At 64.4% G+C, this 96,986-nt stretch carries 77 protein-coding genes and 2 tRNA genes; 50 read left to right on the top strand and 29 right to left on the bottom strand.

Translation table 11 applies throughout. The annotated features are described in order from the left end of the window. Positions 1-566: XdhC family protein (locus tag QZS21_RS01660; RefSeq protein ID WP_295579450.1), on the top strand; the 566-nt coding region annotated here is incomplete at its 5' end. Positions 567-613: 47 nt separating this feature from the next. On the opposite strand, the gene dgoD is transcribed toward QZS21_RS01660, so the two are convergent. From dgoD to QZS21_RS01645, 3 genes are read right to left on the bottom strand one after another with little or no spacing between them, the layout of a single operon-like run. Next, on the bottom strand, positions 614-1,762 hold the full coding sequence (gene dgoD, locus QZS21_RS01655) for a galactonate dehydratase (protein ID WP_295579448.1): 1,149 nt from the start codon (positions 1,760-1,762) through the stop codon (positions 614-616). 43 nt (positions 1,763-1,805) lie between these two features. Beyond that, positions 1,806-2,570: an SDR family oxidoreductase gene (locus QZS21_RS01650; protein WP_295579445.1), complete on the bottom strand. Its 765-nt coding sequence runs from the start codon at positions 2,568-2,570 to the stop codon at positions 1,806-1,808. A gap of 43 nt (positions 2,571-2,613) precedes the next feature. Next, a complete protein-coding gene (locus tag QZS21_RS01645) occupies positions 2,614-3,735 on the bottom strand; it encodes an iron-containing alcohol dehydrogenase (protein WP_295579443.1) in 1,122 nt (373 codons plus the stop codon). 396 nt (positions 3,736-4,131) lie between these two features. On the opposite strand from QZS21_RS01645, the gene QZS21_RS01640 reads away from it, so the two are divergent. From QZS21_RS01640 to QZS21_RS01620, 5 genes are all read left to right on the top strand, one after another. Beyond that, a complete protein-coding gene (locus tag QZS21_RS01640; RefSeq protein WP_295579441.1) occupies positions 4,132-5,223 on the top strand; it encodes an Ldh family oxidoreductase in 1,092 nt (363 codons plus the stop codon). Between the two features lie 543 nt (positions 5,224-5,766). Next, positions 5,767-6,816, top strand: a complete 1,050-nt coding sequence (locus tag QZS21_RS01635) for a TRAP transporter substrate-binding protein (RefSeq protein ID WP_295579439.1) — start codon at positions 5,767-5,769, stop codon at positions 6,814-6,816. A gap of 36 nt (positions 6,817-6,852) precedes the next feature. Continuing rightward, positions 6,853-7,344, top strand: a complete 492-nt coding sequence (locus QZS21_RS01630; protein WP_295579437.1) for a TRAP transporter small permease — start codon at positions 6,853-6,855, stop codon at positions 7,342-7,344. Continuing rightward, positions 7,341-8,621, top strand: coding sequence for a TRAP transporter large permease (locus tag QZS21_RS01625; protein ID WP_295579434.1), 1,281 nt, complete (start codon positions 7,341-7,343; stop codon positions 8,619-8,621). Before QZS21_RS01630 ends, QZS21_RS01625 begins: the two co-directional genes overlap by 4 nt. A gap of 187 nt (positions 8,622-8,808) precedes the next feature. Beyond that, entirely contained in the window at positions 8,809-10,065 is a 1,257-nt protein-coding gene (locus QZS21_RS01620) for a lactate racemase domain-containing protein (RefSeq protein ID WP_295579432.1), read from the top strand. Positions 10,066-10,144: 79 nt separating this feature from the next. Here QZS21_RS01620 and QZS21_RS01615 read toward each other — a convergent pair whose 3' ends face one another. After that, positions 10,145-10,918: an IclR family transcriptional regulator gene (locus tag QZS21_RS01615; RefSeq protein WP_295579430.1), complete on the bottom strand. Its 774-nt coding sequence runs from the start codon at positions 10,916-10,918 to the stop codon at positions 10,145-10,147. Between the two features lie 199 nt (positions 10,919-11,117). On the opposite strand from QZS21_RS01615, the gene QZS21_RS01610 reads away from it, so the two are divergent. The 12 genes from QZS21_RS01610 to QZS21_RS01555 all read left to right on the top strand — a co-directional run bounded on the left by QZS21_RS01610 (position 11,118) and on the right by QZS21_RS01555 (position 22,423). After that, the gene (locus QZS21_RS01610; RefSeq protein ID WP_295579428.1) at positions 11,118-11,771 is read left to right on the top strand and encodes a bifunctional 4-hydroxy-2-oxoglutarate aldolase/2-dehydro-3-deoxy-phosphogluconate aldolase; all 654 of its coding nucleotides are present in this window, start codon (positions 11,118-11,120) and stop codon (positions 11,769-11,771) included. Positions 11,772-11,791: 20 nt separating this feature from the next. Next, on the top strand, positions 11,792-12,814 hold the full coding sequence (locus QZS21_RS01605) for a sugar kinase (RefSeq protein WP_295579425.1): 1,023 nt from the start codon (positions 11,792-11,794) through the stop codon (positions 12,812-12,814). A 116-nt stretch (positions 12,815-12,930) separates the two neighbouring features. Next, entirely contained in the window at positions 12,931-13,665 is a 735-nt protein-coding gene (gene fabG, locus QZS21_RS01600; protein ID WP_308588724.1) for a 3-oxoacyl-ACP reductase FabG, read from the top strand. Between the two features lie 267 nt (positions 13,666-13,932). Then, on the top strand, positions 13,933-14,679 hold the full coding sequence (larE, locus tag QZS21_RS01595) for an ATP-dependent sacrificial sulfur transferase LarE (protein ID WP_295579423.1): 747 nt from the start codon (positions 13,933-13,935) through the stop codon (positions 14,677-14,679). Beyond that, entirely contained in the window at positions 14,676-15,425 is a 750-nt protein-coding gene (gene larB, locus QZS21_RS01590) for a nickel pincer cofactor biosynthesis protein LarB (protein WP_295579420.1), read from the top strand. Before larE ends, larB begins: the two co-directional genes overlap by 4 nt. Before the next feature lies 1 nt (position 15,426). After that, on the top strand, positions 15,427-16,833 hold the full coding sequence (gene larC / locus QZS21_RS01585; protein ID WP_295579418.1) for a nickel pincer cofactor biosynthesis protein LarC: 1,407 nt from the start codon (positions 15,427-15,429) through the stop codon (positions 16,831-16,833). 8 nt (positions 16,834-16,841) lie between these two features. Further along, entirely contained in the window at positions 16,842-16,997 is a 156-nt protein-coding gene (locus QZS21_RS01580; RefSeq protein WP_295579417.1) for a hypothetical protein, read from the top strand. A 10-nt stretch (positions 16,998-17,007) separates the two neighbouring features. After that, on the top strand, positions 17,008-18,003 hold the full coding sequence (locus tag QZS21_RS01575) for an ABC transporter permease (protein WP_295579414.1): 996 nt from the start codon (positions 17,008-17,010) through the stop codon (positions 18,001-18,003). Continuing rightward, the gene (locus QZS21_RS01570) at positions 17,991-18,893 is read left to right on the top strand and encodes an ABC transporter permease (RefSeq protein ID WP_295579412.1); all 903 of its coding nucleotides are present in this window, start codon (positions 17,991-17,993) and stop codon (positions 18,891-18,893) included. Before QZS21_RS01575 ends, QZS21_RS01570 begins: the two co-directional genes overlap by 13 nt. A 35-nt stretch (positions 18,894-18,928) precedes the next feature. Then, positions 18,929-20,515 carry an ABC transporter substrate-binding protein gene (locus QZS21_RS01565; protein WP_295579410.1) on the top strand — a complete coding sequence of 529 codons (1,587 nt, stop codon included), beginning with the start codon at positions 18,929-18,931 and terminating at the stop codon, positions 20,513-20,515. 19 nt (positions 20,516-20,534) lie between these two features. Beyond that, entirely contained in the window at positions 20,535-21,539 is a 1,005-nt protein-coding gene (locus QZS21_RS01560) for an ABC transporter ATP-binding protein (protein WP_295579408.1), read from the top strand. Further along, entirely contained in the window at positions 21,536-22,423 is an 888-nt protein-coding gene (locus tag QZS21_RS01555; protein WP_295579406.1) for an ATP-binding cassette domain-containing protein, read from the top strand. Before QZS21_RS01560 ends, QZS21_RS01555 begins: the two co-directional genes overlap by 4 nt. A gap of 114 nt (positions 22,424-22,537) precedes the next feature. On the opposite strand, the gene QZS21_RS01550 is transcribed toward QZS21_RS01555, so the two are convergent. Beyond that, positions 22,538-24,724, bottom strand: a complete 2,187-nt coding sequence (locus QZS21_RS01550; RefSeq protein WP_295579403.1) for an EAL domain-containing protein — start codon at positions 24,722-24,724, stop codon at positions 22,538-22,540. 161 nt (positions 24,725-24,885) lie between these two features. Here QZS21_RS01550 and QZS21_RS01545 point away from each other — a divergent pair, with 161 nt between their 5' ends. Together QZS21_RS01545 and QZS21_RS01540 are read left to right on the top strand one after the other, a co-directional pair. After that, positions 24,886-26,385, top strand: a complete 1,500-nt coding sequence (locus tag QZS21_RS01545) for a GntR family transcriptional regulator (protein WP_295579400.1) — start codon at positions 24,886-24,888, stop codon at positions 26,383-26,385. 126 nt (positions 26,386-26,511) lie between these two features. Next, positions 26,512-29,316 (top strand): ATP-binding protein, encoded by a 2,805-nt coding sequence (locus QZS21_RS01540; RefSeq protein WP_295579397.1) that lies wholly within the window; start codon positions 26,512-26,514, stop codon positions 29,314-29,316. A 541-nt stretch (positions 29,317-29,857) separates the two neighbouring features. Here QZS21_RS01540 and QZS21_RS01535 read toward each other — a convergent pair. The 3 genes from QZS21_RS01535 to QZS21_RS01525 form a co-directional block, all read right to left on the bottom strand. After that, on the bottom strand, positions 29,858-31,222 hold the full coding sequence (locus QZS21_RS01535) for a GntR family transcriptional regulator (RefSeq protein ID WP_295579393.1): 1,365 nt from the start codon (positions 31,220-31,222) through the stop codon (positions 29,858-29,860). A gap of 106 nt (positions 31,223-31,328) precedes the next feature. Then, positions 31,329-33,749 (bottom strand): response regulator, encoded by a 2,421-nt coding sequence (locus QZS21_RS01530; protein ID WP_295579390.1) that lies wholly within the window; start codon positions 33,747-33,749, stop codon positions 31,329-31,331. 478 nt (positions 33,750-34,227) lie between these two features. Further along, a tRNA-Leu gene (locus QZS21_RS01525) sits at positions 34,228-34,312 on the bottom strand. A 191-nt stretch (positions 34,313-34,503) separates the two neighbouring features. On the opposite strand from QZS21_RS01525, the gene QZS21_RS01520 reads away from it, so the two are divergent. From QZS21_RS01520 to QZS21_RS01510, 3 genes are all read left to right on the top strand, one after another. After that, positions 34,504-35,349, top strand: coding sequence for a pyridoxamine kinase (locus tag QZS21_RS01520; RefSeq protein ID WP_295579387.1), 846 nt, complete (start codon positions 34,504-34,506; stop codon positions 35,347-35,349). Further along, positions 35,346-36,527: an MFS transporter gene (locus tag QZS21_RS01515; protein WP_295579385.1), complete on the top strand. Its 1,182-nt coding sequence runs from the start codon at positions 35,346-35,348 to the stop codon at positions 36,525-36,527. The genes QZS21_RS01520 and QZS21_RS01515 overlap by 4 nt, the downstream gene beginning before the upstream one ends. 73 nt (positions 36,528-36,600) lie before the next feature. Next, the gene (locus QZS21_RS01510) at positions 36,601-38,679 is read left to right on the top strand and encodes a serine hydrolase (RefSeq protein WP_295579382.1); all 2,079 of its coding nucleotides are present in this window, start codon (positions 36,601-36,603) and stop codon (positions 38,677-38,679) included. 52 nt (positions 38,680-38,731) lie between these two features. On the opposite strand, the gene QZS21_RS01505 is transcribed toward QZS21_RS01510, so the two are convergent. From QZS21_RS01505 to QZS21_RS01495, 3 genes are read right to left on the bottom strand one after another with little or no spacing between them, the layout of a single operon-like run. Continuing rightward, entirely contained in the window at positions 38,732-38,923 is a 192-nt protein-coding gene (locus QZS21_RS01505) for a hypothetical protein (RefSeq protein ID WP_295579380.1), read from the bottom strand. Between the two features lie 41 nt (positions 38,924-38,964). Further along, positions 38,965-39,921, bottom strand: coding sequence for a stalk domain-containing protein (locus QZS21_RS01500; RefSeq protein WP_295579378.1), 957 nt, complete (start codon positions 39,919-39,921; stop codon positions 38,965-38,967). Positions 39,922-39,952: 31 nt separating this feature from the next. Beyond that, positions 39,953-40,270 (bottom strand): hypothetical protein, encoded by a 318-nt coding sequence (locus QZS21_RS01495; RefSeq protein ID WP_295579376.1) that lies wholly within the window; start codon positions 40,268-40,270, stop codon positions 39,953-39,955. A 103-nt stretch (positions 40,271-40,373) separates the two neighbouring features. Between QZS21_RS01495 and QZS21_RS01490 the strand changes: the two genes are divergently transcribed. Further along, positions 40,374-40,541 (top strand): ribbon-helix-helix domain-containing protein, encoded by a 168-nt coding sequence (locus tag QZS21_RS01490; protein WP_295579374.1) that lies wholly within the window; start codon positions 40,374-40,376, stop codon positions 40,539-40,541. A 125-nt stretch (positions 40,542-40,666) separates the two neighbouring features. On the opposite strand, the gene typA is transcribed toward QZS21_RS01490, so the two are convergent. Further along, positions 40,667-42,490 carry a translational GTPase TypA gene (gene typA, locus QZS21_RS01485; protein WP_295579372.1) on the bottom strand — a complete coding sequence of 608 codons (1,824 nt, stop codon included), beginning with the start codon at positions 42,488-42,490 and terminating at the stop codon, positions 40,667-40,669. A 335-nt stretch (positions 42,491-42,825) separates the two neighbouring features. Here typA and QZS21_RS01480 point away from each other — a divergent pair, with 335 nt between their 5' ends. The 3 genes from QZS21_RS01480 to QZS21_RS01470 all read left to right on the top strand — a co-directional run bounded on the left by QZS21_RS01480 (position 42,826) and on the right by QZS21_RS01470 (position 45,868). Then, complete coding sequence (locus QZS21_RS01480; protein WP_295579370.1) at positions 42,826-43,992, top strand: phosphoglycerate dehydrogenase; 1,167 nt, start codon at positions 42,826-42,828, stop codon at positions 43,990-43,992. A 130-nt stretch (positions 43,993-44,122) separates the two neighbouring features. Next, positions 44,123-44,199, top strand: a tRNA-Arg gene (locus QZS21_RS01475). Between the two features lie 709 nt (positions 44,200-44,908). Next, entirely contained in the window at positions 44,909-45,868 is a 960-nt protein-coding gene (locus QZS21_RS01470; RefSeq protein WP_295579454.1) for a DMT family transporter, read from the top strand. A gap of 143 nt (positions 45,869-46,011) precedes the next feature. Here the strand turns inward: QZS21_RS01470 and QZS21_RS01465 are convergent, their stop codons facing one another. Both QZS21_RS01465 and QZS21_RS01460 read right to left on the bottom strand, forming a co-directional pair. Further along, the gene (locus QZS21_RS01465; RefSeq protein WP_295579368.1) at positions 46,012-47,451 is read right to left on the bottom strand and encodes a sodium/glutamate symporter; all 1,440 of its coding nucleotides are present in this window, start codon (positions 47,449-47,451) and stop codon (positions 46,012-46,014) included. Between the two features lie 140 nt (positions 47,452-47,591). Beyond that, complete coding sequence (locus QZS21_RS01460) at positions 47,592-48,209, bottom strand: Crp/Fnr family transcriptional regulator (RefSeq protein WP_295579366.1); 618 nt, start codon at positions 48,207-48,209, stop codon at positions 47,592-47,594. Between the two features lie 568 nt (positions 48,210-48,777). Between QZS21_RS01460 and QZS21_RS01455 the strand changes: the two genes are divergently transcribed. The 9 genes from QZS21_RS01455 to QZS21_RS01415 all read left to right on the top strand — a co-directional run bounded on the left by QZS21_RS01455 (position 48,778) and on the right by QZS21_RS01415 (position 59,130). Continuing rightward, entirely contained in the window at positions 48,778-50,406 is a 1,629-nt protein-coding gene (locus tag QZS21_RS01455) for an amidohydrolase (protein WP_295579364.1), read from the top strand. A 376-nt stretch (positions 50,407-50,782) separates the two neighbouring features. Further along, complete coding sequence (locus tag QZS21_RS01450) at positions 50,783-51,610, top strand: IclR family transcriptional regulator (RefSeq protein ID WP_366557568.1); 828 nt, start codon at positions 50,783-50,785, stop codon at positions 51,608-51,610. A gap of 91 nt (positions 51,611-51,701) precedes the next feature. Beyond that, positions 51,702-53,378 (top strand): dihydroxy-acid dehydratase, encoded by a 1,677-nt coding sequence (gene ilvD / locus QZS21_RS01445; RefSeq protein ID WP_295579362.1) that lies wholly within the window; start codon positions 51,702-51,704, stop codon positions 53,376-53,378. Positions 53,379-53,419: 41 nt separating this feature from the next. Next, entirely contained in the window at positions 53,420-54,460 is a 1,041-nt protein-coding gene (locus tag QZS21_RS01440) for a TRAP transporter substrate-binding protein (RefSeq protein ID WP_295579360.1), read from the top strand. A gap of 53 nt (positions 54,461-54,513) precedes the next feature. Next, on the top strand, positions 54,514-54,999 hold the full coding sequence (locus tag QZS21_RS01435; protein WP_295579358.1) for a TRAP transporter small permease: 486 nt from the start codon (positions 54,514-54,516) through the stop codon (positions 54,997-54,999). Continuing rightward, a complete protein-coding gene (locus QZS21_RS01430; protein ID WP_295579356.1) occupies positions 54,996-56,288 on the top strand; it encodes a TRAP transporter large permease in 1,293 nt (430 codons plus the stop codon). The genes QZS21_RS01435 and QZS21_RS01430 overlap by 4 nt, the downstream gene beginning before the upstream one ends. Before the next feature lie 58 nt (positions 56,289-56,346). Beyond that, positions 56,347-57,993, top strand: coding sequence for an FAD-binding protein (locus QZS21_RS01425; RefSeq protein WP_295579354.1), 1,647 nt, complete (start codon positions 56,347-56,349; stop codon positions 57,991-57,993). A 400-nt stretch (positions 57,994-58,393) separates the two neighbouring features. Then, complete coding sequence (locus QZS21_RS01420; protein WP_295579352.1) at positions 58,394-58,738, top strand: hypothetical protein; 345 nt, start codon at positions 58,394-58,396, stop codon at positions 58,736-58,738. 92 nt (positions 58,739-58,830) lie between these two features. Beyond that, on the top strand, positions 58,831-59,130 hold the full coding sequence (locus QZS21_RS01415) for a hypothetical protein (RefSeq protein WP_295579350.1): 300 nt from the start codon (positions 58,831-58,833) through the stop codon (positions 59,128-59,130). Between the two features lie 60 nt (positions 59,131-59,190). Here the strand turns inward: QZS21_RS01415 and QZS21_RS01410 are convergent, their stop codons facing one another. Further along, positions 59,191-61,395, bottom strand: a complete 2,205-nt coding sequence (locus QZS21_RS01410) for a diguanylate cyclase domain-containing protein (RefSeq protein ID WP_295579348.1) — start codon at positions 61,393-61,395, stop codon at positions 59,191-59,193. 401 nt (positions 61,396-61,796) lie between these two features. On the opposite strand from QZS21_RS01410, the gene QZS21_RS01405 reads away from it, so the two are divergent. Genes QZS21_RS01405 through QZS21_RS01390 form a run of 4 tightly spaced genes read left to right on the top strand, consistent with a single transcriptional unit; the run spans position 61,797 to position 64,396 of the window. Continuing rightward, a complete protein-coding gene (locus QZS21_RS01405) occupies positions 61,797-62,486 on the top strand; it encodes a TetR/AcrR family transcriptional regulator (RefSeq protein WP_295579346.1) in 690 nt (229 codons plus the stop codon). A 32-nt stretch (positions 62,487-62,518) separates the two neighbouring features. Continuing rightward, complete coding sequence (locus QZS21_RS01400) at positions 62,519-63,004, top strand: hypothetical protein (RefSeq protein WP_295579344.1); 486 nt, start codon at positions 62,519-62,521, stop codon at positions 63,002-63,004. Between the two features lie 11 nt (positions 63,005-63,015). Next, positions 63,016-63,204 (top strand): hypothetical protein, encoded by a 189-nt coding sequence (locus tag QZS21_RS01395; RefSeq protein WP_295579342.1) that lies wholly within the window; start codon positions 63,016-63,018, stop codon positions 63,202-63,204. After that, entirely contained in the window at positions 63,197-64,396 is a 1,200-nt protein-coding gene (locus tag QZS21_RS01390; RefSeq protein ID WP_295579340.1) for a DUF1266 domain-containing protein, read from the top strand. Before QZS21_RS01395 ends, QZS21_RS01390 begins: the two co-directional genes overlap by 8 nt. Positions 64,397-64,889: 493 nt before the next feature. Here QZS21_RS01390 and gspM read toward each other — a convergent pair whose 3' ends face one another. The 8 genes from gspM to QZS21_RS01350 form a co-directional block, all read right to left on the bottom strand. After that, a complete protein-coding gene (gene gspM, locus QZS21_RS01385; protein WP_295579337.1) occupies positions 64,890-65,474 on the bottom strand; it encodes a type II secretion system protein GspM in 585 nt (194 codons plus the stop codon). Then, the gene (locus QZS21_RS01380) at positions 65,471-66,061 is read right to left on the bottom strand and encodes a hypothetical protein (protein ID WP_295579335.1); all 591 of its coding nucleotides are present in this window, start codon (positions 66,059-66,061) and stop codon (positions 65,471-65,473) included. Before QZS21_RS01380 ends, gspM begins: the two co-directional genes overlap by 4 nt. A 16-nt stretch (positions 66,062-66,077) precedes the next feature. Then, entirely contained in the window at positions 66,078-67,076 is a 999-nt protein-coding gene (gene pilM / locus QZS21_RS01375) for a pilus assembly protein PilM (RefSeq protein ID WP_295579333.1), read from the bottom strand. A 49-nt stretch (positions 67,077-67,125) separates the two neighbouring features. Next, positions 67,126-67,917, bottom strand: a complete 792-nt coding sequence (locus QZS21_RS01370) for an A24 family peptidase (protein ID WP_295579332.1) — start codon at positions 67,915-67,917, stop codon at positions 67,126-67,128. Between the two features lie 156 nt (positions 67,918-68,073). Continuing rightward, the gene (locus tag QZS21_RS01365) at positions 68,074-68,475 is read right to left on the bottom strand and encodes a type II secretion system protein (RefSeq protein ID WP_295579330.1); all 402 of its coding nucleotides are present in this window, start codon (positions 68,473-68,475) and stop codon (positions 68,074-68,076) included. Between the two features lie 68 nt (positions 68,476-68,543). Then, positions 68,544-69,758, bottom strand: a complete 1,215-nt coding sequence (locus QZS21_RS01360) for a type II secretion system F family protein (protein ID WP_295579328.1) — start codon at positions 69,756-69,758, stop codon at positions 68,544-68,546. A 96-nt stretch (positions 69,759-69,854) separates the two neighbouring features. After that, on the bottom strand, positions 69,855-70,898 hold the full coding sequence (locus tag QZS21_RS01355; protein ID WP_295579326.1) for a type IV pilus twitching motility protein PilT: 1,044 nt from the start codon (positions 70,896-70,898) through the stop codon (positions 69,855-69,857). Between the two features lie 11 nt (positions 70,899-70,909). Further along, positions 70,910-72,601 (bottom strand): GspE/PulE family protein, encoded by a 1,692-nt coding sequence (locus QZS21_RS01350; RefSeq protein ID WP_295579323.1) that lies wholly within the window; start codon positions 72,599-72,601, stop codon positions 70,910-70,912. Between the two features lie 308 nt (positions 72,602-72,909). Between QZS21_RS01350 and QZS21_RS01345 the strand changes: the two genes are divergently transcribed. The 5 genes from QZS21_RS01345 (at position 72,910) to QZS21_RS01325 (ending at position 81,966) form a co-directional block, all read left to right on the top strand. Next, positions 72,910-79,644 (top strand): hypothetical protein, encoded by a 6,735-nt coding sequence (locus tag QZS21_RS01345; RefSeq protein ID WP_295579321.1) that lies wholly within the window; start codon positions 72,910-72,912, stop codon positions 79,642-79,644. A 20-nt stretch (positions 79,645-79,664) separates the two neighbouring features. Then, positions 79,665-80,300 carry a hypothetical protein gene (locus tag QZS21_RS01340; protein WP_295579319.1) on the top strand — a complete coding sequence of 212 codons (636 nt, stop codon included), beginning with the start codon at positions 79,665-79,667 and terminating at the stop codon, positions 80,298-80,300. Next, positions 80,297-80,605, top strand: coding sequence for a hypothetical protein (locus QZS21_RS01335; RefSeq protein ID WP_295579317.1), 309 nt, complete (start codon positions 80,297-80,299; stop codon positions 80,603-80,605). The genes QZS21_RS01340 and QZS21_RS01335 overlap by 4 nt, the downstream gene beginning before the upstream one ends. Beyond that, positions 80,602-81,093 carry a type II secretion system protein gene (locus QZS21_RS01330; protein WP_295579315.1) on the top strand — a complete coding sequence of 164 codons (492 nt, stop codon included), beginning with the start codon at positions 80,602-80,604 and terminating at the stop codon, positions 81,091-81,093. Before QZS21_RS01335 ends, QZS21_RS01330 begins: the two co-directional genes overlap by 4 nt. Positions 81,094-81,417: 324 nt before the next feature. After that, on the top strand, positions 81,418-81,966 hold the full coding sequence (locus tag QZS21_RS01325) for a nitroreductase family protein (protein ID WP_295579313.1): 549 nt from the start codon (positions 81,418-81,420) through the stop codon (positions 81,964-81,966). A 139-nt stretch (positions 81,967-82,105) separates the two neighbouring features. On the opposite strand, the gene QZS21_RS01320 is transcribed toward QZS21_RS01325, so the two are convergent. Continuing rightward, positions 82,106-85,201, bottom strand: a complete 3,096-nt coding sequence (locus tag QZS21_RS01320) for an S-layer homology domain-containing protein (RefSeq protein WP_295579310.1) — start codon at positions 85,199-85,201, stop codon at positions 82,106-82,108. Positions 85,202-85,405: 204 nt separating this feature from the next. Between QZS21_RS01320 and prfB the strand changes: the two genes are divergently transcribed. Both prfB and QZS21_RS01310 read left to right on the top strand, forming a co-directional pair. Further along, positions 85,406-86,530: a peptide chain release factor 2 gene (gene prfB, locus QZS21_RS01315; RefSeq protein WP_295579307.1), complete on the top strand. Its 1,125-nt coding sequence runs from the start codon at positions 85,406-85,408 to the stop codon at positions 86,528-86,530. 114 nt (positions 86,531-86,644) lie between these two features. After that, positions 86,645-88,045 carry an MATE family efflux transporter gene (locus QZS21_RS01310; protein WP_295579304.1) on the top strand — a complete coding sequence of 467 codons (1,401 nt, stop codon included), beginning with the start codon at positions 86,645-86,647 and terminating at the stop codon, positions 88,043-88,045. Between the two features lie 53 nt (positions 88,046-88,098). Here QZS21_RS01310 and QZS21_RS01305 read toward each other — a convergent pair whose 3' ends face one another. The 5 genes from QZS21_RS01305 to QZS21_RS01285 all read right to left on the bottom strand — a co-directional run bounded on the left by QZS21_RS01305 (position 88,099) and on the right by QZS21_RS01285 (position 93,581). Continuing rightward, a complete protein-coding gene (locus QZS21_RS01305) occupies positions 88,099-88,794 on the bottom strand; it encodes a peptidoglycan DD-metalloendopeptidase family protein (protein ID WP_295579300.1) in 696 nt (231 codons plus the stop codon). 107 nt (positions 88,795-88,901) lie between these two features. Further along, positions 88,902-90,416, bottom strand: a complete 1,515-nt coding sequence (gene gpmI, locus QZS21_RS01300; RefSeq protein WP_295579297.1) for a 2,3-bisphosphoglycerate-independent phosphoglycerate mutase — start codon at positions 90,414-90,416, stop codon at positions 88,902-88,904. A gap of 105 nt (positions 90,417-90,521) precedes the next feature. Then, positions 90,522-91,295 (bottom strand): triose-phosphate isomerase, encoded by a 774-nt coding sequence (tpiA, locus tag QZS21_RS01295; RefSeq protein WP_295579294.1) that lies wholly within the window; start codon positions 91,293-91,295, stop codon positions 90,522-90,524. A 342-nt stretch (positions 91,296-91,637) separates the two neighbouring features. Next, positions 91,638-92,831 carry a phosphoglycerate kinase gene (locus tag QZS21_RS01290; RefSeq protein ID WP_295579291.1) on the bottom strand — a complete coding sequence of 398 codons (1,194 nt, stop codon included), beginning with the start codon at positions 92,829-92,831 and terminating at the stop codon, positions 91,638-91,640. 258 nt (positions 92,832-93,089) lie between these two features. Further along, complete coding sequence (locus tag QZS21_RS01285; protein WP_295579288.1) at positions 93,090-93,581, bottom strand: tRNA (cytidine(34)-2'-O)-methyltransferase; 492 nt, start codon at positions 93,579-93,581, stop codon at positions 93,090-93,092. A gap of 356 nt (positions 93,582-93,937) precedes the next feature. Here QZS21_RS01285 and QZS21_RS01280 point away from each other — a divergent pair, with 356 nt between their 5' ends. The 3 genes from QZS21_RS01280 (at position 93,938) to pth (ending at position 96,776) form a co-directional block, all read left to right on the top strand. Then, positions 93,938-95,065: a glucosamine-1-phosphate N-acetyltransferase gene (locus QZS21_RS01280; protein ID WP_295579286.1), complete on the top strand. Its 1,128-nt coding sequence runs from the start codon at positions 93,938-93,940 to the stop codon at positions 95,063-95,065. 68 nt (positions 95,066-95,133) lie between these two features. Further along, positions 95,134-96,093, top strand: coding sequence for a ribose-phosphate pyrophosphokinase (locus QZS21_RS01275; RefSeq protein ID WP_295579283.1), 960 nt, complete (start codon positions 95,134-95,136; stop codon positions 96,091-96,093). Positions 96,094-96,188: 95 nt separating this feature from the next. Beyond that, positions 96,189-96,776, top strand: coding sequence for an aminoacyl-tRNA hydrolase (pth, locus tag QZS21_RS01270; RefSeq protein WP_295579281.1), 588 nt, complete (start codon positions 96,189-96,191; stop codon positions 96,774-96,776). The last annotated feature ends 210 nt before the right edge of the window (positions 96,777-96,986 follow it).

The raw sequence follows: 96,986 nt of genomic DNA, 5'->3' as shown, positions 1-96,986 counted from the left end.
TGCCCGCCGGCGGCGGCCTCGCCGCCGGAGAGACGGCCCCGGCGGCGGGGGCGTACGGGGAGCCCCTGGGCCGGGAGGGGACGCTGTACCTCTTCGGCGGCGGCCACGTGGGCCAGGCCCTGGCGCCGCTGCTGGCGGAGGTGGGCTTTTCCGTGGTGGTCTTTGACGACCGGCCGGAGATGGCCCGGCGGGAGCGGTTCCCCGGCGCCCGGGCGGTGGTTCTGGGGTCCTTTGACCGCATTGGAGACCAGGTGGCCCTCACCCCGGCGGATTACGCCGTGGTGATGACCCCCGGCCACGCCGGGGATCTGGCGGTGCTGCGGCAGGTGCTGGCCTGCCGCCCGGCCTACGTGGGGTGCATGGGCAGCCGGAGGAAGTGGGCCGTGCTCCGGGCGGCTCTGGAGGAGAGCGGTTTTTCCCCGGAGGAGATCGGGGCGGTCCGCTTGCCCATCGGCCTGCCCATCGGGGCGGAGACCCCGGCGGAGATTGCCGTCAGCGTGGCGGCTCAGCTGATTGCCTTCCGGGCGGAGCGGCGTGACGGCGGAACCACCGGCTGTCCGGCATAAGGAGAGAGGCGGCGTGCCATGCACGCCGCCTCTCTTTTTTATGTAGCTTACCACTCCGCCACGGAGCCGTCCTTGTGGCGCCAGACGGGGTTTTTCCAGGCGTGGGGGGTCTTGGACTCCTCCAGCACCAGCTCCCGGTTCACGTCTACGCCCAGACCGGGCAGCTTGGGCAGGCGAACCATGCCGTCGATGAAGGCGAAGTCGTCCTGATTCTTCACGTAGTCCAGCACGCTCTTGCCCACGTTGTAGTGGATGCCGATGCTCTGCTCCTGGATGGCCGCGTTGTAGCAGGTGGCGTCCACGTTCAGGCAGGAGGCCAGGGCGATGGGGCCCAGGGGGCAGTGGGGCGCCAGGGCCACGTCGTAGGCCTCGGCCATGGAGGCGATCTTCTTCACCTCCGTCAGGCCGCCGGCGTGGGACAGGTCCGGCTGGATGATGTCCACGCCGCCGGTTTGCAGCAGGCGCTTGAAGTCGTAGCGGGTGAACAGCCGCTCGCCGGTGGCGATGGGGATGTTGCAGCAGGCGGCGATCTCCGGGAAGCACTCCATGTGCTCGCACAGAACGGGCTCCTCCAGGAACATGGGATCGAATTCCTCCAGCTTCTTGGCCAGGACCTTGGCCATGGGCTTGTGGACCCGGCCGTGGAAGTCGATGGCGATGCCGAAGTGCTTGCCGCAGGCCTCCCGGATACAGGCCACCCGCTCCAGCACCTGGTCGATCTTCTCATAGGAGTCGATGAACTGCAGCTCCTCCGTGGCGTTCATCTTCACGGCGGTGAAGCCCGCGTCCATCCGCTCCTTGGCGGCGGCACCCACGTCGGAGGGCCGGTCGCCCCCGATCCAGGAGTAGACCCGCATGGAGTCCCGGCAGGCGCCGCCCATCAGCTGGTAGGCGGGGGCCTGGAAGACCTTGCCCTTGATGTCCCACAGGGCCTGGTCGATGCCGGAGATGGCGCTCATCAGCACGCCGCCGCCCCGGTAGAAGCCCGCCCGGTAGATGGTGCTCCACAGATCCTCGATCCGGGAGGGGTCCTGGCCGATGAGGTAGGGTTTCATCTCCTCCACGCAGGTTTTCACGGTGTCGCAGTGGCCCTCCAGCACGGGCTCGCCCCAGCCGGTGTAGCCCTCGTCGGTCTCCATCTCCAAAAAGCACCATCTGGGCCGGACCAGGTAGAGATTCAGTGCAGTGATCTTCATAACGATTCCTCCGTTGTATATGAAAATAGGTGGGCTGCGCGCCTTACTTCACCAGATAGCCGCCGTCCACGGGGAGAATGGCGCCGCTGATATAATCGCTGGCATGGGAGGCCAGGAACACGCAGGCGCCCTTCATGTCGTCGCCGGTGCCCCAGCGGTGGGCGGGGATACGGTCCGTGATCTGCTGGCAGCGGGGGTTGGCGGGGTCCATCAGGGCGGCGTTCATGTCCGTGGACATGTAGCCCGGGGCGATGGCGTTGATGTTGATGCCCCGGCCCACCCAGTCGTTGCTGAGGGCCTTGGTCAGCTGGGCGATGCCGCCCTTGGAGGCGGCGTAGGCGGGGATGGTCTGGCCGCCGAAGAAGGAGATCATGGAGGCGATGTTGATGATCTTGCCGTAGCCCTTGGGCAGCATCACCTTCCCGGCCTCCTGGCACAGCACGAACACGGAGCTCAGGTTCACGCTGAGCACGTCGTCCCAGTCGGTCATCGGGAACTCCTCAGGCTGGTGGCGGCGCTGGATGCCGTGGGCCGTCACCAGGATGTCCAGGTCGCCGCCCAGCTTTTCCAGGCATGCGCGGAAGCAGGCGTAGACCTCCTCCCGCTTCCCCAGGTCCGCCTGGACCGCCTCGCAGGCGTAGCCCTGGGCCCGGTACTCCTCCGCCACGGAGAGCACCTTTTCGGAGCTCCCCACGATGACCACCTGGCAGCCGGCCTCCAGCAGGCCCTCCGCCATGCCCCGGCCCAGTCCCCGGGTGCCGCCGGTGACGATGGCCTTCTTGCCGCTGATATCAAACAGATTCTTCATAGCTTTGTCCTCCTCTTGATTGTAAACGGGAACGCCCGGCGCCTCAGGCGCGGGCCGCCGCGTAGGCGTCCAAATAGTAGATGGCGTTGGTCAGGGTCTCCCGGGAGAGGTGCATGGGCACGTTGGTCACATTCCAGCGCTTGCCGTAGACCTCCTCCACCAGGGCCTCCACGCCGGACTGCCGGTTCTCCGGCGTCAGCCCCAGGTCCGCCGTGCACACCGGCAGGCCGATGTCCTTGCAGAAGTCGAAAATCTCCGCAAAGCGGGCGGTGTCGTTTTCAATGACCAGCTGCACCAGCGTGCAGTAGCCCACGCCGGTGCCGTGGAGCAGGGGCTTGACGGGCAGGACGTGGAAACCGGCCTGGAGGCCGTGGGCGATGGAGACGCCGGTGCACTCAAAGCCCAGGCCCGAGAGAAGGACGGTGGCCTCCACCACATCCTCGTAGGCGGGAGTCCGCAGGTGGTTCTGGGCGGCCAGAATGGCGTCCCGGCCCTTTTCCAACAGGATGTCGTAGCTCAGCTTCGCCACGGCCATGCCCAGCAGGGCGGGGCGGTAGGCCCCGGCGCCGGCGTTGCAGACGTTGTTGTTGGCGAAGGAGGCCTGGGCCTCCACGTAGGTGGCCAGGGCGTCGCCGATGCCGGAGACCATCATCCAGGCCGGGGCGTTGATGGTGATCTCCGTGTCCACCACCACGTAGTCCGGATTTTTATAGTGGACCATCAGCCGGGGCTGCTCGTGGGGGTTGTTGATGATGGTGTGGGTGGAGGTAGGGGCGTCGGTGGTCAGGGCGGTGGGGACGTTGATGAAGGCCTTGCGGTAGGTGGCCCCCACGGCCTTGTTGATGTCGCAGGTCTGGCCGCCGCCGATGCCGATGAAGGTGTCGGGGATCTGGGGCAGCGTGGCGCAGAAGTCCAGCAGCTTTTGCAGCGCCGCGTCGGAGGCGGCGCCGGCGTATTCCACCGTGTAGGCCGTCATGCCGGCGGCCTCGAACAGCTGGGGGATTTTGGTCCGGTACTCCGGATAGAAAAACGTATCAATGATGGCGAGGGCGGTCTTGCCGTAGTTCGCCGCGAACACCGGCAGATTCCTGATCTCGCCGGGGCCCTGGATGTATCGGGACGGGGCTTGGAAGGCGCGGGATTCGCTGGCTTTTCCGCTGGGCATGATGATACCTCCTGTTTGAAATGGGTGGGACGGCGGGGCAAAACGGGCGCAGCGGTGCCCTGCCGCCGTCGGTTGTCCCAAGTATAGCGCAAATGAAATTCGTTTTCAATATGTGAAATTGAATTTCAAATTTTTCTACATTGCGCACATTTTTTTCCCCGTCGGGTGGTGATTTTGCTGGAAAGCGGCGTCGGAAAACCGCCCTGAAACCCCGGCGGGACGGCGGTTTTTTGGGAAATATCGCGCAAAAAGCGGCGCGGTTATTTGGCAAGCTGCCGTCTTGACGAAGCGGGGCGGAGGGCATATAGTAAAAAACAAGGCGGCATGTCCCGGGCGCGGCCAAGCGGAGCGGAGGGGTGCCGGACCATTTCTGAGAGAAAGTATGGGGTGACTGATATGCAGTATCATCATGTGGACTACGGGCAGCTGGAGACGTTCTGCCGCGAGGTGTTCAAGGGCTATCACTTTACGGAGGAGGAGAGCCGGCAGATTACGGACGTGCTGCTGGCGGCGGACCTGTCCGGCATCGAATCCCACGGCATCCAGCGGCTGATCCGCTACCACCAGGAGATCACCGGCGGCCTGGTGAAGCTGGACGCAAAACCGAAGACGGTGTTTGAGACGCCGCTCTCCGCCGTCATCGAGGGCAACGACTGCATGGGCCAGACCCTGGGCGTCCAGGCCATGGAGCTGGCCATTGAGAAGGCCCGGCAGCACGGCTTCGGCATCGTCACCGTCCGCAACTCCAACCACTACGGCATCGCCGGGTACTATACCAAGATGGCGGTGAAGGAGGACATGATCGGCCTGTGCATGACCAACACCGAGGCCATCATGGTGCCCACCTTCGGCCGCCAGGCCATGCTGGGCACCAACCCCATCGCCTTTGCCATGCCCGCGGACCCGGTGCCCTTCTCCTTCGACGCGGCCACCACCGTGGTGCCCAGAGGCAAGCTGGAGGTCTACGTGAAGCGGGGCAACGGCCTGCCCGAGGGCTGGGCCCTGGACGAGACCGGCCACGACAGCACGGACCCGGATCGGGTGCTGAAGAACATCATCGCCAAGGCCGGCGGCGGCATCCTGCCCCTGGGCGGCTCCGGGGAGCAGACCTCCGGCTACAAGGGCTACGGCTTCGCCATGATCTGCGAGATCTTCACCGCCATCCTCTCCGGCGGCACCACCTCCAACTACATCTACAAGACCCCCGGCCGGGCCAACATCGCCCACTGCTTCGCCGCCATCGACTACGGCATGTTCGGCGACAAGAAGGCCATCCGGGCGGCGCTGAACCAGTATTTGCAGGAGATCCGGGCGTCCGACAAGGCGGAGGGCCAGGAGCGCATCTACATCCACGGCGAGAAGTCCGCCGAGGCCCGGGCCCGGGTGCTGAAGGAGGGCGTGTCCCTGAACGAGAAGACCTACGGCGAGATGCAGATGATCGCCGCCTACACCGGGGCGGAGGCGTTTCTGCCCGCCTATCTGGACTGAGCAAGTCCCCCCGGAAGCCGGGCGGCTGCCGCCGCCCGGCTTCCGGGAGTTTGTTCGCGACAGGAGGATCATCGGACGTCTGATTGCAATTTTGGTTTCGGAATTTCATATCACGAAAAAGCAGTTCACACTCTGACAAAAAACGAAAGCAAATTTTAGGAAAATTTCCGAAAATCATAAAATGCCGGGTGGTGAGATTGCATTTCAAAAAGGGACGTGCTATGATACGAAAAGGCAAAGGGATGCAGAAATGCAGCCTGTTAAAATGTCATAAAGATTTCAGATACCGGCTGAAAGCCGTTTTTTTGAGCAGTTATTGGAGAAAAGGATTCCATTCTGCGGAAAAGGCGGCAGGCCGGCTCTGTTTTCAAAGCGGATATCCGCTTTCGTGTTTCGTTTGCAGCGAAACACGAGCCGCCCTGCGGGACAGCCTGTCACACAGGCGCACAGGCAGCCGGGCGGCCTGACAGCGAGGATTCATTCCCGGCCGGGGAACCGGCGGGGCTTGAATAGATTTCCATCACTTTTTAGGAGGAAAAGCAAATGAAGAAGAGAGTTTTGTCCCTGGTTCTGGCAGGCGTCATGATGCTGACGCTGGCCGCCTGCGGCGGCTCCGGCAAGGAGACCGGCGGCTCTACCGGCGGTTCCACCGGCGAAGATTCCAAGCCCGTCCAGGCGATCCCCATCAAGGTCGCCAACTACTACGCCGACACCCATCCCACCAACGTCGCCCTGAATGAGGTCTTCAAGCCCATGGTGGAAGAGGGCACCGAGGGCCGCTACACCGTGGAGATCTACAGCAACAACGCCCTGGGCGGCGAGAGCGAGTTCAACGAGGGTGTGTCCCTGGGCAACATTGAGATGTGCGTCACCGGCAACCTGATGGCCGACCGCTATCCCGCCCTGTACGCCGCCGACTTCCCCTGGGTGTTCGACGATGTGGAGCAGGCCTCCAAGATCTGCAACGACCCCGAGATCCAGGCCGTGTTCCAGGAGGCTCTGGCCCAGTCCAACTACGTCCTGCGGGGCTGCAGCCTCAACGGCAACCGCTGCATCTCCAACAACGTCCACCCCATCAACACCCTGGCGGATCTGAAGGGCATCAAGCTCCGTGTCCCCACCGTGTCCCACTATGTGAAGAACTTCCAGGCGATGGGCGCCTCCGTGGTCACCATGGCCATGACCGAGATCTTCACCGCCCTGCAGCAGGGCACCATCGAGGGCCAGGAGAACCCCCCCTCCACCCTGCTGGCCAACGGCTGGTATGAGGTCCAGGACTATCTGGCCATGACCAACCACCAGATCGCCATGAACTTCGTGCTGATCAACGACAAGTTCTACAACAGCATGTCCGCCGAGGACCAGGCCGTTCTGGACGACGCCTGCGCCGCCTTCGTGGCCAAGCAGCTGGAGCTGTTCAAGCAGGCCATGGTGGACGACGTGGAGACCCTGAAGGAGAAGGGCCTGGAGGTCACTTATCCCGACCGCGAGCCCTTCAAGGAGGCCGGCAGCGTGGTCATCGACGAGTACCGCGCCCAGTATCCCGAGTTCGACAGCATCATGGAGAAGATCACTGCTCTCCAGGCCCAGTAATTCCAAGATCCCAGCAACTGAGGACGGAGAGAAAACATGAAAAAGATACAAAATGCTTTATGGCAGCTGCTGGACTGGTTTTTGTACATAGGCATGGTCGTCATGGTGCTGATGGTGTTCATCAACGTCGTGGGCCGGTATGTGTTCAACTACAGCTTTGCATCTGTCGAGGAAATTGCCCGGATTCTGTTTGTGTGGCTGGTTTATCTGGGCTGCGTGGCGGCTACCAAGGAAGGGACCCACATCCGCGTGGACATCGTGCTGATGTTCCTGCCGCCGAAAGCCCGAATCGCGGTGGAGGCAATCGCCAACCTGCTGATGGACGCCATCATGATCCTGACCATCCGCGTGATGATGAACCTGGTCATGGAGAACATCACCTATCCCATGCCCATCACGAAGATCCCCTATGGCATCGTGCAGGGCATCATCCCCCTGTCGCTGCTGTTCATGCTGATTCTGAACATCATCAATCTCGTCAATCTGTTTAGAAAAAAGCCTGCTGAGGAAGGGGGGGAGAACGCATGACGCTGGTGGTATTCCTGGTTTCCATTTTCGCATTCCTGCTGTTGGGCGTGCCCGTCGCCTTCTCCATTTTGCTGACGGTGTTCACCATGGCGGAGAGCTCCGGCGTCACGAGTTTCAACATCGTGCCGTCCTACATGTACAGCGGTGTGAACAACTTCGCCCTGCTGGCCATTCCCTTCTTTATCTTCTGCGGCGACATCATGAACGCCGGCGACCTGTCCAAGGGCATCGTGGATTTCTGCCGCGTGCTGCTGGGCCACGTCAAGGCCGGCATCGGCTACGCCGCCATCCTGGCCTGCATGATCTTTGCCTGCCTCACCGGCGCGGCCATCGTGACGATCTCCGCCATCGGCGGCATCATGCTGCCGCTGATGGTGAAGGAGGGCTATGACCCGGCGGACTCCACAGCCTGCTGCTGTGCGGGCTCCATCACCGGACCCATTATCCCGCCCTCGCTGCCAATGGTCATCTACGGCGTCCTCAGCGGCGCCTCGGTGACCAAGATGTTCATCGGCGGCGTGGTTCCCGGCGTCATCACCGGCCTGATCTGCATGGTGACCTGGTACTTTATGAACAAGAACCGGAAGTACGACGTGCAGCCCAAAGCCACTCCCTCGGAGATTTGGGCCGCCACCAAGAAGGCCTTCCCGGCGCTGATGATGCCCGTCATCATGATGGGCGGCATCCTCTCCGGCATCTTCACTCCCACGGAGGCGGGCGTCGTGGCCTGCGTGTACGCCTGGATCGTGTCCACCTTCGTCTACAAGAAGATGAACCTGAAGCTTTTGAAGCAGGTTGCCATCAAGTCCGCCAAGGCCAGCGCCGTGATCATGCTCATCGTGGCGGCCTGCCAGGCCCTGGCCATGGTCATCACCGTGGCCCGGATTCCCCAGGCCATCGCAACGCTCATCAGCTCCGTGTCCGACAACCCGCTGGTGATTATGTGCCTGATCAACGTGTTCGTCCTGATCGTGGGCCTGTTTATGGACGTGACCCCCGCTCTGACCATCTTGACGCCCATCTTCCTGCCCATCGCAACTTCCGTGGGCATGGACCCCATCGTGTTCGGCGTCACTATGGTGTACGGCCTGGTCATCGGCCTGATCACCCCCCCGGTCGGCAACGTGCTGTACGTGGGCATCGGCATCTCCAACATCACCTTGCTGGACCTGCTGAAAAAGATTTGGCCCATGGTGGTGGTGTACATCTTCATCCTGTTCCTCATCACCCTGGTCCCGCAGCTGATTATGTTCCTGCCCAATCTGTTCATGGGTTGACGGGGAGCGATTTCAACCAATTCGCTGCAACGATCCCCGGCGGCGGAGGCCTGTCCTCCGCCGCCGGGGAATCTGTTTCACCGCATTGAAAAAGATGGGCGGAAAGCCCTTGCTATTCTGAGGGATTTGTGATTTACTAAAAGTATCAAATTGAAAAAAGGTGATTAAAATGGGCGTTGTAAAAGATTTGCTGAAAGACGTTGAAATCCCCAAGTTTTACAAGGTCACGAACCGCATGGATGATACCCACATCGAGGATGTGGCCCAGGCGGTGCGGGACGCGCTGAAGCGGGAGGGCACCCTGGACCGCATCAAGCCCGGCAGCACGGTGTGCTTCACCGCCGCCAGCCGGGAGATCGCCAACAGCGTGCTGATTCTGCGGACCTTCGCCGAGGAGCTCAAGCGCATCGGCGCCACCCCCTACATCGTGCCTGGCATGGGCAGCCACGGCGGCGCCACCGCCGAGGGCCAGCGTGCCATTCTGGAGCACTACGGCATCACCGAGGAGGCCTGCGGCTGCGAGATCCATGCCACCATGGACACCGGAAAGGTGGGCGTCTCCGCCGAGGGGCTGGAGGTCCGGCTGGACGCCTTCGCCCTCTCCTGCGATTACATCGTGCCCGTGGCCCGCATCAAGCCCCACACCGACTTCCACGGCCCCTTTGAGAGCGGCATCATGAAGATGATGGCCATCGGCATCGGCAAGCAGTACGGCGCCAGCATCTGCCACGAGCGGGGCTTCGACCTGATGCACATCAACGTGCCCTCCTTCGGCCGCACCGTTCTGGCCAACTGCAACATCCCCTTCGCCATCGGCCTGGTGGAGAATGCCTTCCACCAGACCCACACCATCCGCGCCATCCCCAACGAGTGCGTGGAGAAGGAGGAGCCCGAGCTGCTGCTGCTGGCCAAGAGCCTGATGGCCAGCATCCCCTTCGAGAAGGTGGACGTGCTGATGCTGGAGCAGATCGGCAAGGAGATCAGCGGCGACGGCATGGACCCCAACGTGGTGGGCCGCGCCTACGATTACCGGACGAAGCCCTACATCCACCGCATCGGCGTGCTGGACCTGTCCAAGAAGACCGGCGCCAACTTCAACGGCATCGGCAATGCCGACGCCACCACCCGCCGCATTCTGGAGAAGGGCTCTTTCGAGGAGACCTACCCCAACGGCATTACCTCCATCACCGTGGAGTACATGAAGCTCCCCTCCATGCTGGACAACGACAAGCTGTGCACCCAGTTCTGCATCCGGACCTGCCCCTACCTGGGCGAGCCCCTGAAGGTCATGTGGACCAAGGACACCCTCCACATGGGCGAGTTCTATGTCTCCGAGAGCATGCTCAAGGAGGTGGAGGCCAACCCCAACCTCTCCACCGACGGGACCCTCTATGAGGTGGTCTTCGACCAGGACGACAACTATACCGGCTTCCGGGCGGTGTAACCGCCGGCTCCGGGATCCCTGTTTTCCAAAAAAGGAAGCCGCACGTATCAACGTGCGGCTTCTTTGCGGAAAGAGAGTGTCAGCCGGGGCAGCCCAGCATCCGGCTGATCTCGCCGGTGACCCGGAGCAGGTGGGGCAAAAAGCGGGCCATGGCCGCCTCGTCCATACGGACGGAGGGCGCGGAGATGCTCACCGCCCCCACCGGCTTCCCGGCCCAGTCCCGGATGGCCGCGGCAATGCAGCGCACGCCGGGCTCGTGCTCCTCGTCGTCGATGGCGTAGCCCCGCTGGCGGATGCGCTCCATCTCCTGGACCATGTCCGGGAAGGTGGTGATGGTCTTGGGGGAGAAGGCCTGGATGTCCTCCGTGTTCCAGATGTCCTCCGCCTCCTGCTGGGGCAGCAGGGCCAGGATGGACTTGCCCACGCCGGTGCAGTACATGGGGTTGCGCAGCCCCACGTGGGAGGACATGCGGACCAGTTGCTGGAAGGGCTCTGCCTTGTAGAGATAGACGATGCCGCCGCCGTCCCGCTCCACCAGGTGGACCGCCTCCTGGGTGACGGCGGCCAGCTCGTCCAGATGGGGCTTGGCGGCGGAGAGCAGGCTCCACACGCTGGACACCCGGCTGCCGATCTCAAAGGTCCGCAGGGTCAGCCGGTATTTGCCGCTGGCCGAGTCCTTCATGGCGTAGCCGTGCTCCGTCAGGACGTTGACCAGACGGTGGGTGGTACTGATATGCAGGCCGGTGGCGGCGGCCAGATCGGACAGAGACATCCCAAGGGGCGCGGTGGAGAGCGTCTCCAGAATCTCCAGAACGCGGTCGATGGATTGGACAGAACCGGAGGCAGATCGCATCAGTAGCCCTTCTTTTTCATAATGTGATATTTCTTTTTAGAATAACACAGTTCCCCAGGGTGTGCAACCATCAATTTACCCAGAAGAAGCGGAAAAAATTTGGCAGGATGGAAAATTGACAGACGGCCGGAAACGCGGTATAAATAAGATATCATCATTCGATAAATATTTTCACAATACGGAAAACGGAGGAGCGACTATGCGCGAGGAGATCATTGCCAAGATTTTGGAGGAAAAAGTCATTGCCATCGTCCGGGGCGTGGGCCCGGAGCAGTGCCGAAAGGTGGCGGACGCCCTGTACGAGGGGGGTATCCGGCTGATGGAGATCACCTTCGACCAGAAGAACCCCGCCTCCTTCCAGGCCACCGCCGACGCCATCCGCGCCATCGGCCAGGCCTATGAGGGGCGGATGCTGGTGGGCGCCGGCACCGTCACGTCGGTGGAGCTGGTGGAGCTGGCGGCCTCCGCCGGGGCCAAGTATATCATCTCCCCGGATGTGAATGTGGACGTGATCCGCCGCACCGTGGAGCTGGGGCTGGTGTCCCTGCCCGGCGCCATGACCCCCACGGAGGTGATGACGGCCCACAGTGCCGGGGCGGACTTTGTGAAGCTGTTCCCGGCGGGGAATCTGGGCACGTCCTATGTGAAGGCCATCCGCGCCCCCATCAGCCACGTGAAGCTTATGGCCGTGGGCGGCGTTAACGAGGAGAACGTGGCCGACTTCCTCCGCGCCGGCATGGCGGGCGCCGGTGTGGGCGGCAACCTGGCCAACAAGAAGTGGATTGAGGCCGGGGAGTACGGCAAGATCACGGAGACCGCCCGCAAGCTGCTGGACGCAGTGAAAAACGCCTGAATAAAAGGAGAACGATGGATATGAAGAAGATTGTGACGTTTGGTGAAATTATGATGCGCCTGAACCCGGAGAGCTATCTCCGCTTCGTCCAGGCGGAGAAGTTTGAGGCGACCTACGCCGGCGGCGAGGCCAACGTGGCCGTGTCTCTGGCCAACTACGGCATGGACGCCGCGTTCGTCACCAAGGTGCCGGCCCACGAGATCGGCCAGTGCGCGATCAACGAGCTGCGCCGCTACGGCGTGGACACCACCAAGATCGTCCGGGGCGGCGAGCGCCTGGGCATCTACTTCGTGGAGAAGGGCGCCTCCCAGCGGGCCTCCAAGGTCATCTACGACCGGGCGGGCTCCGCCATTGCCAAGGCCGCGGCAGCGGACTTCGACTGGGCCAAGATTTTCGAGGGCGCCGACTGGTTCCACTTCACCGGCATCACCCCCGCCCTGGGCGGCGAGCTGCCCGCCATCTGCCTGGCGGCCTGCCAGGAGGCCAAGAAGCAGGGCCTCACCGTCAGCTGTGACCTGAACTACCGGAAGAAGCTGTGGACCCGGGAGGAGGCCGGCAAGGTCATGGGCGAGCTGATGCCCTATGTGGATGTGTGCATCGCCAACGAGGAGGACGCCAAGGACGTCTTCGGCATCGCCGCCGAGAACACGGACCTGAACGCCGGCAAGGTGGACCATGAGGGCTATATCAGCGTGGCCCGCCAGCTGACGGAGCGCTTCGGCTTCCAGAAGGTGGCCATCACCCTGCGGGGCAGCCTCTCCGCCAGCGACAACGACTGGGCGGGCATGCTGTACAGCGGCGGCAATGCCAGCTTCTCCCCCACCTACCGGGTGCACATTGTGGACCGCGTGGGCGGCGGCGACAGCTTCGGCGGCGGCCTGATCTACGCCCTGCTGTCCGGCTATGACGACCAGAAGGCCATCAATTACGCCGTGGCGGCCTCCTGCCTGAAGCACAGCGTGGAGCACGACTTCAACCTGATGTCCGTGGCAGAGGTGGAGTCCCTGGCGGGGGGCAATGCCTCCGGCCGGGTCCAGAGATAACAACACACGCATCCGGGCGCCGTCCCCCTCTGGGGGACGGCGCCCGCTCCGCTGGTGCCGGGGAAGCCGCGCTTGCAAACGGGGTGCATCTGGTATAGGATAGGAGAAACAACACCATGGAGGGAACGGACATGCGTTTGCAGGGAAAAATCGCGGTGGTCACCGGCGGGGCCCGGGGGCTGGGGGCCGCCATGTGCCGGCTGTTTGCCGAAGAGGGGGCGGTGGTGGCCGCCGCGGACCTGGGGGAGATGACCTACCAGGCGGCGGGGGTGACCTACTATCCGCTGAATGTGGCGGACGGGGAGAGCTGCCGCCGGCTGTACGAGACGCTGATGGACCGGTACGGCCGCATCGACGTCCTGGTGAACAACGCGGGCATCACCCGGGATGCCATGACCGCCAAGATGAGCGACGAGATGTGGGACGCGGTGATGGACGTGGACCTGAAGGGGCTGTTCAACCTCACCCGCCGCATCGGCCCCCAGATGGAGCGGCAGGGCGCCGGGGCCATCGTGAACATCTCCTCCGTGGTGGGGGAGTACGGCAACATCGGCCAGGCCAACTACGCGGCGGCCAAGGCCGGCGTTATCGGCTTGACCAAGAGCTGGGCCAAGGAGTTTGCCCGGAAGGGGGCCGCCGTCCGGGTCAACTGCATCACCCCGGGCTATACCCTGACGGAGATGCTGAAGACGGTGCCTCAGCCCCTGCTGGACCAGTTTGCGGCGAAGACCATGCTGGGCCGCCTGGGCCAGCCGGAGGAGATCGCCCGGGCGGCGCTGTTCCTGGCCAGCGACGAGGCCTCCTACATCACCGGCCAGGTGCTGGCGGTGAACGGCGGCATGCGGCTGTGAGGGGCGCCCGGGGAGGAGCGCGCAGGCAATTCGCCGTGCGGCGGAGACCGGCGGGAAGATCTTGACAAAAACCGCCGGGGCGAATATAATAAAACTCTCAACCGTCGGCACAAGCCGGCATTCCGGCACCAAAGTGCCCGGCCGTTTTTTCCATGGAACCAGAAGATTCACACAACTGTGCCCAAAGGCGCATGATCCTCCTAAGGAGGGCCATGCGCCTTTTTTCTGTCCAAACTGGCCGCGCCGGGAAGCGAAGGAGGAAAAACAATGGAATTGCAGGATTTTTTTAGGGAGAACGGAGAGGCCGCCCTGGCCTTTTCCGGCGGCGTGGACTCCGCCTATCTGCTGTACGCCGCCTGCCGCTACGGCAGGCGGGTGCGGGCTTACTATGTCCAGTCGGCGTTTCAGCCCCGGTTTGAGGGGGAGGACGCCCGGCGCCTGGCGGCGGAGCTGGGGGCGGAGCTGCGGGTGCTGCCGGTGGACGTGCTGAAAAGCCCCGCCGTGGCCGCCAACCCGGCGGATCGCTGCTACCACTGCAAGCGTCTGCTGTTCTCCGCCATTCAGCAGGCGGCGGAGGAGGACGGCTTCTCTCTGCTGCTGGACGGCACCAACGCCTCCGACGAGGCCGGGGACCGGCCCGGGATGCGGGCCCTGGCGGAGCTGGCCGTCCGCTCTCCCCTGCGGGAGTGCGGATTGACAAAGGCGGAAATCCGCCGCCGGTCCCGGGAGGCTGGGCTCTTCACCTGGGATAAGCCGGCCTACGCCTGCCTGGCCACCCGCATCCCCACCGGCACGGCCATCACGGCGGCGGACCTGGCGCGGACGGAGCGGGCGGAGGCGGCCTTGGCGGCCCTGGGCTTTGTGGATTTCCGGGTCCGGCTGCTGGGGGACGCCGCCCGCATCCAGGTACGGCCGGAGCAATTGGCGCTGCTGCTGGAGCGGCGGGAGGCGGTTTTGGAGCAATTGGGGCGGGACTATGGAGCGGTTCTGCTGGATTTGGAGGTGCGGAGATGAACGACTCGGTAAAAAGCCTGCTGGAGGCGGTGCGCCAGGGGACCCTCCCGGTGGAGGAGGCGCTGCTGGAGCTGAAAAAGCAGCCCTTCGCGGACATCGGCTACGCCAAGGTGGACCTGCACCGGAAGGTGCGTCAGGGGGCGGCGGAGGTGATCTACGGCGCCGGAAAGACGCCGGAGCAGATTTTGGGCATTGCGGACACCATGCGCCAAAACGGGCAGGAGACCATTCTCATCACCCGGATGTCCGCCCAGGCGGCGGAGACGGTGGGCCGGGCGCTGCCCCTGGACTACCGCGCGGACGCCCGCATCGGCGTGGTGGGGACGCTGCCGCCGCCCCGGGGCGGCACCATCGTGGTGGCCACCGGCGGCACCAGCGACATGCCCGTGGCGGAGGAGGCGGCATTAACGGCGGAGGCCCTGGGGAACCCGGTGAACCGCCTGTACGACGTGGGCGTGGCGGGGCTGCACCGGCTGCTGGCCCACCTGGACGACATCATGAGCGCCCGGGTCATCATCGCCATCGCCGGGATGGAGGGGGCCCTGGCCAGCGTCATCGGCGGGCTGGCGGACTGCCCGGTGATCGCCGTGCCCACCAGCGTGGGCTACGGCGCGTCCTTCGGCGGCGTGTCCGCCCTGCTGTCCATGCTGAACTCCTGCGCCAGCGGCGTGTCGGTGGTGAACATCGACAACGGCTTCGGCGCCGGGTATCTTGCCAGCATGATCAACCACATGGAGGAGAACTGAGATGAAAACACTGTATCTGGACTGCGGCATGGGCGCCGCGGGGGATATGCTGACGGCGGCGCTGCTGGAGCTGGTGCCGGACCCGGAGGGCTTTCTGGCCCGGATGAACGCCCTGGGCCTGCCCGGTGTGGCGGTGCGGCGGGAGACGGCGGTGAAGTGCGGCATCACCGGCACCCATGTCACCGTGACGGTGGACGGCGCGGAGGAGGCGTCCCACGACCATCCCCACGGCCATGAGCACGAGCATGAACATGACCACGAGCATGACCACGAGCATGAACACGAACATGGTCATGACCATGAGCACGGTCATGACCACGGCCACGACCACGGCCACGGCCACGACCATGACCACCAACATGAACACGACCATCCCCATGAGCATGAGCATAGCCACGAGCACGGCCATGAGCACGAGCACAGTCACGACCATGACCACGAACACGACCATCCCCATTCCCACGGCCACCACCACAGCAGCATGGCGGAGATCCGGGACATTCTGGCGGGGCTGGACCTGCCGGAGGCCGTCCGGGCGGACGTGGAGGCGGTGTACGGCCGGATCGCGGAGGCGGAGAGCCGGGCCCACGGCGTGCCCGTCACCGACATCCACTTCCACGAGGTGGGGACCCTGGACGCCATGGCGGACATCACCGCCGTGTGCCTGCTGCTCCACGAGCTGGCGCCGGAGGAGATCGTGGTCTCCCCGGTCCATGTGGGCAGCGGCCAGGTGCGCTGCGCCCACGGCGTCCTCCCCGTCCCGGCCCCCGCCACCGCCTATCTGCTGCAAAACGCACCCATCTACGGCGGCAGTGTCCGGGGCGAGCTGTGCACCCCCACCGGTGCGGCCCTGCTGACCCACTTCGCCACCCGCTTCGGGGAGATGCCCGTCATGCGGACCCAGGCCATCGGCTACGGTATGGGGAAGAAGGACTTTGAGGCCGCCAACTGCGTCCGGGCCCTGCTGGGAGAGACGGAGGGGCAGGCGGAGACGGTTTACAGCCTCTCGTGCAACGTGGACGACATGACGGCGGAGGCGGTGGGCTTCGCCTTGGAGCGGTTTTTCGAGAGCGGGGCCCTAGACGCCTACACCGTCCCCATCGGGATGAAAAAATCCCGCCCCGGCACGCTGATCCAGGTGCTGTGCCGCCGGGAGGACCGGGAGGCCCTGGCCGCGTGCATCTTCCGCCACACCACCACCCTGGGCATCCGGACGTGCGCCTGCGGCCGCTACGTCCTGGACCGGACCGTCTCCGCGGTGGACACGCCCTATGGCCCGGTCCGGCGGAAGGACGCCCAGGGCTACGGCGTGACCCGCTCCAAGTACGAGTACGAGGATTTGGCCCGCATCGCCCGGGAGCGGGGCATCGGCCTGGCGGAGGCCCGGGACCTGGTGGAGCGGACATGAGGAACGGCATGGGGTGGCAACTGCCCCGGAGGGACGCCGCCCTGCCGGAGGATGGAGAGGCGGTCCGCCGGGCGGGCTTCGCCTGGGCAAAGGGGGAGCCCTTGCCGCCGGAGCTGAGCCGGGCGGCGGGGCATCCCCAGCGGGGCATCCCGTGCGGGACGTGAGGAGGGAACCATGATCGGACAGCCTCTTTGGAAACGGATTTGCCGGCGGCTTTTCGGCTTTCTGCTGACCATGCTGCTGCTCTCCGTGCTGGTGTTCTACGCGGCCCGCTGGGCCCCCGGGGACGCCCTTCAGTCTTTTTACGGCGACGCGGTGGAGTCCATGACGGCGGAGGAGATGGCGGCGGCCCGGACCCGGTTGGGACTGGACGCGCCCATCCATGTGCAGTACGGCATCTGGCTGCAAAACGCCCTGCACGGGAATTTCGGCCTCTCCCTCCGCTACAAGATGCCGGTGCTGGACGTCATCACCCCGCTGATCGGCAACACGCTGCTGCTGGGGGGCATCGCCTATGTGCTGGTGTTCGCCCTGGCGATTTTGCTGGCGGTGGCCTGTGCCCTCCATGAGGACACCTGGCTGGACCGGCTGCTGTGCCGGATCGGCACGGCGGTGTACTACCTGCCGCCCTTTTGGATCGGCGTGGTGCTGGTGCTGATCTTCAGCATCAATCTGCGGTGGCTGCCCAGCAGCGGCGCCTACGACGTGGGCATGGCCGGCGACGTGGGCAACCGCATCCGGCACATGATTCTGCCACTGGCGGTGATGGTGATGAGCCACCTGTGGTACTACGCCTACATGATCCGCAACAAGCTCTTGGACGAGGTGCGGCGGGACTATGTGCTGCTGGCCAAGTCCCAGGGGTACTCCCGCCGCCGCATTCTGTGGTGCCAGTGCCTGCGGAACGTGGCGCCCACCATCGTCAGCATCATGGCCATCTCCATTCCCCACGTCCTCAGCGGGACCTACATCGCCGAGTCCGTGTTCAACTACCCGGGCATCGGCGCCCTCTCCGTGGAGAGCGCCAAGTACCACGACTACAACCTGCTGATGCTGCTGGTGCTGCTCACCGGCGTGCTGGTGGTAGCCAGCAGCCTTCTGGCCCAGAGCGTCAACGAGGTGATCGACCCCAGAATGCGGGAGACGGGGGTGTCCGTATGGCAGAGATAACCCGCGACCCCTTCCGGGTGGTGGGGCCGGACTACCGGCCCGCCCCCACCCGAGCTCTTCCACGGGGCCACGGCCGCCCCCAGCGCCCCCCGGTGCTGTCCATGGCGGTGCTGGGCCTCATTGTGCTGGGGTGCCTGCTGGCGCCGGTGCTGGCCAACCACGACCCGGCGGGGTTCTACCTGCAAAACCTGAACCAGGCCCCCGGCGGGGAGTTCTACTTCGGAACCGACTCCCTGGGGCGGGACATCTACTCCATGATCTGGTACGGCGGCCGGGCCTCCCTGGCGGTGGGGCTGATGAGTATGGCCCTCATCACCGTGCTGGGGGTGACCTACGGCTGCATCAGCGGCATGGCCCACCAGCGGCTGGACGCCGTGATGATGCGGGCCATGGAGATGGCCCACAGCGTGCCCACGCTGCTGATCGTGCTGCTGCTGGGGTCGCTGATCCCCAAGCACGACGTCTTCACCCTCTCGCTGCTCATCGGCGGAACCGGCTGGTTCGGCCTGGCCCGGATCGTCCGCAGCGAGGTCCGGCAGATTCGCAGCAGCGAGTACGTGCTGGCGGCCCGGTGCATGGGGGTGGGCTTCTGGCGGACCATGTGGGTTCACCTGATTCCCAACTTCCTCTCGTCTATTTTGTTCGTGGTGATCTCCAGCATCAGCGCCAGCATGTCCATGGAGTCCACCCTGAGCTTCCTGGGACTGGGGCTGCCGGTGGAGGTCATCTCCTGGGGCAGTATGCTGTCCCTGGCCAACCGGGCCCTGCTGCTGAATACCTGGTGGGTTATCATCATCCCCGGCCTCTTCCTGCTGGTGACCCTGGGCTGCGTCACCAGCATCGGCAACTACTTCCGCCGGGAGGTCAACCGGGCCTGCAGCAATCTGTGAGCATCCAACCATCCAAAGAAAGTGGAGGAATTCCCATGAGAAACCCCATCCGTTTCCGCCTGGCGGCGCTGCTTCTGGCCGCCGCCCTGGGGCTGACGGCCTGCGGCGGTCAGGCCGCCCCCGGCTCCGCCGCCCCGGAGGGCGCCGCCCAGGATTTGAGCAACACCCTGGTCTACGCCGGAGAGTCCGAGAGCACCATCAACCCCATCCTCAACAGCCACGACGAGGTGCCGGACCTGATCTTCTCCGGACTGATGAAGTACGACGGCGGCGGCACCCCCGTCTGCGACCTGGCCGAGGACTATGCCTACGACCCGGAGACCCTGACCTATACCTTCACCCTGCGCAGCGGCGTGCAGTGGCACGACGGTGCGGACTTCACCGTGGACGACGTGGTGTACACCTACAACGCCCTGGTGAGCGACGAGACCCTCTCCGCCAGCATCACCAGCAACTACGAGGACATCGCCTCCATCTCCGCCCCCGACGGGCGGACGGTGGTCTTCACCATGGCCCGGCCCAACGCCGCCATGCTGGGCTACTTCACCATGGGCATCCTGCCCCGGCACCTGACGGAGGGGGAGGACCTGAACACCATGGCCTTCAACCAGGCCCCCGTGGGCACCGGCCGCTACCGGTTTGTGGAGTGGGACACCGCCGGGGGCATGATCCTCCTGGAGCGGAACGAGGACTACTACGGCAAGGTGCCGAACATTGAGCGGGTGGTCTACAAGACCGTCTCCGTGGAGAGCACCAAGGCCACCATGCTCCGCTCCGGCGAGGCGGACCTGGCCTGGCTGAACGCCAACTACGCCCAGCAGTTCCGGGGGGACGAGGCCTTCCGCAACATCGACTTCACCACCGCCGACTACCGGGCCATCTCCATGGACTTCCGCACGGCGTTCTGGCAGCGCAACGGCGACTCCATCGGCGTTTTGAACCTGGCCCTGGACAAGGACGCCATTGTGGACGGCGTGCTGGCGGGCCACGGCGCGGCGGCATACAGCCCCATTCAGCTCAACCCCTACGGCGGCAATCCCGACGCGGACCTCTACCCCTACGACCTAGGCCGGTTTGCCGCGGAGATGGAGGCCCTGGGCTGGACCAAGGGCGCGGACGGCATCTATGAGCGGAACGGGGAGAAGTTCCACTTCACCATCCAGGTCCGGGACTACGAGGAGGAGCGGGTGGACATCGCCAACATCTGCGCCGGGATGCTCAAGGCCGCCGGGGTGGACATGGAGGTGGTGCTGGTGACCCGGTTCGACTGGGAGTCCGGGTACAACGGCTTCCTCTCCGGCTATGCCGCCCAGTTTGACCCGGACATGTTCTACTCCAACTACGTCACCGGCGCCAGCGGCAACACCATGCACTACTCCAACCCCACGGTGGACGCGCTGCTGGCCCAGGGCCGCCACGCCACCGAGGAGGAGGCGCGGCGGGAGGCCTACCGCGCGTTCGAGGCGGCCTATGCCCGCCAGCCCGGCGTGGTGCTGGTGGCCTTCCTGGACGGCAACTACGTGAGCATTGCGGGGCTGGAGGGGCTGGACACCACCCGCGTCCTGGGCCACCACGCCGTGGGCGTCATGTGGAATATCGAGGAGTGGACCCTGCACAAATAAGAGATGAGGAGCCGGTCCCATGGGGAATATACTGGAATGGAACAACTATTCGCTGAGCTTCTTCACCCCCCAGGGGGAGGTGGAGGCGGTGCGGCAGGTGAGCCTCTCCCTGGGAGAGGGGGAGATCTTGGGCCTGGTGGGGGAGAGCGGCTGCGGGAAGTCCGTGCTGTGCAAGTCCGTGCTGGGGCTGCTGCCCCGGTACGCCCGGGCCAAGTCCGGCCGGGTGGTGCTGGGGGGCCGGGATGTGACGGCCTGCCCGGAGCGGGAGCTGCGCCGATTGCGCGGAACCGCCGCCGCCATGGTGTTTCAAGACCCCATGACCTCCCTGAACCCCACCATCCCCGTGGGGGAGCAGATTGCCGGCGCCATTCTGCGCCATGAGCGGATCAGCCGGGGGGAGGCCCGCCGCCGGGCGCTGGAGCTGATGCGCCTGGTGGAAATTCGGGAGGCGGAGACCCGCTTTGGTATGCAGCCCCACTTCTTCTCCGGCGGTATGCGCCAGCGCTGCGTGCTGGCTATCGCCCTGGCGGGGCGGCCCCGGGTGCTCTTTGCCGACGAGCCCACCACTGCCCTGGACGTGACGGTGCAGGCCAAAATTCTGGATTTGCTGCTGTCCATCCGGGAGAGGACGGGGGTGGCCATCGTCCTGGTCTCCCACGATCTGGGGGTGGTGGCCCGGGTGGCGGACCGGGTGGCCGTGATGTACGCGGGCAGGCTGGTGGAGGTGGGCACGGCGGAGGAGGTCTTTTACGACCCCCGCCACCCCTACACCCGGGGGCTGCTCTCCGCCCTGCCCGCCAACGCCCGGAAAGGAGAGCCCCTTCCCAGCATCCCCGGGATGCCCCCGGCGCTGATCGGCCTGCCCCCCGGGGACCCCTTCGCCCCCCGGAACGCCCGGGCCATGGCCATTGACTTTGAGGAGGACCCGCCCATGTTTTCTGTCACCCCCACCCACAGCGCGGCCACCTGGCTGCTGGACCCCAGGGCGCCCAAGGCCCCGGCGGGAGAGGGGGCGGCGCCATGAGCGTGCCGGTGCTGGAGGTCCGGCAGTTGCAGCAGCACTTCCCCATCCGCCGGGACTGGACCGTCCGGGCGGTGGAGGACGTCAGCTTCCGGATCGAGCCGGGCCGGGTGTTCGGCCTGGTGGGGGAGAGCGGCTGCGGCAAGTCCACGGTGGCCCGGTCCGTCATGGGGCTGTACCGCCTCACCGGCGGGCAGGTGTTTTTCAGGGGGGAGGAGATCTCCCGGCAGGAGGTGTACCGCCGGCGGCAGGAGGCCCTGCGCAAGGACATGCAGATCATCTTCCAGGACTCCGCCGCGGCGCTGAACCCCCGGATGACCGTCCGGGAGATCGTGGCCGAGCCCCTCCGGGCCTGCCGCCTGGCCTCCGGCGGGGTGCTGGAGCGCCGGGTGGCGGCCCTGTTGGAGCAGGTGGGCATGGAGGCGGGCTTCGCCGAAAAGCGGCCCGGGGAGCTCTCCGGCGGCCAGCGCCAGCGGGTGGCCATCGCCCGGGCCATCGCCACGGACCCGGCGCTGATTGTGGCGGACGAGCCCATCGCCTCTCTGGACCTGTCCATCCAGGCCCAGATTTTGAACCTGTTCCGGCAATTGCAGCAGGAGCGGGGCTTCTCCTTTCTCTTCATCGCCCACGACCTCTCCGTGGTCCGCTACCTCTGCGACGAGGTGGGGGTGATGCTGCGGGGCCGCCTGGTGGAGCGGGGGGAGACGGAGCGGCTGTTTGCCGCCCCGCGCCACCCCTATACCCAGGCGCTGCTCTCCGCCGTCCCCATTGCGGACCCCCGCCGGGAGCGGCAGAAGCGGATTTTGGAGTATGACCCGGAGACCCTGCCGCCCAACGGAACCCTCCGGGAGGAGGCACCGGGCCACTGGGTGTACCGGGGGGACTGACGGGTTGCCGGGGCTTCCGCCCGGGTCCGGCAGAAGGCCGCCCGCCGCTTATCAGAAAACAACCAGCCGCCCGCAATGTCTGCGGGCGGCTGGTTGTTTGTGGCCGTTGCCGGGTCAGGCCCTGGCACTGCGCCACGCCTCGAAATCGGGGAGGGACAGCGGCCGGGAGAAGTAATAGCCCTGGATCAGGTCGCAGCCGAGGTCCCGCAGGCACTCCAACTGCTCCCGGGTCTCGATGCCCTCCGCCACCACCCGGATGCCCAGGCTGTGGGAGATGTTGATGAATCCCTCGATGATGCGCAGGGCCTTGGGCGTTTGCATGTCGTCAAAGAAGCACTTGTCCAGCTTGATGACGTCGATCTCAAATTCCTTCAGCAGGGCCAGGGAGGAGTAGCCGAAGCCGAAGTCGTCCAGGGAGCACAAAAAGCCGTGCCGGTGCATCTGGCGGATCACGTGTTTCGTCAGGCGGATCTGTTCGTCGCCGAGGAGGATGGACTCCGTGAGCTCAAATTCCAAAAGCCCGTCCGGAATCCGGTAGGCCTGCTTGATCTCCACAAACCGGCGCAGGAAATTCAGATTTTTGATGTGGGTCCGGGACAGGTTGACGGAGACCGGCAGCGGCTCCCTCCGCCGGTCCAGGTCGGCCCGGAGCCACTTGCACACCTCCTCGAAGATGTACAGGTCCAGGGCGCAGATGTTCCCGTTTCTCTCAAACAGGGGGATGAAATCGGAGGGGTAGATGACGCCGTGCTCCGGGTGGTGCCACCGGACCAGGGCCTCGGCGCCGCGGAGCTTCCCGTCCGCTGGGCGGACCTTGGGCTGGAGGTAGACCTGGAAATCGCGGTTTGCCAGGGACGATTCAAAGAGGGACTCCAGAAGCGCCTCCCGTTTGATCCGCTCCAGCATCTCCCTGTCGAAGAAGGTGCAGGCCCCGTCCTTCAGCTCCGTGATGCAGGCGGACCGGGCGTGGTCCTGCATGGCTCTGACCTCCAGAAGGGGGTCGTCGATCCGGTATCCCCCGGCCTTCAGAACCAGGTTGTAGGGGATGTCCACGTGGCGGCTGAAATCGTTGAGGTCCGCTGTGATCTGCCGGAGGCGGGCGGCCGTCTGCCCCGGCGTGCCGGTTTTCAGGCAGAGGAAGAAGTGGTCCATCTCGCTTCGGCAGGCCAGCTCCCCCTCCTGGAGGTGCTGTGACAGGATGCGGTGGACGTGCCGCAGGATGCGGTCCCCGGCGAGGACGCCGTAGGTCTCGTTGATCACCTGAAAGCCCTTGATGTTCAAAAAGAGCAGGGTGTAGGTGGACGGGGGCTGTCCGGATACCAGCGCCCGCAGCTTGCGCTGAAAGGCGCAGTTGCTGTCGCCGCCGGTGAGGGGGTCCGCCAGAGTGATCGCCTCCAGGCGTCTCCGGTTTTTCTCGTAGCCGGAGATGATCAGCGCGAGGAAGAGGGCAAAGACCGCAAACACGCCCCCCACCAGGGCGAAGGACCGCAGGGCGTAGGACTGGACGTCCCCCGTAATCAGGTCCTGGCGGACGATGGCGATCAAAAGCCAGTCGTTCAGCGACAGGGGATGATAGGACAGGAGCAGCCGCTCCCGGGAGGCGGTTGAAAAATCAAAGATGCCGGCGGTCTTGGAGTGGACGTTTTGGATCATCCGGGAGAGAGACGCGGCCATGTGCTCGCTGCCGGGGTTTTGCACCAGGTCCAGAAACTGGAGAAAGGGACTGTTGTCCACAGGGGCGACGATCACATTGCCGTCGGGGTCCACCACACAGGCGATGCCCTCGCCGTGGAAATTCAGCCCCGACAGAATTTGCTGCATGCTCCGCTGCTCCAGAATGCCGGCCAGCACCTTCCGGTTTTCCGCCACCCGGGGCATGGGCACGGAGAACAAGAGGGCGCGTCCGTCCAGATTCAGGATCTGGGGAGTTTCATAGTCAATTTTCCCCTGGGCCAGCCATGCGTCGAAGCAGTTGCTGGAAAAGTCGTTTTTGGTGACGTTCCCCTCCTGGTCCACAATCGCCAGCAGGTCCAGCTGGAAGGCGTCGGCCTTCCGCTGCAAAAAATCGCTCATATCGGGCAGCGGCGGCATCCGGTCGATGGTGTCGGCCAACTGCCCGATATAGCGAAGGTTGGCGTGCAGGTGGTCGGACAGGTAGCTGGCGGACTGGCCGGAGACCTCCTGCACGTACAGGTCCGTTTTCTCCTTCAAAATCGTCCGGAGAGAAACGGTGTTGGCAATCATCATGAGGATGAGCAGGACCGCGGTACCGCTCAAAAGGATGATGGGACGCTTTTTCATCAAGACCCTCCCTCAATGCGTCTGATGCCTCCATTTTAATATGGAAACCGCGAATTTCCAACTAATAATTTGGGTACGTATATAAATAGTACTGCATTTTCCAGGGAGATGTGGTATGCTGTTTCAGAGAAAACCCGTCGGAACGGAGGGGGGAGCGGAGCATGAAGCGCAAGCAGACGGCGTTTGACTACGTGTACCGGGACCTGTGCGAGCAGATGCAGGTGGGGCGGCTGGCCTGCGGGGACACGCTGGCGTCCATGAGCCAGCTCTGCGAGCTGTACCACGTGGGCATCCGGACCATCAAGGACGTCATGCGGGCCCTCAGGGAGGACGGCTACATCCGGACGGAGGAGCGCAAGCCGGCGGTGGTGATCTACCGGCGGTCGGAGGAGCGGCGGGACGCGGCGGTGCAGGCGGCGCTGCGGCAGCGGACCTCCATCCTCCAGGTGTACGAGACCATGGCGCTGCTCCTGCCGCAGATGGCCGCCCTGTCCGCCGCCGCCTGCGACGACGGGAAGATGGAGGAGTGGGTCCGGCGCTTCCGGAATTTCGAAAAGAAGGATGCCGAGAGGCGCAAGAAGCTGATGGCGGCCTTACTCTACTTCCTGATGGAGCACTCCGGCAACCTGCTGTTCCGGGACCTGTACGCCACCTATGAGCTCTACGCGAAAATCCCGCTGTTTTTGAACGGGGAGAAGTTTGAATCCAGGGTGGTGCGGTACAACGGCTTCCGCAGCCTCACCGGGATGGTGGAGGCGCTGCTGGCAAGGGACGGCGGGCAGATCGTCTCCCACTTTTCCATCATGTATGCTGCCATTGTGGCCACTGTGCGGACGCTGCTGGAGGAGCTGGCGGCGGAGCATCCGGACGTGCCGGAGGACCCGGAACCGGGGTTTGCCTGGAACGCCCAGCGGGGCAGGGACTACTTCTACCTCCAGATCGCCCGGGACCTGATGGACAAAATCGGGGCCGGCGTCTATCCGGAGGACACCTTCCTGCCCGCCGAGGCGGCCCTTGCATCGGCGTACGGCGTGTGCGTCGCCACCGTTCGCAATGCGTTGGCCATGCTGAACGCCCTTGGCGTTGCAAAGACCTGCAACGCCAAGGGCACCCGGGTGATCCGGCTGGAGGAGCAGGCCGTGGCCCGGTGCCTGCGGGACAGGGCGCTGAAGCGGGACGCGCTGCTATACCTGAGCGCCCTGCAACTGATGGCGGTGGCCGCTCCGGCGGCGGCGGAGCGGGCGCTCCCCGCCGCCCGGGAGGCGGCGCTGCGGGAGCTGCCGGGGCGGCTGGCGGACCCGGCGTGGATTCCCCTGGACCCCGTGACCCGGTGCATCGCGGCGCACCAGCCGCTGGAGCCCCTGGGGACCATTCTGCGGGAGCTCTGCGGGTTCAACCTCTGGGGGTACTACGGCGTCCTGCACCGGGACGGCCTGGTGCAGGACGCGGTGCTGGCGGAGAGGAGCCGGGAGGCCGCCTTCGCCCTGTGTGGGGGAGACGCCCGGCGGGCGGCGGACTGCCTGGGCTTCTGCTACCGCCGGATGCTGGCGTCCGCCCAGGCGTTTCTGGTGCGCTGCGGCCTCCCGGAGGCAGGCATTCTCGCCGTGCCGGGGGCACCGCGGGGGCCCGGCGGCGCCGGGGCGGGGGAATCCCGGCCTTGACGCTGCACGTTAAATCCGATATATTTAAGATAATACAAAAAAGTAATGAAGAAAAATGATACGTGCGGGAATAAGGGCATTCGGCTGCGGGCGGAGGTCCCCTTCCGGGGAGGAGCGTGGACAGCGATGGGAAGACGGCTGAAAAATCAAATCGGGCGGTGGTCCGCCATGCTCCTGGCCGTGCTCCTGATCGCCCTTTGCGGCGGCGGCGCGCTGGCGGCGGAGGAGACGCCTCGGGTGCTCCGGGTTCCCTTCCCCCAGGTGCCGGGCATCACCGAGACGGCGGCGGACGGCACCCGCCAAGGCCTGGTGGTGGACTACCTCAATGAGATCGCCAAGTACACCGGCTGGCAGTACGAGTACATCGACACCGACGGGGACAGCATGACCCGGGAGTTTTTGGAGGGGAAATACGACCTGATGGGAGGGGTGTACTACTCCTCCGGCTTTGAGGCGTACTTTGCCTACCCGAATTACAACATCGGCTACAGCAAATCCGTCCTCATGGCCCGCCTGGACGATGACAGGATCAACAGCAACGACCTGCGGAGCCTGAACGGCAAGACCATCGGCGTCTATAACCGGGCGCAGGAGAACATCCGGCGGCTGAAGGAGTACCTGGCCATGCACGGACTGGACTGCGAGCTCCGCTCCTACACCTTTGAGCAGCTCGCGCCGGACGGCAAGCTCTATCCCTACCTGGAGAGCGGCGAGGTGGATTTGCTGCTGGGCAACGGGTTTGAGGACCCGGAGGAGTTCCGGATTGTGGCGACCTTTGAGTCCCAGCCCTACTATATCGTCACCGGCGAGGGCAACCAGGAGCTTCTGGACGGCTTGAACCTGGCCCTGGGGAAAATCGCGGACTCCAATCCCCGCTTCGGCGCGGAGCAGTACGCGGACAACTTCCGTACCGAGGGGACCATCGACATCCGGCTCAGCCAGGCGGAGCGGGCGTATGTGCAGCGCCGGGGTCCCGTCACCGTGGCGGTGCCCGGGAGCTATCACCCCCTGTTCTGCCCCGACTCGTCGAACAGCCTCCACCGGGGCGTCGTGCCCGACATTCTGGACGCGATCTCCGACTTTACGGGGCTGACCTTCTCCTATGTCAATACGGACAGCTACGGCGAGGCGCTCCGCATGGTGCAGGGGGGCGAGGCGGAGATGCTGTGCTTCTACGTCGGCGGGGAGGCGGAGTCGGTCCGCCAGGGGCTGACCCTCACCTCGCCCTATGTGAACCTGAACAACATCGTGGTGCGGAACAAGGCGTCCACCTACCCCGATGAGGGGCTGGTGTGCGCCGTGGTGGAGGAGCAGCCGCTGCCCGCGGGGGTTGAGGCGGAGATCCGGACCTATCCCACCATCACTGACGCCCTGCGGGCGGTGAACAGCGGTCAGGCGGACTTCATCTACGGCCTGGCCAGCCGTCTGGAGCAGGACATCCAGCACTATCACTTTTCCAACCTGGTGCCCGTGACCCGGGTCAACGACCGCAGCGACTTCTCCTTCGCCCTGGGGCGGCCCGCCGACACCGACTTGCTGACCGTCCTCAACAAGGCCATCAACCACCTCTCCGCCCAGGAGCGCGCCACGATTCTGGATCAGAATCTGGTCTCCATCGGCACGAACCAGATGTCGCTGACGGGGCTGATCTACGCCAATCCCGTGACCTTCATCGCCGTGCTGTCGCTGTTTCTTCTGGTGCTGGTGGCGGCGGTGCTGGGAGTCTACCGGGCCCGGATGCGCGCCGCCGTCATGCGCAGCGAGCTGGAGCGGGCCGAGGCGGAGAGCCGGGCCAAGGGGGAGTTCCTCTCCCGCATGAGCCATGAGCTCCGCACCCCCATGAACGCCGTGGTGGGCCTCACGGACCTCACCGGCATGATGGAGGGGGTGCCGGAGGGGGTGCGGGAGAACCTGGTGAAGCTCCGGGCCTCCGCCCACTACATGCTGGACCTCATCAACGACATCCTGGACATGAGCCGCATCGACAGCGGAAAGTTGTCCCTCGCCAGCGAGCCCTTCTCCCTGGAGCACCTGCTGGACGAGATCCAGGCCATGATGGAGGGGGAGGCCCGGCAGCGGGGCCTCCGGTACACGCTGGAAAAGGAATTCACCCACAGCGGCCTCACCGGCGACGCCATCCGCCTGCGGCAGGTGCTCACCAACCTGCTCTCCAACGCCTTCAAATTTACCCCGGAGGGGGGCATCGTGCGCCTGCGGGTGACGGAGGAGGCCGGAGGCGAGGGGCGGGCTGCCTTCACCTTCCGGGTGGCCGACAACGGGGCGGGCATCCCGCCGGAGGACCAGAAGCGCATTTTTGAGAGCTTCGAGCAGGTGGGCACCAGCCGCTCCAAGAGCCAGGGTACCGGCTTGGGCCTGCCCATCAGCCGCAGCATCGTCCGCATGATGGGCGGAGAGCTGCTGGTGAGAAGCCAGGTGGGCCGGGGGAGTGAGTTCTACTTTACCGTCCAGCTGCCCCTGGGGGCGCCCCGGGAGGACTTGCCCCGCGGCGGGGACATCCCTCCGGAGGAGCGGCTGCTGGACGGCGCCCGCATCCTCCTGGTGGAGGACAACGACCTCAACGCCGAGATCGCGGAGCAGCTTTTGGCCCTCCAGGGGGCAGAGGTCTGCCGGAGCGCGGACGGCCGCCAGGCGCTGGAGCGGTTTTCCGGGAGCCGTCCGGGGGCGTTTCAGGCGATCCTCATGGACATCCAGATGCCCGAGATGAACGGCCTGGAGGCCGCCCGGGCCATCCGGGCCCTGGACCGGCCGGACGCCGCCGCGGTCCCCATCGTGGCCATGACGGCCAACACCTTCCAGGAGGACGTGGACGCGGCGATGGCCGCCGGCATGAACGGCTTCCTCCCCAAGCCCCTGGACGTGAGCCGCCTCTACCGGATGCTGCACGACCTGATGCAGGGCGGCGCCTCGTAAGGCCATTTGGCGATTCTTTCATAAGGCGGCCCCGCCCCCTTTTCGGGGCGGGGCCGCCTTGCGCTGTCCGGCGGTGCGGAGGCCTTTGGGTGCGCCCGCCAAAGGGCCCGGGACGTTGGGCCAGAACCGTGGTACATGGGGAATCATTCGGAGGAGCGGGCGGTGAACCGGCGTCCGAAAAGGCTATTCCCCGCAGAAGCGGGAGCAGACGGCCCAGGCCCGGGGGAGGGCCCATCCCCCGGAATCCCGCCTCCCTGGCGGCCATGGAGGCATCGCGCCGTGTCTGGGGTCGCCCCGGACGGCGCCCGTTGTCGTGGCACGGCGTGGCCGATGGCCGCGATGGAGAACATCCGCGCGCGGAAGGACGGCGCCGCCGTCCCCGCCGCCGCGCGGTGCGGAACGGGAAAGGGAAGGACGTTTGCCATGGGCAAGCGTCCTTCCCTTTTGCGGCTGGGCCGCATCTTCAGCCCCCCTCGGGGCGGTGCCCGAGATACCCCGGGGAGCGGAAGGGTGGCGGGGCACGGCCCGCTCTGCCGGATGCTCACGGGAGTGCGAGTTGGTCCGCCGCCTGGGCTGTCTGCAACAGGAGCGCCTTCAAGAGGGCGGAAAAGGCCGGGGCATCGCCCGCCTCCAGGCTGTGGGCCAGGGGCCGGCCAGTCGCTCCCGCCGTCCGGCCTCCCAGCAGGGGCAGGCCCAGCAGAAGGGCCTCATACAGCTTGTCCCCGATGCCCTGAAACCCGGCCTGCCCGTGGAGCAGGTACCGCATACAGAGGAGCAGGGCCGCGGGCCCGGCTCCGTCGTCCAGGCGATGGAGCCGGGCGGCGCAGGCGTCCCGCTCCTCTGCCCGCAGAGGGGCCCGCTCCGCGAGGGCGTCGAACGAGATGCAGAGGATTTGCAGGACCTCCCGGAACGCCTTGAGAATCCCCTGTACGATCCCATGCTGGAGGCGGTCAGGGTCCTGGGCAGGTTCCGTCACCCGGGTCCCCGCGCCGCGGGAGGTGGCCACCACCCCCAGCTTCTCCAGGAGGTCCATGGTCCGCCGGATGGTACTGAAGGAGACCTGGTAGGTCTCCGCCAGCGCCCCGTAAGAGGGCAGGGTGGCGCCGGGGCGGTAGGCCTGCTCCAGCAGGATTTGGTCGATCAGCTGCGCCGCCACCGAGTAGCAGAGCTGGGGGTGATCCCGGTAGACCTTCCACTCAAAGGGGATTTGCTCCGGTACCGGGATGAAGGTCTCCACGTAGGGGATGTAGAGGCAGAGGATCCGGTCCATCAGGTTCTGGACCTCCATGTACACGCGAAACAGCGCCTCCCGGTCCTGGCGGTCGCAGGCGGCCACCAGGTCTTCGGACAGCGCCTGCAGGTGCTGTTTGTCCACGGTGGCCCCCCAGCGCCGGAGCAGGGTGTGGGGGAACTGGTAGAAGGAGACCACGTCGTGGAAGAGGTACAGGGCGAGCCTGTTTTTCAGGGCGAGGAACATGGCGCGCCCGCAGAAGTAGGAGACGTAGAAATCCCCGGACCCCAGCTTGGCCGCCATTTTCTTGATCTGCCGCATTTCCGGCGGGCCCAGCCGGCGGCAGCCCTCCCGCATCAGAGGCGTGAACAGAATTTGCAGTGTCTCCCGCAGCGCCAAAATGGCATCCCTGCGGGCCAGGTAGTGGGTCCGGCAATTCCGGATGCACGCCGCCTCCGTGGTCTCATAGACCACTGTGGTTCTGCGGCCCGCGGACAGGCGGATGTACCCGTCCTGCTGAAGCTGGGTGTAGGCGCTCTGCACCGTCCGGGAGGAGGCGTGGTAGATTTTGGTCAGCTCCTCAATGGGGGGCAGGCAGTCGCCGGTTTTATAATAGCCAAACCGGATTTGGGTGGCAAAAAACTTGTAGATCAGGCTGTATCGCACACTCTTCATGGTCGGCCTCCTTCTCCTGTGCCATCCTCAAGAGTATACCATGGAAAGAGCGAAAAATCCAGAAAGGCCGCAGGGAATGCCCCTGCGGCCTCTCCGGAGTGTCCGGCTATCCGTTGATTTTTTCAGAAAGCGTCCTGTAGAGCAGCGCCGGGTCGATGGGCTTTGCCAGGTGGCCGTCCATGCCCGCCGCGGCGGCCCGCGCCACATCCTCCCGGAAGGCGTCGGCGGTCATGGCGATGATGGGGATGCGCTCCGCCCTGGGGTGCCCGGATTTCCGAATCGCCCTGGTGGCGTCGTAGCCGTCCATAACCGGCATCTGCACGTCCATCAGAATGAGGTCGTAGTGCATCCCGTTGGCCAGAAACCGCTCCAACGCCTCCTGGCCGTTTTCGGCGCAGTCCACGGCCACATCCGTCATCTTGAGCAGTTCCACGGCGATCTCCCGGTTGAGGGCATTGTCCTCCACCAGCAGGACGCGGCGTCCGGCGAGCTCCGGCCGCTTCAGCCCCGCGCTCTGGGCGGGGGTCATGACCACCTTGCAGATTCCGGTGGCGGAGAGGAGGGTGTTGTAGAGGGTGGAGGCGAAGATCGGCTTGGACAAGAACGCGTTGGCGCCTGCCGCCCGGGCCCGGTTTTCAATGGCGCTCCAGTCGTAGGCGGTCATGATGATGATGGTCGCATCCGGCCCCACCAGCTCCCGAATGCGCCGGGTCGTCTCGATTCCGTCGATGTCCGGCATCCGCCAGTCGATCAAACACACGTCGAAGTCCTCGCCGGCCTGGTGGGCGGCGTGGATCTTCTTGACGCACGCCGTCCCGGTCAGAACCCAGTCGGAGAAGATGCCCAGGTTTTTCAGCAGGAGGGAGGCGTGGACGCAGCTGTCCCGGTCGTCGTCCGCAATCATCACCCGCAAAGACTCCAGGGCCGGCTGCTTGGACGGCGGGGCCAAATCCTCCTCGGGCAGGCCGAAGTCCAGCTCAACGGTGAAGGTGCTGCCCTGGCCCTCCTGGCTCTTGACGGAGATGACGCCCCCCATCAGGGTGACCAGATTTTTGGTGATGGCCATGCCCAGCCCCGTGCCGCCGAATTTCTGGCCGGTTTTCATGCTCTCCTGCTCAAAGGGCGTAAACAGGCGGTCCATGAACTCCCGGCTCATCCCGATTCCGGTGTCGCTGACGGTGAACCGCAGGCGAATCCGCCCCTGCTTCCTCTGGAGCTGCCGGACCTCCAGGCGGATGGACCCGCCTGCCGGGGTAAATTTCAGGGCGTTGGACAGCAGGTTCAGCAGCACCTGGTTCAGCCGCAGGGGGTCGCCGATGAACACCGTGCCGGTGAGGTCCACCAGGGGAACCGTAAAGCTCAACCCCTTTGCAACCGTCTGGGGATAGATAATGGAGGTGATGGACTCCATCACCGTCTCCAGATTGAAGGGCTCCTGGGCAATTTTCATCTTACCCTCGTCGATTTTGGACATGTCGAGGATGTCGTTGATGAGGGTCATCAGGTGCTTGGAGGAGTAGCCGATCTTCTCCAGGCAGTCGGCCACCCGCTGCCGGTCCTCGATGTAGGCGGCGGCGATGGTGGTCATCCCGATGATGGCGTTCATGGGGGTGCGGATCTCATGGGACATGCGGGAGAGGAACTCGGATTTGGCCCGGTTGGCGTGCTCGGCCACGGCCAGGGCGTCCTTCAGGGCGTCGGCCTGCTCCGTCAGCCTGCGCTGAATCTCCCGCAGCTCGGTGACGTCGGTGATATCGATAAAAATGGCCAGATAGACCGGGCAGCCGTCCTGCCAGTTCACGCAGGAGGCGTTGACCTGGAGCCACAGGGTCTTCCCCTGGCGGCTTTTGACGTTCATCAAGAATTGCACCGGCTCACCGGAGAGCAGATGGTCCCGGTTTTCCAGAAGGGCCGTCCGGTTGTCGTCAATGTTCTTTTTGTGCAGGGCGTGTCCGTTGCCGGCATCCTCGCCGAAGTACGCCATAAAGCGGCTGTTGCCCTCCAGCAGGGTGAGGCTGAGGTCCCGCCCCACCAGGTACTTGGCGACAAAGCCCGGCAGGCTCTCGTAGGTGACGGACTGCTCCTTCTGCATCTGAATCGCGTCATTGACGTTGGTGAGCACGGAGTAGGCCACCTGGTAGCCGTCGATGTACTCGTCGGCAAACTGGGCGGAGAACTGTACCCAGATAAAGTCGTTGTTCTTCCGCCGAAACCGGGAGAGCAGCTTGTAGCCATTCTGCCCCTTGCTGAGAGCGCCCAGCACCGCGTCGGTGAGCTCCTGCCACTCCTTGGGGTCGTCCTTGTAGTAGAGGTCCGGCCGGTTGTGGAAGGTGGACTCGTACTCCTCCTTGGTCCAGCCGGTAAACTCGTAGTAGTACTCATTGGCCCAAATCAGGGTGAAGTGTTCGTCCAACAGATGTTTACTGACGCTGACGCCCAGCAGGTGCATCAGCGCCGTGTACTCATAGTCGGCCGGCGTAAACTGCGCCGGTTCCCCCATGGACGCTTCCCTTTCCAGATCACTCATAAGACTCCGCTCCTCGCCATATCGTGGTCCCCGGCTTCCCAGGACGTCGTGCATCCAACTTTGTTCATATCGGTTATTTTAGATTATAGTGCAGAAGCGGAGAAAACTCAAGCCTTTTCATCCCGCCCGGATGGAATTGTCAAGGCCTATCCCGCATCTGCGCCGGCTCCTCTCCTATTCGCTGGGCGCGCCGCTGTGACGGTTCCATGTATTCTGCGCGCTCAGCAGTTCCCGCGTGAGACAATAGACCAGAAAAAGAAAAAATATCAGAGGATTTGATAAAATCAATCCCTCTGATATAAGGTGCCCTCCGGAGCGAATGGCCTACGAGAACCGTCCCATGCTCCGGAGGATGCCCCGTCCCCCCTCGGAACGGAGCCCAGCGGAGCGGGTCCGGTCCGAAAGCGAAGAAACACCCCGTCCGGCAAAGAAGCCTCGCCGCAGGCGGGGCTTCGCGCCAAAAGGGGTGTTTCTGAGCTGGTGCGGGCATGGGGACTCGAACCCCAACGCCGTAAGGCACGAGAACCTAAATCTCGCATGTCTACCAATTCCATCATGCCCGCATCGGAGCGCGGCTGGGACCTCTGCCGCCGGTTTGGGACCAGGCGCCCTCCGCGAGGGGGGCGGCAAGTCCGCCTGCCGCAATTCCTCTCCGGAACAAATGCAGTATACCACAATCTCCGGCCTTGAACAACCACGATTTCTGCGATACAATATAAGAACTTTCCAAATCCATGAAACGAGGACCTTTGCCATGCCAACGCCCCGCGTCGCAGCGATTCATGATCTGTCCGGCTTCGGCCGCTGCTCTCTCACCGTCGCCATCCCTATCCTGTCCGCCATGGGGCTGCAGTGCTGCCCCATGCCCACCGCCTTTCTCTCCACCCACACCGGCGGGTTTCAGGGCTTCACCTTCCTGGACATGACGGAGGAGATGCCCCGGGTGGCGGCCCACTGGAAATCCCTGGATTTACAGTTTCAGGCCATTTACAGTGGATTTCTGGGCGGCGAGGCCCAGTTGGACACCGTGGCGGACTTCATCCGCACCTTTCGCCGGGAGGGGACCGTCGTGGTGGTGGACCCGGTGATGGGGGACGACGGCCGGCCCTACCAGACCTGCACCCCCGCCCTCTGCGGCGGGATGGCCCGCCTGGCGGAGCTGGCGGACGTCATCACCCCCAATTTGACGGAGGCCGCCTTCCTGCTGGGACAGGAGTACCGGGCGATGCCCGCCGATGAGGCGGGCCTGCGCCGGACGGCGGAGGCCCTGAGTCTGGACGGGCGGCGGTCCGTGGTCCTCACCGGTGCCTCCCTGGCCCCGGGGAAGACCGGGGCCATGTGTTTCGACGCCGCCACCGGGGAGACCTCCGCCGTGCAGACGGACTTTGTGGCCCATCCCCTCCACGGCACGGGGGACGTGTTTGCCAGCGTCCTCACCGGGGCGCTGGTGCAGGGCGCCTCCCTGCTGGAGGCGGCCCGGCAGGCGGCGGAATTTGTCCGGGCCTGCGCGGTGCGGACGGTGGCCCAGGACCTGCCGCTGCGGGAGGGCGTGGATTTCGAGCCGCTTCTGGGACTGCTGACGGCGGGGGGGCGGCCATGAGCCTGCCGTCTCTGCGCCGGGTGAACACGCTGTACATCCTGGTGCAGCTCTTCTACTGGGCGGCCTTCGCCGCCTTTGCCGGCTACCAGACGGCGCTGCTGCTGGGCCGGGGCTTTTCCAGCGGGGAGGCGGGGGTCTTCGCCGCCATCCGGTGCCTGGCGGGGATCGTGGCCCAGCCGCTGCTGGGGGGCTGGGCGGACCGGCATCCCCGGGTGCCACTGAAGCACCTTTTGAACGGCTGTCTGGCGGCCTCCCTGGCGGTGAACCTGCTGTTTTACACCACCCGCCCCGGCTTCTGGGGCACGGTGCTGATCTTCCTGGCGCTGGGCGTACTGGAGCTGAATGCCTACCCGCTGCTGGACTCCATGGCGGTGCAGTTCATCAACGCCGGGCTGGACGTGAATTACAGCCTGGGCCGGGGGCTGGGGTCCTTCGCCTACGCCGTGGCCTGCGTGATTCTGGGCCGCCAGTCCGCTGCCTGGGGGGTGGAGACGGTGCTCCTCACCCACATGGCCCTGCTGGTGCTGCTGATGGCGGCCATCGCCGCCTATCCGGCCGCTCCTCCGGCGGTCCCCACCGGGGAGCGGGAGCGGCCCCACTCCGTCTGGGCGCTGCTGCGGGGCAACCGCTCCTTCACGCTGATGCTGCTGGCGGTGTTCTGCGCCCTGACCGCGGTGATGCCCATCGTCAGCTTTCTGGTGAACATCGTGACCTCCCGGGGCGGCAATGAGACCCATCTGGGACTGGCCCTCTTCCTCATGGCGGCGTCGGAGCTGCCCGCGGCCCTGCTGTTTCCCCGCCTGTGGCGCCGGCTGGGGAGCCGGGGGATGATGGTGCTGTCCGTGGTGTGCATGGCGGCCAAGCCCCTGGTGTTTCTGCTGGTTCCCTCCCTGGGGCTGCTGCTCCTGGTCCAGCCCATCCAGATGCTGGGATACGGGCTGTTCACCCCCGCCTCGGTGTACTACGCCAATGAAAACGTCTCCGCCGCCGACCGGGTCCGGGGCCAGACGGTGATGATGGTGGCCTCCAACGGCCTGGGGGGCATGGCGGGCAACCTGATTGCGGGCTACGCCATCGACCTGGGCGGCGTCAACGCCATGCTGGCCCTGTGCGCCGCCGTGGGCGCCGCGGGGGTCCTCCTGGCGGCGGCAGCCACCCGCTGCGAAAAAACTGCTTGACCTTCCCCCGGGTGGAAGGTGTATCCTGAGCACAGTACCGGAGTGCCCCGCGGGGCGAGAAAGGAACGAGACGATGAAACGACTGTTCAAACGATGGGGGGCCCTGGCCCTCTCCCTGGTCCTGAGCCTGACGCTGTCCGTCCCCGCCCTGGCGGCGGAGAGCGGCGCCGAGACCGTGGACGCGGCGGTGGACGCCGCCGCCAGGGAGGCGGCCCAGGCCGCCATGACCTACGGCGCCGCCAGCAGCATCCAGTGGGCCGTGTGGGCGGAGGGGGAGATCATCTCCGCCGGCGGAATCGCCGGCCAGCAGGACCCCTCCCTGGGCCACCTGGCGGGCCTGGGGGCCCTGTCCGGGGACGTGTACGGCATCGGCTCCATCAGCAAGATCTTTACCACCGTGGCGGTGATGCAGTTGGCGGAGCGGGGCAAGCTTTCCCTGGATGCCCCCGTCACCCGCTATCTGCCAGACTTCCGGATGGCGGACAGCCGGTATCGGGACATCACCGTGCGGATGCTGCTCAACCACTCCTCCGGGCTGATGGGCTCCTCCATGGAAAACGCCATGCTTTTTGACGATCCGGACCCCAGCGCCACCGACAGCCTGCTGGAGCGGCTCTCCACCCAGCGGCTGAAGGCGGACCCCGGCGCGTACAGCGTCTACTGCAACGACGGCTTCACCCTGGCGGAGCTGGTGGTGGAGGCGGTGTCCGGCCAGGACTTCATGGACTATGTCCGCGGCCGCATCCTCGCCCCCGCGGGGCTGACGAAGGTCTACGCCCCCGGCGATGACATCGGGGGACTGGCCCCCATCTACTCCGGCTCCGATCCCCGGCCTCTGCCCCAGGACTGCCTGAACGCCGTGGGCGCCGGCGGCCTGTACGCCACCGCGGCGGACCTGGCGGCCTTCGGCGGCGCCCTCACCGGCACGGGGCTGCTGTCCAGCGCCTCCCTGGCGGCCATGGCCGCGCCGGAGTACGACCGGGGACTCTGGCCCGACGACAGCCTGGACATGCTGGCCTTCGGCCTGGGCTGGGACAACGTGGAGTGGTACCCCTTCTGCCAGAGCGAGATCTCCGCCCTGACCAAGGGCGGCGACACGCTGTACTACCACGCGGGGCTGGTGGTGCTGCCGGAGCAGCACATGGCCGCTGCGGTCCTCTCCTCCGGCGGCGCCTCCACCTACAATGAGCTGGCGGCCACGGAGATGCTGCTCACGGCCCTGGAGGGCCGGGGCATCCCGGTGGACCGGTCCATTCCCGCCCTGCCGGAGGCGGACTTTGCCCCCATGCCAGAGAGCCTGTTGGACAACGCCGGGTACTACGGCTCCACCGCCGCCCAGTACCAGGTGGCCCTCTCCGGCGACGGCACCCTCTCCATGCGCTGCATCAATTACCCCAGCCTGCCCGCCCAGACCTTCGCCTACTGCGCCGACGGCTCCTTCCGGGACGCCTCCGGCGGGGCCGAGCTGCGGTTTGTGAAGGAGCGCAACGGCCAGACCTACCTCTATCAAAAGGCCGTCTCCCCCATCCCCGGCCTGGGGGCCCTGCCCGTGTCCAACTACGCGGCGGTGAAGATGGCGGAGAATCCCCTGCCGGAAGAGGTCCAGGCGGTGTGGGACGCCGTTTACGCCACCGGCGTTCTGCCGGTGAGCGAGAAGTACAGCTCCCAGGTGTACCTGGCGTTGTCCAGCTCCACGGCGGAGGAGACCCCGGAGCTGGTCCCCGGCTACCTGGGCGCCGTCCGGATTCTGGACGAGACCCGCGCCCAGTATGACCTGCAAATCCCCGGAAACAGCGGCCGGGACGGCCTGAACTGGACGCTGCTGGACCGGGACGGCGTCACCTGGATACAGGCCAACGGCTCGCTGTACATGCCCGAGGCTCTGGCCGCCGACCTGTTCACTGGGAACGGCTGGGCCTACTCCACCATCCAGGAGGAGGGCCTGGCCCGCTGGTATCAGGTGGGTGATGCCGCCGGACAGACTATGACCGTCCAGTTGCCGGAGGAGGCGGGCTTCTGGGTCTACGACGCCCAGGGCCAGGTCACGGCCTCCTCGGTGCTGTGGGACGACACCGCCGCCGAGCTGCCGGAGGACGGACTGGTGGTCTTCGCCGGGGACCCCGGCGCCCGGTTCCACCTCTCCTTCCGGTGAGAGACCCCCGTTGATAGCAAAAAGACGGCCGCCCCATGGGGCGGCCGTCTTTTCACGTCATGCCGGGGGAGGAGATTTCCAGTCCCTCCACCAGCGCCTCCATCTCCCGCTTGGACTGTACGGCGTGGGCGGCGGAGAGGATGGCCTGCTGCTCCGCCTCCGGCAGGGCGGCAAAGCGGGCCATGGCCTGTGGGTGCTGGGCCAGGGCCATACCCAGGCCCAGGGGCAGTTCGTCTTGCTGCATATTGCTCACCTCGCCCCTAGTGTGGGCGGCGGGGCGGGGATTTATGCGCCGGGGTACAGGTTCAGGCCCATGGCCAGGATGCCGGCCTCCAGATAGGTGGTGCCCTGGTCCTTGACGCAGATGCCGGCAATGCCGTTGCCCTCCTCGCCCAGGAGGACGGCGCCGCCGGGCATGGCCGACAGCACTACCGCGCCGCCGCTGGACACCACGGCGCCCTTGGCGGCGTCCCAGGTCACGTCATAGCCCGCGGCCTCCGCCACCGCCCGCAGGGGCAGCAGCATGGTTCCCTCCGCCGTCCGGCCGGAGACGTCCAGAAGGGCGCCGTCCACGCGGACGCGGCCGCTCTCATCCCAGGTCAGATAGCCCCGGTAGGCGTAGGGGAGCACCGTCACCTGGCGGACGGCGCCTGCGCCGTCGCTCCACACCAGGAGCTCGGTGCCGGGGATCAGGTCCTCCAGACGGACCACGTTTTTCGTCCGGTAGGGCTGAAGGGCCGCCTGGTCGGTGATGTGCAGTTCCTGGCCGCCGGCGGTCACCAGGTCCACATAGGTCAGGGCCGGGGGCGGGTAGATGGCCAGCATGGCCTGGGGCTGTACCTTGTCCACCTGGTGGTACTGGGGCGCGGCGGCGTCCGCCGGGAGGTTCGCCACCACCACGGCGGCGGTGGACTGGGGCGGCAGGCTCATGGTCATGGCGGGGCCCACCCAGGCGTACACGGTGTCGCCGTCGGCGATGGCGGCGGGGTCCATGGGCAGGCCGGACACGCCGTCCACCACGGCGGTCTCGTCGCTGATGTGGACGACAATCTCCTGGTGGAGGACGGTCTCATCGCTGTTTTCCAGATAGAGGCTGCCGCTCTCCATCCGCGTGGCGGTGCCCCACACCCCCACAGGGCCGGGGCGGCTCTCCTCGCCGGCGACCTCCAGGGCCAGGGCGGAGCCGCAGAGCATGGCGGCGCAGAGGGTCAGGGACAGCAGTTTGAGCAGGGATCGTTTCATAAAATCTCCAACCTTTCCTGTGTTTGTAGGTTCAGACGGACGAGGGGCGGAAAAAGTTTCCCTTTGCGGCAAAAAAGGGCTCCAGGGGGTCCAGGCCGCCCAGCTCCAGCCCCAGGTGGAGCCCGGCGGAGAAGAGGAGGGTCTCCCGCCGGGCGGCGATGGTGGCCTGGAGGTCCAGCAGGTCGTTGAGCCGGAGGAGGAGGGGGGTCTCCCGGAACTCCCGGCGAAAGGCCGCCTGAAGGGCGGAGGACTGTTCGTTCAGGGTGCGCAGTTCCGGGTCGGCTTTTTCCATCACGGATAAGTAGTCCAGGAATAGGGCTTCCAATAGGGATTGGGTGCTCTCTCGCATAGTATCACCTCCTATATATACCATATATACACCATGTATGCACCACTAGTCAAGAGAAAATGTGTATGATATAGTATGCATATAGTATATATGGAGGCGCGATATGGGAGAAGCAGTATTGGTCAACCGAAAAAAATTTGTCTCTTCACTGGCAAATGAGCTTGTCAATCCCTTTGACCGCCTGTCGAAGGAAACCCGTATTCCCAAATCCCGCCTGCTGGATGAGGCCGTTGAGGATTTACTCCGGAAATATGAGAGAAAGAGCGGCTGAACAGGCCGTTCTTTTTTTGCGCTTCCATGGCGGAGCAGGGGGGAGTGCCAGGGCAAAAAAGGACCCCCATTCTCCTGTGGAACAGGAGAACAGAGGTCCGCCCGCCTGACCGTCAGGCAGAAATCTTATTTCTTTCCGTGGAGCGCCTTCATGCGCTTCTCGTGATCCAGAATCGCCTTGCGCATCCGCAGGCTCTTGGGCGTGACCTCCAGCAGCTCGTCGTCCGCCAGGAATTCCAGGCACTGCTCCAGGCTCATCTGCTTGGGGGGCACCAGGCGCAGCGCGTCGTCGGACCCGGAGGCCCGGGTGTTGGTCAGCTGCTTTTTCTTGCAGATGTTGACGGTGATATCCTCGCTGCGGGGGCTGACGCCGATGACCATGCCGCCGTAGACCGGCACGCCCGCGCCGATGAACAGCGTGCCCCGCTCCTGGGCGTTGTACAGGCCGTAGGTGATGGATTCCCCGGTCTCGAAGGAGACCATGGAGCCGCTGCCCCGGCGGGAGATGTCGCCCTTGTAGGGAGCGTAGGAGTCGAACACGGAGGCCATGATGCCCTCGCCCTTGGTGTCGGTGAGGAAGTCGCTGCGGTAGCCGAACAGGCCCCGGGCGGGAACCAGAAACTCAATTTTCATCCGCTCGCCCACGGGGGTCATCTCCAGCATGTCCGCCTTCCGCTGGCCCAGCTTCTCGATGACGGCGCCCACGCAGTCGCCGGGCACGTCCACCACCAGCCGCTCGATGGGCTCGCAGGTCTGGCCGTCGATCTCCTTGTACAGCACCCGGGCGGGGGACACCTGGAACTCGTAGCCCTCCCGGCGCATGGTCTCGATCAAAATGGAGAGGGACATCTCGCCCCGGCCCGCCACATTGAAGGCGGTGTCCCGGTCGGTCTCCGTCACCTTCAGCGACACGTCCTTCAGCGTCTCCCGGAACAGCCGGTCCCGCAGCTGGCGGGAGGTGACGAACTTGCCCTCCTTGCCGGCGAAGGGGGAGTCGTTGACGGAGAAGGTCATCTCCAGGGTGGGGGCGCTGATCTTCACGAAGGGCAGGGCGGCCACCTCGTCGGTGGCGCAGATGGTGTCGCCGATGGTGATGTCCGGAATGCCGCTCATGGCCACGATGTTGCCGGCGGAGGACTCGGTGACGGGCTTTCTGGCCAGGCCGTCAAACTCGTAGATGGCGGTGGCCTTGGCTTTGCGGAGCACGGCCTCGGGGTCGTGGTAGTTGCAGACCGCGATCTCCTGGTTCTGCTTCAAGATACCCCGCTCGATGCGGCCGATGGCGATCCGGCCCACAAATTCGTTGTAGTCGATGGAGCTGACCAGCATCTGGAAGGGCCGCTCCACGTCCGCCTCGGGGGCGGGGATATACTCCAGAATGGTCTCGAACAGCGGCACCAGATCCTCGCCGATCACCTCGGGGGAGTAGGAGGCGGTGCCCTGGCGGCCGGAGCAGAACAGCATGGGGGAGTCCAGCTGCTCCGGGGTGGCGTCCAGGTCCATGAGCAGCTCCAGCACCTCGTCGATGACCTCGTGGATGCGCTGGTCGGGGCGGTCGATCTTGTTCACCACCACGATCACCCGGTGGCCCAGCTCCAGGGCCTTGGAGAGGACGAAGCGGGTCTGGGGCATGGGGCCCTCGGCGGCGTCCACCAGCAGGATGACGCCGTTGACCATCTTCAAAATGCGCTCCACCTCGCCGCCGAAGTCGGCGTGGCCCGGGGTGTCCACAATGTTGATCTTGGTGTCCTTGTACTGGATGGCGGTGTTCTTGGCCAGGATGGTGATGCCCCGCTCCCGTTCCAGGTCGCCGGAGTCCATGACCCGCTCCACGGTCTCCTGGTTCTCGCGGTACACGCCGCCCTGCTTCAGCATTTCATCCACCAGGGTGGTTTTGCCGTGGTCAACGTGGGCGATGATGGCTACGTTTCTCAGATGTTCGTTCTTCATATATGGAAGGTCCCTTTCTTTCTCAATCCGCTGTCGGACAGAATTTCACACACAGTTTGTTATTATAGTCTGATTTTTCCCGCATTTCAATGTAAAAGTCCACATTTTTTCAAAAACGCCGACTTTTTTCTCCGGCAAAGCGCCCATGGAAACGGAAAAAGCCGTTTTCCACAAAGAAAGGGCGCCGCCGGGGCGGTTTTTTGGACCTCCCTCCCTTGATTCTCCAACGGCGGAACACTATAATGAACTTGCTGCGACGGAAGCGGCGCCAGCGCCGCACGTTCCGCCGCAAGTATCGTGGTCCGCTGGGACCACCCAATGGAGGCATTTGTGCCATGTACCACATCAAAACGTTCAATAAAATCTCTCCCGTGGGCCTGAACAAGTTCGACCCGGAGCTGTACGCGGTGGGGGACGAGGAGACCGGCGAGGACGGCATCCTGGTCCGCTCCGCCAAGCTGCTGGACTACCAGTTCCCGGACAATCTGCTGGCCGTCTCCCGGGCGGGCGTGGGGGTCAACAACATCCCCGTGGACCGCTGCTCCGAGGCGGGCATCGCCGTGTTCAACACCCCCGGCGCCAACGCCAACGCCGTCAAGGAGCTGGTGCTGTGCGCCATGCTGCTGGGCTCCCGGGACGTGCTGGGCGGCATCGAGTGGGTGAAGGAGCAGGTGGCGGCCGGCGTGGACGTGACCACCGTGGTGGAAAAGGGAAAGTCCGCCTTCGTGGGCCCGGAGATTTATAAAAAGACCCTGGGCGTCATCGGCCTGGGGGCCATCGGCTCCCTGACGGCCAACATCGCGCTGTCCATGGGCATGGACGTGTACGGCTACGACCCCTTCTTGTCCGTGGACAACGCGCTGCGGCTGGACCGCCACATCCATGTGGTGAAGGACGTGGCGGAGCTGTACAAGCGGGCCGACTATATCACCATCCACATCCATTACACGGAAAAGACCCGGGGCATGATCGACGAAAAGGCCATCGGTTCCATGAAGCGGGGCGTCCGGTTCATCAACCTGGCCCGGGGGGAGATCGTGGACGACGACGCCATGCTGGCGGCGCTGGACACCGGGAAGGTGGCGGCCTACCTCACCGACTTCCCCAACAACCACATTGTGGCCGCCCCCCACGTCATCGCCATGCCCCACCTGGGGGCCTCCACGCCGGAGAGCGAGCAGAACTGCGCCGCCATGGCGGTGGAGGAGCTGCGGGACTATCTGGAAAACGGCAACGTCCGCAACTCCGTGAACCTGCCCGCCGTCTCCATGGAGCGCAGCGGCGTCATGCGGCTGTGTGTGATTCACCGGAACATCCCCGCCATGCTGGCCAACATCACCGCCCTCCTCAGCCGGGACGGGGTGAACGTGGAGAACCTGAGCAACAAGTCCATGGGCGACTACGCCTACACCATGGTGGACCTGGGGACCCGGGTGGACGCCGATGTGGTGGCGGACGTGCGGAACCTGACGGGCGTGATCCGGGTCCGGGTCATCGAGTGAGGGTTTTCCGCCGGAATCCGGCGGTGTGAATTGACAGTCCCCCGGAAATCGGGTACAATACCCCTGGTATCCGCCCCGGGCGGGAGAGGTCTCTCCCGCCCGGGGGACCGGAGACCTGATTCCCACAGATGCCCCGGTAGCTCAGTTGTATAGAGCGGTCGCCTCCTAAGCGACAGGCCACCAGTTAGAGTCTGGTCCGGGGTGCCAAAACGCTGCAATCTCTTGAGATTGCAGCGTTTTTGTTTTCCTTTTTTTGAAGATGCAGGGCTTGGGGGCTGCTTCAAATCCCTGCCTGACACCGCGTGTAAAAGGGGGCGGCTGGCTTCCCTCCAGCGTAGAGGGCGGCGAGGCGGCCCGCGTCATGCGGCCCGGAAGGCGATACAGGGCCTTGTGGCCGGAGGGAGGAGGTGGGTTTGCATCCATCCGCTTCGGTCGAGGGCAGCCCTGCGCAGGAATCTGCCTGAGACCGGTGGGGAAGAACAGCGGGGCCCCGATTGGATCGGGGGGTCCAAAAAGAAATTGGGCGGCAGAGAGGCTTCGTGCAATTGGAAGGAGCCTCTTTGTCCTATCTGGACGGGGGGAGATACCGGTATCTGCGGTGCCGCGGTTTTGGGTCCATTGGAGCCCTGGCAGGGGGCTCCGGCCTCCTCTTGTAAAGTGGGTTCCCCTGCGGCTGCATGTTCTTCTGCAACATTTGCCGCCGCATTTTAACAAATGAAAATGCATTCCCCCTCCGAGATTTCTATACTATAGGGCAAAGAGGGAGAGCCTTCCAATGGCTGCTTCCGCATGGTTCCTCACAGGGAAATTTCCACCAGGGTTGTATCCGGCAAAGCGGGGGGCCCTGTATGCCGCAGCCGGAGCATGGACCGGGGCACTGCCGCCGGCGGCGCCGGAGAGAAGGGGATGGAGCTTGATGCGTCAAGAAAACGAACTGCGTATGGGGCAAAACCCGCTGAAGGGAATTTTCCTGGCGGTGATGGCCTCCGCCATGTGGGGGATCATGGGGATCTTTGTGCGGGGGTTGTCCTCCGTCGGGTATTCAAGCTACGACATCTCGTTTCTGCGGTGTCTTCTTGCGGGAATCGGCTTCTTCCTGTTCAAGGCCGCGACCGACCCCGGCAGTTTGAAGATTGACGGCAAGGGCCTGCTCGTCTGCTTTTACTACGGTCTGGCCGCCTATGCGGTTGGGTTTGTGGCGTATGGAATCGCCCTGGAACGGATTCCGGTGGCTGTTGCAACGGTGCTGATGTTTCTCTCTCCCGTCTGGGTGGTGGTCTTAGGCGCTGTGTTTTTCAAAGAAAAACTCCGCGCACAGACTGCGGCCGTCATTTTGATCTGTATCATCGGCGCCTCGCTTGTGGCAAACGTATTTGGCACCGCCGGCGGGCAGCTGGATTCCATTGGAATCGCCGCCGGGCTTGTGAACGGGTTCGGCGTTGCCCTGCAACTGATGATTCCCAGGCTGTTTTTAAAGACCTATCGGAGAGACACCATGCTCGTCTACGGCTTTTTCGGCGCGGCAATCGGATTGTCCTTTTTGACGGATTTTCACAAGATTGCCCAGAGCATCCACGGCCCCCACATGCCCATGGTCCTCATCCATGCACTCTGCCTCGGATTTTTATGCACAATGGTTGCAAACGTCTCCTTCGTAAACGCCGCCGCTTATATCAACACGACGGTTTGCAGCATTCTCTCCTCGCTGGAGGTGGTCGTAGGCGGAATTGTGGGAATCCTCGCCTTTCAGGAGCGCATGTCCCTCCTCCAGGTGATCGGCGCTGTTATCATCGTGGGCGGGGCGCTGCTCCCTGCGGTGCTCGCGGAGAGGCAGGCAAACGCCGCGCCGCCCGCCGCCGGGTCCGCGCCCAAGTAGACTTGCAGAGCGGGAAGCCGGGCGGCCCGGGCATCGGGCCAACGCCTGCCATAAAAAACTTATCGGGCCGATGAAAAAGAGGGCGGTGCAGCTTGCTGCTGCACCGCCCTCTTAAAATTCCGTATGCCGTTTCCCGGCAAGGCCTACTCCTTTGCAGCGGCCTGTGTATCCGCTGCTTTTTGCAGATCGGGTCTCAGCAGGTTTCCTCTGACGGGATAGAGCTCCGCCTTGCGCAGGTCGTAAGTCTTCTTGCCGAAGGCCCCCACCGCGATGATGAAAACCATATAGGCGGCAGAGACGCCCAGACAGGCGATCAGCACGTAGTCAAAACTGCATGCCCCGGCTGCGAACGTCAAAATCGCAGGCAGGATGATGTTGGAGCCGAGGCTGTTGACGGGGTTCATGGGCCCCATCTCCATGGAGGCGGAGGCCTTGAGATCGGGGTCGACGATGCGGATCAGCGCAAGGCCGCTGGGAACGGTTCCGGTGTTGGCGCCCCACATGCCCAGCGTGCGCTCAAAGTCGCAGGGGCCGCCGATCCGCTGGCAATACCACTGGCTTGCAAACCAGGTGAAGACGGCGACGACAATGCAGACGATCAGAATTGGAATGATCCAGTCCTTGATAACGGCAAACTCAATTCCCATGAAGGCGCCCACCACCATCAGGTCGGTGGCCATGCCGCTGATTCGGTTCTGTGTGCCGCTGTCCACGTATTCCATCACATGGGTGTACTTTTTCAAAAGGGCCTTGATGCCGTAGGATACGCACATGCCGTTGAAGTACAGCATACCGGACATCAAGTTGCCGACATAGCCGGGAATCAAAAGCCACAGCTTACCGGCATAGATGCCCACAATCCAGCCCAGGCCGATCAGCGCCACGTGGAACGTCAGGGTATCCACATTGCCCGAATAGGTCGTGACCTTGCCGTAGGGCTTTTGCTCCTCCCTGGGGAACACGCCGGCGGCGACAGAATCGCTGATCTTGCCGCCGGTGGCGTAGCACAGTCCCTTCTTGATGCCGTACTTTGCCATGGGAATGCCGATGCCGAAGGCGAACAGGAAGCCGATAGAGGCGAACGTCATACCCACGGTGACGGCGTTTACCACGCCGTCCGCCTCCATCTGCGCACCGTACGCAACCGACTGGCCGGGGCCCTGGCAGAATGCGAAGGGAATCTGCAAGCCGTACACGGGGTCCATGCCGAAGGGCTTCCCAACGACCTTCAGCAGGAAGTAGGCGAGGATGGGAGTGGTGCCGTACAGAACGGCCCACCAGGAGCCCATGCCCAGGATGCCGCGGAGGGTCCACTTGCCGGAGCCGCTCTTCTTGTCAACTTTCTCGCCGCTTTTGTCGTGGTTGGTCATGGCCATGGAGATGAAGACGAAGGTGAAGAGCTGCCCGACGATGACATTATAGGAATCATAGGCAACCGGAATCACGTTCAGGTTCATCAGGACAAACCCCAGCAGACCGGCGATGACACTTGCGGGAATCAGATTCTTCCGGAAGAACGGGACCTTTGCCCGCAGGACCATACCGACCAGGACCATTACGCCCAGCCATGCGATTGCAGTCATAATCTCCATAAACCAATAAACCCTCCCACAAACATATTTGTTAAAGTCATTTCGTCATGACGTTTAACCAAAGGCAGGCAGCGGCATCCCGCGCGGATACCGAAACGCAGCAGCCGGGCCGGCGGCAGGCCGGACGGCGCTCATGTCCCCCGTGCCGTCTCCTCTTTTGCATTCTTCATCTTTCTCCGAATGCGGCTGAGGGAGACGGATGTAATGCCGAGATAGGATGCCACCTGATACTTCTTTGCCCGTTTTTCAATTTCCGGAAACAGCTCGCAGAATTCCCGGTACCGTTCCTGCGCGTCCGCCATTAGAAAGGTGGAATCCCGCAGCACCATCTTCTTGATGATCTGTTCCAGTTCGGCGATGTAGTAGAGGTACAGTTCGCTTTGCAGCTCCAGGTTGTTTCCGGCCGTGTGCACCAGCCGTTTCAGGTCCAGCATGATGATTTCGCAGTCCTCGCTGGTCTCTACCGTGAACTGCGCCTCTTTTTCAATCAGCCGCAGCTCCGTGAACACAAAGTCCTTTTCCGGCACAAAACTCCGGGTGACGTCGTTCCCCCGGCTGTCCAGAAAGTAGCACCTGCAAAAGCCCCGCTTCACAAATCCGATGATGTCCCGGTCCAGAACCTCTCCCGGATAGACGAGAATCGTCCCGGCCTTGACCTTTTTTTCATATGCTGCGGCGCACAGCGCCTGGATCATCTCCTCGGAGACCTTTCCGCTGCGGAGCGTCTCCAAATATTCAATGAGAGGCATAATCTCAGCCTTTTTCATCATAGTTTCCACCATAATCCGCCTCAATTTTGTTCAGTATACCCGAATATCAGCGATTTGTAATTATCATTTGTTAATAGAATGTACACAATTGCTGCCGCCCGGCTTCCAGTCGGCGCATGTTCTGACGGCATCTGAGGCGGCAGAACTTTGCCATTTTGTGCCGGACAATTCCCTTTTTCACCACTTCCTTCCAGAAAACGGACAGGCACAGAGATTGGGACATCTGCCCAAAAGCGGGGGCGCCGTTTCGCTGCCCGCCGGGTCCCCACCTCCTTTTCACTGCACGGATGTTCACCCCCTTGACATGCAGCGGCCCACCTGCCACAAGCCTGGCCATGTCTCCATTGTGCACGATGAATTCCAGATTCTTGGTTTATACGCCCATAAAGGGAGCGTCCCCGTCAGATTCCCCCCTTTTTGGCGCATGGGGCAGGGGCGGCACGCCTCCAAATTTGGAAAGGCGTCTTTACAAATGTACATTGACAGCGCTGAAAAGCCCGTTATAAAGTATGGATGGTTCCAGTGCTTTGGTAGGATGGGGCGGCAAATGCAGATTCACACAATTCTGCCGACGATGATGAGAGTGGAGGTCAGAAAAATGCGGGTTCTCTTTTACGGCGGTACCATTTTGACAATGGCGGATCCCCTGTATGCCGATGCGGTCTTGGTGGAGGATGGGAAAATTTTGGCCCTGGGAAGTGCGGAGGCGCTTCGGGAGCGGGCCGGGGACTGTGAGGAGGTCCATCTCAACGGCGCCACCATGCTGCCGGGCTTCATCGACGGCCATGGGCACCTGTCTGAATTGGCTGAAAAGCTGCTTCGCGCCTCCCTGCGGGACGTGACCTCCGTGGAGGAGATCAAACGCCGCCTGGATACGTTTATCGAGTCGAATCACATCCAGCCGGGTCAGTGGGTGATCGGCCGGGCCTACGACCACAATTTCATGCCCGGGTTTCAAAATCCCACCCTGGAGGAGCTGGACGCCATCGCGCCCCGTAACCCCCTCTTCATCCATCACGCCAACGGCCACATGGCCCTGATGAATTCCGCGGCCATGGCGCTGATGGGCATCCGCCCCGATACGCCGGCGCCTGAGGGCGGGGTGATTGGGCTGGCGGATGGAAAACTGACCGGCTATGTGGAGGAAAACGCCTATTTCCAATATGTTGCAAAGCTTCCGGAGCCCAGCGAGGAGGCGTATTTCCAGTCGTTTGTAAAGGCGCAGGAGATGTACCTGTCCAACGGCATCACAACGGTTCAGGATGGAATCGTGTGGAAAAAGCACCTGCCCCTGTTTCAGGAAATCTATGATCGGGGTCTCCTGAAGGTGGATTTGAGGATGTACATCGACCCGCCTGCCTATGAAGAGGCCCTTGAACGGTTTGGGCATCTGAAGCCCGACGACCATATGCGGGTGGCGGGTCTCAAGATGTTCCTGGACGGCTCTCCCCAGGGGCGCACGGCCTGGATGCGGAAGCCCTATGCGGACGATCCCGGCTATTGCGGCTATCCCACCCTGACGGATGCGGCGGTGGAGGCCAATTTCAGGAAGGCGGCGGAGATGCATTGCCAGATTCTCGGCCACTGCAACGGCGACGCCGCCGCACAGCAGTATTTGGACTGCCTGGAGCGCGTGGAAAAGGAGTATCCCGCGCTGGCAGAGCTGCGGCCGCTTGTGGTCCATGCGCAGCTGATGGAAGAGGACCAGCTGGCGCGTGTCCCCGGCTTGGGCGCCTTGGTCACCTTTTTTGTGGCGCATACCTACTATTGGGGAGACGTGCACCTGCGCAATTTCGGCCAGGCGCGGGGGAGCCGCGTAAGCGCCGCGGGCAGTGCGCTGAAAGCGGGCGTCCGGTTCACCTTCCATCAGGACACGCCGATTCTCGATCCGAACGTCATCGAGACGCTCTGGTGTGCAACAAACCGCATTACCAGAAACGGCGTGGAGCTGGCGACGGAGGAGCGGATATCCGTGATGGACGCGCTGCGGGCCGTGACGGTGAATGGCGCCTACCAGTATTTTGAGGAGGATCAGAAGGGGACCATTACCCCCGGAAAGCGCGCCGACTTCGTCGTGCTGGATGGCGATCCGCTGAAGACCCCCGCCTCGGACATCCGCGGGATACGGGTACTGGAGACCTACAAGGACGGTGTGTGCGTGTGGTCTCACGCGTAAAAATGCGCGCAGGCCGCGGGGGATGCCCAGCAGGCCGTTATTGGGAAATCTGCGCGGCACAAAGGGGAGAGAAAGACTGACGGCAAATTCCGCGGTTTTGCATACCGCGCCGCACATGGCGGAATGAAAAGACGCGCTGGTGCGCCGGGGATGGAGCCATCCGGCACGGCGGCATGCGCGGCAGGAGACGCAACGCGACAGGCCCCTTCCGTGGTAAACTTTTGATAAGCTGGCGCCATGTACCAATGGTACATGGCGCCGGCTTTGGTATGACGGGGAGCGGGGAGGCTCTCTTTTGCTTGGTTTGATATTTCAAAAACTATGTGAAATATCAAAAAACGGGCGAATTTGTGTGAAAAATGTGAATTGACTTTTTATGGGGAAATTGGTACGTTTAGGACAGATCATGGAAAAGAGTGATGCATCTATGGCGGAGCGGCGGGAATACAGTGTTTCGGCACTCTCGAAAATTGAAAAGGTCATGGATTACTTGCTGGAAAATCCGGGAAGCACGTTTTCGGAGCTGTGCGAGAACGTGGACGTTCCCAAGTCCAGCCTCTACCAGCTCATGCGGGCACTGACCAGCAACCGGTTTGTCCGGGAGGATGAGGAAAAGCGGTTTCACATCGGGTTCCGGATGTTTGAATACGGACAGGCCGCGGTGCGGAATCTGGATATCTGGAAAACGGCGCATCCGTTTCTGGTGGAGTTGGCGAAAAAGACAAAGCTGACCGTACATCTGGGCATTTTGAATGAAAACCTGAACGGCGTATTTCTGGACCGCGTGGACGGCGCCAATTTCACCTTTACCCACACGCGGATCGGGGCCCAAATCCGGCTGGAGACCAGCGCGACCGGCAGAGCGCTGGTGGCGTGGGAATCCAAAAAGCGGCAGGAGCAGCTGCTCCGCATGCTGCACTTTGATATGGAGAGCGGCCCGGCGTCTTCTGCGGAAGCCTATCTGGCTGAATGCGAGCGCTCCGTGCAGCGGGGATATGCCGTGGATGCCCAGGCCAGTCAGCCCAACATCAACGGAATCGGCGTTCCGCTCTATAACTATACCGGAGAGGTCTGCGGCGCCATTGCCATGGGCGGCCTCTGCCAGGAGCTGGATTTGGAGAACTGCCAAGAACAGCTGAAGCTGATACAGGAGGCCGCGGCGCAAATCTCCGCCGCGCTGGGTAAGCAGGCCGTGCCGGTGTAACGCCGCAAAAACAAGAGGGCAGGGAACTGCCTCTTGTTTCAGCCCTAAATTCCAAACTAGGTTTGATATATCAAATTATGGAGGGAAAAACATGGAAAAGTGGAGAAGCAAGGAGATGTGGCGCTCTCCGGACGCCGCAGGCGGCAGGACGACCTTCAAGACGGTGGGACTGACGGATGAGGACTTTCAGCGCCCCATCATTGGCATTGCCAATACCTGGGCGGAGATGGGCCCCGGCCATTCCCACCTGCGGCAGATTGCGGAGGTGGTGAAGGCCGGCGTCTGGCAGGCGGGGGGCGTGCCGCTGGAGTTTGGAAACATGGCCCAGTGTCCCAATCAGGTGGAGGGCTCCCACGGTATCCGCTATGACACCGCCACCCGCGACATTCTCTCCTTCTCCGTGGAGGCGGCCACCGAGCTGCACATGTTCGACGGCTTGGTGATGATCGGCACCTGCGACAAGATCATTCCCGGCTTTCTGCTGGCGGCCGCCCGGCTGGACCTGCCCACGATCATCGTTCCCGGCGGTTCCCAGAAGCCCGGCAACTACAAGGGAAAGCCCATCATGACCGATCTTTTGATGAGCGAAGGCTATGCCTACAGCATGGGCAAGAGCCGACTCACCCACGAGGAACTGATTGAGATGGAGGACTGCATCTGCCCCTCCGCCGGCGCCTGCGCCGTTCTGGGTACGGCCAACACGGTCCAGTGCATGGCGGAGGCTATGGGCATGGCGCTGCCCGGCGCCGGTACGGCCCCCGCCGTGTCCACCAAGCGTCTGGCGCTGGCCAAGCAGTCCGGCCGCCAGATTGTGAAGCTGATTATGGAGGGCATCTCCGCCCGGGACATCCTGAACGCCAAGAGCATAGAAAACGGCATCAAGGTCCTCCACGCGCTGGGCGGTTCCACCAACACCATCATCCATCTTTTGGCCCTTGCCCATGAGCTGAACCTCCTGGACCGGATCAATCTGGATTTCATCGAGAAGCTGGGGGAGGAGATTCCCTGCATCACCGCTATCCAGCCCAGCGGCCCCTATACGGTGGGCGATCTGGACGAGGCCGGCGGGATTCAGGGGGTCATGAAGCAGCTGGAGGCGCATCTGCATCTGGACTGCATGACCGTTGCCTGCACCACCGTGGGGGAAAATTTGAAGAAAGCCCACGTGTACAACGAGGACATGATCCATCCCCTGGAGGCGCCCGTGTACGAGGGGGGGCTAGCCGTCCTGAAGGGGAATCTCGCCGGCAACGCCATCGCCCGGCCCTCCATCCTGGCCAAGGAGATGCGGCATCACTGCGGCCCCGCCAAGGTGTTCGACTCCATGGAGGAGGCGGACGCCGGTATTCGCAGCGGCCTTGTGAAGGAGGGCAGCATTGTGGTCGTCCGCTACGAGGGACCCCGCGGCGGCCCCGGCACCACGGATTTGCTCTCCGTTGTCTGCAACCTGCAGGCCAGCGGCCTGTATAAGACCTGCTGTATGCTGACGGACGGCAAGGTGTCCGGCTTTGGCCGTGCGCCGTATATCTGCCAGGTCTCTCCGGAGGCGGCGGTAGGCGGCCCGCTGGCGCTGGTGCGGGACGGGGACATGATCGAGTACGACATCGAGAACAAGAGCCTGGAGATCCATATCAGCGACGAAGAAATGGCCCGCAGAAGAGCGGAATGGACGGCGCCCCCCTGCCGCGTGCACGATGGGTTCCTCAGCTTGTATGCCAAGCTGGGCAACCCCGTCGAGATGGGCGCCGGCCTGGACATGAAGATCTGAAAACAAGCGCAATCCCCAATGAAAATAAAGGAGTGAATCACATGAAAAAGTTTTTGTCCATGGCGCTGTCTGCTGCGATGATCCTCGCGCTGGCCACCGGCTGCGGCGGTTCTCCCCAGGAGGCGGATGGGACCGGCGGCGCCGCGGCGGGCGGTGAAACGACCTACACCCTGAAGTTCGGCCACGACAACAACACGGACGCCTCCTACCACGCCGGTGCGCTGGAATTCCAGCGCCTTGTGGAGGAGCGGACCAACGGCCAGGTGAAGATTGAAGTGTTTCCCTCCGCCCAGCTGGGGGACGAGGCCGCCCTGCTGGAGGGCGTCCGGATGGGTACCGTGGACTTCGCCCCCTGCGGCTGTTCCAATGCCGCCACGGTGTTCCCGATGCTGGGGCTGTTCAGCGTCAGCTACCTGTTCCAGGACCAACAGCACTTTGACGCCTGTGTGAGCGACGACAGCGACATGATCGCCCGCATCAAGGAGCTGGTGGCCGCTGAGGAGTCCGGGGCAACCGTCGGCGGGATCTTCACCATCGGCAAGCGCAGCGTCATCAACTCCAAACACCCCATCGTGGAGCCCGGGGATTTGAAGGGGCTGAAGCTGCGGGTCATGTCCTCTCCCATCGAGACCCAGGTCTGGTCCACGCTGGGGGCCATGCCCACCTCCATTGCTACCAGCGAGACCTACAGCGCACTCCAGACCAAGGTCGTCGACGGCGCCGAGAACGCCCCCATCATCGTCTACAGCTGGAAGTTCCACGAGGTCGCCAAGTACTACTCCCTGACGGAGCACCAGTTCTTCCTGTCCCCCGTGTTCGTCAGCGACAAGGTTGCCCAGAAACTGCCGGCGGAGTTGTACGGCACCGTGATGGCGTGCCTGGCGGAGGCCTGCGCCTATGAGCGCGAACAGGACATTGTGATCAATGAGAAGGCGCTGGAGGACCTGGCCGCCGGCGGCTGCGTCATCAACGACGACGTGGACAAGGAGGCCTTCATCGAGATCCTGGCGCCCTTGCAGGATGAGGTCGCCGGTCAGTATGGGGTCGCGGATGTGCTGCAGATGATCCGCGACAAGATGTAATGGCGCAAATTCCCTGACGCATTTGCGGTGATTGATAGAAAGGGAATGGTCCAATGAAAAGACTGATGGAATGTATCAACGGCCTTGCCGGGATGATGCTGGCGTTCTTCTTTGTGCTGGTGGGTCTGGACGTGCTGTTCCGCAGCGTTCTGCACAGCTCGGTCACGTGGATGAACGAGGGCAGTACGCTGTCCTTCATCTGCATGGCGCTGCTGGCCAGCGCGGTGGGTTTCATCGACGACATCCACTATAAGGTCAGCGTCTTTCCGGAGCGGATTGAAAAGAAGCTGGACGGCGTGCTGTTCGGCGTGGAAATGGTCAGCGTTCTGCTGTTCGGCGGCCTGCTGGTCTACGAGGGACTCCGCTATGTGAAGAACTGCGCCAAGAGCTTTTCGCCCGCCCTGGGCATCCGCATGTCGTATCTGACCAGCATGATTCCCGTGTGCGGCGTGGTCATCCTTCTGGCGGTGATCTATCGCTGCTGGCTCCGTATGGATGCAAAGAAGAGGGGCGCGGAGAAAAGGGAGGATGACACATGAGCTCTGCATGGCTGTTGTTCGGAACCTTTTTGCTGCTGTGCCTGCTGCGTGCCCCTGTGGCCGTTGCGCTGCTGCTCTCCGCAGTCGTGGCGGCGTGGAGGGAGGGGGTGGACCTGATCATTGTGGCCCAGCAGATCTGGCAGGGGCTGGACAGCTTTACGATGCTGGCCATCCCGCTGTTCCTGCTGGCCGGGACCTTTATGGAGTCCGGCGGCATCGTCACCCGCATCGCAAAGTTTGCCGACACCTGTGTGGGTCACGTCACCGGCTCTCTGGGCCATGTCGTGGTGGTCTGCAACATGGTGCTGGCCGGTGTTTCCGGCTCGGCCACCGCGGACGCCGCAGCCGTCGGCGGCATGTTCATCCCCATGATGAAAAAAAACGGCTACAGCGGGGAGCTGGCCGCGGCCATCAGCGCGGCGGCCGCCACCATGGGCCCCATCATTCCCCCCAGTTTGATTATGGTGGTGTACGCCTCCACCGCCGGCGTCTCCACCGGCGCCCTCTTCCTGGCGGGCGTGCTGCCCGGCATTTTGGTGGGAATCACCCAGATGATCGTGGTCTATCGCACGGCGAAGAAGGAGAACCTGCTGGCGGCCCATGGCCGGGCGCCGCTGGCCCAGGTTTGGAAGGACTTCCTGACCTGCCTGCCGGCGCTGCTGGTGCCGTTCATCATCATTGTGGGCATTGTGGCCGGGATCTTCACCGCCACGGAGGCCGCCATGGTCGCCGCCGTCTACTGCCTGCTGGTCGCCATGTTCGTCTATCGGACCATCAGGGCCAGGGACCTGTTCCGCCTGTTCAAATCCGCGGCCATCAGCTCGGCGCCCTGCCTGTTCTGCATTGCCTCCGCCAGCTTCTTCGGCTGGATGCTGGCCTACCTGAACATCCCCAATCTGCTGATGAGCGTGATGTCGCGCTTTGTCAGCAGCACGACCTCTCTGCTGCTGGTGTTCACCGTGCTGTTCATCATCATCGGCATGTTTATGGACGCGCTGCCCGCCATCGTCATTTTCTACCCCATCGTCAACGCCATGTCGCTGTCCATCGGCTGCGATCCCATGCATGTGGCCATCGTTATCTCGTTGGTCTTGTGCTTTGGCCTGATGACGCCGCCCTACGGCATCACCCTGCTGCTGTCCTCTCAGATTGCGGGCGTGCGCAGCATGGACGCGGCCAAGCTCCTGTTTCCGTTCTATTTCATGTTCCTCGTGCTGGTGCTGGTGGTCATCTTCGTCCCGGAGATTGCGCTGTTTTTGCCGAAGCTGCTGATGCCCAGCGCATTTTGAGGACGGGGAGATGGGAGGCACGAGAGGATTTACGTGCGCGCCTGCGCTCCGGACGGATGTGCTCGTCATCGGAAGCGGCGGGGCGGCCCTGCGGGCCGCGCTCGCCGCAGCCGAGGAAAACGTGTCCGTCACCATCGTGACCAAGGGTTGCCTGGGCAAGAGCGGCGCCACCTATTGCAGCGTAGCGGAGATCGGCGCATTCAACGTTCCGGACGGCGCGTTTGATCCGGAGGACAACCCGGATGTGTTTTACCGGGACATCCAGCGCGCGGCACTGGGGATGGCGGACTTGAAGCTGGCCAGAATCCTGGCGGATGAGGCCATCGACGCCAAGGCGTATCTGGAGCGCTGCGGAATGCACTTTGCCCGGAACCCGGACGGGAGCTATATGGGCTATCGCGCCTGCTTTTCCAGCAGGGCCCGGTCGCATGTGGTGAAGGATCATTTTCAGCCCATCATGCTGACGCTGCTCCGGCAGGCGGCGCGGAAGGAGCTCCAGATACAGGAGGATGCCACGGTGACGGACCTGATCGTGGATCACGGCGTCTGCCTGGGGGCGTTTATGCTGCGGGAGGGGGAGCTGACCCCCATTCTGGCCGGCAGCGTGATTTTGGCTGCCGGCGGCGGCAGCACCCTGTTCCGGCATCATCTCTATCCGGAGTTCATCACCGGCGACGGCTATGCAATGGCGTGGCGGGCCGGCGCCTGCCTGCAAAACCTGGAGTTTCTCCAGACGGGGATCGGCCTGGCGTGGCCGCAGCCCAATCTGTTCGGCAATCAGCTCTGGCAGGCGGCGCCCAGATTGACCAACGGAGACGGGGAGCGGTTCATTGAACGGTATACCGGCGGGAAGGCCTCCGAAGCGCAGGTCCTCCGGGCCAAGGGCGGGCATTTCCCGTTCAGCACCCGGGATGTTTCCCAATATCTGGAGATCGCCGTTCAGACAGAGATCCGCAGCGGGGTGCCGACGCCCCGGGGAAACGTCTACCTGGATTTCCTGGAGACGGACTTTCAGAGGCTGTTCCGCGAAAACCCGGGGTTCCAATCCGTTTGGCAGCTGACCTATGACCGCTTCCGGAGCCTCGGCGTGGACCTCTATCGGGAGAGAATCGAAGTTGCCTGTTTTGCGCACGCCGTCAACGGCGGCGTGCTGATCGACGAGCGCGGGGCCACCAGCCTGCCGGGCCTCTATGCGGCCGGTGAGATCGCCGCTGGGCCCCATGGCGCGGACCGGCTGGGCGGCAACATGTCCCTGACCTGCATGGTCTTTGGCCGCAGGGCGGGGGTCTTTGCCGCCGACTTTGCCCGCCATGCCGAGCGGAAAGGCCTGGATGAGGCAGTGCTGAGCGAGGAGGTGCGGCGCCTCCGGGGATTTGGACGGCTGTCCGCTGCACGGTACCGGCAGATCCTGGGGGAGGTGCAGACCGCTGCGGACCAAAACCTCCTGATCGTCCGGAATCAGGACGGCCTGCGGACGTTCCGCCGGAGCTGTGCCGGCTGGAAAGAGGCCCTGCGCAGCGGCGATGCGGCGGGGGAGGGGACCCTGGAGGAGCTTCTGGCCCTGGAGAGCCGCATTGTCACCGGCGAACTGCTTGCCGCCGCCGCGGAGGCGCGGAAGGAGAGCCGCGGCAGCCATTACCGCAGCGACTATCCCGCAGGGGACCCCGCCTACGGTCAGCCAAAGCCGTTCTGCAAGGGGCTGTGAGCGGCTGCGGTCAGGCGGACAGTGCTGCTGTGCGTAAAAAATGGCCAGACGGTTACACCGTCTGGTCATTTTTCCGCTGGCATGGGAGGCTTTACCGGAAGCACAATCGGGGGCAGGGCCTTGCCGGATGAGCACAAACCGCATAAAATGATCTCGACAGGGTTCGGCGGTTCCGGGGTGGGGCGAGACGTGTGACAGGAGCCGAAGCCGCTGCGGGGGATGGAACCATCCTGAAAGGGACTCGTGGGCGGCTGCGTTTCGCGTGAATGCATCGTGCTTGCCGCGGGGAGACAGTACCGATGTCGTGGAGGGAATTGCGTCATGGCCTGGAAGGAAGATGGATGGGGGATTTCTCACGGAAAAGGGGCAGGGGGGCACTTGCCCGGATGGGAGGACAGCAATGAGGAGAGGAAACGACTGGCGGTCTTTTTTGGCTGGGTGCCTGCTTGTGCTGCTGGTGGGCTGCGCCGCCGGGGCGGAGCAACCGGGGAACGGCTCCGGCTGCCCAGATTCAGCGCAGACGCCGGAGCCTGCGGCGCAGCTGGCGGCCTGCCGGCAGATGGCACAGCGGATTCTGGATGAGACGCGGCTCCACGTGGCGGACGACGACTTTTTGAACATGGGAACAACTGCGTCTTCTACGATTTCAATCGGGACGGACTCTGTGAATTCGCTGCGGCGGAAAACTGTGATGACGGCAGCATCCAAGTCCGGCTTTACTGCGCCGCACCGGACGGCGGTCTGACGGATTGCCTGGGAGCGGATTTCTTCGCGTCCCACAACCCGCTCCCCAACCGGGTTGGCTGGGTCGGAGACGGCGTTACCTACTGGAATAAGATGCGCTATCAGGACGGGGAGGATCTGGTGCTGCACTATGGGAATGACGGTGATGACGCATACCGGCTCTTTTCCTTCGAGGATGGCCGCTGGGTGCTGCGCCACACCGTCTCCGGCTACAACGGACAGGGGGAGCCGGAGACCAGCCGGTGCGATCTGGACGGTTCCCCCATGGACAAGGACGCCCAGCGGGCGTTTTTTGCCTGCCTGCCGGAATGGCTGGGCTATCCGGAGGATGCCGAGGCGATGACGTTACAGGCATTCCTGGGCCGTCCGGCGGAGCCGCCGCCAAATGACTGAGGCCGCCCCGTATGGGGCGGCCTCTGACGCACCCCCGTTTCCGGGGGCCGGGAGAGCGGCTCAGGACTCCGATTCCTGGAGGCGCTTGTACTCCGTGATGTCGGTGCAGTTGATCAGGTAGGCGTCGCACTCCTCCCACTTCATCGGGGAGTACCGCACCCGGGTCCAGACATCGTACTGGGGATTGTACACCTCCGTGGCCCCGGACAGCGGGCAGGTCTCACAGGGGAGGTCCCGGCCGAAAAACGCCCTGTGGCAGGTGTCCCCAATTTTGGCGGAGGGGTCCAGGAGGAGGGTCTTCTGGTTCAGGTACAGCAGCTGGTAGTTGTCCTGCCGGATGGCGTAGATGTAGGCGTCCTGCAGGTCCAGGATGGTGTTGAGCTGGACCATGATCTGCTGGTTGCGGTCCGCCTCCCGCTTTTTCAGGAGGAAGGTGGTCAGCAGCTGGGCCACCAGGGAGAGCAGCCCGATCTCCTCCTTGTTCCACATCCGCAGGCCCGTGCACTCGTCAAATCCGATGAAGCCGCAGAATTCCTTCCCGTTGTACAGGGCGCACTGGAGGGTGGAGCAAATGCCCTGCATCTCAAACAGGGCGGCCTGGGCGGGGGAGAGGGTGTGGATGTCCCGGCAGTAAAAGACGGCGTGATCCCGGAACAGCTCCTGGTACCCCTTCACCGCGTCATAGGGAAAATGCTGGAAAAACTGCTTCTGGGGCGAGATGCCCTCGTTGCACCACTCGTAAGTATTGTCGGTATACGCCCCGCCGGGGGCGTTTTCAAAGACGTAGGCCCGGCTGACATCGAAGCGCCTGCCCACGATTTCCAGAATCGCCTCCACGGCGCAGTCGATATCGTGGGTGTCGTAGAGGGTTTGAAACACATAGTTGACCAGGTCGCCGGATTTCCCATCCGCGCTCTTGTCGGAATCAATGGCCGCGCCCAGGGAGGAGTAGCCGATCCGGTCCACCGTCTCCATGCTCTTTGCGTCGAACCGGGCGTACTGGTTTTTCCCCTGGCTCTTGGCCTGGTACAGCGCCAGGTCGGCACAGTGGTACAGCGTCTGGTAGTCCCGGCCGTCCCAGGGATAGAGGGAGAAGCCGATGCTGCAGGTGACCTCCACGGGCTGCTTTTCCCCCTGGAACAGGTGCTGGAAGAGGTTCAGGAGCTTGACGGCCTTCTCCTCGGCCACCTGGATGGAGGGGATGTCCTTGAGAAAGACGGCGAATTCGTCCCCGCCGATCCGGCCGATCACGTCGGATTTCCGGGTCAGCTTCTTCATGCCCGCCGCCAGCTCGACCAGGACCGCGTCCCCGAACAAATGCCCCTGGCGGTCGTTCACCTGCTTGAAATCGTCCACATCGATGATGAACATGGCGCAGACCGTCTTCGGCGCCCCCGCCAGGTACGACTCCGCCCGCCGTTGGATCTCGGTGTGGTTGTAGAGCCCCGTCAGGGCGTCCAGCTCTGCCCGGCGGCGCAGGTCCTCCATCATCCGCTTCTCCTCGTCGATGTCGGAGATGGTCCCCACCGCGCGGAGCGGCGTCTTATCGGCGCTGTACTGGGTGGCGGCCCGGATGCGGCACCAGATGTACTGCTCCTTGGCGTTGCAGATGCGGACATCCAGAACCGAATTCGGCACGCCCTTTTTGGTCTCCTCCAGGAGCTCGGCCATGGGGTCCACGTCGTCGGGGTGGAAATGGCGCAAAAGCTCCCGCTTGGGCAGGCTGCCGTCGTAGTGGGGCGCATAGCCGAACTTCTCCAGCCAGTTGGGGGAGAAGGAGATGGTGTCCGCGGCAAAATCCCACTCAAAAATGATGTCCGAGGACTGGTTCATGATGATCTCCAGGTGCTCCAGGGACAGCCGCAGCTTCTCCTGGGCGTCCCGCACCTCCGTGAGGTCCAGGAAAATGCAGAAAAAGCGCTCCTCCCGCCCGTCTCCGAACAGTTTGGCGCTGCTGGCGGTCCACTTGTAGCCGCCGTCCTTGCAGAGCACCCGGTAGCTCAGGGAGAGCCGGTCGCCCTTGTTCAGCTGCCGGCCGATTTCAAGGAGGAAGTTCTGCCGGTCCGACGGGTGGATCAGCGCGAGGAACTGGTTTTGAAACTGGGATGCCAGCTCCTCCCGGGTGAATCCGAACATGCTGAGAAACCCCTCGTTGACGCCGACAATGGTGTACTGGCCGTCGTTTTTGCACTGCATGACCCCGCCGGGAATGAGGTCCAGCAGGGCCTCGCCCTCCGGGCTGAGCCCATCCAACAGTCTTTGCACGATGATCCCCCTTACGATGCGGCGGCCGGGGGGCCTCTGGGGCGCCCGGGCCGTCTTGGTTTGGAAAGAAATGAGCCCCTGCCCGCTCCTGCGGCGCCGTGTTCCGGGGCCTGGGCGCGGCGGCGGCTTGGAAAGGCGCTGCCCGCGGCGCCCCGCAAATGCGGAGATGCGCCCGGAGACTGCCTCGCTGCCTGTAGATAACATTCAGTATAGCAAATGTCTGGGCAAATAGCAACTGTTTGACCGGCGCAGGAGGAGATTGGCAGGGCCGTGCCGGTCCGGCGGCGGAAACACCGGGCAGAAACCATCTGCCGGGACTTGCACAATGGCGCCGCGTGTGTTACGATACAAATAAAGATAAAATATTAAAATTGTTTTTATTGGAGAGGGGAGGCGTGACCGTGCCGAAAATTGCGTACTCCGGGGAGGAGCGGGAGCAGATTCGGGAGGCGCTGATCGCCGTGGGGCTGGAGCTGTTTGTAAAGCAGGGCGTTCAGCACACCACCGTCCAGCAAATCTACACCCGCGTCGGCATCTCCCGCACCTTTTTCTACACCTTTTTTCCCGCCAAGGAGGACCTGGTGGTGCAGGCGTTTTACCGGCAGCGGCCGCATATCGTGGCCCACGCCCGGGAGCTGATGGAGGACCCGGCCCTGAGCTGGCGGGACGGGGTCCGGCAGTTTCTGTACGACTTCTGCCACACCGAAGGGAACCGCTTCGCCATTTTGACCGTGGAGGAGCAGCAGGAGCTGTTTCGGCACCTGTCGCCGGACAAGCACCGGGCCTTGCAGGAGACGCAGTTTACCTTTTTCGCCAGCATTTTGGAAATTTTCGGCATTCCAGCAGAGGCGCACACCGCGAAATTTCTGTGCAACCTGCTGTTGTCGGTGGTAATCGTCCGCAAGGCGATTCCCAACACCCTGCCCTTCCTCTTTCCAGAGGCGGCGGACGAGATGGCGGCCTTTCAGTTGAACGCCCTGTTGGACCATATGGAGGCGCTGCGCCGCGGACAGGACGGCGCCCCCCTTTCCGAAAAACCCCCTTGCGCTCCGGCGCGGGTTTCGGCATCCTTTAATCCCACAAAAACATAAAAGCCATTCATAAAGACGAGGAGGAACCAACCATGGGAATTTTCAGCAAGCTGTTCAAGGGACCGGAGGTGGACCTGGCCAAGAGCGAGGCCAACCGCCAGAAGATGCGGGCGCTCTTTGACCAGGTGGTGGAGGACGGCGGCGCCTACCGGCTGGTATACGGCTATACGGAGGACGTGGGCCGCTTCAACTACGGGCTGGTCCACGGCAGCAAGACCAAAATCGGCAACCTGATCGTGGGCTGGAACGAGCAGAGCGAGACCATCGCCGTGGTGCCCACCGTGCCGGATCTCTCCGGCTGCGGCGACCCCGCGTATTACCGCCGTTCGGACATCCACAAGGCCTACCGCAACAAGTACCCTACCGACGCCTTCATCATCTACCCGGACCGGAGGGGCTACATCGGCATCAACCTCTGCGACTGGCTGGAGGACGAGAGCCTGTACGTCTATGTCTCCCAGGAGGAAGAGGTCCGGGCGTTTACCGATTTCTTTATGAATCATTTTCAGACCAAGTAGGGAGGAAGAAAATGCCCTGGGGAGAGATCGGCGTGGTGCTGGTGGTCCTGGCCGTGGTTTTCATCGCTGGCCACGCCTGGTTTCATCTGGTGGAGGGGGCGCTGGGCGGCCTGAAGGGGCTGTTCTTCCGGAAAAAGGAGCTGCCCCCGTGGCATTCCCTCCCGCCGGATTGGGAGAAAAAGGAGGAACGGCATGATTGACATGGAGGAAATGATGCGGCGGGCCCAAGAGGCCAGCGAGGCCGCGTCCCGGCAGCTGAATGAGTCCATAGAAAAGAGCCGGAAAATCGCCGAACGGGCGCAGGCGGACGCCGAAAAAGCGGCGGAGGAGAGGGCCGCCCGGCAGCGGGAGGCCCGGGCTGCCGAACAGGACGCCGCCAACCGGCAGCGGCAGGTGGAGATTCTGGGGCAGATGTTCCGCCCGGAGGACATGGCCCAGACGGCGGACACCGGGGCGATGATCCAGCAGATGGTGGACGAAAAGGTGGCCGAGGCTGCCGCCCTGGGGGCGGAGGGCATGATGGGCCAGCTCTTCGGCGAGGACATGGGAGTGATCGCCGCCGCGCTGGAGACCCTGGCGATGGAGGACGGCGGCGACGAGGACGACGAGGGGGAAGCGCTGGACCTGGCGCTGGAGGAGGAGCTCTATGGGATTTTGGAGGAGAAGCTCCGGCAGGTGGAGGCGCTTCCCGAGTCGGAACCGGTCCCCTATGCCAGGGACGATCCCCGCTGGGGGCGGTTCGGCATCCTGCTCTCCGGCATCATCTCCAGCCTGAACGACCACCGGCTGGACGGCATGGACGTGGAGGAGCACATTCCGGTGATGGAGCAGCAGATCGTCTCCCTGGTGCGCCGTACCTGGGGCATCAACGGGAGAGGCGAGTTGCTGGACACCATCCGCGACCTCGCCCGGGAGGGCTATGCCCTGCGCTACCGGATGTACTGCGAGGCGGCCTCCCCGGAGGCGCTGATCGACGAAACCGGCGATGACGAGACGCGGGAAGCGGTCTGCCGCGGCTGGCGGTTCGTGCAGCATTACAAAGCGCACTTCGGGCCGGGCTTTTTGACCGGCTGGGATGTAGGCCGGGCGGCCATGCTGGCCCGGTGGGGCTGCTACCTGGGCTGGCTCACCGAGGGCGAGGCCGTGGGCATCCTGTGGGATCTCGCCCGGCGGGCGGCGGAGGAGCTGCACAGCTGGCGGGAGTTCGCCCAGTCCTACCTGTTCGGCGGATTGCTGTGGAAGCTGCTGTGCGGCGACGGCGCGGCGGAGAGCTACCTGGGCTTTTTGGCGGACGCCGCCACCGACCTGCTGACCGGGCGGGCGGCGGAGGGCGAGGGCCAGTGGCGGGACTGCCCGTGGCCCGCCGCCCGGACCATCGGCTTTCAGGCGTAGCGGCCCGGCAGGGGGGCGAGCGCCCGACCTGGCAGGAGATTTATGCTGCCCCGCCGGTAGGGGAACGCCGCCCGGCGGCGCGGCCTGCCCGACAGGGAGGGTGTCTGTGCCCCGGGCGCTGTTCCGCTCTGGCGGGCCGCCCCATTGCGTCTTCCCCTCTCGTGCCGCTCTCTGGCACCATGTCTTTTGCAGCGTCCTATTTTATGGCATCGCATTTGGAACATCCCCTTTCGCGCTGCTTGTTTGCACGGCGATCCTCTTGTGCCGTATCTTCCAGAGTGCCCCTCCCATGGCGCGCCTTCCGCAGCGTTCTTTCGGCGGCGCCCCTTTCGCGGTGCGCTTCCCACGGCGTTCTTTCGGCGGCGCCCCTTTTTGCGGCATTTCCTTTCCGAGTACCCCTTTCACGCCGCTTCCGGCGCGCAGGAGAGCGCGCACAAAACACCGCCGGTCCTTGATAGGACCGGCGGTGTTTTGTGTGGTTGGCGTCTGGGTCTCAGGCGGCGGGCTCCTCCTCCGCAGGGGGCTCCTCGGCGTACTCGAAGAAGGTGATGCTCAGGCGGGTGGAGACCGGGCCCCGGGTGATGTCCTCCGCCTGGTTCCCGTCGGCGCAGGAGAGGGACAGGGCGGTGATCTCGCAGCGGTAGGGGACGTCGTACAGGGTCTGGACAATGGCCTTGGCGCCCTCGTAGCTGCCGGAGGTGAAGGTCATGTCGATGGACCGCCGGGCGATGTTCCCCTCGAAGGCCACGGGGGTGAAGACCAGATTGTAGCTGGACGCGGCGGACAGGGCGCCGTTGAGCAGGCGCACCACGTTTTGGGTGTTGTCGTAGTCGGGGACCTGGGAGAGGTGGTCGCTGCGCTCCAGATTGTCCAGGGCCTCCTGCATCTGGCGGAGCTGGATGGCCCGGGTCTCCTCAATGAGAATCGCGCTCTCCGCCTCGGCCTGGCGCAGGGTGGCGTCGGCAATGGCGTCGGTCACCGGCTGAAAGACCAGCACGAAGTAGCCGCACACCAGCAGCAGTACCGCCAGAATCAGCAGCAGCGCCTTCTCCCGGGTGGTGAATTTCCGGTTCATCACGGCGCGTCGCCCCCTTCCGCCGCCTGCGCCGATTGCAGGGTGATGGTCATGTTGACGCTGGTGCCGGAGGCGGACTCGTTCCGCCCGCCGGCATCGGCGGTGTAGATGTCCACCGAGGAGACCAGGGGGCTCTGGTAGAGCCTGGCCAGAATGCCGGAGGCCCGGCTGAGGTCCGTGCCGGTGAGCTGAACCTGGATCACCGTGCCGGAGAAGTCCAGGGAGGAGATGCCCGCGTCCGGCAGCAGGCAGGACTCCATGAGGGCCAGCACCTCCATGCAGGTGGCGGGGGCCTCGGAGGAGGCGGTGAGCTGGGCGGAGAAATACCGGGCGTACTCGGTGCGCACCGCGTCGTAGGCGGTGGTCTCCCGCTGGAGGGAGGAGAGGCGCTGCTGGGCGTCGGCGGCGTCGCGCTCGGCCTGGGCGGCGGCGTTCAGCCGGTCCACCACGGCAAATTTGGTGAGCAGCAGAATCAGGAGAATCACCGCCGCCAGACCCGCCGCCAGGCGGGAGGGCGGGTAGGGGGACTTCTCCTTCATCATCAGGTTGAGGGTGGTTTTAGAGGGGTAGGGCTTCTGTCTCCATGTCATGGCGTCCGTCCCTCCCTTACTGCTGCGCCGCGCCGATGGCGGCGGGGCACAGGTCGGCCTGCTCCGCCCCGGCCCCGGACAGGGCCAGCAGGTCGGAGATGGGGTGCAGCTCCATGGAGAGGGTCTCCGAGAGCTGCTCCACCAGGGGGGCGATGCGGCTTCCGCCGCCGCACAGCCACGCGGTGTCCAGTTGGCTGCCCGGGTTGCTGTAGCGGTAGAAGTTGATGCCCCGCATCAGGTCCACGGCCATGGCCCGGTACTGATCCCGGCAGGCCTGGAGCTCCAGCTCCCCCTCCCGGTTGGCCACCTTTCTGGCCCGGGCGATGTGGACGTCCACATGGAAGGCGTCGGCAATGGCGTTGTCCAATTGGATGCCGCCGAACTCGATCACCCGGGACACCTCGAACCGCAGCCCGGTGAAGATGTACACCCGGGTGGCGCTGTGGCCCAGGTCGATGATGCAGTACTCCCGCTCCTCCTGGGGGTTGGCCTCCTGGCAGCGGCGGAGGAGGTTGACGTAGGCCAGCTCCGTGGGGAGGGCCGTGACCAGCTTCAGCCCGGCCCAGCGGCAGATGTCCCGGTAGCTGTGGATGACGGTTTTCAAAGCGGCGGCGGCCATCAACTCCATCTGCGCGGGCTTGCCGGCCTCGTCCCGCTCCATCCGGAGCACGGCGTAGTCGTAAAAGTACTTGTCCTTCTCCTCGGTGATGTAGTCCCGGAACTCGTAGGGCAGGTTGAGCTGCAACTGTTCCACGGTCATGGCGGGGAGGAGGGTGCGCCGGGCGAAGGCCTGGGAGGCGGGGAGGACCAGGGCGCAGCGGCGGGCGGACAGGCGGTGCTTTTTCACCGTCTCCTTCAGGAAGGCGGCCATGGCCTCCGGGGAGACCACGCGGCCGTCCCGCACCAGCTGGTCGGGCAGAGGCTCCGACACCAGGCGCTGCACGGCGCCTCCGCCGCACAGCGCCAGCTTCAGCTCGCAGCTGCCGATATCAATGCCGATGGTGGTTTTACTCATGGGAGGAACCAACCCTTTCTGTTTGGGATGGAGGCGGCCCGGGGGCGGCTCAGTAGAACAGGGAGAGATACCACGCCAGCACCGGCCGGCCGAAGAGCATGGTCAGCCACGCGGCCCCGGCCAGGGCGGGGGCAAAGGGGAAGGGGACGCCGGGGCGGGCGCGGACCAGCACAAAGCCCAGAACCAGCCCCAGCAGGCAGGCGAGAATCAGCAGCAGCAGATTCTGCTGCCAGGGGAAGGAGAGGCCGATGGCGAACAGCAGCTTCAAATCGCCGCCGCCCATGGTCTCCCGGCCCAGCAGTTTGTCCGCCGCCAGCACCAGGGCCAGCAGGGGCAGGGAGACGGCCAGGGCGTTTCCCACGCTCCGGGCCAGGGCGAGATACCAGGGCCCGGCCGCGTCCGGCAGGAGCAGGAGGGAGCAGAGCCCCGCCGCCAGCACCAGGGAGTCGGGGAGGAGCTGGGTGTCCAGGTCCACCAGGGACAGCGCCAGCAGCACGGAGGCCAGGGCCCCGTAGCCCAGAGCGGTCCAGCTCAGGCCGTACCGGGCCAGGAGGGACACATACGCCAGGGCGGCGGTCAGCTCCACGGCGGGGTAGCGGGGGGAGATTTTCTCGCCGCAGTAGCGGCACCGGCCCCGGAGAGACAGCCAGGACACCAGGGGCACCAGGTCCCGGGGGGCCAGGGGGCGGCCGCACCGGGCGCAGTGGCTGCGGCCGCGGGAGACGGATTCGCCGTTTGCCAGCCGCCAAGCCAGGCAGTTGAGAAAGCTGCCCATCACCAGCCCCAGCAGGGCGGTGAGGCAGTAGCAGTAAACCGTCAGGGCGGGGGTGAGATACAGCATGGGACAGTCCTTTCCGGCGGGAGGCGATGGGCGTCCCGCGGGGATTCCGGCGGGCGGTGCCGCGGGGCGGTCCGGAGGCAGGGGAAGACGGTCCGGGACGGGCCGCCTTCCCCCGCTTCCGCGGGGGAAAACGGAAAATTCAATAAAGATGGACTATCAGGTGCCTGAAGGTCCAGTGGTTGTAATTGTTACATCGTTATCAACCTTAAACGACCCAGCCTTCTCAATTGAAATTGTACCGCCAGCACCGCCTGAATACTTAACGTTAGTTTTCCGATCCGTTGCAATTCCGGCTTTGTCCACGATATCAGACAATGCAATTGTTATCTTCGGATCGCCACTGCCGAAATCCTGATCGGTCATTTTATCAAGTAGCAACTCAGCATACGCGGCGCGGACATTGGCCAGGTCCCTGGCATTATTGGCCTTTTCCAATGCACTTCCGAAGACGGGGATGGAGACGGCCACCAGGACGCCGATGATGGCCACCACCACCAGCAGCTCCGCCAGGGTAAAGCCCTTTTTATTCTTGCGGATCTTTGTCATGAGCTTGTTCATAGATGTATTCCTCCTAAAAATTGAACTTTATTTTTACCGGACACAGAAGCCGTCCGGGCAAAACCATATCAGGCCATGTTGTCGTACATGGTGAACATGGGCAGGTACAGGGCGATGACGATGATGCCGATGATGATGCCCATCACCACGGTGATGGCGGGCTGAAGCATACTGAGTGCCCGCTGGGAGGCCACCTCCACCTCGCTGTCGTAATAGGCGCCGATGGTGGTGAGGGTCTCCTCCAGAGAGCCGGTCTCCTCGCCCACGGCGGTCATCTCGCACAGCAGCTCCGGAAAGCAGCCGCACTCCCGCAGGCAGGCGCCCAGGCGCCGCCCCTCCTCCAGGGCGGGGACCAGCAGGGCCAGGCGGCTGCCCAGCCACAGGCTGTCCAGCACCCGGGCGGTGGTCTGCACCGCCTGCACCATGGGCAATCCCGAGGTGAGCAGGGTGGAGAGGGTGTTGGCCAGCTGGCTGGCGCCCTTCATCTCCGCCACTCGGCCCAGGGCCGGAAGCCGCAGTTGGAGCCGGGAGAGGCGCAGCCCGCCCTGCTCCGTGTCGTTGTAGAAGCGGAAGGCCAGGATGAACGCCACCACCGCCAGGAAGATCTGCCACCAGTGGCCCGCCAGGAAGCCGGACACGGCCATCAGCCCCAGGGTGAGGGCTGGGAGCTGGGCGTTCATGGACTCGAACAAGTCGGCGAACACCGGCATGACGAACACCATGATGATGCCCACCACCAGGGCCGCCAGCACGGAGAGAAAGATGGGGTAGATCATGGCGGAGCGGACCCGGGCCTTCACCTTGGCGGACTTGTCGTAATACGTAAACAGCTTTTGGAAGCTGGCCTCCAGGGAGCCGGACTCCTCTCCGGCCCGGATGGTCTCGATGAAGGTGGAGGGCAGCATTTTGCCGCCCTTGTTCTCAAAGCTCTGGGCCAGGCCGTAGCCCGCGGAGACGTCCTCCGCCACCTGGGAGAGGAGCTTTTTCACGTTCCGGTCCGCGGTTTGCCCCTCGATCAGCTTCACCGCCCGGACCACCGGCAGTCCGGCGGTGAGGATGATGGCGAACTGAGAGCACAGCAGGGCCAGGGCCTTGTGGGGGACCTTGGGCGGGCCGAACAGGTCGTCGGACGTGCGGGGCAGGTCCGCCACCTGGGTGATGGAGGTGACGAGGGAGCAGGTCTCCCGGATGCGGTCCACCGCCTCAAACTCGTCGTAGGCCTGGATGACCCCGTGGACGGGGCCGCCGTCCCGGGAGACGGCCTTATACTTAAAGGTAGGCATGGGAAGCAGCCCCTTTCCTGTGAAATTCCGCTTTTCCCCAGGGGAAAAGCGGATGCCCGTGCGGGCATCCGAATGAGGCCTGCCGCCTCAGAGCCGTCAGAAGGGGCAGGCGCGCTTCACATACTCCGGGTCCCAGGCGGCCTCCCGGGCCGCGGCGGCGGAGATGGCGCGGGACTGCACCAGCCGGATCAGGGCGTTGTCCATGGTGATGGAGCCGTCCTTGGCGGAGGTGGCCACCGCGTTGGCGATCTGGGGGGTCTTGCCCTCCCGGATGAGATTGCGGATGGCGGCGTTGACCATCATCAGTTCGCAGGCCAGCACCCGCCCCTGGCCGTCCGCCCGGGGGAGGAGCTGTTGGCTGAGCACCGCCCGCAGCGTCATGGACAACTGCATCCGAATCTGCTGCTGGCGCCCCTCGGGAAAGACGGACACCATGCGGTCGATGGAGTCGGCGGCGGAGTTGGTGTGCAGCGTGGCCAGGACCAGATGGCCCGTCTCCGCCGCCGTGAGGGCGGTTTCGATGGTGTCCAGGTCCCGCATCTCGCCGATGAGCAGAATGTCCGGGTCCTCCCGCAGGGCGGCCCGCAGGCCCACGGCGTAGCTCTCCGTGTCCCGGCCGATCTCCCGCTGGTTGATGACGCAGCGGCGGGGGGTGTGGAGGTACTCAATGGGGTCCTCCAGGGTAATCAGGTGGCCCGCCCGGGTGCGGTTGATCTCGTCCAGCATGGAGGCCAGGGTGGTGGACTTGCCGGAGCCGGTTTCCCCGGTGACCAGGAGGATGCCCCGGCGCAGGGAGGTGAGCTCCAGCGCGGCGGGGGGCAGGCCCAGGGTGGCCAGCGGGGGGATTTGGTCGCTGAGCAGCCGCACGGCGGCGGACAGGTGGCCCTGGGCGCGGTAGAGGTTGACGCGCACCCGGACGCCGGAGAGGGTGCGGGACAGGTCCAGCTCGCCCCGGGCGGGCAGCTCCCGCCCCTCGGCCAGCTCGCCGCCCAGGCGGAGGCACTCCTCGCCGGACAGGGGGGCGGCGCCCTCCAGCGGGAGGAGGGCGCCGCTGCACCGCACCATCGGGGGCAGGCCGCACACCAGATGGAGGTCGGACGCCCCCAGCTCCGCGGCCCGGGCGATCAATTCTGCAATCATGGAAGTCCCTCCTAAAGGTCCGCCGAGTTGATGGCGCGGCGGGCCTCCTCCAGTGTGGTGACGCCCTCCAGCACCAGCCGGCGGCAGTTGTCGGCCAGGGAGACAAAGTTGGCCTTCCCCAGCAGCTGCTGGAGAAGGTCGCGGTCCGCGCCCCCGGTGATGGCCCGGCGGAGCTGGCGGTCCATGGTCAGGATTTCAAATACGCCGGTGCGCCCCCGGTAGCCGGTGTGGAAGCAGGAGGGGCAGCCCGCGCCCCGGTAGAACGTCTGGCCGGCGGCATGGTCCAGGCCCAGCTCCTCCAGCTCCCCGGGGCCGGGGGTGTACTCCTGGCGGCAGTGGGGGCAGATGCGCCGCACCAGCCGCTGGGAGATGATGCCCCGCAGGGCGGCGGCGATCAGATACGGCTCCACGCCGATGTCCAGCAGCCGGTCCACCGCGGCGGCGGCGCTGCTGGTATGTATGGTGGAGAGCACCAGGTGGCCGGTGATGGCGGCCCGCATGGCGATGGAGGCGGTCTCGCCGTCCCGGATTTCGCCCACGCCGATGATGTCCGGGTCCTGGCGCAGGATGGCCCGCAGGCCGCCGGAGAAGGTCATGCCCGTCTTTTCGTTGATCTGTACCTGGTTGATGCCGTCCAGGTGGTATTCCACCGGGTCCTCCAGCGTGACCAGGTTGACCTGCTCGGTGTTCAGCTCCCGCAGCATGGTGTACATGGTGGAGGACTTGCCCGAGCCGGTGGGGCCCACGATCAGCACCACCCCGGACTGGGTGTGGACCAGGGCCTCGTACTTCTCCAAATCGCCGCCGGTGAGGCCGATGGCCTTCTTGTCCAGCAGCTGGGCATTTTTATCCAGCAGGCGGATGACCAGCTTCTCCCCGTGGATGGTGGGCAGGGTGGACATCCGCAGGTCCACGTCGGTGTGCTTGACCTGGACGTTGGCCCGGCCGTCCTGGGGGACCTTGCGCTCGGCAATGTCCATGCCGCCCATGACCTTCAGCCGGGAGATCACGGAGGCCTGCAAGTCCTTGGGCACGGTGAGGACGTTGCGCATCATGCCGTCGATGCGCATCCGGACCCGCAGCTCGTCCTCGTGGGGCTCCAGGTGGATGTCGCTGGCCTGTTCGGCCACGGCCCGCCCGATGATGGAGTTGACCAGCCGGACGGTGGGGGCGGACTGCACGTCCTCGTCCACCGCGGTGGTGGCGTACACGGACACGCTGTCCCCCGTGGGGCGGGCCTCCCGGCGCATCTCCTCGATGGCCCGGGCGGCGCCCTCGTTGCCGTACAGGGTGATGATGGCCCGGTCCACGGCCTCGGCGGTGGCGATCATGGGCACCACCTTTTTCCGGGTGGCGGTTTTGACCTCCTCGATGGCCATGAAGTTCAGCGGGTCGCTCATGGCCAGGTACAGGGTGTCCCGCTCCGACCGGACGGGAACCACGTTGTATTTTTTGGCGATGTTCTTGGACAGGAGCTGGGCCATGTCCGTGGGGATGACGGCCTTGCTCAGGTCGATGAACTCGATGCCCAGCTGAAGCTCCAGCGCCTCAATGAGCTGCTGCTCGGTGATAAAGCCGCTGTCCACCAGGACGGTGCCCAGGCGTTTTTTGGTGGTGCGCTGGATCGACAGCGCCTGCTCCAGCTGCTCCTGGCTGATGAGGCCGATGTTCAGCAGCAGGTCGCCCAGACGCTTGTAGGTCATGGATATCAAACCCTTTCTGCGCCGGGCGGGGCCGGGCGGTGTGGTGGGGACGGAACGTTGCAAAATGGTATGATCTGGAAGGCAATTTGCGGCCATATCCAGCGATCATCTGTATTATACGCGCTTTCAGAGCGGAAATGCAATACGTAATGTGAATTACGTCGAAAAATCCGTCGAAGCGGCGGACGGAGCGCGGAGGGGCGCGACAAAAATAATTGCAATTTTGACCCGTTGTGTTATCATGAGACAAATGGGAACTGCGGGGCGGGCGACTGCCGCCGCCGGACCTGCTGAAAGGGGGATGCGGCATGGCGAATCAAAGGGCAGCCGGGCGGAGACGCGCCGGCTTCACCGTGGCGGAGCTGCTGCTGGCGCTGGCCATTTTGATGATTTTGATGGCCGTGGCTATCCCCAGCGTGGTGACCATCCGCAACCGGCTGAAGCTCACGGAGCTGGACGCCTGCGCCCGGGAGATTTTCGCCGTGGCGCAGAACCGGATGATCGGCCTGCGAGCCAGCGGGGAGCTGGACCGGCTCAATGCCGAGGGCACGGAGATGCCGGGGCAGCCGGAGGACTTTCCGGAGGGGCCGGAGTGGAAAAAGGGCGATTACGTCTATGTGGAGAAGAATGACACGACCGCCGAACTGCTGCTGCCCCTGGGGTCCATCGACGACGCGGTGCGGAGTGGGTACTATGTGATCGAATACGACAAGACCACGGCCATGGTGTACGGGGTGTTTTACGCCGAGGAGTCGTTTTACGACGGGGATTATCAGACCGCCCCCGGCCTGCGCCTGGACCGGGAGGCGCGGGGGAACTTCCGGCCCCTGATCGGCTACTACGGCGGCTCCCACGTGGACCGGGAGGCCCTGGGGCAGACCGAGGTGCCCAAATTTGAGATCGTCAACAAGGACAAATTGTACATTGAAATTGGGTTGGGTGAGTATTTCGGGACCGCCGTCTCCTATCAGGTAACCCTGGAGGAGATAGGGGGCGACAGTCAGCAGGTGTTTTCCTTTCAGACGGGTGATCCGGGCATTTCTGGGGATTATTACCATATTTTGCTGGACAGCATGGAGAGCGGCCAGCAGTTCCGGGACCTGTGCAAAGGGTTCACCCCCGGCGCCGATTTGAAAGTGACGGTGGAGGCCACCGAGGAGGGAAAACTTCCCGCGTTGGCGGTGAGGCAGGACAACAGCTTGTACGCCGGGTGGTTGTACACGGAAGAGGGGGAGATAGAGGCTATGCAGGTGGCGTATAGCCGCCATCTGCAAAACCTGGATACCAAATTTTCCGGCGTCACATCCGGCATCATGTCCAACATCCCCAAAGTCCTCCAGGCGAAGGACATCACCTGGGGGGAGACGGACGGCGATGCCTGGACCGGGGAGGCGGCGTCCTGGACCTTCCGGCCCATTGAGAACGGCAGCCTGAACCACTATGACGGCGCGGGCAACGAGATCGTCAACCTGCCCGTTCGACAAGAGGGTGACGCGAAGAACCTGGGGCTGTTCGGGACCGTGGCGGGCGGCACCCTGGAGAATATCCGCCTGGCAAATGTGTCTGTGAAGGAGAGAAGCGGCGCCACCACCGCCGGGGCTCTGGCGGGACAGATTTTCGATACCACCGTGAAAAACTGCCAGGCGTATGTCCGGCCTGATGCGCTGAAAGACCCCCGGATCGATCCGCTGGGCCAATACTGTGTGGATGCCTCGGGCGCCGTGGGCGGCCTGGTGGGCATGGCCCTGGATAACAGTGAAATTTCCGCCAGCTCCGCCAGCCTGCTCCTGGTGAAGGGCGCCACCGCCGGCGGGCTGGTGGGCGTTCTGGACGGCAGCTCCGTCTCCGGCTGCTACGCCGACAGCGGTTACCGGAACACCAGGGCCGGCGGAGAGAGCTGGAGCGGCGGCGCGACGGGAATCCAGACGACCGGCGGACTGATCGGCACAGCGGGGAAGAACGCGTCGGTATCCAACAGCTATGCCGCCGGGTATCTGGGCGGGAATCTTGCCGGGGAACTCTCCGGAAGTAAAATGGTGGCGGGCTTTGCCTGCACGCTCTCCGGCAGCGCCACGTACGCCGATTGCTACACCGCTGCCGTCCTCGCCGACGGGGTGAAGGATGCCTACGGCTTTTCCGACGGCGGTACGGTGACCAATGGGTACTACCTCGCTGATGCCGCGGGGCAGGGGGTGGGCATCAACCGAAGCTATTCCGATCTGGTGAAGGTATCTTTCCCGGGGGACGGCTGGAAGGCGGCCACCTCCGAAGACACCACGCCCTATGGCCTGGAACCGGGGACTCCCTATCCCTTCCCGCGGCGGGCGGGCCTGCACCACTACGGCGACTGGCCGGAGGAGCAGCAGGAGTCCGCCCTGGGCGTGGTGTATTTTGAGAGGTATCGGAGCAGCGGGGGGGCGGAGTCCTACGGGTACTTCGACGCCCAGGGGCACTCCACCCTCAAAGGGAACGCCTTTACCATTGTGGAGACCGGCTACGGCGCCCTCTTTGCCGAGCCGGTGGACATCACCCAGTATCTGGCCGGCCCCCGGGAGGACCAGCTCAATACCAACAACAACCACTACCCGAACGCCTTTGAGACCACGGCGCGGGAGGTGGAGGGCGTCGGCTATCTCTATCCCTTTACAGCCGCCGCGCTCCAGGGGATGAGCGGGAACCTGAACACCCACCGGGGCGGAGCGCTGGCCTTTGGAAAGGGAACGCCCCTGTCCTACGGCGGCAGCGAGTGTCTGGACCCGGTATTCTACTACGTGAATCCACACTTTGGCGCCGCCCTGACGACGCTGGAGAAGCGGGCGGTGCTGGGGACCGCTCAGTGGCCGCTGCAGCTCCGCACCCAGGCGCAGATGGCCAAATTGACCGAGCAGACGACGTCCGGCGAGGGCAGTACTTATTGGAAGCAGACCCACGACATCGCCATGACCGGGTGGACCGCCATTGCGCCGCTGGAGTGGGCCTATTACACCATTGACGGCGGCCACAACCGGATCACCGGCCTGACCCAGCCCCTCTTCGACAAGGTGGGGAAAAACTTCGTCCTGGAAAACCTCCATATCCAAAACGCGGAGCTGACGCTCAGCGGCGTTGGACCCTGCGGCATTCTGGCCAATACCAATGAGGGGACCATCAAGACCACCATCGTCTCCAGCTCCGCCATCACCGCCAAAGGCGGGCAGGCGGCGGGCTTTGTGGGCACCAACACGGCGGACGGGCGGATCGAAAGCTCCTACTCCAACGCCGCCGTCCGGGGCCGGGACGCGGCGGGCTTCGCGGTGAAAAACGGCGGCACCATTGCCAACTGCTACGCGCTGCTGGACATCGCGGCCCAGGAGAAGGCCGCCGGATTCCTGCTGGAGCGGTGGGACTACGGCGCGGCCGCGGCCTCCAACTGCTACGCCGCCCTGTCCTCCATCGCCGGACAGACCTGCTACGGCTTTGCCCCGGCGGCGGTCAACAGCGTCACCAACTGCTTCTATCTGGAGCAGAAGGGGCTGTCCGGAGGAGCGGGGCAATCCCGTACCTACGACCAGCTGGCCCAGATGGCTGCGGACGGGTTTGGCAGCGGCTGGACCGCGGCCACGGCGGCCCGCTCCCACCCGGACCGGGAGGACTTGCAGGGAAAGCGCTATCCCTTCCCCCTGCTCACGGCCCTGGACCACTACGGCGACTGGCCCACCAAGGACCTGTCCAACGTGGAGCTGGCCTACTACGAGGTGTATAAAACCGGAGGCGGCGGCTATACGCTGGGGCTGTACAGCGACCGGATGGCAAACCTGAATCAGACGGGGCTGAATACCCTGTCGAACAACGGGACCGTCGTTCAGGACGGGTATGTGCTGCTGTTCCGGAAAGACGACAAGGGCAACACCTCCGGCGGCATCCCCCTCAAGGACCTGGAGGAGTCCATTACGCTGAGCTGGTCCACGGTTACGGACAGCAAGGCGGCGGTGACCGGCGTGGACGGCTTTTCTGAGGACCTGTACTACGGCGAGGAAAAACTGGTGGACTCCAACGGGAAGAGCGCCCTGGTGGAGGTTGGCAAACAGTTGTACCGCCCCCTGTTTCTGCGGGCCAACGTGGTGGTGACCAGTGACGCCGCCCCCGATTTCTACCAGAGCCTGCGGGTTGCCGACGGCAGCGGCGGGGAGCGCACCTTCTGGTACAATCCCCACTTCGCCAAGTCGGCGGTGGGCGTGAACCGGCCGGTGGACACGTCCCGCGGCATCACCGCCTATCTCCGCACGGAGCGGCACTTTGCCGCCCTCTCCCGCAGAACCGCCTACTGGAAGAGCAATCTCACTTACTGCCAGGAGCGGAGCCTGATCATGGGCACCAACAATCCGTACACAAAGATGTATTTCGGCCTCGACCTCACCAGTCAGGCCAACGCCGCATACCGCAGCGACCCCTACCGCATCGGCAACGACACCATCGCCTTCCAGGCCGTCTATGACGGACAGGGCTTCGTCCTGGACCTGGCGGGAAAGACCTACACGGTGGACGCCAGCGGTCACATGGGCGTGTTTGGCCGGGTGAACGGCGGGACCATCAAGGACCTGACGGTGCGGCATGTGACGGCGGCTCCGGCGGACAACAACCAGAACAACAGCGGCGCCGCCCGGGTGGGCGGCCTGATCGGCAGCCTGGAGAGCGGCACGGTGCAGCATGTGACGGTGGAGTCCCCGACGGTCACCGGCAACAACCTGGTGGGCGGCGCCATTGGCCGGATGGGCGGCGGCACCGTCACGGACCTGACCGTGATCTCCGCCAAGGTCACCGGCGGACGGCTGGTGGGCGGCGTCATCGGACAGCTCAACAATGAGAAGAGCCTCTCCCTGGAGAACATCACCGCCAGGGGCGGCACCACCGTCAGCACCGGGAGCATCCAGGTGGCCATGAACAACAACAACCGGGAGGTGGGCTTCGGCACCGGCGGCTTTGCCGGGGCCTGTGTCAGCCAGAAGACGGAGGGCGTCTCCCTGCGCAGCATCACGGTGGAGAACGCCCAGGTGACGGTGGGGACCCTGCACAACACCAGCGACGGCGGCGCCCGTCACGGCGGCGCGGCTTTCCTGGGCAACCTCTATGTCGCCCGGGCCGGACAGGCGCCGGAGATCGGCGGGGTGACCCTGCACGACTGCACCCTGACGGCGGCGAGCGCCTCCGGGGCGGAGAGCGCCTACGGATTGCTGCTGGGCCGGGTGAAGAGCGGCCGCGCCCTGGCGCTGGACCAGGCGGTGCAGAAGGTGTCCGGCTGCAAGCTGGCGTACGAAAACGCCGTCAACGCCGACCTGGGGGGCTACCTCGGCAGCCTCACCGGCAGCGACGGCGTGGCGGACAACAGCAAGCTGGTGCTCACCCTGGGCGGCGGAAACTGGACGGGGCTCTCCATGACGTGTCAAAACCAGGCGGTCCTGGGCGGCTTCATCGGCCGCACGGGGGCCAACACCGTCCTGCGGGGCGGCGGGCTCACCCTGGACGGCGCCGTTGTCAACGGCAGCGGCGGCGCGGCGGGCGGCTTTGCCGGCCACGTGGGCGGCATCCTCTCCGACGTCTCGGTGCGGGCCCCCCAGGTGTCCGGCAGCGGGGACGTGGGCGGTCTGGCGGGCCGGGTGGACGGCGGCGAGCTGACGGCGTGCGACGTGCGCACCTCCGGCGGCGCGGCGCAGGTGTCCGGCGGGTCCGGCAGCACCGGCGGCTTCGTGGGCCGGGTGGAGGGCAGCGGCTCGGTGGTGACCCACTGCTTTGCCGCCATTCCGGTGAGCGGAACGGGCGGCGACACCGGCGGCTTCGCCGGTACGGCGGTGGCCTGCCGGGTGGAGGAGTGCTACGCCTCCGGACCGGTGAGCGGTGGCGCCGTGGGCAATACCGGCGGCTTTGCCGGAAGGACCTCCCGGGACACGGCGGGCACCATCCCCCTGATCGTGTCCTGCTACGCCTCCGGAGCGGTGGACGTGGCCGGGCCGGGTGCCTATGCCGGAGGGTTTGCGGGCCGCTCGCAGGCGGGCACCATCCTCTCCTGCTACTCCGTGGGGAATGTGACCGTACAGCAACAATGGACCCCGACGGGAGACTGCATCGGCGGCTTCCTGGGGTACGGCGACGGCATGACCCGGGAGGACGAGGCGGAGAATCCGGACCGGGACGCCCTGGTGGCCATGGTCACCTTCTACAACGTGCTCCAGACCACCAAGGTGGTCAACCGCCTCAGCACCGCCACCGGCGGCGCCAGCATGGGCGTTCTTCTGAACCCGGGGGAGGCCTACGATCAAAACGGAAAGCTGGTCAACGCCCAGTTCGACACCACCGACTGCAAAAACGTCATTGAGTACCTAAAGACCAGCACCATTCAGATCGACTCCAACGTGGACGGCGAGCCGAAAAGGGTACAGGGCACGTGGGACAAAAACGGCGTGCTGCAATCCAACGGCTCCGTCACCTGGAACGTGGTCCAGACCATGAAAAACTACCCGGAGCTGCAAAACGGCACCTGGATGGCGCAGCGGGAGTGGCTGACCATCAATGGGAAGGCGGCATGGTACATTGTGGTATACTGGTGCCTGAAAGACCTGGATACGTTGACGGCAGACACCGTGGAGGCGTACCGCTACGTCAGCGCGGAGCAGAGCTACTATTCTGTGGATCTCAAGGTCGAGACGGTCAGCTCTGCCAACTATGGATACCCGGTGTACAAGCGCCTGGTCCTCCCGAAGGACGCATCCTTTGAGGAGTATCAGGAGATGCCGGACACCCTCACCATCGACGGCTACTACCGCTATTATGAAAATAGCTGGAACTGGCAGGAACCCGCCATGGAAACAGGGTCCTACACGGACCATCGCTACACAGGCATTCATCGAAAGTTGGACGACTGGTTCCAGGCGCAGGCCGTTGCGCCCATGGCGGACCGGCGGTTCAAGGCCATGGGCAAGGCGGCGGACTATGACTATCCCGCCCTGGCCGGCGCGGGCTGCGGTGAGGACCGGAGGCAATACATCCATCACAAGCCAGGGCAATCCTGATCGAGAGAGGAGGCGGTCCCATGGGGGCGATTCAGAAAAAATGGAAAAGCCGGAGGGGGGCCTCCATCCTCATTGCCCTGGTTTTTTTCCTCCTGTGCCTGATGGTGGGCGCGGTGATTCTCACCGCGGCCACCGCCAGTGCGGGCCAGCTGCGCACCCAGCGCCAGGCCCAGCAGGACTACCTCGCCGTCTCCTCCGCGGCCAGGCTGTTGCAGGACCTGCTGAGCGAAAAGAACTTCTCCATGACCAGCGAGGACGGCGATTTGACGCTCGGCCCCACCTGTGCCCCGGCCGGAGCGGCACTGTCCTCCACGGTTGAGGCGGCGGCGGAGGAGACCTTCTATGGCCGGAAGCCCCATCCCGTGTCGCTGACCGTGGACGCCGGGGACATCTTCCAGGACGGTTCCGGCCTGGTGGAGGCGGAGCTTTCCATGGATGAGAAGTGCAACCTCACCGTGACGCTGGCCATCCAGGAGGACGGGGGCACCCGGGTGCCGCTGGTGCTGTCCATGCCGGCCCTTGTGTCGGACCAGACCCGGATTCGACATGAGACGTGGGTGGACGCCGACGGAAATGAGAGGGAGAGATCTATCAGGGTCCGCACCTACCGGGTCGCCTGGGAGGCGGGCACCATCACAAGGGGGGAGGAGCCATGAAGAAGTGGAACAGCCGGCGGGGGGAGACCCTCACCGAGACCTTGGCGGCGCTGCTGCTGGTGTCCCTGGCCACCGCGCTGCTGGTCACCATGGTGACGGCCTCCTTCCGGCTGAACGCCGCCGCCCGGGGCAATGACGCCCGGTTTTATGAGGAGCTGTCCGCCGCCGAGGCGGGCGTGGGCGGAGAATCCGAAAAAGCGGGGGCGGTGGCCATCAAAGCGGGCGGGGAGAGCTGGAAGGTCCCCGTGTCCGTGACGGGCGGCGGCACCCTCACCTCCTATGAGCGGAAGGAGGGCGCGCCGTGAGAGGAAAACGGAACCGGCGGGGCGGCTTCACCATGACGGAGATGCTGGCGGCGATGCTGATTTTGGGGCTGATGACCGCCGCCCTGGTGGGGGGACTGCCCGCCGTGCTGCACGCCTATCGTGAGGCCACCGTCTATGCGGAGTCGGAGGTGCTGTGCGGAACGCTGTCCGCCGCCCTGGCCGACGAGCTGCGCACCGCCACCGGAGTCAAGGTATCCGGAACGGGTGGGATCACCTTCAACAGTCCAGGCTTTGGAGTCGGGGCAGCGGTCGGCAGCACCGATGACCGGGTGACCGTCGGCGGCAAAGACCTGGTGGGAGAGAGGGCCTACACCAGCGGACTGACCGCCCAGGCGGAGGCGAAGGTAACTCCCGGCGGCGGAGAGCTGGTGACGGTGAAAATCTCGGTTCGGGGTGCCGGGAGGACGGAGGAGGACGATCCGTGGGCCGAGGCGGAATTTTCCGTCCGCCTGCTGAATCCGCCCTGAGAAAACGGGAAGAGGGGGCGTCCGGCGGTCTGCCGGCCGCCCTCTTCTTTTGCATCCGTGCCATCGGGGAAGCCGGGGCGTGCGGGGGAAAGGGTCCCGACAGCAGCGCCCCCGCCGCGGCCTGCCGGAGGGCTGTGCCCACAGGCGGGACGGGGCCTTCCTCGGCCTGTGTCCGCAGGCGGGGCGGGAGTCTTCCCCCGGCCTGTGCCCGGGCAACAGCCCGGTCCGCGGCCGGAGGCGGTTGCATCCGGCCCCAGAATCTGGTATGCTCTTTCCAGAGGCAACGGAACACCCGCCGGGGAGCCGGCGGGAGAAAGGGAGCGTATGATGGAGTTTGAGGCATTGCAGATGGCCCGCGAGAGCTGCCGGGCCTACCGTGACCAGCCCGTTCCCCGGGAGGTGCTGACCCACCTGGTGGAGGTGGCGCGGATGTCCCCCAGCGGCTGCAACGCGCAGCCCTGGCGGTTTCTCATTGTGGATGAGGCCGATGCCCGGGCCCGGGTGGTGGAGGCGCTGGACGACGAGGGGCTGACGGGCTGTCCCTGGGGCGGGCAGGTGCCCGCGTTCATCCTGATCTGCGAGACCGAGGCCCACCTGCGGCCCGGGGTGGGGGAGCGGTACGGCTCCCAGCACTTTGCCCAGATGGACATCGGCATGGCGGCTATGGCGCTGTGCTATGAGGCCACCGCTCTGGGCCTTGGCACCTGCATGATCGGCACCATGAGCCAGGAGGAGCTCCGCAGGGGCCTGGGCATCCCGGCGGAGCGCACCGTCCGGCTGATTATCACCGTGGGCTATCCGGCCACGGAGAAGGCGCCCCGGAAAAAGGAGCGCAAGCCCCTGGACGAGGTCCTGGGCTTCAACCACTGGTGAGGCCGTTCCCCGGCGGAGAGAACCTCCGCCGGGGAATCTTTTTTTGAGGCGGCAGGGCGTCACCGGTCCGGCGGCGGATGGAGGGCGCGAAAAAACAGGCCCGGACTGCCATGCAGTCCGGGCCTGTTGGGCGCTTGGGTCAGGCTTTGTAATTCCGCATCCGCCAGACGATGGCGGCCACCTGCCCGCGGGTCAGGGTGTTGTTGGGCTTGAAGGTGCTGGAGCCGTTGTCAAAGTAGCCTTCCACGATGCCGGCGGCGTTCAGGGCCTGCACGTACACGTCGGCGGTGTCGGTGAAGGGACGGTTGCTGGAGAGGTTGCTGATGCTCAGCTTCAGGGCCTTGGCCGCCAGCTGGGACACCTGCAGCCGGGTGATGGCTTTGTTCAAGTCCACGCTGCCGGACACCAGGCCGTCCTTCTGGGCCCTGGAGAGGTAGCCGCTGAAGGTGTTGCTGCCGGTGGGGGCCTGCTCGGTGTAGCCCGCGGCCAGCATGATGAGCTTCAGGGCCGCGCCGTAGGTCACGGTGCTGTTGGGACGGAAGGTGTTGTCGGAATAGCCGCCGATGATGCTGGCGTCGGAGAGCTCCGTCACGTACTTGTAGCACCAGGAGTCGGAGGAGACGTCGCTGAAGCGCTTCACGCTGTTCACCACCCCCAGGCAGAACTTGCCGGAGGCAATGGCGTTGCCCTTGCTGTCATAGGCCACGTAGGGGATCTCCACGGAGCCGGTGTAGCCGCTGGAGGGAACGAATTTCAACTGGCTGATCTGCTCGGAGCCGCTGTTGTAACCGTAGCGGGTGGTGATGTTGGCCTTGAGGCTGACATAGTTGCCGCCGACGTTCACGGTGCCCACATTGGAGGCGGGCAGCTCCAGCAGCTGGATGGAGGCCAGGGCGGTGTTGGTGGCGTTGTAGACCGCGCTGTAAATGGCCGAGGCGGGGAAGGAGACGGAGGTGTTCTTGGGAGTGACGCCGTAGACCTCGGACACCGCGCTGCGGGTGACGCTGATAAGGATGGAGCCCTGGACCGACTGGCTGCCGGTGCCGTAGGCGGTGAAGGGGATGGAGCCGCAGTAGTTGGTGCCGGAGGGGATATAGGTCAGCTCATCCAGGCTGTACTGGCTGCTGGTGGCGTTGTAGTAGAAGGACTGGTCCTTGCAGTTGTTGGCGGTGAGCTGCTTGCGGCTGCTGCTGGTGTAGTAGTCGTGGTACAGCGTGCCGGAGGAGGGGACGCCGATCAGCTCCACATACCGCAGGGTGCTGCCGGGGTACTCCTTGGAGAAGAACCGGGCGATGTCGTTGGCGTTGATCTGCACCGCATTGCCGGTGGTGGTGTAATAGCGGATGTTGCCGTAGCCGGAGCCGCTGATGACGGTGCTCTTGGCGGGCTTGATGACCAGAGTGCCCTTCACGTAATCGTCGTCGCTGTTGTAGAGGCGGAAGTCGATGGAGAGGGGCTCGTCAAAGTCCTTGCCGGCCACGAAAGTCAGCTCCTTGAGCTCGTAGTCGCCATACTCGTCGGAGCTGTAATAGAACGAGTACTCCTCCAGGTCGCTGCGGGAGAACTCCTCCTCGTCGTCGCCGTCGTAGTCGAAGTAGATGGCGCCGTCGGCGGACTTGTAGGTGCTGTCGGGATAGAAGCGGACATACCGGAAGGTGCCGCCGTCCTCGTCCTTGAAGTAGTTGTAGAAGTCCTTGCGGTCGAAGTCGGCCTCGCCGTCGTCGTCCACGGTGTAGGTGATGTCGCCGTCGTCCTCGTCGTCATCGTCGTCGTCCTTGTCCACGTCGCCGATCAGGATTTTCAGCGTGCCCTCCAGCTCCTCGTCGTCGCCGTAGAGGGTGAAGTCCAGGGAGACGGTCTCGCCGTCGGCTTCCTTGCCGGCCACGAAGGTCAGGTCATTGAGGGCGTAGTCGCCCCTGGAGGAGGTGTAATAGAACTCCTCGCCGTCCAGCTCGGCCTTGGTGAACTTCTCCTCGTCGCCGCCGTTGTAGTCGTAGTAGAGATAGCCGTTGGCGGCCTTGTAGGAGCTGTCGGGCTCAAAGACCACATAGCGGAAGGTGTCGTCGTCGTCATACTCGTCGTCGAAGAGGTTCTTGAAGTCCTTGCGGTCAAATGTCACGGTCTTCCCGGCCTTCACCTCGTAGGAGATGTCGCCCTTGTTCTTGGAAGAGGAGCTGCTGGTGGTGATCTCGATTTCCAGGGTGCCCTCCAGCTCCTCGTCGTCTTCGCCGTAGATGGTGAAGTCCAGAGTGACAGTCTTGCCCTTGGCGCCGCTGTTGGCCACAAAGCTCAGGCTCTCCAGGGCGTAATCGCCGTGTCTGCTCTTACTGTAATAGAACTCATAGTCCTCCAGATTGCTCTTGCTGAAGGTGTCCTCATCCTTGGTGCCCCGGCCGGTGTACAGGGTGCCGTTGGAGGTTTTCAGGGAGCTGTCCGCTTCGAATTCCACATAGAGCAGCTCGGTATTGCCGTACACGTCCTTGAACAGATCCTTGAAGTCGGAGCGCTTGAAGGAGAGCTCGTTGCCGGGCTTGACCTTCCAGGTGATGGTGGTGTCGGTCTTCTTCTCATACAGGGCATAATAGGTGGTGCTGGAGGAGAGGGAGGTGCTGGCCACCTTGGCGGAGGACAGATAAGTCTGCCCGTCGTACAGCGCGGAGCTGCCGGGGTTCCGGGTGCTCCAGCCCTTGAAGGTATAGTCCTTGCTGTTGGAGGACCTGGAGGGCGTGCCGGGGTTGGAGGGGGAGGACCCGCTCCGGATGCTCTGGGACTTATAGGTACTGGAGCCGTTCATGAAGGTGACGGTGATGTTGGCGGTGCCCATGGAATAGCCGCAGGTATCGCACTTGCCGTCGTTGTTCAGGTCCACGTGGCCGCCCAGGTTCTCCTTGTAGCCGCAGACGGTGCACTGGTCCCAGTGGTTGGTGGCGTCGCTGCGCATGGTGCCGTCGTAGGTGTGGCTGGCGTGGGCGGTTTGGGCGCCGCAGTCGGCGCACCGCTGCCAGTGGGCGTTGTGGTCGGTCTCATAGGCGGCGGCCCAGTTGTGGTTGGCCTCCTGGGTGCCGGGGCAGCCGCTGGTGAGGCACTTGCGCTGGTGCTGGGTGTCGTTGAGCTTCTGCCAGCTGCTCCAGTTGTTGTGGCCGCAGTCCGCCGCCAGGGCGGCAGGCATCAGACTCACAACCATGATGACGGCCAGCAGACATGCCGGCACCTTCCTCGTCCAAAATCCCTTCATATGCGACCTCCATTTGACAAATTGCATGGCTTCCAATGGTTTGAGGGTATTCCTTCTTGTAACATAGCCGAAATCGCGGAGATAATCATGAACAAATTATGAACAAGCGGCTCTTTTCGCAGAAAAGAAGGTTTTTCTTTACAAATAAACAGCGCTCCGATATAATACTATGGCTAATGAAATTCAAAAGACGGAGAGATGGTCATGGCTTTGATCGAATACGACGCATATAAACAGAAGCTGCGGGACCTGCGCCCGGAGCTGGAGAAGCTGGCCGCCGCGCTGGACATCGAGAGCGCCCGGCAGGAGGCGCAGCGTCTGGAGGATGAGACGGCCCAGGACGGCTTTTGGAACGATCTGGAGCGGTCCCAGAAGGTGCAGATGCGCCTCAAGCAGCTGCAAAACAAGGTGGCCCGGCAGGAGAAGCTGGTCTCCGCCTGGGAGGATTTGACCGCCCTTTGCGAGATGGGCCAGGAGGCGGAGGACGAGGAGCTGCTGGCGGAGCTGAAGACGGAGTACGCCGCGCTGGAGGAGAAGGTGGAGGAGACCCGGATGACCACCCTGCTCTCCGGGGAGTACGACAGCTCCAACGCCATTTTGCAGTTCCACGCCGGCGCCGGCGGCACTGAGGCCCAGGACTGGGCCCAGATGCTCTACCGGATGTACACCCGCTGGGTGGAGCGCCACGGCTTTGTCTACAAGATTCTGGACTATGAGGACGGCGACGAGGCGGGCATCAAGTCCGCCGCCATCTCCATCGAGGGGGAGAACGCCTACGGGCTGCTGAAGAGCGAAAACGGGGTCCACCGGCTGGTCCGAGTCTCCCCCTTCGACGCCAACGCCCGGCGGCAGACGTCCTTCGCCGCGGTGGAGGTGATGCCGGAGATCGAGAACGACGAGTCCATCGAGATCCGGGAGGAGGACATCGAGATGCAGGTCTACCGCGCCTCCGGCGCCGGCGGCCAGCACGTGAACAAGACCTCCTCCGCCGTCCGGCTGATCCACAAGCCCACGGGCGTGGTGGTGGCCTCCCAGCAGGAGCGCAGCCAGTTCCAGAACAAGGACAACTGCATGAAGATGCTCCGGGCCAAGCTCCTGGAGCTGAAGGCCCAGCAGCATGCGGAGAAAATCTCCGACATCAAGGGCGTTCAGATGAAGATTGAGTGGGGCAGCCAGATCCGCTCCTACGTGTTCATGCCCTACCAGATGGTGAAGGACACCCGCACCGGCTATGAGACCGGCAACATCGACAACGTGATGGACGGCGATCTGGACGGGTTTTTGAACGCCTACCTCACCCAGCTGGCCACCGGGGAGCTGAAAAAGTAACCGGCCCACAGCCCCGGCGATGCAATTGGATGCCACCAAAAGGCGCGGCTTTGGGCCGCGTCCTTTTTCGCCGGTGACACGAGAGCCATTCACAGACAGAGAAAGGATATACAAATGATAGACGATAACCACTCCGCCGCGGGGGCGGCGCCGCAGGAAAACAAGATGGGCGTGTTGCCGGTGGGAAAGCTGTTGGCCAGTATGGCCGTCCCTATGATGATCTCCATGCTGGTCCAGGCGCTGTACAACGTGGTGGACAGCGTGTTTGTCTCCCGGCTCAGCGAAAACGCCTTCAACGCCGTGGGACTGGCCTTCCCCCTCCAGAGCCTGATGATCGCCGTGGGCGCCGGCACCGCCGTGGGCATCAACGCCCTGCTGTCCCGGTCCCTGGGGGAGCGGCGGCAGGAGATGGCGGACCGGGCCGCCGGCAGCGGCATCTTCCTCTCGCTGTGCAGCGCCGCGGTATTTGCCCTCATCGGCATCTTCCTCTCCCGGCCCTTCTTCCTGGCCCAGGCCGCGTCGGTGCCGGAGATTGTGGAGATGGGCACCGCCTACACCCGCATCTGCCTGGGGCTGTCCGTGGGACTGTTCAGCCAGTTCTGCTTTGAGCGGCTGCTCCAGTCCACCGGGCGGACCACCCTGGCCATGTGTACCCAGCTGATCGGCGCCGCCATCAACATCGTCCTGGACCCCATTTTGATCTTCGGCTTGCTGGGCGCGCCCCGGCTGGAGGTGGCGGGGGCCGCGGTGGCCACCGTCCTGGGTCAGATCGTGGCGGCCGCGGTGGCGGTGGTGATGAATCTGAAGCACAATCCCGACATCCACATCCGCCGCCGGCTGATCCGCTGGGACAAGACGGTGGCCGGGGAGATTTACCGGGTGGGCTTCCCCTCCATCGTCATGCAGTCCATCGGCTCCGTCATGACCTTCGGCATGAATAAAATCCTCTTCGCCTTCACCCCCACCGCCACGGCGGTGTTCGGCGCCTACTTCAAGATTCAGAGCTTCATCTTCATGCCCATCTTCGGCCTGAACAACGGCATGGTGCCCATCATCTCCTACAACTACGGCGCCGCCCGGCCGGAGCGGGTGTGGAAGACGGTGAAGCTGACCATCTTCACCGCCACGGCCATCATGGCGGTGGGCTTCGGCCTCTTCCAGGTCATGCCGGCCACGCTGCTGGCCCTGTTCGACGCCTCGGAGACCATGACCGCCATCGGCGTGCCCGCCCTGCGGATCATCAGCATCTCCTTTTTGCTGGCGGGCTTCTGCATCATCGCCGGGTCCGTGTGCCAGGCCATCGGCAACCCCTTTTACAGCCTGATCGTCTCCGTGTGCCGCCAGATGCTGGTGCTGCTGCCGGTGGCGTGGCTGCTGGCCCAGACGGGGCGGCTGGAGCTGGTGTGGTGGGCCTTCCCCATTGCGGAGATCGCCTCCATCACCCTCAGCACCATCTTCCTGCGGCGGACGGTCCGCAGCGCCGGGGCCCGAATGGCCCAGGCGTCGGCGCAGTGACACCGCGACAAAGCACCCCCCGGACGCCGCAGGCGTCCGGGGGGTGCTTCTTTTTATCGGTTCAGGTATTCCTGGGGGTCCACCGCGTCCCCGTCCCGGGTGACGGAGAAGTGGAGGTGGGGGCCCTGGGCGGCCTCCGCCGCGGCGGTGGTGCCCACCGCGCCGATGATCTGCCCGGCGGACACGCTGTCCCCGGTCTCCACGGTGGGCTGGGCCTGGAGGTTGGCGTAGGTGGTCTGGTAGCCGTCCCCGTGGTCGATGACCACGGTGGTGCCCATCATGGCGTCGGCGTCCACCTGGAGCACCGTGCCGGCGCTGGCGGAGAGGACCGTGGTCCCGGCCTTGGCGGCGATGTCCACGCCGTCGTGGGTTCGCCAGTCATCCAGGGTGGCGTTGTACACCAGGGCGTCCACGGAGAAGGCGGTGAGCACCTCCCCCTTCAGCGGGGACACCACCAACTGGGGGGCCTGGGCCACCACCGGCGTGTCGTCGATCTCCAGCTCCGGCATGGGGGCGGGCTCCTCCACCGGCGCGGGCTGGATGGTCTCCACCACGGCGGGCTCCTCCGGCTCCCGGATCTCCGGGGCCGGGGCGGCGGCCTCCGTCTGGGGCGGCAGCTCCGCCTCCGCCGGCTTGGCGTCCCGGTCCAGCAGCAGGAAATAGCCGCCCACGCCCACCGCCAGCAGGCAGGCAGCGGCCAGGACGTAGAAGCCGCCGTCCCCCAGAACCGTCTTCCATTTGTGTTCCATGTAGATTCCTCCCTCGAATTTTGGGTTTGAGGGAAGTATGAACAGGATTGCCAGAAATTATACAAAAAAGGAGGCCGCCGGACAGGCGGCCTCCTTTTACAAGGCGTTTATTTCACAATCAGGGTCTTGCCGTCCATCTCCTGGGGACAGGCCAGGCCCATCACGTCCAGAATGGTGGGGGCGATGTCCGCCAGGCGGCCCCGGCGCAGCTCCGTGCCGGCGCCGCAGAGGATGAAGGGCACGGGGTTGGTGGTGTGGGCGGTCATGGGGCTGCCGTCCGGCTCCACCATCTGCTCGGCGTTGCCGTGGTCGGCGGTGATCATGGCGATGCCGCCCATTTTCAGCGTGGCGTCCACCACCCGGCCCACGCAGCCGTCCACCGTCTCCACCGCCTTCACCGCCGCGTCGAACACGCCGGTGTGGCCCACCATGTCGCAGTTGGCGAAGTTCAGGATGACGACGTCGTAGGCGCCGGACTCAATCCGCTCCACGCACTTGTCCGCCACCTCCACGGCGCTCATCTCCGGCTGGAGGTCGTAGGTGGCCACCCGGGGGGAGGGGATGAGCACCCGGTCCTCGCCGGGGAACACGGTCTCCGTGCCGCCGTTGAAGAAGAAGGTGACGTGGGCGTACTTCTCCGTCTCCGCGATGCGCAGCTGGGTCAGGCCCATCTGGCTGAGGTACTCCCCCAGGCCGTTGCGCACGCTGGTGCGGGGGTAGGCCACCTCCACGTTGGGCATGGTGGCGTCGTACTCCGTGTTGCACACGAAGGTCAGGGGGAAGCACTGGCGGGTGAAGCCGTCGAAAGCCGGGTCCACCAGGGCGCGGGTGATCTCCCGGGCCCGGTCGGGGCGGAAGTTGAAGAAGATCACGCTGTCGTTGTCGGAGATGGTGCCGTCGGTGTCGCACACCACCGGCTCCACAAACTCGTCGGTGACGCCGGCGGCGTAGGAGTCCTTCACGGCGGCCACGGGCAGGGGGTTGAAGAGGGCGCCCTCGCCGTACACCATGGCGTCGTAGGCCTGCTCCACCCGGTCCCAGCGCTTGTCGCGGTCCATGGCGTAGTAGCGGCCCATGACGGTGGCGATTTTGCCCACGCCCAGCTCCCGGCAGGCCTCCACGGTCCGGGCCACAAAGTCGGCGCCGGAGGTGGGGGACACGTCCCGCCCGTCCAAAAAGGCGTGGATGTAGACCTTCTCCAGGCCCTTGTCCTTCGCCATGCGCAGCAGGGCGAAGAGGTGGCTGAGGTGGGAGTGGACGCCGCCGTCGGACAGCAGGCCCATCAGGTGCAGGGCGGTGCCCTTCTCCAGGCAGGCGTCCATGGCGTGAAGATATGCGGGGTTGCGGAAGAAGTCGCCGTCGGCAATGGATTTGGTGATGCGGGGCAGGTCCTGGAACACCACCCGGCCCGCGCCGATGTTGGTGTGGCCCACCTCGCTGTTGCCCATCTGCCCCTCCGGCAGGCCCACGTCCAGCCCGGAGGCGGACAGCTCCGTGTGGGCGAAGTCCCGGAAGAACTGGTCCAGCCGGGGCGTCTGGGCGGCGGCGACGGCGTCTCCGGCGGCCCCGGCGCCCATGCCGAAGCCGTCCATGATAATCAGGGTAGTTGGTGTTTTATTCATAAAAAAACCATGTCCTCTCGCTGGCGTTGGCCAGACAATCGCGTGAAGAAAAGGAACGTCGGAACAGTCGAGGGGAGGGCGGGGGCGTCCGCCCCCGTCAGGGGCTCACTCCTGGTTCGCGGCGTTGATGATGTCCACAAACTGGTCCGGCTTCAGGGCGGCGCCGCCGATGAGGCCGCCGTCAATGTCCGGCTGGGCCAGCAGCTCCGCGGCGTTCTTGGGGTTCATGGACCCGCCGTACTGGATGGTGACGGAGCGGGCCACCCGGGCGCCGTACAGGGCGCGGATGGTGGCGCGGATGCTGGAGCAGACCTCGCCCGCCTGCTCGGCGGTGGCGGTCTTGCCGGTGCCGATGGCCCAGATGGGCTCATAGGCGATGATGCAGCGGCGCAGCTTGTCGGCGGGGACGCCGTACAGGGCGCTCTTCACCTGGAGGGCAATCCACTCGGCGGTGACGCCGGTCTCCCGCTGCTCCAGGCTCTCGCCCACGCAGATGATGGGGTTCATGCCCGCGGCCAGCACGGCGTGGACCTTCTTGTTCACGGAGGCGTCCGTCTCGCAGAAGTACTGGCGGCGCTCGCTGTGGCCCACGATGACGTACTTCACGCCCAGATCCTTCAGCATATCGGCAGAGACTTCGCCGGTGTAGGCGCCCTTCTCCTCGAAGTACACATTCTCCGCCCCCACGGAGATGCGCAGGTCCTTGAAGGCCTTCAGGGCCGCGGAGATGTTGCAGGCGGGCACGCAGATCAGGGTTTCGCACCACTTGGCGCGGGGCATGATCTTCTTGATGTCCTCGGCGAACTTTTTGGTTTCGGTAGCGGTCATGTTCATCTTCCAGTTACCGGCGATGACAGTCTTGCGATATCTGCGGTTCATGTTGTTCATGTCTCCTTTAATGATGTCTATCCAAAATCATGCGGCGGCCGGGCCGCCGGGGAAGGCGCTGGGCACGGGCGGCGGGACGGGAGATGCGGTGCCCGCGGCCGTGAGAGATGTGTAAACCTATTAACTTATAGCGAAAACCACCGAATTTGTCAAGCATTTCGGCGCGTTTTCCAAAAAATAAGGCGGTTTCTGAACGGAAAACGCAGGGGGAACCGCCGGCTCCCCCCGCTGCTTTCCAGGCGCGGCGCTTGGGCCGAACCGCTTTGTCCGCCCGGCGGGCGGGAGGGGGCTTCCCCTCCGCCGCCGCTCCCGGCGCCTGCCCGGAGACGGATGTTACTTGTCCAGCAGACAGGCCACGCCGGGCAGGTCCTTGCCCTCCAGGAACTCCAGGGAGGCGCCGCCGCCGGTGGAGATGTGGGTCATCTTGTCGGCGTAGCCCAGCTGCTCCACCGCCGCGGCACTGTCGCCGCCGCCGATGATGGTGATGGCGCCGGTCTTGCTCAGGGCCTCCGCCACTGCCTCGGTGCCCTTGGCGAAGGCGGGGAATTCAAACACGCCCATGGGGCCGTTCCAGATGACGGTGCCCGCGTCCGCCACGGCGGCGCAGTACCGCTTCACCGTCTCGGGGCCGATGTCCAGGCCCTGCCAGCCGTCGGGAATCTCGCCGGAGGGCACCACCCGGCTGTTGGCGTCGGGGGCGAAGGCGTCGGCAACCACGGTGTCCACCGGCAGAAGGAGCTGCACGCCCTTGTCCGCAGCCTTGGCCACCATCTCCCGGGAGTAGTCCAGCCAGTCGGCCTCCAGCAGGCTGTCGCCCACCTTGCCGCCCTGGGCGGCGGAGAAGGTGTAGGCCATGCCGCCGCCGATGATGATGGTGTCGGCGATCTCCAGCAGGTTGTTGATGACGCCGATCTTGGAGGAGACCTTGCTGCCGCCCAGGATGGCCACCAGGGGGCGCTTGGGGTTTGCGATGGCGCCGCCCAGGAAGTCCAGCTCCTTCTGGATCAGGAAGCCGGAGACGGCGGGCAGGTACTCCGCCACGCCGGCGGTAGAGGCGTGGGCCCGGTGGACGGCGCCGAAGGCGTCGGACACGTACAGGTCCGCCAGGGAGGCCATGGCCTTGGCCAGGGCGGGGTCGTTCTTGGTCTCGCCCGGTTCAAAGCGGGTGTTTTCCAGCAACAGGATCTGGCCGGGCTGGAGGGCGGCGGCCTTGGTCCGGGCGTCCTCGCCCACCACGTCGGCGGCGAAGAGGACGGGCCGGCCCAGGAGCTGGCCCAGGCGCTCCGCCACGGGGCGGAGGCTCAGCTTGGGGTCGGGGCCGTTCTTGGGCTTGCCCAGGTGGGAGCAGGCGATGACGGCGGCCCCGTTTTCCAGCAGGTAGCGGATGGTGGGCAGGGCCGCCACAATGCGCTTGTCGCTGGTGATGGCGCCGGTCTCCTTGTCCTGGGGCACGTTGAAGTCGCAGCGGAGCAGGACCTTCTTGCCTGCCACGTCCACGTCGCGTACGGTCTGTTTGTTGTAGTTCATCAGGGATTCCTCCATAGTGGGTAAAAGTTTACGGCGCGCCGGCGCCGGGAAGGACGGGGGTAGTATGCGCGGAAGGGGTGGGGCTCAGCCCCGCGCCGTCCCATTTGCATCCAGGAGACCGGAGGGCCGGGGAGACCGGTACGGCCTGGGACCGCTCCCTGAAACTGCCCGCCTGTTGCGGTGCACTCCGGGGCAATGGGAGATCTCCGGCGGGCAGAGTCCGCCTGCCGGGGAGGCATGTCTGCCCCAGGGCGGGGCTCAGTCCTGGGCCATCTCGCCGGTATCCAGCAGGCCGGGGAAGCCGGTCTGGCGCAGGGCCTCGTAGACGCACACGGCCACGGTGTTGCTCAGATTCAGGCTCCGGGCGCCGGGGACCATGGGGAGGCGGATGCAGCGGCTGCGGAACGCCTCCCGGAAATCCAGGGGCAGTCCGGCGGTCTCCTTGCCGAAAAACAGCCAGCTGTCCGGGGTGAAGACGGCCTCCTGATAGGAGCGGGGGGCCTTGGTGGTGGTGAGCCAGGCCTCCGGCCCGGCCTCGGGGTGGCGGTGGAACAGGTCCTCCAGATTTTCGTAGTCGGAGACCTCCACCAGGTGCCAGTAGTCCAGCCCAGCCCGCTTCACCGCCCGGTCGGAGATGTCGAAGCCCAGGGGGCGGACCAGGTGGAGGCGGCTGCCGGTGGCGGCGCAGGTGCGGGCGATGTTGCCGCAGTTCTGCGGAATTTCCGGTTCGACCAGAACGATGTTGAGCATAAGACGGAACCTCCTGGTTTTGCGGTAAGTAAATGTTATTGTAATCCTTTACCTGTCCAAATTCAACCATAATATGAGACAGAAACGCGGATTTCGGAGAAAAGTACGAGAGATGGAAACGAATTTTTACGAAATGATGAAAAAAGGAAGGGGGAATTCTACGCTCCGAGGGAAATTCCGTTGCCTCCGACAAAAATACTGGGGATTCCGGAAAAGATTTGGAAGAAGTTATTACAATAAATTCACCAAAAACACTGGATTTCCTGTAAAAGTTTGATATAATAACCCTGCGCACGGAGTGCGCATACCCATATGTGTACTAAAATAATGGGACTATGTAAAGGAGGGGCATCCCCATGGATTGTCCGCAGCGTGCCGTGTTCTTTCTGGAAGAGGACTCCTCCATTCCGGAGTATTCCAAACCGCTGATGCTGGAAGCCGTTCTTTTTTGCCCGATCCTGACCTGGGCGAGCAAGCAGTTGGTGGCCGATGGCGTGCAGCGGTTTTTTGTCGTCTGCGGCCCCCGGTTCGCGGAGGAGGCCCGGGCCTGCTTCCCGGCGGAGGCGGAGGTCACCGTGTCGGAGCAGCAGGCGGACCTGACGGCTTTTTTGAACAGCCCGGACCCGGTGCTGGTACTGCCCCGGGCGGCCCTGCCCATGGCAGAGGCCGGACCCGGCTTCGTCTACGCAGCGCCCGGCTATGAGCTGCAGGAGAGCTGGAAGGAGCGGATGAGCAACAACGTGACCGCCGCGGAGCTGGTGCCCGGGTGGCTGCCCATCTTCGGACTGGAGACCATCGCGGAGCTGGAGCCGATGCTCCGAGAGCGCATTGTGAAGGACCACATGCGCCGGGGCGTCCGGGTGCTGGACCCCGCCGCCGTCTATATCGACCCCCGGGCGGACATCGGCCCGGGGACCGTGCTCCTGCCCGGCACTCTGGTGCGGGGGGCCACCACTGTGGGCCGGGGCTGCACCCTGGGCCCCCATACGGTGGTGGACGGCTGCACCGTGGGGGACGGCGTGGAGATCAACGCCTCCCAGGTCAGCGGCAGCACCCTGGGCGACGGCTGCGACGTGGGGCCCTATGCCCACATCCGGCCGGACTGCACCGTGGGGCCCCGGTGCCACATCGGCGCCTTTGTCCAGCTGAAAAACTGCGTGCTGGGGGAGGGTACCAAGATGTCCCACCTGACCTATGTGGGGGATGCCGACGTGGGCGGCGGCGTCAACTTCGGCTGCGGCACCATCACCACCAATTACGACGGCTTCCGCAAGCACCGCTGCACCATTGGGGACGGGGCCTTTATCGGCTGCAACACCAACCTCATCGCGCCGGTGACGGTGGGAGAGGGCGCCTATATCGCCGCCGGCAGCACCATCACCGACGAGGTGCCCGCCGACGCGCTGGCGGTGGCCCGGGCCCGGCAGAAGAATCTGGAGGGCTGGGCGGCCCGCCGGAGACGGATGCACGGCGGGGAGCAGTGAGTTTCCCGATATCTTACCATGGCAAATGCGTCAAAAATGACAGAATATAGAAAGAGGGCGTTTGGAAAATGATTTCTCACGGCAAGGATATCAAAGTGTTCTCCGGCAATGCCAATCCCAAGCTGGCGGAGGAGATCTGCAAGCTGATGGGCACCAAGCTGGGCGAGTCGGAGGTGGGTACCTTCTCCGACGGCGAGGTGTTCGTCTCCCTGTATGAGACGGTCCGGGGCAGCGACGTGTTCGTGGTCCAGTCCACCTCCACCCCCGTCAACAACAACCTGATGGAGCTGCTCATCATGATCGACGCGCTGAAGCGGGCCTCCGCCGGCCGGATCACCGCGGTGATTCCCTACTTCGGCTATGCCCGGCAGGACCGCAAGGCCAAGGCTCGGGACCCCATCACCGCCAAGCTGGTGGCCAACATGCTGACCACCGCCGGCGCCGACCGGGTGCTGACCATGGACCTCCACGCCTCCCAGATTCAGGGCTTCTTCGACATCCCGGTGGACAACCTGGCGGGCAACCCCATCTTTGTGGACTACTACGCCAAGAAGTTCGGCGCCGACTGCGAGAACATGATGGTGGTCTCCCCCGACGTGGGCTCCGTGGCCCGGGCCCGGGCCTTCGCCCAGAAGCTGCACATGAATCTGGCCATCGTGGACAAGCGCCGCCAGAAGGCCAACAGCTGCGAGGTCATGAACGTCATCGGCGACGTGGCGGGCAAGGACTGCATCCTCTTCGACGACATGGTGGATACCGGCGGGTCTTTGTGCAACGCCGCCAAGGCGCTGGTCGAAGTGGGCGGCGCCAAGAGCGTCCACGCCTGCGCGTCCCACGGCGTGTTGTCCGGCCCCGCCATTGACCGGGTGAACAGCAGTGTGATCGAGGAGCTGGCCCTGCTGAACACGGTGCCGGAAATCGATCCGGCCAAGAGCAGCAAGATCAAGTACCTGTCCGTGGGCCCCATGTTCTGCGAGGCCATTGAGCGCATTTACCAGGAGGTCTCCATCTCCAAGCTGTTCCGCTGAGAGACGGCCCCCTACATCGTGAATAAAACGGACAAGGCGGGAAAGAGTTCTTTCCCGCCTTGCGCCTCTGCCATTCGATTTTGAAGGAGCCTGTTATGCTGTTTGGAAGCAAATCCTCCGCCGTGGACTGGCTGGTGGTGGGCCTGGGAAACCCGGGCCAGAAATACGAGCACACCCGCCACAACATGGGCTTTCTCACCCTGGACCTGCTAGCGGAGCAGCAGGGTGTGAAGCTGAATAAGGTGAAGTTCAAGTCCGCCTACAACATTTTCCCCTTCGCCGGGTGCCGGTGCCTGGCGATGAAGCCCCAGACCTATATGAACCTCTCCGGAGAGGCGGTGCGGGAGGCGGCCCAGTTTTACAAGATCACCGCGGACCATGTGCTGGTGATTTACGACGATGTGTCGCTGCCGGTGGGAAAGCTGCGGGTGCGGCCCTCCGGGTCCGCCGGCGGGCACAACGGCATCAAGAACATCATCGCCCATCTGGGGACCCAGGAATTTCCCCGGATCAAGATCGGCACCGGGGCCCCCGGCGAGGGGGGCGATATGATCGACTGGGTGATCGGGGTGCCCTCCCAGGCGGAGCGGAAGGTTCTGGCGGAGAGCTTTGAAAAGGCCCTTCAGGCGGCGGAGTGCGTCATCCGGGAGGGGTGCCAGAAGGCGATGAATCAGTTCAACTGACGGACTGGATATTGTCTTGGATAGCCGCGCACGGCGCGGGGACGAGGGGATGCCGCCGTCGGGCGGGGACGACGGGATTCCGCCCCACGGGGGCGGCACGGAATGCACTCCCCATGGCGTCGTCGCAAAGTCCGCATGCCGCAGTTTCCGCCTGTGGCGAAAACTGCGCCCGCTCCCTTGCTCCTCCGCTCCCCGCAGAGACCGCTTCGC

It is taken from the genome of uncultured Oscillibacter sp. (assembly GCF_900544955.1).
GTDB lineage: Bacteria > Bacillota > Clostridia > Oscillospirales > Oscillospiraceae > Oscillibacter.
Note: the sequence above shows the minus strand (reverse complement) of the source record. Positions and strands in the feature narration are given on the sequence as shown.

Excerpts from the sequence above, each read along its gene's own strand:
- QZS21_RS01430 (WP_295579356.1), top strand. The coding sequence starts at position 54,996 with ATGAGCTCTGCATGGCTGTTGTTCGGAACCTTTTTGCTGCTGTGCCTG.
- QZS21_RS01280 (WP_295579286.1), top strand. The coding sequence starts at position 93,938 with ATGGATTGTCCGCAGCGTGCCGTGTTCTTTCTGGAAGAGGACTCCTCC.
- QZS21_RS01285 (WP_295579288.1), bottom strand. The coding sequence starts at position 93,581 with ATGCTCAACATCGTTCTGGTCGAACCGGAAATTCCGCAGAACTGCGGC.
- QZS21_RS01540 (WP_295579397.1), top strand. The coding sequence starts at position 26,512 with ATGGGAAGACGGCTGAAAAATCAAATCGGGCGGTGGTCCGCCATGCTC.
- QZS21_RS01570 (WP_295579412.1), top strand. The coding sequence starts at position 17,991 with ATGGCAGAGATAACCCGCGACCCCTTCCGGGTGGTGGGGCCGGACTAC.
- QZS21_RS01505 (WP_295579380.1), bottom strand. The coding sequence starts at position 38,923 with ATGCAGCAAGACGAACTGCCCCTGGGCCTGGGTATGGCCCTGGCCCAG.
- QZS21_RS01355 (WP_295579326.1), bottom strand. The coding sequence starts at position 70,898 with ATGATTGCAGAATTGATCGCCCGGGCCGCGGAGCTGGGGGCGTCCGAC.
- QZS21_RS01440 (WP_295579360.1), top strand. The coding sequence starts at position 53,420 with ATGAAAAAGTTTTTGTCCATGGCGCTGTCTGCTGCGATGATCCTCGCG.
- QZS21_RS01395 (WP_295579342.1), top strand. The coding sequence starts at position 63,016 with ATGCCCTGGGGAGAGATCGGCGTGGTGCTGGTGGTCCTGGCCGTGGTT.
- QZS21_RS01510 (WP_295579382.1), top strand. The coding sequence starts at position 36,601 with ATGAAACGACTGTTCAAACGATGGGGGGCCCTGGCCCTCTCCCTGGTC.
- QZS21_RS01635 (WP_295579439.1), top strand. The coding sequence starts at position 5,767 with ATGAAGAAGAGAGTTTTGTCCCTGGTTCTGGCAGGCGTCATGATGCTG.
- larB (WP_295579420.1), top strand. The coding sequence starts at position 14,676 with ATGAACGACTCGGTAAAAAGCCTGCTGGAGGCGGTGCGCCAGGGGACC.
- QZS21_RS01450 (WP_366557568.1), top strand. The coding sequence starts at position 50,783 with ATGGGGAAATTGGTACGTTTAGGACAGATCATGGAAAAGAGTGATGCA.
- QZS21_RS01500 (WP_295579378.1), bottom strand. The coding sequence starts at position 39,921 with ATGAAACGATCCCTGCTCAAACTGCTGTCCCTGACCCTCTGCGCCGCC.
- QZS21_RS01545 (WP_295579400.1), top strand. The coding sequence starts at position 24,886 with ATGAAGCGCAAGCAGACGGCGTTTGACTACGTGTACCGGGACCTGTGC.
- QZS21_RS01340 (WP_295579319.1), top strand. The coding sequence starts at position 79,665 with ATGGGGGCGATTCAGAAAAAATGGAAAAGCCGGAGGGGGGCCTCCATC.
- QZS21_RS01490 (WP_295579374.1), top strand. The coding sequence starts at position 40,374 with ATGGGAGAAGCAGTATTGGTCAACCGAAAAAAATTTGTCTCTTCACTG.
- QZS21_RS01615 (WP_295579430.1), bottom strand. The coding sequence starts at position 10,918 with ATGCGATCTGCCTCCGGTTCTGTCCAATCCATCGACCGCGTTCTGGAG.
- pilM (WP_295579333.1), bottom strand. The coding sequence starts at position 67,076 with ATGAGTAAAACCACCATCGGCATTGATATCGGCAGCTGCGAGCTGAAG.
- QZS21_RS01380 (WP_295579335.1), bottom strand. The coding sequence starts at position 66,061 with ATGACATGGAGACAGAAGCCCTACCCCTCTAAAACCACCCTCAACCTG.
- QZS21_RS01650 (WP_295579445.1), bottom strand. The coding sequence starts at position 2,570 with ATGAAGAATCTGTTTGATATCAGCGGCAAGAAGGCCATCGTCACCGGC.
- QZS21_RS01520 (WP_295579387.1), top strand. The coding sequence starts at position 34,504 with ATGCCAACGCCCCGCGTCGCAGCGATTCATGATCTGTCCGGCTTCGGC.
- QZS21_RS01495 (WP_295579376.1), bottom strand. The coding sequence starts at position 40,270 with ATGCGAGAGAGCACCCAATCCCTATTGGAAGCCCTATTCCTGGACTAC.
- pth (WP_295579281.1), top strand. The coding sequence starts at position 96,189 with ATGCTGTTTGGAAGCAAATCCTCCGCCGTGGACTGGCTGGTGGTGGGC.
- prfB (WP_295579307.1), top strand. The coding sequence starts at position 85,406 with ATGGCTTTGATCGAATACGACGCATATAAACAGAAGCTGCGGGACCTG.
- QZS21_RS01335 (WP_295579317.1), top strand. The coding sequence starts at position 80,297 with ATGAAGAAGTGGAACAGCCGGCGGGGGGAGACCCTCACCGAGACCTTG.
- QZS21_RS01610 (WP_295579428.1), top strand. The coding sequence starts at position 11,118 with ATGCGCGAGGAGATCATTGCCAAGATTTTGGAGGAAAAAGTCATTGCC.
- QZS21_RS01345 (WP_295579321.1), top strand. The coding sequence starts at position 72,910 with ATGGCGAATCAAAGGGCAGCCGGGCGGAGACGCGCCGGCTTCACCGTG.
- QZS21_RS01325 (WP_295579313.1), top strand. The coding sequence starts at position 81,418 with ATGATGGAGTTTGAGGCATTGCAGATGGCCCGCGAGAGCTGCCGGGCC.
- QZS21_RS01420 (WP_295579352.1), top strand. The coding sequence starts at position 58,394 with ATGAGGAGAGGAAACGACTGGCGGTCTTTTTTGGCTGGGTGCCTGCTT.
- QZS21_RS01550 (WP_295579403.1), bottom strand. The coding sequence starts at position 24,724 with ATGAAAAAGCGTCCCATCATCCTTTTGAGCGGTACCGCGGTCCTGCTC.
- QZS21_RS01465 (WP_295579368.1), bottom strand. The coding sequence starts at position 47,451 with ATGACTGCAATCGCATGGCTGGGCGTAATGGTCCTGGTCGGTATGGTC.
- QZS21_RS01555 (WP_295579406.1), top strand. The coding sequence starts at position 21,536 with ATGAGCGTGCCGGTGCTGGAGGTCCGGCAGTTGCAGCAGCACTTCCCC.
- QZS21_RS01305 (WP_295579300.1), bottom strand. The coding sequence starts at position 88,794 with ATGGAACACAAATGGAAGACGGTTCTGGGGGACGGCGGCTTCTACGTC.
- QZS21_RS01625 (WP_295579434.1), top strand. The coding sequence starts at position 7,341 with ATGACGCTGGTGGTATTCCTGGTTTCCATTTTCGCATTCCTGCTGTTG.
- QZS21_RS01480 (WP_295579370.1), top strand. The coding sequence starts at position 42,826 with ATGTACCACATCAAAACGTTCAATAAAATCTCTCCCGTGGGCCTGAAC.
- QZS21_RS01580 (WP_295579417.1), top strand. The coding sequence starts at position 16,842 with ATGGGGTGGCAACTGCCCCGGAGGGACGCCGCCCTGCCGGAGGATGGA.
- QZS21_RS01400 (WP_295579344.1), top strand. The coding sequence starts at position 62,519 with ATGGGAATTTTCAGCAAGCTGTTCAAGGGACCGGAGGTGGACCTGGCC.
- QZS21_RS01310 (WP_295579304.1), top strand. The coding sequence starts at position 86,645 with ATGATAGACGATAACCACTCCGCCGCGGGGGCGGCGCCGCAGGAAAAC.
- QZS21_RS01360 (WP_295579328.1), bottom strand. The coding sequence starts at position 69,758 with ATGCCTACCTTTAAGTATAAGGCCGTCTCCCGGGACGGCGGCCCCGTC.
- QZS21_RS01560 (WP_295579408.1), top strand. The coding sequence starts at position 20,535 with ATGGGGAATATACTGGAATGGAACAACTATTCGCTGAGCTTCTTCACC.
- QZS21_RS01320 (WP_295579310.1), bottom strand. The coding sequence starts at position 85,201 with ATGAAGGGATTTTGGACGAGGAAGGTGCCGGCATGTCTGCTGGCCGTC.
- gpmI (WP_295579297.1), bottom strand. The coding sequence starts at position 90,416 with ATGAATAAAACACCAACTACCCTGATTATCATGGACGGCTTCGGCATG.
- QZS21_RS01630 (WP_295579437.1), top strand. The coding sequence starts at position 6,853 with ATGAAAAAGATACAAAATGCTTTATGGCAGCTGCTGGACTGGTTTTTG.
- QZS21_RS01290 (WP_295579291.1), bottom strand. The coding sequence starts at position 92,831 with ATGAACTACAACAAACAGACCGTACGCGACGTGGACGTGGCAGGCAAG.
- QZS21_RS01565 (WP_295579410.1), top strand. The coding sequence starts at position 18,929 with ATGAGAAACCCCATCCGTTTCCGCCTGGCGGCGCTGCTTCTGGCCGCC.
- QZS21_RS01470 (WP_295579454.1), top strand. The coding sequence starts at position 44,909 with ATGCGTCAAGAAAACGAACTGCGTATGGGGCAAAACCCGCTGAAGGGA.
- QZS21_RS01390 (WP_295579340.1), top strand. The coding sequence starts at position 63,197 with ATGATTGACATGGAGGAAATGATGCGGCGGGCCCAAGAGGCCAGCGAG.
- QZS21_RS01460 (WP_295579366.1), bottom strand. The coding sequence starts at position 48,209 with ATGCCTCTCATTGAATATTTGGAGACGCTCCGCAGCGGAAAGGTCTCC.
- larE (WP_295579423.1), top strand. The coding sequence starts at position 13,933 with ATGGAATTGCAGGATTTTTTTAGGGAGAACGGAGAGGCCGCCCTGGCC.
- typA (WP_295579372.1), bottom strand. The coding sequence starts at position 42,490 with ATGAAGAACGAACATCTGAGAAACGTAGCCATCATCGCCCACGTTGAC.
- QZS21_RS01370 (WP_295579332.1), bottom strand. The coding sequence starts at position 67,917 with ATGCTGTATCTCACCCCCGCCCTGACGGTTTACTGCTACTGCCTCACC.
- QZS21_RS01640 (WP_295579441.1), top strand. The coding sequence starts at position 4,132 with ATGCAGTATCATCATGTGGACTACGGGCAGCTGGAGACGTTCTGCCGC.
- QZS21_RS01605 (WP_295579425.1), top strand. The coding sequence starts at position 11,792 with ATGAAGAAGATTGTGACGTTTGGTGAAATTATGATGCGCCTGAACCCG.
- QZS21_RS01350 (WP_295579323.1), bottom strand. The coding sequence starts at position 72,601 with ATGACCTACAAGCGTCTGGGCGACCTGCTGCTGAACATCGGCCTCATC.
- dgoD (WP_295579448.1), bottom strand. The coding sequence starts at position 1,762 with ATGAAGATCACTGCACTGAATCTCTACCTGGTCCGGCCCAGATGGTGC.
- QZS21_RS01455 (WP_295579364.1), top strand. The coding sequence starts at position 48,778 with ATGCAGATTCACACAATTCTGCCGACGATGATGAGAGTGGAGGTCAGA.
- QZS21_RS01535 (WP_295579393.1), bottom strand. The coding sequence starts at position 31,222 with ATGAAGAGTGTGCGATACAGCCTGATCTACAAGTTTTTTGCCACCCAA.
- QZS21_RS01645 (WP_295579443.1), bottom strand. The coding sequence starts at position 3,735 with ATGCCCAGCGGAAAAGCCAGCGAATCCCGCGCCTTCCAAGCCCCGTCC.
- QZS21_RS01365 (WP_295579330.1), bottom strand. The coding sequence starts at position 68,475 with ATGAACAAGCTCATGACAAAGATCCGCAAGAATAAAAAGGGCTTTACC.
- QZS21_RS01515 (WP_295579385.1), top strand. The coding sequence starts at position 35,346 with ATGAGCCTGCCGTCTCTGCGCCGGGTGAACACGCTGTACATCCTGGTG.
- QZS21_RS01435 (WP_295579358.1), top strand. The coding sequence starts at position 54,514 with ATGAAAAGACTGATGGAATGTATCAACGGCCTTGCCGGGATGATGCTG.
- tpiA (WP_295579294.1), bottom strand. The coding sequence starts at position 91,295 with ATGAACCGCAGATATCGCAAGACTGTCATCGCCGGTAACTGGAAGATG.
- QZS21_RS01530 (WP_295579390.1), bottom strand. The coding sequence starts at position 33,749 with ATGAGTGATCTGGAAAGGGAAGCGTCCATGGGGGAACCGGCGCAGTTT.
- QZS21_RS01415 (WP_295579350.1), top strand. The coding sequence starts at position 58,831 with ATGCGCTATCAGGACGGGGAGGATCTGGTGCTGCACTATGGGAATGAC.
- ilvD (WP_295579362.1), top strand. The coding sequence starts at position 51,702 with ATGGAAAAGTGGAGAAGCAAGGAGATGTGGCGCTCTCCGGACGCCGCA.
- larC (WP_295579418.1), top strand. The coding sequence starts at position 15,427 with ATGAAAACACTGTATCTGGACTGCGGCATGGGCGCCGCGGGGGATATG.
- QZS21_RS01575 (WP_295579414.1), top strand. The coding sequence starts at position 17,008 with ATGATCGGACAGCCTCTTTGGAAACGGATTTGCCGGCGGCTTTTCGGC.
- fabG (WP_308588724.1), top strand. The coding sequence starts at position 12,931 with ATGGAGGGAACGGACATGCGTTTGCAGGGAAAAATCGCGGTGGTCACC.
- QZS21_RS01275 (WP_295579283.1), top strand. The coding sequence starts at position 95,134 with ATGATTTCTCACGGCAAGGATATCAAAGTGTTCTCCGGCAATGCCAAT.